The sequence below is a fragment of the Kribbella deserti genome (genome assembly GCF_042434725.1).
GTDB classification, from domain to species: domain Bacteria; phylum Actinomycetota; class Actinomycetes; order Propionibacteriales; family Kribbellaceae; genus Kribbella; species Kribbella deserti.
On record NZ_JBHLTC010000036.1, the window covers coordinates 226,268 to 339,912 of the forward strand.

The window sequence follows — 113,645 nt, forward strand, 5'->3', positions numbered from 1 at the left end:
CCCCGGCAGGAAACCGGCCCCAACAACCTCAACTCGATCACGCCCGTACATTACTTCTCCGGCGTACTCCCATCCGCCCGTCGCCCGAGTAGCCGCCGCCGTTCACCGGGGCAGCCGCAGCCGCCGTTCGCCGAGGTAGCCGCAGCCGCCGTTCGCGACGGCTCAACGATTCTGCAGCTACTTGCAGGGGCACTCCTGCTGTCGGCGCGATGGCAGGGCACGGTCAGCTGAGAGACTGCGGGACTATGGCTGAGGGACTCATCCTGGTGGCAGACCTTGTTCCGTTCGCTCCGACGGCTCGGGTGGCTCCAGCGGCTCCGGTGGCTCCAGCGGCTCCGGTGGCTCCAGCGGCTCCGGTGGCTCCAGCGGCTCCGGTGGCTCCAGCGGCTCGGGTGGCTCCGGTGGCATCGGTGGCATCGGTGGCTCGGGTGGTGGGGACCGCGGTGCCGGATGGTTACGGGCTGCGGGCGACCGAGCCGGAGGATCTTGAGGCCATGGCGGCCACCTACCTGGCGGCGTATCCGCCGGATGTGGGCGCGCGCGATATCGCCGCCGCTCGCCGAGGCGTGATGGAGACGTTCGCGGGCGAGTACGGCGAATTCTGGCCGGCCGTCTCCCCTGTCGCAGTCGCAAACCACCGGCCCGCCGAGGCCGACCACCGCTTCACTGAGGCCGATCGCCGCGCACGGCGCCACCCAGCTAGGCCTACGAGTAGTCAGCACGAACCACCCCGCCCGCGAGCTCTACCACTCACTGGGCACCGCTTGGCATCCGCCTCCGCCTTCTTAGCTGCGTCCACCTTCGCCTTGGTAGCAGCGTCTGGCTTCGCGTGGCACTGGCCCGTAGGGGCTCATAAAGCTGCGCCGGGCTAGGCCTTTGGTCGGTGGCGAATAGACCTTGGGCGGATTCGCTCGTACGCCGCAGGCGGTTTGGTGGTGGGGTGACTATTGCTGCGGATGTGCGAAGCCCGAGGCGGTTCCTGGCACCGGACCTGGCCCGCGGGTTCATGCTGCTGTTCATCGCCGTCGCGAATTCCCACTACTTCCTGCAAAACGCACCCGCACTGGGCGGATTCCCCCGGGAGACGACCGGACTGGATGCCGTCCTGGTCGGGCTGATCGCGACTCTGGTGGACGGCCGGGCCTATCCGTTGTTCGCCGCGCTTTTCGGATACGGGCTGGTCGAGATCTACCGTCGCCGGTTGACCGCGGCGGGCAAGGATCCGGACCGGGCCACCCGGAAGGACGTGTCCCGCGCGCAGTGGCGGCCGATTCGCCGGTTGATCCGGCGGCGGAGCCTGTGGATGGTCGCGATCGGGTTCCTGCACGGGATCTTGCTGTACGTCGGCGACATCCTCGCGGCGTATGGTCTGCTCGCTTTCCTGGTGGTTCCGGCCTTGCGCTGGAAGAGCCGTACTCTCGTCATCCTCGCCGCGCTGGCCTTCGCCCTGACGAGCCTGCCCACGGGTGATTCGCTGACCGTCGAGAGCAGCGTTGGACGCGATCCCGCGATGTTGCCCGGCAGCATCTGGGCGGGAGTCGTCGAGCGCGCGCCCGCCCTGCTGGTGCTGGTCCCGCTCTATCCGATCGGCCTGGTGTTCCCGTTCCTGATCGGTATTCTCGCCGCGCGCGCCCGCCTCCTGGAGTGCCCCGATCGCCGGCTGGTCCTGCTGCGCCGCGTGGCCATCGCCGGGGTCGGTACGGCGGTAGCCGGCGGCCTTCCGATCGCACTGGTGCTTGCGGGCGTGGTGAACGAACCAGCCGGGCCTATCCTCAGCCGCCTGGGCACCCTGCACGACGCCACCGGGCACTTCGGTGGTTTGGGATATGCGGCCGCGATCGCCTTACTCGCCTACCGAATAACCTCACGGTCAAACGCGGAACGCGGGCGAGTGGTCGCCGCGATCACCGCCGCCGGGGAGAGATCGATGACGTGTTATCTGGCGCAGTCAGCGGTTTGGACCCTCGCGTTCGCGCCGTACGCGCTCGACCTCACCCCGCAACTGAGCGTCACTACGGTCGCGGCACTCGCCATCGGGACCTGGCTCGCGACCGTGTTCCTGGCCGACTGGATGCGGCGCCACAACCGGCGCGGCCCGTTCGAAGTCCTGCTCCGCAAGCTGACCTACCGAAACGGCCGAAACGACCGAAACGAAGGAGGCAACCGAAGTGGACCGGGCGAACGGGCCGCGCGGGGTGACCGAAGCGTCGGTGGCCCTTACCCCGCAAGGGCCGCCGACGGCGGCAGAATCGCGGGCGAGGCCGCATCCGGTACGACGAGCTCCGGGCTGCCCGAACCGCTGGCCGGCACCGACCAGATGTCCGAACCACCGTCCGGTCCGGTCAACCCGTAGAGAAGCGTGTTGTTGTCGCGCCACAACGGCTGGTCGTCCACGTTGCCGGTTTCGGCGGTTCGCACGATCTTGCGCGTGGCCAGGTCGAGCACCGCCAGCCGCCAGGTGCCGTCGGAGTTCTTTTGCTTGAAGGCGATTCGCTTCTCGTCGGGAGACAGCGACGGGCATTCCACGTTCTCCAGCAGGGCCTTCGCGTTGAAATCGCGGTAGTTGGCCTCGACCAGATACGTTTTGCCCTTGCTGGACATCGTCGCGTAGAAGCGATTCCCGTCCGCGGCGAAGGTGATTCCCCAGTAGTTGATATCCGCCGAGTGGTACCGGCGCCCGTCGACGTACACGGCCATTTCCTCGATGCTCTTGGTCAGCCGCTTGGTCCCCAGGTCGTACATGCCCGCGCGAGTGGAGAACCCGGTGACGGCATACGAGTCGCCGGTCACGAAAACGGTCCAGTAGACGATCTTGCCGTCGGGTGAAACCCGGGCCCGGCTCGGCGTACCAGGCAGGGACTTCTTGTAAACAATGGACATGTCGCGCCCGACCACAACCACATCCGTGATCGGCGGCAGTACACCCGGCTGAAGGGCCAGGCAGATGCCCGTGCCCTTCGATACGGCGAAGCGGTCGCACTTCAAACCGGCCACGGTCCGAACGGCCGATGCACCCGAGGCCGCTGAAGTCGGCCGAGCGGGTACGGCGGCCAGCTTGCCCTCGTCCGGCCCGGCCGCGGTGTTGCGGAAGTACAAGTGGTCCGCGCCGATCTCCATCGTGCCGGTCTGAACCGGGACGGCGTTCACCGCGGCACCGGTCCGGGCGGATACGACGTAACCGATCGCGGCCCCGGCGAGGACAAGAACGCCCAGCGCCGTTACCAAAAGCTTCTTCATGCGGGCTTCTCCCAGGGCTTGATCACGGCGGCGGCGAGAGTGACGAGCAGCAGGCAGCCGGCCACCACGAGCATGGTCGGGCGCAGGTCCCACAGCGTCCAGGCCAGTCCGAACAGAACGGCGGACACCATCCGCGCGAGGGCCTGACCGGTCTGGATCAGGGCCATCCCGCTCGCGCGGAGGTGCTCCGGCAGCCAGGGGCCCGCCGCCGCCATCAGGACGCCATCGGTCGCGGCGTAGAACACACCGTGCAGAACCAGCACGCACGCGGCGATCCACCAGCCACCAAAGGGTCCGCAGACCAGTCCGAGCGCGGTCGCCATCACCAAATGACCGCCAACGAAGACGCGCCACCGGCCGTACTTGTCGGCAAGCCGCCCGAGCGGTACAGCCAGCAGCAGGTAGACACCGGCCGTGCCGAGTGGCAGCAACGGGAACATCGTCGTACTGACATCGAAATTGCGTTGCAGAGCGAGATAGAGGAACGAGTCCGTGACGCTGATCAGCGCCAGCGCCGCCGCCCAGCCGCAGAGCCGGCGAAAGCCGGGAATCCGCAGCAGCTGCAGCATCGACCGCACCGGAACGGGTTTTGCCGGTCCTTCGGTGGGCGGTCGATCACGAACGAAGGCGACCAGTACCAGCACCCCGATGGTCGCGATACAGAAGCTGGTGACGAAGACCGAGCTGTAGTCCCCCAGGCTGCCCCAGAGCACCACCATCGCCACCAGCGGCCCCAGGAACGCGCCGATGGTGTCCATCGCGCGATGCACGCCGAACGAGCGGCCGAGGCTTTCCGGCTCACTGCTCAGCGAGATCAGCGCGTCCCTGGGCGCCGTTCGAATGCCCTTGCCGGCCCGGTCGACGGCCAGTACCGCGCCGATCGCCGGGACCGAGGACCCCGCTGCCAGCAAACCGAGTTTGCTGGCAGCGGAGAGGCCGTAACCGATGCCGGCGACGGCCTTCAACCGTCGCCAGCGATCGGCGGCATGCCCACCGACCAGCCGAACCAGCGCGGTCGCCCCGGCGTACAACCCGTCCAGCAGACCGAACTGGAGCGGATTGAGGCCAAGACCGACGACCAGGTAGAGCGGTAGCACCGCGGTCACCATCTCGGCTGAGATGTCCGTGACCAGGCTGACCATGCCCAGCGCCAGCACGTTGCCGGAAACTCGCCGCCCGATCTTGCCCTTAGTGGTGCCCGCCGCGCGGGTATCGGCTAGATACATGGTCGGCTCGTCAGTGGCAGGTGGTCGTCGGGGAGCTGTCCAGGACGGTGTTGTTCAGGCCGATCAGCTGGCTGGTGAACGAGTTGTCGGTCATCGTCAGCTTGATCACGCCGTGGGTGTCCGTGATGGTCTTGGCGGTCGCTTCGTGCTCGGCGTGCACCGGGTAGAAGTTGTCCGTGCCACCCATGCCGCCGATGATCATCGTCGTACCGGCCGCGGTCGGCTTGCCGTACTTGTCCTGCGCTACGAAGCGCTCGTAGTGGTGGTCGTGCCCGTTCAGCACCAGGTCCACCTTGTTGTCCACCAGGATGTTCCACATCGTGGCCATCTTGTCGTTGTCACCGCGCGCACCAGAGCTGAACCGGGGGTGGTGGAAGTAGGCCGCGACGCACTTCTTGGTGTTGGCCGCGAGGTCCGCCTTGAGCCAGGTGTGCTGCGCCGATTCGACCAGGCCGGGTGAGTCCTCGGTCGAGTCCAGCGCGATGAAGTGCCAGTTGCCGCGCTCCCAGCTGTAGTACCGCTTGCCGTTCGGCCGGGCGATGGCGCCGAAGTACCGGTGGTAACCGTCGTACGCCGGCGACGAGTAGGTCTCGTGGTTACCGACCGAGGGCTTCATGATGGACTTGAAGCGGCCCCACGAGGTGTTGAAGTAGCTGGTGAAGTCGGAGTAGTGAGCGTCGTCGTACTGGTTGTCGCCCATGGTGATGACGTTGACCGGCTTGATGAAGTCGACGACCTTCGCCGTCTTCGGGTGCACACAAGAGCTGCTGGACGCGGTGCACTGGTCGGCGATGTCACCGGCTGCCGCGAGCACGAACACCCCGGTGGGCCCGGCGGCGGTCGTGACCGAGAGCGGAGCGCTCTGGGCCGACTTGTTGTTGTTCGGATCCTTGGCCAGAACGGTGTAGCTGTAGGCCGTCTGCGGCGTCAGTGCGGTGTCACTGAAGCGGTTCTCCGCCACCGAGGCGACGAAGGTGCCGTTGCGGAAGACGTCGTACCCGCTGACGCCCACGTTGTCGGTGGACGCGGTCCAGGTCAGGTCGACCGTGGTGCTGGTGACGGTGCCCGCCGCCAGGTTGGTCGGCACGGTCGGGGCCTGGGTGTCACCGGTCGAACCGCTGACGCCGAAGACCTCCATCTCCCATAGCGAGTAACCCCATGGTGTACCGCGCTGGGTCCCGACCACGCGGACGTAGCGGCCGTTCGCGGCCAGACCGGTGTGGTCGTCGATGCCACCATCCCCCGTGGTGATGGTCTTGAGCGTCCGGAAGTTCGCGCCGTCGTCGGAGATCTCGATCCGGTAGGACTTGGCGTAGGCCACCTCCCAGTTCAGCTTCAACCGGTTGACGGCCGAGGGCTGGCCGAGGTCTACCCGGATCCACTGCGGGTCGATGTACTCCGCGCTGGCCCAGCGGGTCGATGTACTGCCGTCGACCGCGTTCTTACCGAGGAAGCTGCTGCTCTCGACGCTGGACGTGATCACCGGCGCGCCGCGGGACAGCAACACGTCGGCGGTGACACCTGCGCTGGCATGCAGCCCGACGCTGGTCGCGATCACCACGGCGGCGAGCGCCACCACGGGCACTTTGATTTTTCTGAGCGGGAACATGTCGCACTCCTGCGGGGCTCGGGGACGCCTGGGGCGGGCAGCCCGAATTGGAAAGTCGCTTAACAGTTGGCAAGTTCAGCGCAACCTCTCAGTAGTGCCCACGCAGAACGACCGGCAGAATCACCCTCCTGCTGTTCTGCCGGTCGGCACGGCGACCCCGGTGAACGCTTTCGCTGATCCGGCAGGAAATTCCGGCACCGGTTCCGCCGGTCGATCACGGCTCATTTGCGGGCTACCGCAGCGGTTCCCGGCCCTCGCGCATCAGTGCGAAGAAGCGGCCGTTTCGAGCCGCTGGGCGACGGCCGCGAGCTCGGGCCGGTCCCACTCCCGGCAGAACTCCAGCGCCTCGGCCCGGACCCGCGCGGCCTCGTCGCGCTCCCCCAGCTGATCCAGTACGACGGCCAGCTCCGCCTGCGCCTCCACCCGGCGGATTCCGGCGCCACTGTCGCGCAACATCTCGGTCGCCGCCTCCAGCTCATCCCGCGCCGCAGGCAGATCGCCGGACCCGGCCAAGGCATCTCCCACGCCGAACCGCGCCCGGGCCTCGCCACTGCGCATTCCGGCCGCGCGGAACAGCTCGATGGCCTCCCGGTACGCCGTCATCGCCTCGGCCCACTGCTGCGACCGCGCCAGCGAGGCGCCGTACGCGAGCAGCCGATGCCCGAGCAGTACGGCGCCCGTGCCGTCGGCGGGTTCGTGCTCCGGGCGGCGGAAGTACTCGACGACCCGGCGGTGGATCGCCAGCGCCGCGGCGGTTTCGCCGCGCGCCTGTTCGAGCGACGCGACAAGGGACCAGGCGATGTGCTGCCCGAGTGGTTCGGGCGCGGCGCCGAACCGCTCGGCAGAGAGGGCTGCGAGAGCCGCGGCAGCACCCGTACCGCCGGTGATGCGTTCGAGCGTCGCCAGGTAGAACAACGCCCAGCCTTCCTCGACCAGATCGCCGGCCTCTTTCGCCGCGGCGAGCGCCTCGCGATGGAGCCGCAGGCCCTCCTCACGCTGCTCCAGCAGCACGCCCACCGCCCAGCCGAGCAGGTTGAGCTGGACCGCCTCGGCGGCACGATCGCCAAGCCGCCTGGCCACGTCCACGCCCAGTTGGAACACCTCGGGCCAAATCTCCGGCAGCACGCCCAGATCCGAGTACCAGTGCATGGCGTCGGTCAGCGCCAGCACTTCGGTGGACCAGGCGTCATCCGGAGCCGCCCGGCGCAACGCAGCCAGCCAGTCGGCGCGGTGACGGTGCAACCAGTCCAGCGCGGTGTGCCGGCTCTCGAAGGCCATAGCCGGTCCGGGTGGTGCCGGCGGGCCTGGTTGCAGCACCGCGGGCAGGAAGCAGTTCCCGGCGGCAGTGGCGGATCGCAGCAACCACCCGGTCAACCGTCGACTCGTCGCCTCCGCCTCGGCCGGGGACTCCTCGTCGGCCAGGCATTCGCTGGCGAAGAGGGCCAGCAGGCTGTGCACGCGATAGCCGCCGTCGGAGCCGACGGGCTCGATCAGGCTGAAGTCCGCGAGTTCCTCCACGGCCCGGCGGGCGGTCCCGATCGGCAGGTCCGCCAGCACCGCGGCGACCTCGGCGGAAAGCTGGTCGCCGGTCAGCAGCGCCAAGCGCCGGAAGACGAGCGCGGCCGGCCCGGACAACTGCCGGTAGGACACGGTGAAGGCGGCAACGACCCGCAGATCGCCGGCCTCCAGCCCGCCAAGTCGCGTCTCGCTCAGCTGCGCCACGAAGTGTCCCAGCGACCACAATGGCCTACTCGCCAGCCGATTACCGGCGATGCGCAGCGCGAGCGGAAGATGCCCGCACAACTGGGCGATCTGCTCGGCCGTGCCGGCCTCCGCGGACATCCGGTCCTGGCCGACGATCGTCGCCAGCAGATCGGCCGCCTCGGTCGTGGTGAACGGCCCGAGCGGCAGCCAGACCGCGCCCTCGAGCCCGGACAGCACTCGCCTACTGGTGATGATCGTGAACGAGCCGGGACCCGTGGCCAGCAAGGGCCTTACCTGCGCTTCGTCGAAGGCGTTGTCGATCAGGACCAGCGCAGGCCGTCGCGCCAGCATCGCCCGGTACAACCGGCCCTGGTCCGCAGGGCTCGGCGGGATCTCGGCCGTCCCCACACCTAACGCCCCGAGCAGTCGGCGCAGCGCGGCACCTTCGCCCGGTTCGGCCAGGTCGACGTACAGGCAACCACCGGGAAAACCCGACGCGAGGGAACGGCCCGCCCGGACGGCAAGGCTGGACTTACCAACGCCCGGCGGCCCGGTCAGTACGGCGACCGGCTGGGCCGCCGCGCCCTCGGCAGCATGTCCCGCGGCGGCGGCCAAGGCGGTCAGCGTGGCGAGCTCATCGGTCCGCCCCACGAAATCGTTCAGTCCCGCCGGTGGTTCGCATTGGGCCGCGGCCACCCAGGGCGCGATCTCCGCGGCACGCGACCGGGCCGATTTGGCCGTCTGGGTGAGGAAACGGCGTTCGTCCGGCGTCAACCGGGCCGCGTCGGCCAGGGCTTCAACGGTTCGCGGCTGTGGCGCCCGCACCCGGCCACGCTCGATATCGCTGATCGCGCGGACGCTGACGCCCGACCGCTCGGCGATTTCTTCCTGGGTCAGTCCGGAACGCAGCCGCGCGGCTCGCAGCAACCGCCCGACCTCGTCAGTCATCGCGTCAGCATGCCACGAGCCGGGCCGATCCGGCGCCGGACTTCAGCCGGACGGAACCGCGTCGCGGCCTGGTTCCGGGTCGCGGGACATTAGTTGCGGAACTGACGGTAAGCGCTTGCCAAGCTCGGAGGTGGCACTGAGACTGACTTCCCTGATCCGCCCATCAGGAAGGTTTGCGATGACGCACGACCTCAGTAGAAGGCGTTTGCTCGGTCTCGGCGCAGGCCTGGCCGGCAGCGCGATTTTCACCGCCAGTCCGGCCTATTCGTCCGGCAGCGCTGGTTTGGCCGAAAGTGCTGGTTTGGCCGGCACCTCGAGCATCGCCGGCCGGTGGCAGTCCAGCCTCGTGCAGTACGACTCGGCGTACCGGCTCAGGTACTCCGAGGATGCCGAGGGCAACCGAATCCCCGATTTCAGCCACGCCGGTTATCGAAACGGCAACAGACCGATCCCGCGAGTCCGGACCGTCCAGACGATAGGCCCGGTCGAAGGCGACAACACCGCCCACCTCCAGGCGGCGATCGACGCGGTCGGGCAACGGCCCGTCGATCGCGACGGCTTCCGCGGCGCGGTACGGCTGGAACCCGGCAACTATCCCGTTGCCGGTACCTTGCGGCTCAACCAGAGCGGCGTCGTACTGCGCGGCTCGGGCGATGGCGCCGATCCGGCCAAGGACACCATCATCCGGGCCACCGGCAACCTTCCCGCCTCGCGAGACGTGATCGTGCTCGGTGGCAGCGCCAGCACGGGGTGGCGCGGCCAGGTGCCCGGCACGTTGACCGACATCACCAGCGAGTGGGTGCGGGTGGGGTCGCGCTCGTTCGAGGTCGCGGACGCGAGTGGTCTGCGCCCGGGCGACAACATCATCCTGGTCCACCCTTGTACGGACGCCTGGCTGGCCTCGGTCGACTACGGCGGCACCGCCACGGACGCGCCTTGGGTGGTAGGCAGCCAGCCGATCACCTACAACCGGTTCGTCCGGTCGATCCGCGCCAACACCGTCACGGTCGACGTACCGCTGTTCGAGCATCTGCGGCGCGAGCGATCCCAGTCGTACCTGTACAAGTGGGACCGCGCCGGCCTGGTGACCGGCGTGGGCCTGGAGTCGTTGCGGGTGGACATCGAGTTCACCGGTGATCCCGATCAGGACGAGGCGCATGCCTCAGTGGCGGTCAAGATCCGTCAGGCCGAGGACGTCTGGGTGCGCGACAGCACGTTCCTGCACTTCGCGAAGGCCGGGGTGGAGACGTTCGAGACCACCCGGGCGACGATCCGGAACTGCCGGGCGCTCGATCCGGTGTCGCTTGTCACCGGCAGCCGGCGGTACAACTTCAACTGCGAGGCCTACTCCCAGCAGGTGTTGTTCGCCGACTGCTACGCCTCGAAGGCGCGGCACGCGTTCATCTCGAACGGCAACAGCAGCGCCTCCGGCATCGTCTTCCTGCGCGGTACGGCGGAAGGCAGTCTCGCCTCGAGCGAAGGCCATCGCCGCTGGAGCCAGGGTCTGCTCTGGGACAACCATCGCGAGATCGCACCGAGGGTCGATCTGACCCTCGGCATCTACAACCGCGGGGACTACGGGACCGGCCACGGCTGGTCCACCTCGCACTCGATCGGCTGGAACTGCGACACCGCCGGCACCAAGCTCGTCGTACAGAAGCCGCCGACCGCGCAGAACTACGCGATCGGCTGCCACGGCATCGTCACCGGCGACGGCCCCTTCGCCCAGCCCGCCGGGTGGATCGAGGGCGCCAACCGGCCAGGTCTGTGGCCCACCTCGCTCTACCAGGCGCAGTACGTCGACCGGAGGCTGGCATGAAACGCACTCGAAGGTGGATCGCAACCACTTCCACATCACGTCCTTCGCGAACCTTCTTTGCGACGATCGGACCCGTCTTGCCGCTCGTCTGCTACCTGTCGGGTGCAGGCGAGCCTGCAGCGGCAAACGGGTCCGATCGTCGCAAAGAAGGTAGGGCTAGACCCGTTTGAGGTAGCGCAGGCACGGTACGGCGATGGGGCCTTCGGCGGACGAGGCCTGGTAGTCGAAGGGCCCGTCGCTGATCCAGCCTTGGCGCTCGTAGAACCTGCGCGCCCGGGCGTTCCCCTCCACCACCGCGAGCCAGGCGGTGTCGTACCCGTTGGCCTTGACCTGGCGTTCCGCCTCGGCCAGCAGGATCGCCGCGAGCCCGGAACCACGGTGGTCCGCCGCGAGGTAAACCTGTTCCACCTCGTCGTTCACCACCATCACGAACCCGGCGACCTGCCCGTCCACCTCGTACACCGTGGTGTCGCCAACCCGCTCCGCCGCCCGAACGTCGAACGACTCCCGCGTCCGAACCGCGACCAGCGCCTCGGGAATATGCCCAAGATGCCCATCCCGCCACCCGTCATACCAAACCCGCGCCACCACCGGCGCATCCCCACTCACCGCCCCCCGAATCCCCACCCCCCGACCCTAACCCCACCTCCCCACCTCCCCCTTCGGCGTGTCATCGGACTCTAGTTACCCGGCGTGTCGCGGTTCATCGGACGCTTGTGACCACGCGCGTCGCCAAAACGCCGAGACCTCCCCGAGGTTTGCCTTCAGTCGTCGGAATCCGCCCTCCGCCCTGGCCGCCGGCCGAGTGCAGACCGCAGCAAGGAGGGCGGATTCCGACGAATGACTGCCAGCAGGGGACCCGCCGCCACGGTCACAAGCGTCCGATGAACGGCGACACGCCGCGTCACAAGCGTCCGATGAACGGGATGCAAAAAGGTTGCGGGGGTGGGTAGGGTGGGGGCATGAAGAACTTGGTGAGGGTGGCAGCAGCCGGGGCGTTCGCGCCGTCGGCTGATCTCACCTGAGCTCATTCACCCAACCGGCGAACGCGACAGTTCGCCGGTTTTTTGTTGCCCGGAGACTGTCGTTCGCCTTGTTCGAAAGGCATTCCGATGGAATCCACCAAGGTCCTGCGCACGTTCGGCGACTTCTTCACCGAGCGTGGGCACCACCAGATCACCGGTAGTACCCTGCGGCCGGAGCCGGGTGATCCCGTGCTGTTCACCACGTCCGGCATGCACCCGCTCACGCCATATCTCGACGGCCGGCGACGGCATCCACAACGCCGCCTGACGAACCGCCAGCGCTGTCTTCGTACGACGGACCTCGAGGAGGTGGGCGATCGTACGCATCTGACCGTGTTCGAGATGCTCGGCTCGTGGTCCCTCGGCGACTACAGCCACGAGCAGAGCCTGCGCTGGGGGTTCGAGCTGCTGACCGAGGGGTTCGGCCTGGATCGCTTGTACGTAACGGTTTTCGGCGGCAACGACGAACTCGGTCCGGATCTCGATTCCGAGCGCGTCTGGCACGAGCTCGGCCTGTCGGTCGAACGCCTCGTCGACGACAACTGGTGGTCGAACGGTCCCACTGGTCCGTGCGGCCCGGACAGCGAGATCTTCGTCTGGACCGGCGATACCGAACCGGAGGGAACACCCAGTACGGATTCGCGCTGGGTGGAGGTGTGGAACCACGTGCACATGCGGTTCCACCGGTACGACGACGGGCTGCTGCGGCCGGTCACGCCTCCCAACGTGGATACCGGCATGGGCTTCGAGCGATTGCTGATGCTCTTGCAGGGGGTCAACTCGGTGTACGAAACCGACCTCTTCGAGCCCTGGACCGAACACGTCAACCGGCTCTGGCATCCCGACGAGAGATCGTTCCGCCTCCTGACGGACCACCTTCGCTCGTCGATCGTGGTGATCGGGGATGGCGTACGCCCGTCCAACACCGGCCAGGGGTACGTGTTGCGCCGGTTGATCCGCCGCTGTTTGACGACGTTGTACCGGCTCGATCCGTCGTACGGCTTGGAGGAACTCCCGGTCGAGGTCATCGAGCACACCACTGGTCATTTCGGCCAGCCGGATGACCCGGGTTCGATCCGCGAACTTCTGCTGGACGAGGAACGGCGCTTCCGCCGGCTGATCGATCGCGGCCGGGACCGGGTCCTCCGCTTGCACCAGCGTGGACCGCTCACCGAGACGGACTTCACCTTCTTGCACGAGACGCACGGCCTTCCCCGGGAGGTGGTCGAGTCGGTTCTCCCGGTCTAACGCGGCCGAGCCGGTTGCGGGGCACTCAGGCCGGGCCCGCAACCGGCTTGAGGGTCGAGACCAGCCGTTGCAAGGCTGGGTTGGGGTTGTCCGAACTCCAGCAGGCGTGCAGGGTGACGGAGTGGGCGTCGGTGGTCACGAGCTCGCGATAGCGAACGCCCTGCACGCCCATCGCCATGATCGAGCGCGGCACGAGCGCACAGCCGAACCCCGCCCGGACCAGCGCGAGCATGGTCGGCACCTGCGACGCGAGCTGGCTCACCACATACCGGTCCATGCCGATCATCGCCGCGCAGATGTCGTGCAGGTACCGCGAACCCTCCGGGCTGTACCCGATGTAGTCGTCGGTCACCTCCGCCAACGCCACCGGCTCCGCCCCCGCGGCCAGCTCGTGGCCGGCCGGTACGGCGAGCACCAGGTCCTCCGAATGCACCAGCACCGACTCGAACCCCGGTGGTATCGGCGGCCGGACCAGCCCGAGGTCGATCCGCAGATTGGCCAGCGCCTCGAACTGGTCCTCGCTCACCAGCTCCGCCAACGCGATGCTCACCCCCGGCAACCGGGTATTGACCTCGGCGAGGAAGTCCGCGAGGACGGCGTACGCCCCGATCGCGGTGAAGGCCAACCGCAGACTGCCGGTTTGGCCTTCGGCGGCGCGGCGGGTGGCCTCGGGCGCGACGTCCAGCAGGGCGAGCACCCGGCGGCAGTGCGCCAGGAAGACTTCGCCTGCGGCGGTCAACCGCACCCCTCGGCCGGTCCGGTCGAACAAGGTGGTGCCAACGGCCTTCTCGACGGCCTGGACCTGCCGGGTCAACGGCGGCTGGGTCATGTTGAGCCGCGCGGCGGCCCGGCCGAAATGGGACTCCTCGGCGACTGCGACAAAACCGCGCAACTGGCTCAGGGACAGATCCATACCTCAAACGGTATCGGTCTATGCGAAATCGGGCTTGGACGCGCATAACGCTTGGCGCCTACGGTCAGGATGCCACCAACCTGAGGAGCCCGACTTGACCAGACTGGCCGTCGCCATGAGCCCGGAACGCGTTGCGGACGTCTGCAGCGCGGAGACCCGGCAACTGCTCGAAGAGCGGTTTGAGGTGGTCTGGTCGGGAGCCGACGTGTCCCGCTTGGAGGGCGCTGAAGTGGTTCTGACCAGCTGGGGTACGCCGCCGCTACCCGCCTCGCTCTGGTCTGCTGGCAACGGCCCGAAGGTTGTCGCGCACGCCGCCGGTTCGGTGAAACGACTCATCGACCCGGTGATCTTCAACCAGGGCGTGGCGGTGTTCTCCGCGGGTGGCCGGATCGCCTGGTCCGTTGGCGAATACTGCCTGGCCTCGATGCTGACGCTCGCCCGGCGCCTCCCCCAGTTCGACCAGGCCCTTCGAGGTGGCGCGTGGAAACCGTCCCACCTGCGCGGCATCGAACTGGCCGGGCAGTCGGTCGGCATTCTCGGCGCCAGCTCGACGGCCCGGGCGCTGATCACCCTGCTGAAGCCGTTCGGTTGCGACCTCGTCGTGTACGACCCGTACCTCGATGACGATCGGGCCCGAGCGCTGGGAGTTCGCACGGCCTCACTGGAAGAGACGTTGGCCTGCGCGTTCGTTTCCTTGCACGTGCCGGATGTGCCCGAAACGCGAGGCCTGGTGAGCCGGAAGCACCTTGAGGCGATGGCCGAGGGCACGATCGTGGTCAACTCGTCGCGTGGTCCGGCGATCGACCAGGAGGCCTTGCTCGAACAGGTCGTGGCGGGCCGGTTGTTCGCCGCGCTCGACGTGTTCGATCCGGAACCACCCGCGCTGGCGGACGCCGTACTGGCCGCGCCGAACCTGTTGATCAGCCCGCACATCGCCGGAGACACCGTGCAGGGTCATCTCGCGCTCACCGGCTATGTGCTGGCCGACGTACTCAAGTGGCTCGACAACGGGACATGCGGGCCGTCGTACGTCGATCCCGCCGCCTGGCCGATCGCGGCCTGACGCCATGTCCCGGATCAGGTCTTTGCAGGTTTTTGCCGTCGCGGTTCCGTTCGCGAAGGGATTCGTGCTCGGCAGCGGCGCCGTCGGCACGCCGGATCAGGCCGGCTCGGTCATCTTCGTGCGGCTGGTCACCGAGGACGGCGTGATCGGCTGGGGTGAGCAGCGGGCCTTACCGAGCTGGAGTTACGAGACGGCCGAAACGATCGCGGTGGTGATCAAGCGCCACCTCGAACCGATCCTGCTGGAACTCACGCCGTTCGACGTCGAGTTGTTCCACAGCCGCGCGAATCGGCGGTTGAGCCCGTCGGTCTCGAACGGCTTTCCGTTCGCCCGGGCCGCGGTCGACCTGGCCATGCACGACGCGGCGGGCAAACTCGCCGGCGTACCGGTGCATCAATTACTGGGCGGCCGGTTGCGGGACGCGATCCCGCTCTGCTCGGCGATCGGGGTGGACGAGCCGTCGGTCGTTCGCGAGCGCATGCTGCAGTCGTCGGACTACGCGGCCTACAAGGTCAAGATCTCCGGCCGCCCGGAAGCCGACGCAGCGGCCGTACGAGCCGCTTCGGAAGTTGCTGAGGGCAAGCAGATCTGGCTGGACGCAAACCAGTCGTACCGGCCTTCGGGCCTTCGGCAACTACTCGACTCGATCCGCGACATGCCGGGGATTCACAACGTGGAGCAGCCCGTGCCGAGTACGGACCTACTGGGCATGCGCCGAGTCCGCGCGATGACGGATCTGCCGATCGCCATCGACGAAGGCAGTTTCACCGCGAGCGATCTGGCCCGGGCGATCCAGGCCGACGCCGCCGATCTGGTCGTCGTGAAGATCTGCAAGGCGGGCGGAATTCGCAACGCCCTGAAGACCGCCCAGGTCGCGACGGCCAACGGGATGGAGATCCTGGCAAGCGGACTGACCGACTGCGGCGTCGGATTCGCGGCCGCGTTGCACCTCTTCAGCCAGCTGGAACTCGCCTTGCCGGCCGAACTGAACGGGCCCGAACTACTGGCCGACCTGTACGTCGAAGGCCTGTCGATCACCAAGGCCATCGCCACCGTGCCAACCGCCCCCGGCCTCGGTGTAGAGGTCGACGAAGAACGCATCCGAGCCGAAGCGAAGGACCTGGTTTATGTCTGAGTTCTGCTGGTCCGTTTTCACCAAGCCCTGGTCGGAACTGCCCGGCGACGAACTCGGCAAACTGGTCGCCGGGCTCGGCTTCAACGGCGCGGAGATCCCCGTCCGCGATACCGCCTTCGTGACTCCCGCGACGGCCGTGCGGGTTCTGCCGACGTTTGTGGCACAGCTCCGCGACCATGGCGTCAGCCCGATCAGCATCGCCAGCGGCCTCGAGGAAGAGACCTTCGCGGCGTGCCAGGCGGCGGGCGTACCGATGATCCGGATCATGGCCGAGCTCGGGCCGGACGGTTACGCCTCCTCGGTACGGCGGATCCGCGCGCGCCTGGAGTCCGTCGTACCGCTCGCCCGGCAGTACGGCGTCCAGGTCGGCGTTCAACCGCATCACGGCCGGTTCGTCTCGTCGTCGCTGGGTGTACTCGCGCTGCTCGAAGGCCTCCCGCCCGAATACTTCAAGGTGGTCTGGGACGCCGCCCACGACGTACTGGCCGGCGACGATCCGCGCGTGACCCTGCCGCTGGTCGCGGACCGCCTCGGCATCGTCAATCTCAAGAACGTCATCTACCGCCAGGTCGAGCCCGCCCGTGGTTGTCTTGGTGGAGCGTGGAAGCCGTGGTTCGTCGAAGGGCCCGACGGGCTTTCCGACTGGGCCGCCGTACTCGCGACGCTGGCCGAGCTCGGCTATGCCGGACCGGTCTGCCTTACCGGCCAATACTCCGACCCGGCCGTCCCGGTCGAAAGCCGCCTGGCGCAGGATCTCGCTCGTGCGCGTGGGCTGGTCACGGATTGACCAGGGACTGGAGGGCCGGGGCATAGAGGTCGGCGATCTGTTCGGGAGTGGCCGTGGCGGCAGGGCCTTGCTTGTCGATGGCCATCACGGCGCCGAGACCTAGGAGTTGAGCCGCGAAGAGTTCGGCGCGGAGGTCCTTGGTTTGGCCTTGCAGGCGTTCGGCGACCTGGCTGATGACCTGGTCGCGGAAGCGTTCGCGCAGTAGTGCCCGTTCGTCGCCACTGCCCGCGGCGAAGACGACCCGGAGCAGGAGGTCCGAGTTGTGCCGGCGGCGGGAGCGGACCAGGGTCAGCACGGCGTGCCTGCCGAGTTGGTCGTTCGGCGCGTCCAGGAGTTGGGTGGCGGCCGTGCTGAAGTCGGCGACCGCGTCGAACAGCAGTTCCTTGCTGCCGAAGTGCTTGACGATCAGGGATGCGCTCACACCTGCGTCGGCGGCGATACCGCGCAACGTGACCGCGGCATACGGCTGAAGCGCAAAAGCCCGCCGCGCAGCAAGCAAGATCGCCGCCCGCCCGGTATCAACCACCGCAACCCGACCACCCGACCGCCCGGAACCGTGCTGATCTCCGGTAGTCCTCTGGTCTCCGGTGGCGTGCCGGTGGCCGGTGGTTCCCTGGTCTCCGGCGGCTTTGCTCACCGCCCCAGCATGCATGATTTCCGCCGATCCTGCCGACCCGGCGAGCCCTGCCAACCCGCGACCCAGTCGCGCCAACCCGCGCCGGATCCCTCGACGCCCAGCCGCACTGCACACACGCGTCCACTCGCGGTCAGAGCTGTTTGTTCCTCTGCCACGAGTGGGCGTGTGTGACGTTTTCTGCCTTGCCACGAGTGGGCGGTGCGGAGGTGGGTCAGCGGACGGGACCGGAACCGAGTTCGACGTTGGTGGTGTGTTGCTGGCCAGACTGGTCGGTCCAGGTGAGGTCGACCTTGTCGCCGGGTTTGTGCTGTTCGAGCAGGTTGGTCAGGCTTTCGGCCGAGTCGACGGTCTTGCCGCCGAGGCCGGTGATCGTGTCGCCCGCCTCGATACCCGCCTTGCCGGCCGCCCCGTCAGCCAGCACATCGCCAATCACCACACCCTGGCTCTGGCCCGCACCGGTCAGTACCGTGACGCCGAGCATCGCGGAACCACCCACGTGCACGGTGTCAGTGCTCTGGCCCGACTCGATCTGGTCCGCGATCGCCATCGCCTGATTGATCGGGATGGCGAACCCCTCGCCACTCTCAGCCGTACCAGCGGAGTCGGCGGTCTGGGACATGCCGCGACCGTTCTGCGGCTCTACCGAACCAGCGACGTCCACGCCGATGACCTGGCTGTTGTCGTCGACCAGCGGTCCGCCCGAGTCGCCGGGCTGGATGTTGGCGCTGGTCGCGATCAGACCGGTCAGCTGCTCCGGATCACCGCCGGACTGGTCGGTCGCGGTGATGTCCTGGTCGAGCGCGGTGACCTCGCCCGGCGCGTAGCTCGGCGTACCGCCCTTGCCTCCGGCGTTACCGACGCCGACCACCTTGTCCCCGACCTTGACGTCCGACGAGTCGCCGATCGCGGCCGTGGTGAGACCCGAGGCGTTCTGCAGTTTGAGTACCGCGATGTCGTGGGTGGCGTCGTATCCGGCCACCTGCGCGGTGTAGGTCTTACCGTTGCCGACGTTGGTCGCCGTGATCTGGGTGGCACCTTCGATCACGTGGTGGTTCGTGATCACCTCGCCGTCGGACGAGATCACGATGCCCGTACCGGCGCCACGCTCGCCCTGATATCCCAGCACGGTGTTGATGTTGACCAGGCCTGGCGAGATCGCGGCCGCTATAGCCGCCGGATCGGCCGACTTGGTCTGTACGGTCGTGAGCGAGGCGTTGCTCCGTACGGCGGTCCAAGTCACCGACGCGACCGCCAGCAGGATCGCGAGGGCGATCGCGCCGAAGGCCAGGGCGATCTTGTTCCGCCGCCGCACGGGCCCTTGCGGATAAGGCCCCCACTGCTGCTGCGGATGTACCGGCGCCGGCCCATACGTCGCATGGCCGTACTGCGCCCCGTACCCGCCGTACGACGCCTGAGGCTGGTACGGCGGCTGCGGGTGGTTAGGCGGCTGCGGGTGGTTCGGCGGCTGCGGGTGGTTCGGCGCCGTCGGGTACTGCCAGTGCCGTGGGTCGTAGCCAGCGGGTGGTTGCTCTTTGCCCTGGTCTTCGAACTCGCTCATGTCCGGGTCTCCTTCGACGTTCTCCCGGTTCGAGTAGAGCGCGGCGAACTGAGAGGTTGTCCAAGGCAATCGGTGAATCAGCTGAGAAAACGCCCAAACCTCAACGAATACGGCAAATTCTCAGCCCGCTGTCAGCCAGTTCTTCCCGACCGCTCAGGTTCGCTGCTCACGAGCGGAGTTCGGCGACCGCCTCAGCCAGCAGTGCGACACCTTCCGGCACGGCCGCGGCTGTGAGCGAGCCGTAGCCGAAGACCAGCCCGGGCGGTCCAGCGGTCATCCGGTAAGGCCCGAGCGGATACACGCCCAGCCCGCGGTCGAACGCGGCCGCCGCCAGCGCCTTCTCGTCGAGATCGCCCGGCAGGGAGGTGGTCAGGTGGAGGCCTGCGGAGATACCGCTCGGGCGCAGCTCCGGCAACTCCCTGGCCAAGGCATCAACGAGAGTGTCCCGCAGCTCGCGGTAGCGCGGGCGCATCCGCCGCAGGTGCCGGTCGAACTCACCCCGGGACACGAAGTCCGCGAAAGCCAGTTGATCGAGAGCCGCCGAGCCACGGTCGTCGGCGAGTTTCGCGGCGGCCATCGCCGGGACCAGGCGCGCCGGCACGATCAGCCAGCCGAGACGTAGACCCGGCGCGAGGGTTTTGCTGGCCGTACCGGCGTACACGACCTGGTCCGGCGCGAGGCCCTGGATCGCACCGATCGGCTCGCGGTCGTAGCGGTATTCCGCGTCGTAGTCGTCCTCGATGATCACCGCGTCCCGGCGGACCGCCCACGCGACCAGAGCGGCGCGCACCCCGGCGGAGGTGACAACCCCGGTCGGGAACTGGTGCGCGGCTGTGACGAGTACGGCGTCGGCGCCCGACCGTTCGAGCTGGCCGACATCGATCCCGTCGTCCCGAACCGGAACTCCGACAACCTCCAGCCCTTGGGCAGCAGCGACTCCGCGCAGTTCCCAGTCCGACGGGTCCTCGACCGCCAGGCGGCGATGGCCCGCGGCCGCGAGGACCTGCAGGACCAACCGCGAGCCCTGCGCGAACCCGTTGCAGATAAGGAGATTCGCGGGCCTGGCCGCCGTACCGCGGACGCGGTTGAGGTAGTCGGCCATCGCGAGCCGGAGTTCGTCCGCCCCGCGGCCGTCGAGATACGCGAGGCGGTCGTGCGGCGCCTCGGTAAGAACCTTGCGCAGTGATCGCAACCACGCGGCGCGCGGGAATTGCGAGACATCGGGCCGGCTGTACTTGAAGTCGATGCGCGGCGGTTGCTCCGCCTCCGGCAGCAGGCCATCCGCCGGGACAGCCCGTGCACTGCCGACGGCGTCCGGCGCGACCAGCGTGTATCCGCCGGTGCGGCTGATCAAGTAGCCCTCGGCAACCAACTGCTGGTACGCCTCGACCACTACGCCACGGGAGAGCCCTAGATCAGCGGCAAGTGCCCGGCTCGACGGTAACGCCGCGCCCGGACGCAACCGGCCATCGCGGATCCGGTCGCGGATACCCGCTTGAAGTTGCTGGTGCAGTGCCACACCGGAATTGCGGCGCAGCTCGACCAGCAGTTCGCCCGACGCGACGGATTCCACCATGCAGGCGAGCGTAGGGCCCTGCCGACGGGAACGCATCCCGTCGGCAGGGCCCTGGTGGTCGATCGATCAGACCAGCGCTTGCCAGTCGAGCACCGGCGCGGCCAGATCACGAATGGTCGCGAGCAGGCCAAGCCGGGCGGCCCGGAGGTCCTGGTCCTCGGCCATCACCAGGATCTCCTCGAAGAATGCCGTCACCGGGCCGGTCAGGATCGACGCAGCCGCGATGAAGTCCGCCAGACCGTACGGACCGGAGCCCAGCGCCTCGCGCACCTTCAGCACGGTCTGGTGCAGAGTCAGCTCGGCCGGTTCCGTCAGCTTCTCGGCGTCGTACGACGCGTCGGTGCCGGCGGGCACGATGCGACGGGTCCGCTGCAGGCCCGCCACCAATTCGGCGAAGGCCTCGCTGCCGGTCTGCCGCTTGAGCTCGGCGAGCGTCTCGTCCGCGACCACGGGCGCGTTGGCCAGGAACAGCACGGCCGCCACCTGGTGCGGGTCGCTGCCCTGGTCAAGCAACTGCTGCTCGTACCGCCGGACGGTGAAGTCCGCCATCTCGGCAAGCGACTCGTCCGGCACCTCGATGCCCTGGGCAACGATCTGACCGGCAGCGGCGGAAAGCCCCGCAGGCAGGGTGATCGCGCGCAGCTCCGGGTGGTCGCGCAGAATCGCGACCACACCGGCCGCGGCACGGCGCAGACCGAACGGGTCGGAACTACCGGTCGGGGTGGCGCCGACCGCGAACAGCCCGGCCAGCAGGTCGAACCGGTCCGCCAGCGCGAGCAGCGCTCCGGCCGTCGTCACCGGCGTCGGGTCACCGGCCGAACGCGGCAGCTCCATGTCGAACAGCGCCTGCGCGACCGCTTCGGTCTCCCCGGCGCGACGTGCGTACTCGCGGGCCATCGTGCCGGCCAGGCTGGTCAGCTCGACCACCATCTGCGAACCGAGGTCGAACTTCGCCAACTCGGCCGCACGGCGCAGGGTGACCAGGTCGTCCGCGCCGAGCCCAGCCGTCTCGGCCAGTGCCAGCGCGATCGCGCCGATGCGCTGAGCGCGCTGCGCCATCGAACCGAGCCGCTCCTCGAACGCGAGCTTGTCCAGCTCGGCCTTCATCGCCTCGGGCGTGGTCTCCAGGTCGGCCCGCCAGAAGAAGGCGGCGTCCTCGTAGCGAGCGCGCAGCACGGCTTCGTTGCCCGCGCGCACGGTCGCCTCGTCGATCGAGCCGTTGGCCACCGCGACGAAGTGCGGCAGCAGTCCGCCGTTGGCGTCGCGCACCGGCAGGTACCGCTGGTGCTTGCGCATCACCGTGGTCAGGATCTCCGGCGGCAGCGACAGGTAGTCGGCCGAGAATCCGCCGAGCACCGCCGTCGGCTCCTCGACCAGGTTGACGATCTGGTCCACCAGAGCCGACTCGCCCCCGGCGTCGACCACACCGTCAACGGTCGCGGCCAGCCGGCTCGCGTCCGCGAGGATCCGCGTACGGCGAACGTCCGCGTCGGCCTCGATGCCGTGCTCGCGCAGCAGTTCGAGGTAGGCGTCCGCGGAGGCGATCTCGATCTCCGGCTGGGCCGCCACGCGGTGCACCCGCGTCACCCGGCCGGCGGCGAGGCTGCCCACCGACAACGGCACGGGCTGGTCACCGAGCAGCGCGACCAGCCAGCGGACCGAGCGGGTGAACGACAGCTTCGGGTCGTTCCAGCGCATGTTCTTGTCCGAGCGCAGACCCGTGACGACCTCGGCGAGTACGCCGCTGAGCACCTCGAGCGCACCCCGGCCGTGATCGGCCTTGGTCACACCGACGTACTGCACGCCGTCCACGTCGATGTCGTGCAGCTCGCTCACGTCGACACCCTGGCCACGGGCGAAACCGGCCGCGGCCTTGGTGACGTTGCCGTCGGCGTCGAACGCGGCCGCCTTCTTCGGGCCGCGAACCACGCGCTGCGCGTCCGGCTCGGCCGGCTGTACGGCGTCGACCAAGGCGATCACCCGGCGCGGGGTGGCGAAAGTGGTGACGGCGCCGTGGCCGAGGCGGGTGGCGGCAAGCTTCTCGGTGAGGGCCTTGCGCAACGCGTCGGCGGTCTTGGTCACCTCGCTCGGCGGCAGCTCCTCAGTGCCGAGCTCGAACAGCAGCCGGCGTTCGCCCTCGACGATCGGGAACTCCGTCGGCACCGGCGCGAGGGCCGGCAGGTCGGCGACACCCAGCGGGTGCTCCAGCTCGGTCCGGCGCTCGGCCCACAGCTGGGCGACCTCCCGGGCCAGGCCGCGCATCCGGCCGAAGGCCTTCGCGCGCTCCGTCGTACTGACCGCGCCACGGGCGTCGAGCACGTTGAACGTGTGCGAGCAACGCAGTACGTAGGTGTGCGCCGGAACCGGCAGCCGGGCGTCGAGCATCCGCCGGGCCTCGGTCGCGTACTCCTCGAAGAGGCGCTTCTGGCCTTCGACATCCGCGTCGTCGAGGTAGTAGCGGCTCATCTCGTACTCGGCCTGGCCGAACGCCTCGCCGTAGCTGATGCCCGGCGCGTAGGCGATCTCCTTGAAGTGGCTGACGCCCTGCAGGGCCATCATGATGCGCTCGACGCCGTAGGTGATCTCCACCGACACCGGGTCGAGCGACATGCCACCGGCCTGCTGGAAGTACGTGAACTGGGTGATCTCCAGCCCGTCCAGCCAGACCTCCCAGCCCAGACCCCAGGACCCGGTGGCCGGGTTCGCCCAGTTGTCCTCGACGAAGCGAACGTCGTGCGCGTGGATGTCGATGCCGAGCGCCGTCAGGCTCTCCAGGAACAGCTCCTGGGGGTTACCCGGGTCCGGCTTGAGCACCACCTGGAACTGGGTGTGCGTCTGCAGCCGGTTCGGGTTCTCGCCGTAGCGGGCGTCGTCCGGCCGGACACTGGGCTCGACATACGCCACCTTCCACGGCTCGGGACCGAGCACGCGCAGAATGGTCGCCGGGTTCAGCGTGCCGGCGCCGACCTCGGTGTTGAAGGGCTGCACGATCATGCAGCCTCGGTCGGTCCAGTATTTTGTCAACGCCAGCAACGCGTCCTGCATGGTGAGCACTACGAAACCTCGCGGGGAAGTAAGCCGGAAACCTGAAAGGCGAAGTCTATTCGCCTCAACCGGCACCGCGAACCACGCTCAGCTCAGGCCGCTGCGCGCTCAGGTACCGGTGGGGCCTGCGTGGCCTGCGGTACCAGCAGACGAGTGGCCGAGTAGAGCACTCCCAGCAGTACCAGGACCGCGAGAACCGGGAGAACCGTCGTGCTCGGGAAGGCCAGCAGGGCCAGACCGATCGCCAGCACCGGAAGCGACAACCCGCTGTAGCCGACCAGGAAATCGCGGCCAGAACCTCGCCCCGCGATTCGGGCTTGGCCAGCAAGGCGGCCGTCGCGACCGACGTACGGAACGCGACCGACATACGGAAGACGAGGCCCACGCCCGCACCGGCGACGATCCCGCCCGCGACGAAAATGGCCAGATTCGGCCAGATCACCGCGGCCGCGATGGCGATCAGGCCGAACGACATCAGCGCGGTTCCGAGCTTGAGCTGGTCACGCACGGTCAGGCCCGACAGCACGATCTGGCCCAGCGCGACGGCGGCGAAGAAGGTGCCGCGGGATTCACGCGGTACGGCGACCCGCTGCGGGCGATACGGCACGCGCTCGGCGGGCGGTGTCACCGCTTCCGGAAGGTAGAGGCTGGCCATCACTCCGAAGGCGTAGGCGGCAAAAACCACCGTCACGGTGAACGTGCTGAAGCCGTCGCGCTGCTGGTAGAGCGCGGCAGGGTGGAGAACGCCATGGTGGTGCAGAAGGCGGCGCCCACGATCCAGGAGCCGGCCGTCGGTTTGAGCTTGGTAGTCACGCTTCAACTCTTGCTCCGGTCGCTCATCGAGTCCAACGGGCGCCTGCCACGAACGTCATCCCGAGGTTCAGTTGCACCTGACGGCCTCACCCGAGGGATCGACCGGGCTCGCGGAGGATCTGCGTCGGAGCCGGCTCGACCTCGCGTTCATCGGTTTGCCGGACTCGGAGCTGGTCGGGCTGGAGGTGGACCCGATCTTGGCGATGCCGTTCGTCGCGCTGGTTCCGGCCCGGCACGGGTTGGCCTCACAGGCGGAAATCGCGCTGGCGGAGCTGGCCGACGAGTCGTTTGTCGACACCCTGCGCGGGTTCGGCAACCGGCTGATGGTGGATCGCGCGTACGAGGCGATCGGGCGCCCGCGCCGGGTCACGGTCGAGGGACCGGATCTGCCCAGCGTGCCGGCGTACGTGGCGGCGGGTCTTGGGGTCGCGGTCGTACCGCGGGTCGAGATCGAGCCGGGTACGAACGTGGTGTCCGTGCCGCTGGCCGGCGAACCACTGACCTGGAGCCTGTACGCCGCGACGGCCCGCGGGCGACGCCGGAGCCGCCCGGTCGAGGCGCTACTCGAACTGCTCGACGACTACATCAACCGCGACCACGGGTTCTTCGCCTGACTTCTGGCGGCGGGTTGGGACCGGCGTGCGGGTGAGATCGGCCGCGATCACCAGCTCACCGTCGAACTCCGCGGCCGCCTCGCGCCGGAAGGCCTCCGGGTCGTCGTACCGCTGGGAGAAGTGGGTCAGCACCAGCTTCCGCACCCCGCACTCCCTCGCGACCCGTGCAGCCTGGCGGGCGGTGAGATGCCCGTACGCCGTCGCGTGGCCCTGCTCGGAACTGAGGAAGGTGGACTCGATCACCAGCAGATCGGCGCCTTCCGCGAGCTGGAAGACGTTGTCGCACAGCCGGGTATCCATCACGAACGCGAACCGCTGGCCCGGTCGCGGCGTACTCACCTGGTCGAGTGTCACCACCCGCCCGCCGAACTCCAACCGGCCCTCGCGCTGGATCCGCCCGACGTCCGGTCCGGCCACGCCGTACTCGCGCAGCGCCGCGGGCAGCATCCGCACGCCGTCGGGTTCCACAAGTTGGTAGCCGAAGGCCTCGACCGGGTGTTCCAGCCGTCGCGCCGTCAGCACGCCGAAGTCACCCGCCGCGACTGGACCGTCGTCGTACGCCGGTTCCTCGGCGATCTCGGCCACCTCGTAGAAGGAGCTGGCGTGCCGCAATCGGGCGAAGTACTCCTGACCGGAGGCTGGGTAGTGCGCGTGCACCGTGTGCGGGACGCGATCGAGGGAGAGGCGTTGGACCACCCCGGGCAGGCCGAGGCAGTGGTCGCCGTGGAAGTGCGTCACGCAGATCCGGGTGATCGCTCCCGCGGGTAGACCCGCGAACAGCATCTGCCGCTGCGTACCTTCACCGGGATCGAACAGGAGGCCCTCGTCATCCCAACGCAGGAAGTACCCGTTCTGGCTGCGAGTCCGCGACGGCACCTGGCTCCCCGTCCCCAACACCACCAACTCCCGAGCCACGCCCCGACCCTAACCCTTCTCTAGGTAGGCTGCCGGTATGACGACTCCCGTCCATGCCGCTGTCATTTACTGACGCCGGTCCGTGCCGCGGCTGAGCCGGCCGCCGCACCTTCCTGCCCGCAGTCACCTTGCCCCGGTGCGCCCTCCGCGCGACCGGGCACTTGCGCATGGACGGACCCTTGTCTCAGTTCTCCTTTTCTTCGCTGGTCTCTTTCCGTGAAACCGTTGCCGTGGACGACAAAATCACTGCCACGGCTGCCTACCGATTAGCCGCCCGCCGTACGGCGTTGCTGTGGCGCGGCGACTTCCACAACGCCCGGCAACTGCTCGCCGCGATGGCCCGGCGCCTTCCGGACGGGCCCGTGCGGTCCTTCGCCGATCATCGCGAACGTCAGTCGCATCGGGCCCGGGTCCTCGGTCGCCTGCTCATCCCGATCGAGCCTGGTTATGTCGTACCGCTGCGGCGTGCGCCCGACGTACGGCAGGCCTGCCTCGACGCGTACGGGCCGCTCGACCAACCGGCGGCCATCCCGCTGCGTGACCTGCTCGGGTTGATCGGCGCACACCAATGGCGCCTGCGCGGCGTGCCGGTAGCCGCGCTCGACGGGCGGATTCACCCACATTTCGGGGTTTTCGCACCGGTTCGTGGCGAGTACGTCGATCTGGTGGCGGCCATGCCATTGCCCCAGGCAACTTCCGCGATCGACCTGGGAACCGGCACCGGGGTGCTTGCGGCGGTGCTGGCCCGTCGGGGCGTGGCGCGGGTAATCGCGTCGGATGTTGATCCACGGGCGCTCGCATGTGCCCGGGACAACCTGGAACGGCTCGGCCTGGCGGATCGGGTCGAGGTCGTGCGGGCCGATCTGTATCCACCTGGCCGAGCGGATCTTGTCGTCTGCAATCCGCCGTGGTTGCCGGGTGAGCCGATCTCGGCACTGGATCACGCTGTTTACGACCCGGGAAGCCGAATGCTGCGAGGGTTCCTCGACGGTCTGGGTGAGCGAGGTGGCGAGGGCCGGCTGATTCTCTCGGATCTCGCGGAACACCTCGGTCTCAGGAGTCGCCAGGAGTTGCTGGAGTGGATCGCCGACGCCGGTCTGCGGGTGGCCGACCGGCGCGACACCCGGCCGCGGCACCCCCGGTCAGGTAACCCACACGACCCACTCCACGCCGCCCGCTCGGCGGAGATCGTCTCCCTCTGGCGCCTGCTTCCCCGCTAACTCCTGCATTCGTCGGTCCGAATCTCACCTCTCCCAGAGCGGATCCGTAGCGATTCGCTGTGCTGGGAGAGCGGATTCGGACCGACGAATGCGCGCAGGGCTACTGCGGGCGGATGACGCCGCTGCCTAGGCCACCGTCGACTACCAGGCGGGAGCCGGTGGTGAAGGTGGCGTCGAAGGCGAGGTAGAGAACCGCTGCCGCGACCTCTTCCGTCGTACCGTGCCGCTGCATCGGGGTCATTTCGTCGCCGAGGACGCGGAAGGCCTGCCGGTCGGCCTCGGCCAATCCGGCGATGCCCATCGTCGGGGTGTCGATGAAGCCCGGGCTGACCACGTTGACCCGGATGTCGCGGACCACCAGTGCGCTCGCGATGCCCTTGGCCATCGCGACCAGCGCCGCCTTCGTACCGCCGTACACGGTCATCGTGGTGTCGCCGCCCTCGTCCGCGATCGACGAGGTGAAAACGATCGAGCCACCATTGCGTACCAGCGGCGCGAGGCGCTGGGTGGTGAAGAACGCGCCCTTGGTGTTGACCGCGAAGCTCCGGTCGTACGCGTCCTCGGTGACCTGGCCGAACGGTTCCAGCACGCAGATTCCGACGTTCACGAACAGCAGGTCGATCGAGCCGAGTCGCTGGTCCACCTCGGACCCGAGCGCCTCGATATCGGCCATGCTGGTGGCGTCGGACCGCAGCACGTGCACGGCCTGGGCGGTCAGCTCGCTGCGGGTCTTCTCCAGGTTGCGCTCGTCGCGCCCGGTCAGCAGTACCTCCGCGCCACCGTCGAGCAGCCGCTTGACGACCGCAAGGCCCATCCCGTGCGTACCGCCGATGACGACGGCTTTCTTACCCTCGAAACGGGTCATCGGTTCAGCATCTCCTTCAGTTCAAGGCCCTTGGCGTCCGGGCCGATCAGTTGCCGCAATGGCGTGGTCAGGTGGCTCAGCAGTTCGGGATCGACGCCCTGGTCATTGCTGGTGGCAACGATGTTGCCGACCGCGACGATCTGCATGTCGGATGGGGAATCGTCGGTGATCGAGTCGAGCACGCCGGTCATCGCGACCAGCCAGGGCGCCAGCAGCGAGGTGATGAACTCGCTCGGGTCCATCCCGGCCGACTCGGCCAGCGCGACCGAGTGGGCGGCGCCGCCGAACATGCCGTACATGCCGCTCAGCAGGGACAGGTCGATCAACGCCGCGAGGCCGGCGTCCTCGCCGAGGTAGCGGGTGGCACCCAACTCAGCGAGCAGGGATTCGTAGCGCTCGAACCCGGCCTGGGAGCCGCTGTAGAGCACGAAGGCGCCCGGCTCGCCGATCATCGGCGGTACGGCCATGATGCCGCCGTCGACGTACTCGCCGTCATGCAGCTTGGCCAGTTCCCGCGCCTGTGCCGGCGTGCCGTTCGTCAAGTTGATCAAGGTCCGCCCGCCCCGGGTGTCCCAGGAACCCTCCAGTAGGGCTTCCAACGTCGGGTAGTCGAGTACGCACGCAACCACCACCGGTGAGGCCGCAAGGGCTTCCTGCAGGTCTTGAGCCCGGACAGCCCCTTGAGCGACCAGGTCGTCGGCCTTACCGGGCGTGCGGTTCCACACGGTCACCTGGTGGCCGTTGGCGAGGAAAGCGGCAGCAAGCGCGTGCCCCATCGAACCGAGACCAAGCACCGTCACATCGGTCTTACTCACAGAAGGTCCTCCCTGTTCTTGTTGGTCCTACTCTGCGATCGGCCGCTCTAGGTCTTCTCTAGATCTGCTCCCGGGTACGGTGGACTAGTGCGTTTCGGGGTGCTTGGTCCGCTGCAGGTCTGGTCCTCGACCGGCAAGCCCGGCACCATCCGCGAGACCAAGGTGCGGGCCCTGCTCGCCTACCTGCTCTCGTACGACGGAAGGCCCGTCCCGGCCGACCGGCTGATCGAAGACCTCTGGGGCGATCGCCTACCGGCCAACCCGGTCAGTACGCTGCAAACCCGGGTCTGGCAGCTTCGGAAGGCTCTGGAAGAGATCGAGCCGGGCGGTAAGGCGTTGGTGCTCTCCGGCCCGGCGGGATACGGACTAGCGGCTCCAGCCGTCGACAGCGAGGAATTCCGCGCACTGGTGGCCAAGGCCCGCGCGAATGGCGACCCGATGCTGCTGACCGAGGCACTCGCCTTGTGGCGCGGTACGGCGTACGAGGGGTTCGAGTTCGCCGAGGCGGTCCGGGCCCGGCTAGAGGAAGAACGGCTCGTCGCGCAGGAGGACCTGGCCGATGCCCGTCTCGCCCTTGGCCAACACCGAGAGCTCGTGAGCGAGCTAGGCGAACTGGTGACCCTCCACCCGCTTCGGGAACGCCTGCACGCGCTACATCTCCAGGCCCTCTACGGCGCCGGCAGGCAGGCCGAGGCGCTTGAGCGGTACGACGCGTTGCGGCGAAGGCTTGCGGACGAACTGGGGGTTGACCCGAGTCCGGAGCTCTCGGCCGTCTACCAAGCGGTGCTGCGGCAAGAGCCGACTCTGGCCACTCGTAGCCGGACCAACCTGCCCGAGCCGCTCACGGAATTGATAGGCCGCGACGAGGCGCTTGCGACGGTCAAGCACCTACTCACGACAAACCGACTTGTGACGCTTACAGGCTCGGGAGGCGTAGGTAAGACCCGGATGGCGCTAGAGGCGGCGCGGCAGGTTGCGGCGGGGTATCCGGATGGCGCTTGGCTGGTCGAACTGGCCGGCACCGATTCCCCCGCGGAGGCTGTCGCGGCCGTGTTGTCGGTTCGCGATTCGTCGGATGAGCCGCTGGTTGACCGGTTGGCGCAAGGCCTGCACGGCAAGCGGATGCTGCTGGTCTTGGACAACTGCGAGCACCTGATCGAGCCTGTCGCGGAACTGGCCCGGGTACTGCTGGCGCGAGTGCCTGGACTCCGGATCCTCGCAACCAGCCAGGAGTCGTTGGCGGTGGACGGGGAACGCCTCTGGGCGGTGCCGCCGCTGGAGCTGGATTCGGCCGTTGAGCTGTTTACGGCCCGTGCTGCCTCCGCCGTGCCGGGTTTCGTCGCGGATGACGCTCAGGCCGTCGCGGCGATCTGCCAGCGGCTGGACGGCATTCCCCTCGCTCTGGAGCTTGCGGCCACTCGAGTTCGCGCCCTCGGCGTACGCGAACTTGCCGAGCGTTTGGACGATCGGTTCGGCCTGCTGGTCACCGGGAGGCGTGGAGCGCCCGCCAGGCAACAGACCCTGCGGGCGATGATCGACTGGAGTTGGGACCTCCTTACGGAGTCCGAGCGGATCGTGCTGCGCCGGCTCGCCGTACAGGCCGAAGGCTGCACGTTGGCCGCTGCAGAGGCCGTTTGCGCCGGGGACGGGATCAAGCCCAGCGACGTACTGGACCTCATATCCCGGCTGGTGGATCGCTCGCTGGTTGTAGCCGTCCCTACGGCCGATGGCCCCCGCTACCGATTACTCGAGTCCGTGACGGCGTACTGCCTTGAGCGGCTGGAGGAGCGTGCGACGGTCGAGGCCCGTCATCGGCGGTACTACCTGGATCTGGCGGTTGAGGCCGACACGAAACTTCGGGGCCACGACCAGCAGCTTTGGTTGTCCCGACTCGACGTAGAGACGGCCAACCTTCGTACGGCGCTTGAGTCGTCCATAGCGACGGGAGATGCCGAAACCGCGCTACGCCTCACTACGACGCTCGGGTGGTACTGGTTCGTCCGAGGCCGTCTTGGCGAGGCCCGGCGCTCACTAGCCCGCGCACTCGCGTTACCCGGGCCTACGGATGCCAAGGCGCTTGCAGGACTTTGGCGAGCCGCCTTCACGCTGCTGGTTCGGGACGGCGTTGACCCGGTTACAGCCGACCTGGACGACTTGTACGCCGCCGCGCGCGATCGAGGCCTTGCGGCGTTGGTACTCGGCTCAGCCCACCTTGGTTTCGGGGAGTCAACGGTTGCCGCGCGCTGGCTCGACCGAGCCGCCGGGGATTTCACCGAGAACGACCGCCACTGGGGTACGGCGACCATCGAGACTTACCGTGCCAGTGGCGCCCTAGTCGGCGGAGACCTCGCGCAGGCCCGGGAACTCGCTGCGCGCAGTACTGCGACCTTCCGCGAACTCGGCGAACGGTGGGGCCTGCTACGGGTGACGGAGGTCCTCGCCTTCCTAGCCGAAATTGGCGGCGACTACGCGGAGGCGACCCGCTTACACGAGGACGGCCTCTGCTACGCCCGGGAACTGGGCCTGTGGATCGAGGCGTCGTACGAGCTCTCAGGCCTCGGGCGGTTGGCCTTGCTGGCCGGTGACTTCGAAGCCGCCGACAACTTCCACCGCCAGGGGATGGACCTTGCGCGGGCCCAATCGCACCAGCGCGGCGTGCAGTTCGCCGAGGTAGGCCTAGGTCTTTCCGCCCGCCGGCAGGGTGAACTCGACCGTGCAGAGACGCATCTCCGCGCCTGGCTCGACTGGTGCCGCGAGTACGGCGGCGCGGCCGGAGTGGCGCTGATCCTCGCGGAACTCGGCTTCACCGCCGAACAACGCGGCGACGCGGATCAAGCCCGGGCCCTGCATACCGAAGGCCTCGCGGCTGCGAAGCAGGTGGGCGACCCACGCGCGATCGCCCTCGCTTACGAAGGCCTGGCCGGCGTGGAGTCTCTGACCGGCAATACCGCCGAGGCGCGTCGTCTGCTCGATAGGGCCGCCGCCCTCCGGGACTCGGTCGGCGCGCCTCTTCCCGAAGGGGAACGCTTCGACCTCAACCGCATCACCGCCCGGCTCTAGCTGGCCCAGGTCCCCGGGGCGTGTGGCGGCAGCTGGAGATCTGCCAGCACGCCGAAGTGGTCGCTCGCCCAGACACCGTTCACGGGTTGGTCAAAGACGTGGCGGCAGTCGGCGACATCCAGCAGCGGGCCATGCGAACCACTCCGGATCAGGATGTGGTCGATCCGGCGGCCACGCTCCATCGGCATCTGGCCGCTGGCGACCAGCGGATTACGTGGCGTGAACGTATGCCCTGGTTCGCCCGGGTGGATCGCCTCCCAAGCGTCTTCGTACCGAACGCTGGTTCCGGCCAGGGACTGTTTGCCGGTGAGGAACCGAAGGCTCGCCGAATCCGGAGCCGCGTTGAAGTCACCAAGCAGTATCACCGGGCGATCCGCGACGAGGTCCTCGATGAATCGCGCGGTGGCGAGTGCCTGCTTCTCCCGGACATGTTCGAGGTGAAGCTCGTAGGTGCCTCGATGGTGCACGACCAGCACCGGGCCAACGGGAGGCGGCAGGAGTACCTCGACCGCCACGGCAGTCGCCCGCGGCTCGTCCACCGACCCGCCATCGGTGCCAGTGCCGGCCTCGATCGGCCGGTCCAGGGTGGCGACTCGGCCGAGCGGCCAACGGCTCGCCAGGCACTCCCCCGCCTGGTTCGGCGGGCCGGGCAGATCCACCACCGTGTACTCCGGTCCCAGCAGGTAGGCCGCCTGATCCGAGTCCGGCCCACGCGTGACTTCCTGCAGGGCGATCACGTCCGGGTTCAGCTCGGGCAGCGCCGCCCGAACCACCTCTTGCCGGGTCTTTCCGTCCGCATCCGTCACGGTCAGCAGGTTCAACGTGACCACCCGCAACCGCTCGCTTGTCGTCCTCATGCCTGCCCGGTAACCGATCCCGCCGCGGTCTACGCAAGTGCCCCGAAAAGACGGCCCGGGTGGACGGCTGAGGATCTAGGGTGCGGACATGAAGCTCTGGATCGCACCCGCCTTCTTCGTGGTGCTGTTCGCGGGCAACGCGGTCAGCAGCATCATCGAGGACCGGCCGGTGCGGGCAGCTCTGTACGGCATCGGCGCGATCGGGATGGTCTACGCCGTGACACTGGCTCGCGGCAAGGCAGCGCCGGTGGTTATGGGCCGACGGCAGATCATGCTGGCCGGTGGGCTCGTCACCGCGATGACGGCGGCGATGACAGTGGTCCTCGGCCGGATCCTGTTCGAAGCCACCGAAACGAACATCCGGCTGTTGATGACCGGCACGCTCATTGCGGTCTGGGGCATGACCATCGGCGCGCTGCTGTGGTACCGCAGCTCGCCGCGAAAAACCCAACACCAGTAGAAGAGGGATCCTGATGGACTGGAAGCTGGAACTGATCGCGGTGCCCGTGTCCGACGTGGACCGGGCCAAGGCGTTCTACAGCGAGCAGGTCGGCTTCAACGTCGACCACGATCACAAGGTCAGCGACGAGGTCCGCTTCGTGCAGCTGACTCCGCCGGGTTCGGCCTGCTCGATCTCGATCGGTACCGGCTTCAGCACCCAGGAGCCCGGCACCGCCCAAGGCCTGCAGATCGTCGTCGACGACGCTGACGCGGCCCGCCAGCACCTGCTGGACCGCGGCATCGAGGCCAGCGAGGTCCAGGAATTCCCCTGGGGCCGCTTCGTCTTCTTCAGCGACCCCGACGGCAACACCTGGGCCCTCCAGCAAATGCCCCAGCACTAACCCACCCCTCCGGCGTGTCACCGGACCCTTGTGACGCGGCGTGTCGCCGCTCATCGGACCCTTGTGACGCGGCGTGTCGCCGCTCATCGGACCCTTGTGACCACTCTCCGGTGTGGTCACAGGGCCCGCTGGGCGGGGACTCAGCTGGTGAGGAATGAACGGATGACGGGGGCGATGGCCTTCGTCTTGATGAGGTGGTTCTGACCTGGGACCACCTCGTGGCGCGCGCCGGGTACGGCCTCGGCGAGCGCGGCGATCGCCGTACGCATGTGAGCCGGGCTTTTGCCGCCGTTGACGATCAGCGCCGGTACGTCGATCGCCTTCCATTGCGAGGCGTCGAGCGGTTTGCCGAAGCAGTTGTCGCCGAGCACCCGCGCGTCGTACGGCAGGGTGTGCGCGACGGCGGTCATGCCCTTCCAGGCGGGCATCAGCCGCATCATCGCCACCACGAAACCGGGTAATCCGACGCCCTTGGTCATGAAGTACTTCGCCGCGTCACCCGGTTCGCGCGCCGCCAGCTGCTCGACCCAGTCGGCCGGAATCGGCTTGCGGCTGTCGTCCACCACGAAGGGCGGCTCGAACGCGACCAGCCGGGTGATCGGTACGCCCGCCGCGGCAGCGCGTAGCAGCAGGGCCGCCCCGGACGACGTGCCGTACGCGTACGCCGAACCGCCCGCGGCGGCGACTACGGCCGCGAGGTCCTCGACCTCCCGGTCCACCGAGTACGGCTCGGTGTTCCGCTGTCGGCCCGGCCGCGCCGATCGTACGTGTAGACGGTGAAGTCGTTCTGCAACTCCTGGGCCAGTTCCGGCATCGGGCCTTGCGCGCGGCTGCACAACGCGCCATCGATCAGTACGAGCGCGGGGCCCTGGCCGATCCTGTCGTAGGCGATGGTGGTTCCGTCGGTTGAGGTGGTCGTGTTCATGCGAAGAACTCCCGCAGCTTCGTTGCCATCACGGCAGGGTTGACGTTGTGGTCCTGGCCGTCGATGGCGAGGTGACTTGCGTTCTCGAGAAGGCCCGCGAGCGCCGGAGGCCACTCCCGGGCGTGGGCGGGACCGGTCATCACCAGGGTGGGGGTGGTGTAGTTCCGCACCTTGTCGACGCCTATAGCCGCCGCGTCGTACTCCAGGTCCCAGAGCGCCAGCTTCTTGGCCGGACAGCCTGCGACGACAGCTAGCAGCGCAAGGCCCGCACCGCTTGAGGCGCCGTGCAAGTAGGCCGAACCGCCTGTGGCGGCGAAGACGGCTTGGAGGTCTTGGAGCTCCAACTCCGGGGAGTACGGCGTACCGGCGGGGCTGGGGTCACTGGCGCCTCGGCCGCGGCGGTCGTAGTTGTAGACGGTGTAGTGCTCCGCAAGCAGCGATGCCAGTGGTGCGTTGGCGGACCGGTCGGAAGCCCCGCCGACGAGAATGACGGCGGGTCCGTCTCCCAGCCGGTCGACGGCGAGGGCGGTGCCGTCCCGCGACCTGACCTTGATCATCGATGTGCCTCCTGGTCCCTGGCGGGTGGGCCCCGCCTTTCACCAGTGCGTCGAAAACCCGGCCCGGTTTTCGACGCCCGCTGGTGGGTTCTTTCGGCGGCTCTTGGTCAGAAGGGTCCGATGAACGCCGACACGCCTAGTCACAAGAGTCCGACGAACGGCGACACGCCGCGTCGGAAGGGTCCGATGACACGCCGGGAGGGGCACGCCGGGAGGGGGCACGCCGGGTGTGCGGGGCGGTTAGCAGGCGGCGGCGCGGGTGCGGAGGAGGGTGCGTTCGCGTTCGTTGCGGGTGAGGGTGGCGGCGCGTTCGAACTCGGCGCGGGCTTCGTCGAGGCGCCCGAGCTTGTAGAGGAAATCGCCTCGCACGCTTGGTAGCAGGTGGTAATTCTTCAGCGACGGTTCGTCCAGTAGGGCATCGACGATTTCCAGTCCGTGGCCCGGGCTGAAGGCCATCGATACGGCGACCGCGCGGTTCAGCTCGATCACCGGGGACGGCGACACCTGCGCGAGTACGCCGTACAGGCCGGCGATGCGGGCCCAGTCGGTGTCCTCGGGGGTCACCGCCCGGGCGTGGCAGGCGGCGATCGCGGCCTGCAGCAGGTACGGACCCGGAGTGCCTTCGAGGCCCCAGGCCACGTCGAGAGCGGCGAGGCCCCGGCGGATCAGGAGGCGGTCCCAGCGCGAACGGTCCTGCTCCATCAGCAGCACGGGCTCACCATCGGGCCCGGTCCGGGCGGCCGCGCGGGAGGCCTGGAGTTCCATCAGCGCGGTCAGGCCGTGGACCTCGGGCTCGGCCGGCATCAGGCCGGCGAGGATGCGGCCGAGCCGGATCGCCTCGTCGCACAGGGCCGGGCGCATCCAGTCGTCACCGGCGGTGGCCGAATAGCCCTCGTTGTAGATCAGGTAGATGACCTCGAGTACGGAGGCGACGCGTTCGCTCAGTTCGGCGGTGGGCGGCAGCTCGAACGGCACACCCGCCTTGGCCAGGTTCTTCTTGGCGCGCACGATGCGCTGCGAGATCGTTGCCTCGGGCACCAGGAATGCGCGCGCGATCTCGTCGGTCTTGAGGCCGCCGAGCAGGCGCAACGTGAGCGCCGTCCGGGCCTCGGTGGACAGCACCGGGTGGCACGCGGTGAAGACCAGCCGGAGCAGATCGTCCTCGATCGTGTCAGCCAGGATCGAATCGACGTCGTCCTCGACACTCTCGCCGTCGATCTCCAGCTCGTGGCCCATCTCGGCCAGCTTGCGCTGGTACGTCTCCTTGCGCCGGATCAGGTCGATCGCCCGGCGCTTGGCGATCGCCATCAGCCAGGCGCCCGGGTTCTTCGGCACGCCCGACTCGGGCCATTGCTCCAGGGCGGCGACCAGAGCGTCCTGCGCGAGTTCCTCGGCCAGGCCGACATCGCGCACCAGCCGCGCGACGCCGGCGATGATCCGCGCCGACTCGATCCGCCAGACCGCGTCGATCGCCCCATGGGTGTCCGTAACCGTCACGCGACCGATAGAACCGCACCGGCCGGGTCAGGGCAACCTGGTTGTACGAAACCAGCCGCCACCAACCCGGCCCGGGTGCCGCTCAGCCCGCTCAACCGGCCACCGCCCTGGACCGGCCGAGGCCGGCCGGGCAGCCGGGCAGCCGGGGTCAGCGAGCAGGCGGGGTCAGCGGGCGGGCGGGGTCAGGCGCCGGCGGCCTCGAGGTCCTCGGGCTCGACGACCTTGCGCAGCTCGACCTCCTGGTCGAGGGCCTCGGCCAGCCGCGCGGCCCACTCGATCGCCTCGTCCTTGCTGCGGACGTCGATCACCATGATGCCGCCGATCAGCTCCTTGGTCTCGGCGAACGGACCGTCGGTGACGGTGCGCTTACCGCCGTCGACCTTGACCCGGGCACCCTGGGCGCTGCTGTGCACACCCTCCGCGACCAGCAGCACCCCGGCCTTGCTGAGATCCTCGATCAGCGCGCCGACGTTGTCGATCAGCTCCTGGGTGGGAGGTACGCCCGCCTCGGACTCGGCGTCGGCCTTGTTGATGATCATGTAACGCATGGGTCTGCTCCTTCGGTTGGTTCTAGCTTTCACCACCGCGTCGAACAGTAGAGACCCAGATCGACACTGCGCCTACATTTTCACCAGCATTTTTCCGGTGTTGGCCCCGCGCAGTACGCCGATCAGCGCCTCGGGCGCCTGAGCCAGCCCTGCCACGACCGTTTCCTCGGCGTGCAGAGTGCCGTCGGCCAGCACAGGCGCGGCCAGGCCGATGTACTCGCCGAACAGGTGCAGGTACGACGTCACCTGCAGGCCCTGCAAAGTGAGCGACTTGTAGGTCACCTGCATCAGGTTGGACGGCCCCGGCACCCGCTGGTTGTAACCGCTGATCGACCCGACGAGCGCCGCCCGGCCGCCGACCTTGAGCCGGTCCAGGGCTGCCTCGAGGTGGTCACCGCCTACGTTGTCGACGTACGCGTCGATCCCGTCCGGCGCCTCCGCCGCGAGCCGTGCCGCCAGATCGCCCGCCTTGTAGTCGATGGCCGCGTCGAACCCGAAGTCCTCGATCAGCTTCTTCGTCTTCAACGGTCCACCGGCCGAACCGATCACCTTGGCGGCACCGAACCTGCGCGCGAGTTGTCCCGCGACACTGCCGACGGCCCCGGCTGCGGCCGATACGAAGACCACGTCGCCCGGCTTCACCTTCAGTACGTCGGTCAGCGCCGCGTACGCCGTGAGGCCGGTGGCCCCCAGTACGCCGAGATACGCCTGCGGCGGGGCGATCGTGGTATCGATCCGGGTGGCGTCGCCGACCACCGAATACTCGCGCCATCCGGCGAAGTGCGTGACGGTATCGCCGATTTTGAGGTCAGGATCGTTCGAGCCCACAACTTCTCCGATGGCTCCGCCTTCCAGTACGGAACCGAGCGCGAACGGCGGTAGCGCGCCGGGCACATCGTCCATCCGGCCGCGCATATACGGGTCGACCGACATCCACGTGTTCCGGACCAGCACCTCGCCGGGACCTGGCTCGGGCACCTCGGCCGTCACGAGCTCGAAGTCCGCGGGCGCCGGTTCGCCTACCGGCCGGGCCGCCAACCGGATCTCGGCACCCAAAAGCTGCTTCATCGTCCTGCCTTTCGTCGTCGGTGATGCCAGCCTCGGCGCAACCGCTGTCGACAACCTGTCGACCTGCTGTCGGTCGCACGGCCCACGCGTTTCGAGGTGCTCGCGGTCACCCTGGTCCGGCCCAGCGAGCGCGGCCTGCTCGCGGTGACGGCCGGTCGAGAGTCGGTAGCGTGGGCCTATGCGTTTCGGGGTGCTTGGTCCGGTGGCCGTCTGGTCGGCCGATGGCGAGGCGGTCCGCATTCCCGAACGCAAGGTCCGCCTTCTGCTCGCGGACCTGCTCGTGCACGCCGGACAACCGGTATCGGTGGACCGCCTGACCAACGATCTGTACGACGTCGGGGCCGGCGACCGCCTCCCTGCCGATCCGGGTGGCGCACTGCAAGGCAAGATCTCGCGGCTCCGCCAGGCCCTCGGAGATACCGCCCGCGACCTGGTGGTCTCGCAACCACCCGGCTACGCCCTCCGCACGGAGGCCATCGACGCAAAGGAGTTCCGCTCACTCCTGGCCCAGGCCCGCACCCTCGCCGCCCCCGAGGCCCGGATCGAGCTGCTGGATCAGGCGCTGGCGCTTTGGCGTGGACCGGCGTACGCGGACTTCGCCGATCTCGCCTTCGTCCAAGCGGAGGCGGCCGGGCTCGAAGAGGACCGGCTGCTGGCGATCGAGGACCGGGCCGAGGCTCTCCTTGCCGTCGGACGACACCAGGCCCTTCCCGGTGAACTCGCTTCCCTGGTCAACGCTCATCCGTTGCGGGAGCGCCTGCAGGCGTCGTACCTGCTCGCGCTCTATCGGATCGGCCGGCAGAGCGAGGCGCTCAACGGGTACGACGACCTGCGGCGCGAACTGGCCGACGAACTCGGGCTCGACCCGGGCAAGGCGCTCACCGACCTGCACCAGGGCATGCTCCGGCAAGACCCTGCCCTCAATATCCCCACCGCGGCCCCGGTCGCAGGCGGTCCCGGCCGGCAGCCGAAACCGGGCGGGTCCGGTCCGACCAGGCGGAGGTCGAATCTGCCCGTCGCGCTGACCGAACTGGTCGGCCGGGCGGACGCCGTACGGCAGGTTGGCGAGCTCGTCGCGAACCGGCGACTCGTCACCCTGATCGGCCCGGGTGGCGTCGGCAAGACCCGGCTGGCTATCGAGTCGGCTCGCGCGAGTGGGTACGACGCCTGGCTGGTCGAGTTGGCCGGACTCGATCGTGATGCGCCGCCGGCCTCGATCGCCGACGCCATCATCGCGGCCCTGGCAGTGCACGACGACCCAACGCGCGCGGCGTCCGGCTCCAGCCAGGAGGTCCTGATCGATGCTCTGGGCAACCGGGAACTGTTGCTTGTGCTGGACAACTGCGAGCACGTGATCGGTTCGGCCGCGGTCATCGCCGAACAGTTGCTGCAGGCAACTCCTGGTTCGCGCCTCCTCGCCACCAGCCAGGAGCCGCTGGCCTTGACCGGTGAAAGCGTCTGGTCGGTACCACCGCTCGATCTTCCGGCCGGGGAGAATCCGCTGGCGTCGGGCGCGGTCGGTTTGTTCCTCGCGCGCAGTGGGCTCGGCCCGGAGCTTTCGCCCGGCGACCTGGAGGCCGTGCTGGAGATCTGCCGCCGCCTGGACGGGATTCCGCTCGCGCTCGAACTTGCCGCGGCCCGGGTGCGAGGCCTCGGCCTGACGGAACTGGCCGCCAGGCTGGACGACCGGTTCCGCACGCTGACCGCCGGCCATCGCACCGGACCGGCCCGGCAGCAAACGTTGCGCGCGACAATTGAGTGGAGCTGGCAACTATTGACCGAGCCGGAGCAGGTCGTGCTGCGACGACTCGCCATCCACGCCGACAGTTTCACCCTCACGTCCGCAGAAGTTATTGCTGCTAGCAACCAAACGCTGGACGTACTGGAACTATTGCCGCGACTGGTGGACCGATCACTGGTATCACGAGTGGACGGCTCACGCTTCCGGTTACTGGCGTCCGTTCGCGCGTACGGGCTTGAACAGCTCACGACGGCGGGCGAACTCGAAGAAACGCGCCAGCGGCATCTGCGCCACTACACCGAACTGGCCGAGGAGGCCGTACCGCACCTGCACAGCGCGGGACAGCTCGAATGGCTCGAACGGCTGGACGGCGATCTCGCCGAACTCTGCGCGGGATTCGACGACGCGGCCCGCCGCCAGGACACCAGGCAGGCGCTGCGACTGGTCGGCGCGCTGGTCTGGTACTGGTTTCTTCGTGGCCGGTTGAGCGAGGCCGACCGGGCCCTGCGTGCCGCACTGGAGCTCCCCTCGGCCGATCCCGAGACGCAGGCGCTCCGGCAACGCGTTGAGGTTTGGCACACCGGCTTGGGACTGTTGCGTGGCGACTCGTCGATGCCGGAGAAACTTGTTGCCGAGTGCAAGGAAGCTCGTGACCTGTGGTTCCTTGCCTTTGCCAACCGAGGTTTCGGCGATCCGGTCGTGACCGCGCGGCTGACCGACCAAGCCCTGACCGGCGTGCGCGCGACGGCCGATCGCTGGGGAATCGCCGCCACCCTCGCCCTGCGCGCGACGCTCGAACGGGCGAACGGCGATCTCGCCGCCGCCCGTCGCGACGCGGAGGAGGCCGTCGCGATCTACCGCGAGCTCGGCGATCGATGGGGCCTGCTCAAGTCGACCGGGACCCTCGCGGAACTGGCCGAAATAGCCGGCGATTACGACCAGGCCCGGGCCTTGCACAGCGACGGCCAACGCCTGGCGGAGGAACTCGGGTTGTGGAGCGAGGTCTCGTTCAAGCTGTCCGGGCTTGGCCGGATCGCCTTGCTGACAGGCGATTTCGCCGCCGCCGGGGAACTTCACACGCAAGCGCTGCGGCTGGCGGTCGACGAAGGGGATCAGGTCGCGGAGGAATTCGCGACCGTTGGACTGGCCTTGGCCGCGCGTCGCCAGGGCGATCTCGACTCGGCCGAGGCGAAGCTGCGGACCTGGCTCGACTGGCTGGACCGCGTGGACGGTGAGCCCGGACTCGCGCTGGCACTCGCCGAGCTCGGGTTCATCGCCGAACTCCGGAGCCGTCCCGCCGAGGCGTTCGAGCTGCATCGGCAAAGCCTGGCCGCGGCCGAACGGATCGGCGATCCCCGGGCCATCGCCCTTGCGACCGAAGGCCTCGCCGGAGCTCACGCCCTCACGGGTGATTACGCGCAGGCCGCCGTACTGCTCGACCAGGCGACGGCGCTGCGCGAGTCGGTTGGCGCTCCCCTGCCACCGGCCGAACGCCACGACGTCAACCGCATCACCGCCCGCCTCACCACCACCGCCGCCACCCCGTAGCCGCGCCGTACCCCGCGCCGTAGCCGCGCCGTACCCCGCGCCGCGGCCGCGTGGGTCAGCGGGAGGTGGCGGCTACGCGGAGGCCGAGGGCGATCAGGACCGTGCCGCTGGCGGCGTTGAGCCGGCGGCGAATGGCCGGGCGGGCGAACCAGCCGCGCGCGCGGCCCACGATCAGCGCGAGCGTGAGGTAGAAACCCGTCTCGAGCACGATCTGGAACGCCGCGAGGATCGCCGTGGTCGTCAGCAACGGCTGGTCCGCCGGTACGAACTGCGGGTAGAAGGCGAACATGAACACCGCCGCCTTCGGGTTGGCCAGCTGCACGATCACACCTTCGCCGAACGGCCACCACCAGCTACGACGTACGCCGCCGGCCTGAACCGCGGCAGGCGCCTCTTCTTCCGGCAGGCCTTTGTCACGCCACGCCGCGCGCCAAGCCTGGAAGCCGAGGTAGATCAGGACGACCGCGCCAACCACCCGCAAGACCAGGTACGCCGTCTCGGAGGCCGCCACCAACGCTGCGAGACCGGCCCCGGCCATCAGTGCCCACAGGTAGAGCCCGAACTCCAGGCCAAGAACCGTCGGCACCGCCGCACGGAATCCCTGCAACGCGGCGCGGCGAAAGATCAACGCCATCGCCGGACCCGGCGAAGCCGAGATCAGCAGCACGGCCAGGAGGAACGCGGGCAGCGAGGTGACAACATCCATGCCCGCAGGCTGACACGCCTCAGCCCCTTTCCACCAGAGGTTTTGCGAAACCCAGAAAGCCGGCCAAACCCTGCAAAGGCCGCTGACCGAGAAGGCTCAGGCGAGCAAGGTCCGAGTCAGTCCGGACAGCCGGCGCGCGTTGTCCGGATCGAAGCTGGACAGGTCCGGATCGACCGGCTTGTCGCGATCCCACGGGATGAAGCGGCGCTCCGGTTGATCGTCCATCACGGCGATGATGCGTTTCGCGTTCTCCTCAGGCGACTTGGCGAACACCTTCGCCAGCAGGTTCAACCCGGTCCGGAGTGGTTGCGGCATCCGGTTGGTACCGCTGTTGGTGTAGCCCGGGTGGTCCAGCATGAACCGGGTCCGGCCGTCCGGGTGGTCCTGCAGATAGCCGACGCCGAGCAGATCGTTGGCCCGGCCGCCTTGCAGGATCGCCCGGGCCGGGCTGTACCGCCGGGTCAGCTGCAGGTCGTCCCATTGCACCCCGCTCTTGGTGAAACCGGTCGCGCCCAAGCTCACGATGATCGGGTCGTTGCCACGTTCCAGCAGGTCGGTCAGACCATGGCTGAGCAGATACCGGCTCAGGTAGTACAGGACGAACGTGCCCTCGAAGCCGTCCACCGTCTCGACCCGCTTCAGGAACGGCGTCATCGCGGTCAGCACCAACGCGTCGAGCGAATCGTGCCGGGCCTGCACTTCTTCGATCACCCGGCGGTTCTCCGCCACCGACAACAAATCGGCCCGAATGAACCCTGCTCGCGCCCGGGCCTCCCCCGCCTCGCTGAGGAACTGCTCACCGCGGGCCGGCGTACTGCCGATCACGGTCACGCGGGCGCCTTGCCGCAGATAGTGCAGAGCGATCGCCCGCCCGAGACCGGTGGTTCCACCGGCCACAACAACGTCCTTCATAACCCTCCTCGATCAAGTCATCGATCGATGACTTAATCACCGTAGGGCTGATACGACCGCCATGTCAACGATCGATGACTTAAGCTGGCCCGATGGCACAGACGCACAAGCGCGATCGCGAGGCGACCCGGGCCCGGCTGCTGGAGTGTGCGCGAATCCGCTTCGCCCGCGATGGGTACGACGGCGCCAGCGTGCGCGACGTCGCGAGCGACGCGGGCGTCGATCCGGCCCTGCTGTTTCGGTACTTCGGCTCCAAGTCGAAGCTGTTCGCCGAGGCGATGAACCCGCCGGAGGCACCGAGCGAACTACCCGCCGGGCCGATCGAGGAATTGCCGGCCAAGCTGCTCGAACAGCTGGTTTTCCAGGAGTGGCCGGCGTACGCCGGGGAGCACCCGCTGATCGCGATGCTGCGTTCGGCGGGTCACGAGCACATGCGCGACAAAGTTCGCGAGCAGATGTGCGGGCAGTACCTCGACCTACTGCAGGAGTTGGCGCGGGGCGACGACGCAGCATTGCGGGCCGAGTTGTTCTCGGCGTGGATGCTCGGCATCGGGATCCTCCGCACGGCGGTCGGCACGCCCGCGCTGAAGGACGCGACAACCGAAGACCTTGCCCCCCACCTCGCGGCGGTGGGCAAGGCCCTGTTCGGACGGGCTATCCCCGTCCCCGGGCAATGGTCACAAGGGTCCGATGAAGGCCGACACGCCTAGTAACAAGCGCCCGATGACACGCCGGGAGAGTTAGGACGGGAGATGGGGGCGGCTGGGGTTTTGGCGGGCCAGCAGGGCGGTTATCCGCTGGTCGATCGGGCCGGGGGCGGTGAGGGCCTTCGAGGTGCGGGCGGCGGCCGGGGGTGCGCCGTCGGCCGGTACGTCGGGCCGCGGGGCGCCGGCGCAGACCGTGCGCGATCCGGGCAGGATGCCCTTGATCAGGTAGTCGTTGATCTTCCGGGTGGCGCATTCGTTGCCGCCGTAGATGCCGTGACTGCCCTCGTCCTTGACCGAGATGAGGTTGTTGTTCAGCGCGGCGGCCATCGCGGGACCACCGTCGTACTGGGTGGCCGGGTCGAACTCGGCCTGTACGACCAGACCGGTCGGATAACCCGCGCGCTTGAGGTCGATCAGCTTCTCCGGTGGCGTGAACGACCGGAAAGTGCAGTTGGTCGGAGCGGCCGCCATCGCGCCCGGGCCGTAAGGGTACTTCTTCCGGAACAGCCGCATCTGCGCCTCGTACACCTTGAGATCGCGGGGCCAGTCGGCCTCACAGGTGACCGCCGGGAAGACCCCGCTGTAGGTGTCCTTGATGGCGCCGTACAACGCCTTGAACGCGCGACCCGCGGCCGGACTGAGACCGGTCTTTCCAGTTCGGCCGAGTTCCCCGATCAGCAGGGCGAGTTCGTGCCAGGCCGGCCGGTAGGCTGCTTCGCCACCGAGGATCAAGTCGAAGAAGGTGCCATCGATCTTCGGGAACTCCGGCGGCGCCTCCGGCCAGGGCACCGGGTTCTTCGCCAGCTTGGCCCGCAGGGTGTCCATCGTGGTCTTCACCTCGGCCGCGGTCTTGCCGAACCCATACCGGCTGTGGCGTTGTGCGACCCAGCCCGCCCAGGCGTCGACGTTCTCCCTGGCCGCGACCGCCTGCTGCTTGCTCGCCTCGTAGTAGAACCAGTCCGGGTGCATCGATGAGTCGAGCACGCTGCGGTTCAGCTTCGCCGGGAACAGACTGCCGTAGACGGCGCCGAGATAGGTGCCGTACGAAAAGCCGAGGTAGTTGATCTTCTTCTCGCCCATCGCCGCGCGAATGACGTCCATGTCGCGGGCGGTGTTGGCCGTGCTGATGAACTTCCGCAGGCCACCGCCTGCTCGCTGGCAGCCCTGCTCCTGGGCCAGGGCGTCGGCCGCCAACCGCCCGAACTGCGCGTCCGTCGGGCGGGTCTCGAACAAGGGCTCCGCCGCCGGGACCTCGCACTCCAGTGTCGTGGACCGGCCGACGCCGCGCGGGTCGAACCCGATCAAGTCGAACGCGCCGGCGATCGCGTCCGCCCGCATGAAGCTCGGCATCAGCAGACCCCCACCACCCGGACCACCCGGGTTCATCAGCAGCACCCCCTGGCGACGGGCCGGACCGGTCGCCTTCAGCCGGCTGATCGCGATGCTCAGGTTGCCGGCCGAGGGATTGCGATAGTCCAGCGGCACGATCACCTCAGCACATTCGAGGCCCTTCCAGATGAACTCCCAGACGTCTTCCGGCATGCCCGCCGGCGGCTCGCCGCGATCGCAGGTCGCCCAGTCGGCGGCCTGCTGGTAGTACGACGCCAGGCTCTTCGGCGATTTCGCCTCGGCGGGCACGATCGTCGCGGGACCGGCGACCAGCACCATGCCGGTCAGCACCGCCACGGCGCGCGCCAGACCAGGCCTAAGCCTCACTGGTGATTTCAAAACACTCTCCGCTCCTCAGTGGATACAGAACGTGAGGGACGGTAGTGAGCCGGTCATGAAGGTTCGATAAACGCTGGATAGGCGCTCTGTGCGAATTCCGGCCGGCCAAGGCCGACCACCGCCAGGTCAGCGGAAGTCGGCCTCGCCTCGGGGTAGCCGGGAGGGCTCAAGAGGACGCAGCAGGGCGGCGGCGAACCAGGCCTCGATGGACTGGGCCTGCCGAGTGTTCGGCACGTAGACCACCCGGGCCATCCACTCGCCGCCGTTCGCCCGGCGCCACTCGAGGATCAGCCCGGGCCACGGACCGCGCTCATACGGCGTACCCAGCACCCAGCAGTGCCGGCGCTGCGCGTCGGGCGGAGGGTCCCTGGGATAGCGCCTGTTCGTGCCCACGGAACCAGCATCGCACACACGTTCGATTGGAGCGCAAGTCCGCTACGGACCGTCCGGGGGATCTCGCACTGCGACACGAGATCCCCCGGTCCGGAACGCCGGAGCGCCTAACCGCCGAGGCGGCGGAAGCGGCGTGCGGACAACGGCAGGAAGATCGCGACCAGCAGTACCGGCCAGACGATGGCCATCAGCAGCGAGTTCTGCACGATCCAGGAATCACCCGTGGCGCCGGGATTTCCGAACAGGTCGCGGGCCGCGTTGACGGTGGAGGACAACGGATTCCACTGCGCGATCACACCCAGCCAGGACGGCATCGTGGTGGTGTCGACCAGCACGCTCGACACCAGGCCCACCGGCCAGATCAGGGTCTGTACGGCGGCCACGCCTTCGGGTGATCCGATCGCGAGGCCGGCGAAGATCCCGATCCACAGCGCGGCGAATCGCAGTAGCAACAACAGGCCGACCGCCGCGAGCGCCGGGGCGAACCCGTCCTCCCAGCGCCAGCCGAGCAGCAGTCCCGTGGCAATCAGGACCAGCAGTCCGGCGATCGAGCTGAGCAGATCGGCGATACACCGTCCGAGCACCACCGCGGTCGAGGCGATCGGCAACGAACGGAACCGGTCCGTCACGCCCTTCTGGGCATCAACGGCCACGGCGGTCATCGTGCCTTCGAGGCCGAACAGCATCGTCAGGCCGAACATGCCGGGCATCAGCAGGTCGTAGTACGAGCCACCGCCTGGCACCTCCATCGCGCCGCCGAACAAGCCACCGAACATCACCACCATCAGCACCGGGAAGAACCACACGGTCAGCACCTGGCCTGGCTGCCGCCGCCAGTGCTGCAGGTCCCGCCGGGCGATGGTCCAGCCGTCGGCCAGCGCCCAGCCGGCGCCTGGAATCGTCGCAGTCGCGCTCATGCCGGCACTCCCGTCAGGTGAAGGAAAACCTCGTCCAGCGTCGGTCGCCGCAAGGTGATGTCGCCCGGCTCGATCCCGGCGTCCCGCAAGGCCGTGGCCACTTCGACCAGCGCCCGGGTTCGTTCCTTGACCGGCACGCTGACGCGCAAGGCGGCCTCATCGGTTTGCACCTGACCGTCGGCGACGCGGGCCACCAGTTCGAGCACCGCGGGCAGATCCGCGCGATGGGTCAGCACCAGGTCGAGCCAGTCCGCGCCGAGCCGGGCCTTGAGCTCGTCGGGCGTGCCTTCCGCGACCACCCGGCCCGCGCGCAGCATCGAGATCCGGTCCGCCAATTGATCAGCCTCCTCCAGATATTGAGTGGTGAGCAGCACGGTGGTGCCGCCACCGACCAGATCGCGGATCGCCGCCCAGACCTCCTGACGCCCACCCGGATCCAGCCCGGTGGTTGGTTCGTCCACGAACAGGACCTCCGGCGAGACGATCAGGCTCGCGGCCAGGTCCAGCCGCCGCCGCATGCCACCGGAGTACTTGCCGACCGGCTTGTCGCCCGCGTCGGCCAGCGCGAACCGCTCCAGCAGTTCCTCCGCGCGCTGCCTAGCCGTTGCCTTGGGCAAGTGATTGAGCCGGCCGAACATCAACAGGTTCTGCCGGCTGCTGAGGATCTCGTCGACCGCCGCGTACTGCCCGACGAGCCCGATGCGCCGTCGCACCTCTCGCGGGCTGCGGCGTACGTCGCACCCCGCGACGCTCGCCTCACCCGAGTCCATGCCGAGCAGCGTGGACAGGATCCGCACCGCTGTCGTTTTGCCCGCGCCGTTCGGCCCGAGCAGACCGACCACCTGCCCGGTGCCGACTTCCAGGTCGAATCCGTTCAGTCCCGCGCCCTCCGCCCCACCGGGGTAGTTCTTCCGCACATCCCTCGCCACGATCGCATTCAACGCCCGCGCCACCTCTCCGCTTGAATCGTAGACCGTACCGTACACCGTACGACTGGGTTACGATGCGGTCAACGCCGACCGGTTGGAGTTTGTTCCCGTGACTGGAAAAAAGGGCTCAGCGCCCGATCCGGCCCGCAGTCTCGCCCTGCTGTGGGGGCCGCAGACCAGGCCGGGCCGCTCCGGGGTGACGGTGCGCTCGATCGTCACGGCCGCACTCGAACTGGCCGATACCGAGGGCCTCGACGCGGTTTCGATGCGGGCGGTGGCCGAGCGGCTCAAGGTCGGCACGATGACGCTCTACACCCACGTGCCCGGGCGGAGCGAGCTGACCGACCTGATGCTCGACAGCATCTACGGCGAGCTGTACGCCGATGTGGCCGAGCCGTCGCGGCAGCCCGGCGGGTGGCGCGGGGCGATGGAGTTCGTGGCCCGGCGGAACTGGGAGGTGATGGACGCCCACCCGTGGATGCACGAGCTGAACGTCGGCCGTACCGGCTTCGGGCCGAACTCGACGCTGCGCTACGAGGCGGAGCTCCGGCCCTTGGACGGCCTTGGCCTGACCGATGTGGAGATGGACTCGGCGCTGGCACTGGTTCTCAGTCACGTCGAGTTCGTCGCGCGCCAGGCCGCCGCCCATCGCCGTACTCAGCAGGAGTCCGGCCAGACCGACGAGGAATGGTGGGTCTCGACAGCTCCCCTGCTGGAACGCGTGATGGCCGGCTCGGCCGAGGCCTTCCCGCTCGCCGCCCGGGTCGGTACGTCGGCCGGCCAGGAGCACCGCGCCCTACTCGCTCCCGATCACGCGCTGGCCTTCGGCCTGGCCCGCATCCTCGACGGGCTGGCGCTGCTGATCGACAGCCGCGCCTGAGTCCTGCCCCAGACTCAGACCTCAGGCCGGGGCCTGTTTCAAACCGGGAGGTGGGCGCCGGAGATGCCGTCGTTTTCGCAGAGGAAGCGGATCACCGAGGCGATCTTGGCCGGGGGTGTCCAGCCGCTGGTGTCGGCGTTCGGCATGGTTCTGCGATTGACCTCGGTATCGATGACGCCGGGCAGGATCGCGTTGGCGCGAATGCCGTCCGCGGCGTACTCCGTGGCGAGATTGTCGACCAGCGCGAGCACGGCCGCCTTCGCGGTGCCATACCCACTCGCGCCGCGCATCGGCTTCAGCGCGGTCCGGCTCGAGGTGCACACGATGGCGCCGCCACCGGCCGCGATGAGCTGCGGCAGCGCGGCCTGAGTGATCAGGTACGTCGGCCGCAGGTTGAGGCGCAACTGCTGGTCGAACTCGTCGATCGGGGTTTCGTGCAGCCGCCCGCCCATGCCGAAACCGCCGACCAGGTTGACCACGGCGGCCAGCGGCGCGGCGGGATCAGCGGCGGCCAGTTCGGCGACTTGGGCGGCCCCGGCCGGGTCCATCAGATCGGTCACGATCGTATGCAAGGCCTGGTCGTCACCGAGCTCGGCCAGCCCGGATTCGCTGCGGCCCGGCACGATCACCCGCCAGTCGCCGGTCAGGAACTCCGCCGTTACCGCCGAGCCGAGTCCACCGGTGCCGCCGGCAACAATCACAGTCCGCGTCATGCCTGAACCCTACGACTCGGCTGGTAGCGCCAGGGTCCGTCCGGCCGCGCGAGCCGACTCGATGCTGCGCGCCAGGGTGTCCTGCAGCCGCGACACCTCGTCCGCGAGCCCTTGTACCGTGGTGGAATCGCCCACCGGTTCGGTCCGGGCGAGCAACTCGATATAGCGATCGCCGTCCTGCAACGCCTCTTCCGCCCGCAGGGCCGCGTCGGCCACCCGCACACGTTCGGCGTACTTCTCCAAGGCCTCGACCTTGCGCTCGATGGCCGTCTCAGAACGGATCAGGGCCCGGCGTTGCGGACCGAGTACGGCCTCGAGCTCGGCCGTTGCCATGCCGCCGGCCACCTCGCGTTGGCGGGCGCGGAGCACGGTCTGCTCGCGGAGGACCTGGCCGAGGTCCCACAGCTGTTCGGGCAGGACCAGTTCGTTCTGCATGTCGTCCAGCAGGCCCCGAGTGGTCACCTCCGCGCCGAGCACGGTCCGGACCGCCCGCTGGGCGCGGATCATCAACCGCGCCGCCGGCTCGTCGAAATCCGCGGCCAGCAGGTATTTGCCGTGATGCCTACGAGCGGTCTTCCGGTCGCGCGGTTCGATCCCCGCGGTCACGCCGATCACGGCCGTCGAAGCCACCCCGATCGCGGCCAACCCGACCGCCAGCCACGCGGCCACCTCCGGCGGGAAGGTCACTGCGAAGAGGATCAGGGCGAGGATCCACACGCCGACGCAGACCGCGATCCAGACCAGCAGGCTGCCAAGCGTCGACATCGGCTCCGACCAGGCCGTACGACGCGCGGGGCACGGGTGGCTCGCGGGCACGAGCAGCTCGGGCTTCCGGGCGAACAGCCGCCGGACCGCGGGTGACACCTCGGGAGCGAAGACCGGTTCCGGTTCAGGACGCTGCGCCGGCATCGGCTTCCCTCCTCACCAACTCGCTCTCGTCACCACCGTGGCGGCCGTGATTACTCAGTGTCCCCAGCCTAGTGCGCCCGAGCCGCCCAGGCCCCGCAAACCCATCAAGCCCAAGTCCCAATCCCCCTCGACACCCAACGCCACGACCACCTTCGCGACCCGGCATCCCTGAGCACTGCGGCGAGTGGTCTGGAATCGACGCTAAGGGGGCGCCGGTGTTGGGGTGGTCAGGCCGGGGAGGTCCAGGTGGGGGTGCGGCCGGTGAGGGTCAGGAGGGTTTCCAGGTCGGTCGGGTTGCCGGAGGCCTCGACCACCTCGTCGAAGGCGGCGCCGGGGCCTCGGGTGGCTGGGTCGGTTGGGACCTGGCGGGCGATTCGCAGGGAGGCGCCGACGAGTTCGGCGGGCGGGTCGTACGGCGCATCGATGGCGCGGGCCACGTCCCAGCCGTGCACGATGCAATCCAGCAGGTGAAAGCTCAACGCGACCTGGCGCGGGAAGGTGCCGAACTCCCGGACGGCCATCGGCTCGTACAGCGCGCCCTCGTCCTCGAAGGCTTCGGCCAACGCGGCGTTCGACCGGCGGTACGCGCCCACGTGGTCGTCACCCAGCCGTCCACCGGTCCATACCTGCACCGGGGCCGAACCGTCCCTGGCCGCGGCGGCGAAGCCCTCGTTCTCGCTGACCAGATGCCGGATCAGTCCACGCAGGGTCCAGTCCGGACAAGGAGTTGGCAGCCAGAGCTGTTCCGGCCGGACCTGAGACACGACCTCGCCCAGGGCGGCGCCGGCTTGATGGTCGAGATCGCGAAGGTCCATCGGAGCAGCATAGGGAGGTTTCCTGACTCGTCACCTATCTCACCGTGTCGCACTACCGGACTATCACGCAGGGAATTCCGCCGGTTACCGTCAATAATGACGCGCAGCCATGGCGCGACCGGGACGCGGCCGGGACGCACGGTCATGACAGCGGGCGAGTGCCACGGGAATACTGGGCAAAAGCGGACAAGGGGACACGATGGGCAACGGTGCGGATCTCAATCAGTTGCGGCGGATCAACGAGCTCGCCGTGCTGAGCACCTTGCGTGAGGCCGGCGAACTCCGGCTGGCCGAGGTCGCCGAGCGAACCGGTCTGGCCCGGGCCTCGGTCGGCGAGGTGGTGCGCGAACTACTCGGCCGCGGCTGGCTCGCCGAACATCCGCCGGTAGTGAGCGGCCGCGGCCGGCCCGCCCACCAGTACGCGTTCCGCGCCGACGCGGGCAAGGTGCTCGGGCTCGACATCGGCGCGCACAGCGTTCGCGCGGTGGTCGCCGATCTCGACGGCACGGTGCTCGGTTCCGCCCGGCGCGCGACCACGCCCGAGCTGTCCCGGCGGCGACGGCTCACCGCGATCGACAAGGCGATTCAGCAATGCCTGCACGAGGCCGGAGCGTCGCCCACCGAGGTGTGGGGCGCGGTCGCGGGCAGTACCGGCACGGTGCACGAGAACGGCCAGGTCGTCCTGTCGGCGGCCATCGCGGACTGGGCCGGCGTGGACTTGGTCGCGTTCCTGCGCGAACGCCTGCCGCAAGGTGTGATCGCCGCGCAGAACGACAGCCGCCTCTGCGCATTGGCCGAGCACCGCCGTGGCGCGGGGCGCGGCGCCGGGGATTTGGTGGTGCTGCAGGCGGGGCGTCGTACCGGTCTCGGGTTGATGGTCGGCGGCCGGCAGCTCCGGGGATTCAACTCCTGCGCGGGCGATCTCAGCCTGCTCCGGACGCTCCACTGGGAGGAGGCGATCGGCCATCTCCAGCACAGTGGGGCGGCGCCCGCGACCGGGGCCACCGCCGACCCGGTCGCCGACACGCTCAACGCGGCGACCGAGGGCGTACGCAAGGGCCTCGACGCGGCCAAGCGGTATGCCCGGGACATGGCGGCGGCCGCCGGTACGGTGTGCGCGATCATCGACCCGGAGGTGCTGGTGCTGAGCGGATCCCTGGCCGATCATGGCGAGCTGCTGGCTCCGATGCTCCAGGCGGAGATTTCGGCATATACCCGCCATCCACCGCAGGTCAGGGTGTCGCCGCTCGCGGGCGACTCCCCCGTGCTCGGCGCGGTCACGCTGGCCGCGGACAACGTCGAGGCGGCGCTGCTCAACGCGGGATCCGGCCCGCTCGGCCGCCTGGAATGCCCCGCCGTCTGACAGCTCACCGGATCGAGCGGCACGGTGGTCGCTGCGGTGCTGCTGGCGGTCCGCTATTCCACCGAGGTCGAAGAGCCTTGACGGTGCGGCACAGAAACCCAATATTGATGGACTCCACCATAAATCCGCCGGAGGCCGCCCATGTCCACAGCGTCGATGCCCTCAGGGCCCGAAGGGCCGACCGTACCGAGTCGCCGTCAGGTGATGACCTGGATGGCCGCGGCCGGTGCCGTCACCGCGGCTGCGCCCGGTCTGGCCGATCCTATGCCCGCACAGGCCGCCACCACCAGGGCCGCCGTCGCGCCGGTGACGGTCTGGCTGCCCTCGCCGAACCTCAAGGTACGGCGCGACTTCGCCTTTCCGGGTTCGCCCGGCACCCGGGTCAGCCTCAAGGCCGCCCGAAACGAGGAGGAGTCGGGCCAGCTGATTCTGCGCACCACCTCGGGCACCGCCGACGTACGACTCAGCGCGAGTGATCTCACTGGCTCGGCCGGCACCATTCCAGCGGCACGAGTCGAACTGTTCCGCCAGCACTACCTGGAGATCCGGCCCGGCCAGAGTTCCTACGGTTCCGGCTTCTATCCGGACGCGCTGATCCCGTTGTTGCCCTACACAACGATGTCGGTTGTTGCCGATCGCAACAGTGGGGTCTGGATCACGGTCCGGATCCCGAAGGGGCAACCGGCCGGTCTTTACTCGGGCACGATCACGATCAGCGGCGGCACCACCGTCGTAACCGTGCCGCTGGACCTTGAGGTGTGGAACTTCGAAGTACCGGACAAGCCGAGCACGGACACGGCAGCGGCGATCTGGTACCAGCAGGTCGCGTGGGCGCATGACGCGCAGTGGGGCACCACCCGGTACGACGATCTCCTGAAGAAGTACTACGAGTTCCAGCTCCGGCATCGCCTGGCCTCGGACGACTTCCCCGTACGAGCGCAGCACGGCCCCGGTCCGTACAAGCCCGGGCCTGGCCCGGAACCCGAGCCGGACGTGTGGCTGGCCCACGCCGAGCGGTACCTGCACGATCCACGCTTGAAGCGGTTCCGCATCCCGCTGTACACGACGGGCGGCAACGACTCGGGCTTCCACGTCGACACCGGCCGGCTGCGGCACGTGGTGGACGGCCTGCGTGCGATGGGTGGTGGCCTGATCGAGCGGGGCTACTTCTACTACGCGGACGAGCCGATGAACGACGCGGCGTACGAGCACGTGCGCAAGCTCTTCGCGACGGTCGACACCATCGCGCCGGACATCCCGCACGTTCTGACCTTGACGGATCCGCCGCCGCAGAAGCTGCTCGACTTCGTGCACGCGTGGGCCTTCGTGCTGACCGCGCCGAAGCCGGAACTGCCCGGCCTGGTCGAATCGCTCAAGGCCCGGGGCGATCTCGTCTGGTGGTACGCCGCCTATGGGCACCAATGGCCGATCCCCGGCGTGTTCACGGCCGACAGTGCGGTCGGGCATCGCCTGTTGCCGTGGATCCAGCACCACCTGGGCATCGAGGGATTCCTGTTCTGGTCGACGACCGTGTTCGGCAAGTACGACTTCGCGCCGGACGGGCACTACCAGTGGGCGGACCGCTGGACCGATCCGAACGCCCTGAACGAATACCCCGGTGATGGCTATCTGCTCTACCCGGGCAAGCAGGTCGGCATCGATGGCCCGGTCGGCACGGTCCGGCTGCAGGCGTTGCGCGACGGCTTCGAGGATCTCGAATATCTCGCGCTGTACGAACGACGGGCGACCGAACTGCTCGCGCAATGGGGAGCGACCGGCCGGTTCGACGTGAAGGCGGCACTGCGGTCCGCGCACGACGTACTGCATGGTGGACTGTCGTACAAGGACGACTCGGTGCTGTTCCACCAGATCCGCGCGCAGGTCGGCGCCGAGGTGGCGCAACTGTTCGGGTCCTCCCCCGCTCTGATCAGCGTTGGCAAACCGACTGCGCACAACGTGCCAGTGACGGTCATCGTTGCCAAGGGCACCAGTGTGACGATTGCCGGAAGCAACAGTTTGCCGGTCGAGAGCACTGCCGGCGCGGACATCCACCGAATCGCGGCCGATCTGCCGGCCGGACGGACGGACCTGATGGTGACCGTTGCCGGCCGGCAACTGAAGCGAACGATCGAGGTGGGTGCCGCGGCAACGCCGCACCAGATCATCATCAACAGCTTCGAGACCGACGTCGAGGTTCGCAAGGCCCGCGCGTCGTACGTCACCGCGACCCGCTCGGCCGAGCACGTCGTCACCGGTAAGTCGTCGGCGAAGCTGGTGTTCCAGGCGAATACCCCGGTCGATCCGGGCGTCTACTTCTACACCGGCGCGGCCGAAGCACCGCAAGAGTCGATCGGCCGCAACAACTGGTCCACGATCGACGCGATCGCCTTCGACGTTTTCAACGACTCGAACGACCTGATCGTGTTGTACTGCGACTTCCACGACCCGGTGAAACTCGACGCGCACAACCCGGCCTACCTACTACCCGGGCAGCAGCGGGTACTGATTCCCCTCGCCGGACTGGTCAACGACCTGAGCAAGATCACTTCGATCCACCTGCGGGTGCAGCGCCGGGGCACGCCGCTCACCTTGTACCTGGACAACCTGCGCTTCCTACGGAGCCGGACGGGCCTGCCCAGCACCGGCACGTGGGCCCGCCAGGACGCGACGGGCCGCCCGCTCGTGCACGCCGTACGCTCGGACGGCAATCTGGTCATCGGCCGCCAGACCGGATCCGATCCGGCCGCCTGGCAACTCACGACGGGCCCGGCCGCGAGTGGCCCGACCGTGAGCGCGATCGATCCGGCCGGCCGGCTGAACCTGGTCAGCCTGCGCGACGGCGTGATCGAGTGGACCCGCGACGAAGGCTCCTGGGTACGACGTACGGTCACGCCGCAACTGAGCGGTGATACCGCCGTCGGCGTGCCGGGAATCGCGCTGGACGCGGCGGGGCGCCTGAACTACTTCGTCCGGACGAGCAGCGGGCGCCTCTACCGTGGCTGGCAGAACCGTCCGACGTCCGACGGCTGGTCCGGCCAGTACATCGGCACGGTGACCGTCACCGGCGATCCCGTCACGCTGCAGGACCCGGCCGGAAAGCTGACCTGGTTCGCGCAGACCACCGGCGGCAATCTCCAGCACGGCTGGCAGGTCGAACCGGGCAGCCAGAGTTGGCAGACGGATCTCCTGTACGAGAACGGAACGGGCGCTCCGGCCACCGTGGCGGGCCGAATCGCCGTGGCACAAGGGATTTCCGGACGGTTGACGTTCCACGCGCGACACAGCTCGGGCGGCATCATCCATGGCTGGCAGAACACCCCGGGCGACGGGCCTTGGCGGTGGGCGCTGCTGCCGCGCGAAACGGCCGAGGGCGTTGTCACGGTGGCCGGTGATCCAGCCGTGCATCTCGACGCGGCCGGAAAGCTGACCTACTTCGCGCGGACCACCGACGGCCGGATCCTGCACGGCTGGCAACGCATACCCGAGGGCGGCCCGTGGGACACCACGATCATCCCGGTCCAGGTCGTAGGCGACGGCGCGGTCACGCAGGACACCGACGGGCGGCTGCACTACTTCGCCCGAACCGCCGCGGGCACGTTGCGGCACTGCTGGCAGGACGCCCCGGCGATCGGCCCTTGGCACAGCAACGAACTCGGCAGCGGCGTGATCGGCTGACCACAAACGGTTAGTGCGTGGGGCCGGAGGTGCGTGCCATGCCTGTCGAAACCGAACGACTGGACGAAGCACTGGCCACCGGACCCTTCGGCCTCGCGCTTCGGCTTGCGGTCGGTCCAGCGGTCTCATGCTGGACCGGCTGCAGGTCCGCCTGCGCGAGCACGGCGTTCCGGTGAGCAAGACGGCCCTGAGCTACTGGCAGCACGGCCGCACTCAGCCGGAACGCCCAGAGTCCTTGAGGGCCCTCGCCGTTATCGAGGCGCCGGCGCAACGACGGACCGACCGGCTTCACCACCTTCGAGCTACTGCTGGACAGCCCGCTCCACCTCGGCGAACTGACCGTGCTCCAGTACACCCTGCAACCGGACCCAGGCCTCGCCGACACGGTCCACACCCAACGGGTCCAGCGCTCCCTCCGCGACTTCTCCGTCCAACTGGCGTTCACCTCCAGCGCACTGCCAGCCCGGGTCTACCGCACCTACCGAACCACCGTCAGCGACACCCGAACCACCAGCGACCTCTGCCTAGGCGCCAGCCATACCGCCCAATTCGCCGAACTGGACCCCCAACCGGCATCTACTCCATCGCCTGGGACTGGACCTAGCGCCCGCTCGAAGCTCTTCGGCACCAGCACTGACTACGAGTCGGCCGGGTCGGGAATCAGGGCGGACGAGAGGGAGACCCGGCGACGGCCTCCCCCGGAGTCGGTCAGGTACGGCGCGAGCACTTCCGCCAGGCCGGCCTGGATCACCGGCAGGTCCTCGGCGTTGACGTAGAGCTGCGTCTGACCGAAACCGAGATAGTCCCGTAGCTCCCGATCACCGCTGGCCAGGAACCGGTCGAAAGTCCCGCCGACGTGGCCGAGAAAGGTCAGGAACGAGCTGCGCAACTGGCTGTCGTCCATCGCGCGCAGTTCCGCCAGGTCGGCGCGGGCGACGCGTTCGCCGAGCGCAAGGGTTCGCTCGATCGTGCCACGCACCTTTCGCTCCCCGACCACCGCCACGATCTGGGCGTCGACGAGTGCTGCCACATGCCGATAGAGCGTCGCCTGGGCGATGTCGGGCAGGGCGTCCCGCAGCTGGGCGGTGGTGAGCTCCCGGCCGCCGAGCTGCTGAATGATGCGCAACCGCACCGGATGCATGACGACGTCAGCCACGCTTTGCGCCATCGGTTCTCCTCATTATTATCACTCTGATAATGTTCTCATCCTAGAGCGAGCTTATCGATCGAAAGGCACGTCATGACCGCAGGCACAAAAGGCCTTCCGATCCGCGTGGACGGGCTGACCAAGGCGTTCGGACCGGTAGAGGCCGTCAGCGACGTGAGTTTTACGGCGGCCGCCGGCCGGGTCACCGGGTTCGTCGGCCCCAACGGCGCCGGAAAGTCGACCACTTTGCGCATGCTGCTCGGGCTCACCCGGGCCGATCGCGGCACCGCCCTGATCGGCGATACGCCGTACGCCGAACTGGCGGCGCCGACCGCCACCGTCGGCGCCGTACTGGACATCGCGTCGGCACATCCGGCGACCACCGCCCGCGGGCATCTCCGCACGTTCGGCGATCTCGGCGGGCATCCACGGTCGCGCGTCGAGGCCGTCATCGCGGCGGTCGGCCTCGGTGCGTACGCGGATCGCCAGGTGAAGGGCTTCTCGACCGGCATGCGCCAGCGCCTCGGCCTGGCGACCGCACTGCTCGGTGATCCCGCGGTCCTGGTCCTGGACGAACCGTCGAACGGGCTCGACCCGGCCGGCATCGTCTGGCTGCGCGGCTTTCTGCGGAAGTTCGCCGCCGCGGGCGGCACCGTGCTGATCTCCAGCCATGTGCTGACCGAACTGCAGTACAGCATCGACGACCTGATCCTGATCAACCGCGGCCGGATCGGCTGGACCGGCTCGCTGGCCGAATTCACCCAGCACGGCGAAACCCTCGAGGACGCTTTCCTCGCCTTGACCGCCAAGGAGCAACTGACATGATTCCGCTGATCAAAGGGGAGATCACCCGTCTCCGCTCGACCCGGCTGCCGCTGTGGGCGCTACTCGCGGCCGTGGCCTCGGGTGCCGGGCTGACCGGCATCCTCAGCTTGACCGGCCCGGAGAACGCCACTCCAGCGATGCCTGGGATCGACACCGCACAAGGCGCGGGTCTGGTGGTCGGAATCGCCGGACTGCTGCTGTTCGTACCAGCCTTGATCGGCACGATCGCCGTCACCGGGGAGTATCGGCACCGCACGATCGGCACCACCTTCCTGGTGGCACCGAAGCGGAGCCGGGTGCTCGCCGCGAAATTGCTCGTCTACGGTCTCTGCGGGGTTTGCTACGGCGCGATCGCGTCGACCGCGTCAGCCGTGGCGCTGCTCGGAGCCGCCGCGGTGCGGGGCGTGGACCTGGCGATCGCACCCGGCAGCCTGCTGTTCCTGCTGGCCAAACTCGCGATCGCGGCTGCGGTCTACATGGTGCTCGGGGTGGCGATCGGCGCGCTGGCCAGACATCAGCTTGTTGCCGTCGGCATCGTCCTTGGCTACTTCTACTTTCTCGAGTACGTGCTGATGATCATTCCGGGCGTGAACTCCATCTACGCCTTCCTGCCAGGCGGAGCGACCGCGTCGCTGACCAGCTTCACCTTCCTCACGGACACCGTGGCGGACCAGACGTCCAGTGGCATCCTGGCGCCCCTCCCACCGCTGGGTGGAGCGCTCGTCCTGCTCGGCTACGCAAGCGTCGCGGCCGCGATCGCCGCCGTGGTCCCCCTCCGCCGCGACCTCACCTAGCCCTAGCCCTCCTCCGTCCACCCCCAGCGGCCGCCCTCCAGCCCCGGCGTGCCGGCGTTCATCGGACCCTTGTGACCCGGCGTGCCGGCATTCATCGGACCCTTGTGACCACGCCCGGCCGTGGTGAAACGATGTTTCAGTACAAGTGGCACGATGTTTTGGCGGGCGTCGCGAGGGCGGCCAGCGCGGTGGTGAGCGGCATCGCGGCGATGATGCCGAGGCTGCCGACGAGGGCGCGGACCACCTCGACGGCAACGCGTTCGGTGGACAGCGCATAGAGCTGGGGCATGCCGCTGATGGCGACGAGCAACGCGAGCCCCGGCAGCGGACGTCCACGATCCGCCGCGGGCTTCCCGAACCGTCAGCCGGTACGGCGAACACGGCCGGGCGATCGCCGTACTTCTTGCCATACGCAACCGTCGAGTCGTCCAGCCACGCGGGTTGATCGTCCACGTCCAACGGTCCGTTTCCGCCCGCATCCCCCGGCCCCCGCTGGAGGGGGTTAGACCGGGGTGCGGCGGGTGCGCCAGAGGAGGTAGACGAAGTACGGGGCGCCGATCATGGAGGTGACCAGGCCGGCCGGGATCTGCGCCGGAGCGATGACCGTTCGGCCGATGCTGTCCGCGAGGCTGACGAGCGCCGCGCCGAGTAGAGCCGCGACTGGGAGCACCCGCGCGTGCTTGCCGCCGACAAGCGCCCGGGCCGCGTGCGGCGCGACCAGGCCGACGAACCCGAGTACGCCGATCGCGGAAACAGCCGAGGCCGTCAGCAGCGCCGCGCAGACCAGAGCGAACAACCTCGTCCGTTCGAGCCGTACGCCAAGGATGCGCGGTACGTCGTCATCAAGCGACAGCAGGTCCAGTTCACGCCGGGCGTGCACAAGGAACGGCGTGAGTACGACCAGAGCGATCGCGACCGGGACCACCTGCGGGAGCGTGCGCCCGTACGTGCTGCCGGACAACCAGGTCATCGCCATCGCGATGTTCCAGGGATCGGCGTACACGATGATGAAGGTGATGACCGCCGTGGCCGCGGCGGAGACGCCGACACCGATCAGAACCAGCCGGTCCGAGCTCAACCCGCCGCGCCAGGAGATCGCGTACACGAAGGCGAAGGTGGCCAGCGCGGCAGCGGCGGCAGAGCCCGACAGCAGCCAGATCCCGGCCGCCGGAACGAACGTGAGCGTGAGGATCGCGCCTACTCCGGCACCACCGGTGATACCGAGAATTCCCGGTTCGGCGAGCGGATTCCGGCAGACTGCCTGCACGGTGGCGCCCGCGATCGCGAGGGCCGCGCCGCAGAGCAGGGCCGCGACCACCCGGGGGAAGCGCTGGTCCAGGACAAAGGTGATGGCCCGGCCGGATCGACCGTTGAGCCAGTTCGCGATATCGCCGGTACGGAGCCAGGAATCACCGGCCAGCATGGCCACGACGGCGGCGCCGATCACCAGTACGACGAGCAATCCGGCGACGATCGCGAAGGTACGGCGAGTCCGCAGGCCCGCGCGAGTACCGCCGCCGGCCGAACGGCTCGGGCCCGAATCGCGGTAGCGGCGGGCCAGCCAGACCAGCACGATCGCGCCGACCAGCATGGTGACGATGCCCGTCGGAATCTCGACTCCGGCCTTGCCACCGAGCGCCATTCGCAGCAGTACGTCCGCGCCGAGAACGACGATGACGCCGGCCAATCCGGACATCGGCAGCAGCAGGCGGTGCCGCATCAGACCGGGCACGATCGGAGCGACCAGGCGCACGATCACCGGCGCGACCAGACCGACGAAACCGACCGGCCCCGCGACCGTCACCGCCGCGGCCGACAACACCACCGTGACGAGGGTGATGAGCGCGCGCGTGCGGCGTACGTTCACACCGAGCACCGACGCCGTGTCGTCGCCGAGGGCAAGAATGTCGAGCCGCGGCGCGAGCAATACGGCGGCGATGAGGCCGAGGGCAACAACCGGCGCCATCTGGGTGACCGCGACCAGGTCGGTCTGGACCAGCGAGCCGCTTCCCCACGTGAACGAGCCGACGGTCTCCTCCTGGAAAAGCACCAGCAGGAGGGTGGTGCAAGCGGCCATCGCCAACGCGATCGCGGAACCGGCCAGGATCAACCGGGTCGGGCCGCTGGCGCCACCGGCCGAAAGCGCGAGCACCAGCATGGCCGCGGCCAGTCCACCGAGGAAGGCCACCCCGCCCGCGGGAAGCGTCGGCAGGTTGATTCCCATCGCCGCGAAGACCACAACCGCGAGATAGGCACCCGCGTTCACGCCAAGGGTGTCGGGCGATGCCAACGGGTTGCGCGCCAGCGACTGCAGGCCCGCGCCGGCGACACCGAGGGCCACGCCGACCAGCATTCCGGCCAGCAGCCGGGGCAGTCGCGACGCGACCAGGATCGAGGCGGAACCGTCCGCGCCCTGGCCGATCGCCAGGCGGAGCAGATCGCCCGCGCCAACCGACGACGTGCCCTGGGTCAGATGCACCCCGGCAAGAACGACGATGACCGCCACGGTGAGCAGGAACACCCCGGCGACGCGGATCCGCCGTACCGGCTGGGCGACCGGTACGGCGGTTGGCGCCGCTGCTGGTTTGAGCAGGGTCAAGAGGTGACTGCCTGCACCGCCGCGTCGATGAACTGCTCCATCGACTTGGGGCCACCGAACATCCAGACGCCATCCGGCAGCCGGTGTACGTCGTTGCTCTTCACGAAGGGCAGGTTCTTCCAGATCGGGTTCTTCGACAGGTCGTCACCGAAGACGTCACCGCCGTCCTTGTTGGCGATGTAGAGGAAGTTGCCGTTCGGGATCTTGGTCAGGCCTTCGACGTCGGTCGGCGCCAGTCCGTAGACCTTGTCGCCCGCACCGGTCCAGCCGTTCTTCAGACCGAGTTCGGCCGCGACCGCGCCAAGCTGCGAACCGGGGGTGAACATGCGCAGCGAGATCGTGCTGCCCTGCTTCCAGCCGTCGGACATCGTGAACGACTCACCGGCCTTACCCGCGTCGGCGATCTTCTTCTTGCCATCGGCAACGGCCTTGTCGAAGTCGGCCAGCAGGGTCTTCGCGGCCTCGGTCTTACCGACGGCCTGGCCCAGCAGCTCCACGTTGCTCTTCATCTGCCCGATCGGGTCCGTCGCGTCGGAGCCCTTGACCACCAGCACCGGTACGGCCTTCTCGATCTGGCTGATCGTGTTGGGCGCCTCGTCGGTGGTGACGACCACGAGGTCCGGGTTCAGCGCGACGATCGCGTCGACACTGGCCTCGCCGCGAGTGCCGACGTCCTTAACCGTCGAGTCCAGCTTCGCCGCGGTCACCCAGCCGGTGTATCCCTTGGTGTCCGCGACACCGACGGGCATGACGCCGAGCGTGATCAGCCCCTCGACCACACCCCACTCGAGTCCGACGACCTTGGTGGCCGGAGCCTTCAGCTCCACCGCCTTGTTCCGGGCGTCGGTCACCGACACCGGCTGGGCGGACGAGCCGGCGCCCGGCTCGGGGGTGGCGGTCTCGCTGCTACCGCAGGCGCTCAGCACAAGGGCCATCGCGGTAACGGCCAGGGCGGTGATTCTCATGTTCTTCCTTTATTTCCAGGGGTTGTACTGCTCATGGGGCCTTGCCTGGTGGTGCGTTGGTCAGGCGAGGCGTTGGTCAGGCGAGGCGTTGCAGGTGGCGGCCGAAGGGCTCGGCGGTGAGCCGGCCGGTGTGCACGTCGGTGCGAACGTCGATCTGGATGCCGTACGTCTCGGTCAGGGCGATCGAGTCGAACACCTCGGCCGGCGTACCGGTCGCGCGGACCTTGCCCCGGTCCAGCAGCGCCACCCGGTCGGCGACGGCCGCGGCCTGGTTGAGGTCGTGCAGTACGACGCCGACCGCCACGTGATGGTCGTCGGCCAGATCGCGCATCAGGTCGAGGATCTCGATCTGGTACCGCAGATCGAGGAAGGTGGTCGGTTCGTCAAGCAGCAGGACGCCGGTGTCCTGAGCGATACAAGTGGCGAGCCACACGCGTTGCAGTTCGCCGCCGGACAGTTCGTCCACTGCCCGCTCGGCCATCGCGGCCACACCGGTGACGTCCATCGCGTGATCGATCGCGCGCTGACCGTCGTGGTCGTCGTCCCGCCAGCGACTGCGGTACGGGTGGCGGCCGTAACCGACCACATCGCGAACGCTGACCCCGCTCGGCGTCGGCCGCGACTGGGTCAGCAGGGTGACCCGGCGGGCGAAGTCCTTCGCGGACAGATCGAACGCGGAACCGCCATCAGGAAAGGAGATCGCGCCCTTGTCAGCGTGGTGTAACCGGGCGAGCGCGCGCAGTAACGTCGACTTGCCGGAGCCGTTGGGCCCGATCAACGCGGTCACCTCACCCGCCTCGATCCGGAGCGACGCACCCTGCACCACCGGCTTTCCGTGGTACCCGAGGTGCAGATCCTGCCCAAGCAGCCCACCATCCACACGCATGGACCGAAGGATAGCCTCACCTAACCTGACATGTCAGCTAGCAGGCTGTTCTTTGGATCACCTCGGGCGGTACGGCGGCCTACAGGTCCCGGTTGGCCTGGGCGATATCGGCGAGGACCAGGGAGTCGGTGGTGGCCACCTCGCCGAGGAGGCGCTGGATCTCGCCCGGGCGGTCCGGCTCGTTCATCGAGACCAGTACGTCGAGCACGCGGCGCCGAACGGTCGCGTCAGTGGCGGTCACGTCGCGCAGGTACAAGCGAACGTGGTCGCGAACCGCCCGGCGGCAAGCGATTCCGAGTGGTACGGCGCTGCCGTCGGGAAGCGTGACGTGGTCCACGTCATCGGCCCAGCCGTTGCCGATTTCGTAGAGCAGGTCGTACACGAGGTCTTTGCCGGTATCGCTGGTCGCCCGTTCCAGCAGGTCGATCAGCAGCGGCACGACGTAGTACGCGGCCTCGGAGAGCCGGCCGTCCTGCACCACCCCGTTGTCCAGCGAGGCGTAGGCGTCATCCCGCGTCCGGAAGTCCTCGTCCAGCAGGTTGGCCACCGCCGCCGGCACGAACTCGGCCGACGACTCCGCACTCCGAATACCCGCCCACTCCATTCCCAGCATCGTACGCCCCACCTCCTAGTGTCCTGAGTCGGAAGTTCGTGCTTCAGCTCCGGTGTCCAGGTGCGTGCATCGCAAGGCGGAGAAGCGGTCGCGATGCTCTAGCATCGTGGCCGTTTCTCCAACGCCGCGAGGTGCGTGCCTGGGCGCCGGAGATGTGCACGAACTTCCGACTCAGGACACTAGGTGTTCATCGGCCCGAATCCGCCCTCCGGCCCAACAGCTGTGCCTGTGGACAAACCGCCGACGGTCGGACCCGCAAAGTGCGTCCGACCGTCACAAAACAATCCACAAGCAACCGCCGCCTGGCCACGGACATCCACCCAGAACCCCGCGGAAAAAGCGGCTCCTGTGGACAAACCACCCACGGTCGGACCCGCAAAGTGCGTCCGACCGTCACAAAACAATCCACAGGTTTGACGCGCTGAGGGCCGATGAACACCCCCGAACGACAGGTGGGGCTAGAGGGCGGCGGCGAGGATGGTGCCTTGTTCGATGGCGCGTTTGGCGTCCAGTTCGGCGGCCAGGTTGGCGCCGCCGATGAGGTGGGTGCTGAGGCCGGCGGCGCCGAGTTCGTCGGCCAGGTCGCGAACGGATTCCTGCCCGGCGCAGATCACGATGGTGTCGACCTCGAGGACCTGCGCACGTTCGCGCTTCGGGCCGAAGGTGACGTGTAGTCCCGCGTCGTCGATGCGCTCGTAGTTGACACCACGGAGTTGCTCGACCCGCTTGTTCTTCAGCGCCGCGCGGTGGACCCAGCCCGTGGTCTTGCCGAGGCCCGCGCCGATCTTGCCGGGCTTGCGCTGCAGTAGGTAGACCTGGCGTGGCGACGGTTCCACCTTGGCCTTGGTGAGGGTGCCTTCCGGTGTGACACCCCATTCCGCTTGCCAGGCGGGAAGATCCAGCGTGGGCGACTCCGCGTGGGTGAGGAACTCGCTCACGTCAACGCCGATACCGCCCGCGCCGATCACGGCAACGCGCTCGCCGACCGGGCGTTGGTGCCGGACGACATCGACGTACGACAGCACGCTCGGGTGGTCGATCCCCGGAATGGAAGGGATACGCGGGACCACGCCGGTGGCGAGGATGACGTCGTCGAAGGACTGGCCCACCAGCTCGGCGGCGGTGACCCGGTGGCCGAGGTGGACCTTGACGCCGGTGAGCTCGAGCTGGCGGCGGTAGTACCGGATGGTCTCGGCGAACTCCTCCTTGCCGGGGATGCGCCGGGCGATCCCGAACTGGCCGCCGATCTCCTCGTCCGCCTCGAACAACTCGACGTGATGCCCGCGCCCGGCGGCCGTTACCGCGGCGGACAAACCGGCGGGCCCGGCGCCGACGACCGCGATGCGCTTGGTACGACGCGTGGGCCGTAGCGGCAGCTCGGTCTCCCGGGCCGCGCGGGGATTCACCATGCACGTGGCCTTGCGCTTGGCGAAAACGTGATCCAGGCAGGCCTGGTTACACGCGATACAGGTGTTGATCTCGTCGGCCCGGTCGGTGGTTGCCTTGAGCACCCAATCCGAATCGGCCAGGAACGGGCGGGCCATCGAAACCAGGTCCGCGTCGCCACGGGCCAATACCTCTTCCGCGACCTGGGGCATGTTGATCCGGTTCGAGGTGACCACCGGGATCGACACCTCCGGCCGGAAGCGCGCGGTGATTCCGGCGAAGGCGGCCCGCGGTACGGACGTCACGATCGTCGGCACCCGGGCCTCGTGCCAGCCGATACCGGTGTTGATGATCGAGGCACCGGCCTTTTCGATCTCCTTGCCCAGTGCAACGATCTCCGGCCAGGTCTGACCACCCTCGACCAGGTCCGCCATCGACAGCCGGTAGACGATGAGGAAGTCCGGGCCGACCCGTTCGCGAATGCCGCGCACGATCTCGATCGCGAGGCGGCGGCGGTTCTCCGGGCTACCACCCCAGCGGTCCGTGCGCTTGTTGGTCCGCTCCGCGAGGAACTGGTTGATGAAGTAGCCCTCCGACCCCATCACCTCGACCCCGTCGTACCCGGCCTGCTGCGCGAGGGCCGCGCAGTCGACGTACGCCTTGATCTGCCGGCGTACGCCGCGATCGCTCAACGCGCGCGGGCGGAACGGCGTGATAGGGGCTTTCAGCGCTGAGGCGGAGACGCTGAACGGGTGGTACGAGTACCGCCCGGCGTGCAGGATCTGCAGGGCGATCCGGCCGCCTTCGGCGTGAACCGCGTCGGTGATGACCCGATGTGCGCGCACCTCGCGACGAGTGGTCAGCTTGGACCCGTCGGGCGTGAGGCGGCCGCGGCGGTTCGGCGCGTAGCCGCCGGTGATGATCAGGCCGACGCCACCGCGGGCCCGCTCGGCGAAGTACGCCGCGAGACGCGGTGCGTACTTGAGGCGGTCCTCAAGACCGGTGTGCATCGAGCCCATGATCACGCGGTTCGGCAGCGTCACGTGGCCGAGGTCCAAGGGTGCGAGCAGGTTCGGGTACTGGCTCATCGGGATGTTCCCCTCGTGTCTTGGCTGATCGCCTGGATGACCTCGTCGCACCACTGCAGGAAGGACTGTTCGGCGAGTACGCCGCCGCGAAGTACGAGGTACTGGTGGAGCTGTTGTCCGGTCAAGCCGTCCGGCGCGGGAAAGTCGCGGTGCTCGATCGCGCGGTAGACGGCGAGGCGCTCCGCGTGCAGCCCGCGATGCCGTTCGACCTCTTTGAGCACGGAATCGACGTCGCCGCCGAGTTCGGCCCCACGCAACTTCACCCCGAGCGCGTCCCGGAAGGAAGGCGGATCGACCGGTTCGGCCAGCCAGCGCGCGAGCTCGTCGCGACCGGCCGGGCTGACGGTGTAGACCTTCTTGTCCGGCCGGCCCTGCTGGGCGACTTCCTCGGCGACAATCCAGCCGGCCTCGGTCATCCGGCCCAGCACCCGGTAGATCTGCTGATGCGTGGCCGCCCAGAAGAAGCCGATCGACTTGTCGAACCGCCTGGCCAGTTCGTACCCGGAGCCGGCCCGTTCGGTCAGCGAAACCAGGATCGCGTGCTCCAGGGACATGGCTTGACCTTACCTATGCAACTGGGTGCAGTGCACCTAGGTGCAACCAACCTCACATCGCGGCGGAGGAATGCCCGCGGCCGCGAGATGATTGATTTGAATGTCCCGACAAACCGAGGGAGAGACTCGGCATGGAACCGAAGGCGCACCCGACCCGGACCACCTTGCCGGGGATCGGCACCCGGTACGACCTGGTGACCGAGGGCGGCAAGCACATCTCGATCGTGGCCCACACCGACGGGCGGCGATTCCTCGGTTTCCACGATCCCGATGACGACGACAATTGCCGCAACAGCGTGCCGCTGGACCAGGCCGAGGCCGCCGCGCTCGCGCATCTGCTCACGCCCGCGCCGGTGCTGCCCCTGCACGACGACATCGAGATCGACCTGGTGACCGAGCAACTGCCCGTGTCGGCCCGGTCGCCGTACAGCGGTCGCACCCTCGGCGACACCCAGGCCCGGTCCCGGACCGGTGCCTCGATCGTGGCCGTGCTGCGCCGGACGGACGCCGTACCGTCCCCGACCCCCGATTTCCGCTTCGCGACCGGCGACATCCTCGTGGTCGTGGGCACTCGTGAGGGCGTCGATGCCGTGGCCGACCTGATCGCCGGAGGATAACCAGTGCACGACATCACCATGTTGCTGATCGAGCTCGGCGCGGTGCTGCTGGCTCTCGGCATCCTCGGCCGGATCGCCGGCCGCATCGGCTTCTCCCCCATCCCGCTTTATCTGCTGGCCGGACTCGCCTTCGGGCACGGTGGATTGTTGCCGCTCGCCGCGAGTGAGGAATTCGTTGCCACCGGCGCCGAAATCGGCGTCATCCTGCTACTGCTCCTGCTCGGCCTGGAGTACACGGCATCCGATCTCGTCGGCACGCTCAAAACGCAGTACGTCGCCGGGATCGTCGACTTCGTGCTGAACGCACTTCCCGGTGCGGCGGTCGCGCTGCTGCTCGGTTGGGGCCCGGTCGCGGCCGTGGCGCTCGGCGGGGTCACCTGGATCTCGTCGTCCGGTGTGATCGCGAAGGTGCTGGGCGATCTCGGCCGGCTGGGCAATCGCGAGACCCCGATCATTCTCGGCATCCTCGTGCTCGAGGACCTGGCGATGGCGGTGTACCTGCCGATCCTGACCGCGCTGCTGGCGGGCGTGGGCCTGGCCGGCGGCAGTCTGACCCTGCTGATCTCCCTTGGCACGGTCAGCGTGGTGCTGTTCCTGGCCCTGCGGTACGGCCGGGTGATCAGCCGGGCCGTTTCGTCGGACAACCCGGAAATGCTGCTGCTGGTTGTGCTCGGACTGACCCTGTTGGTGGCCGGTGTCGCTCAGCAGCTGCAGGTCTCGGCGGCGGTGGGCGCATTCCTTGTGGGTATCGCCCTGTCGGGTGAAGTCGCCAAAGGCGCGCGGAATCTGCTCAGCCCGCTGCGTGATCTCTTTGCCGCGGTCTTTTTCGTGTTCTTCGGCCTGAGCACCGATCCGGCCGACATCCCGCCCGTGCTCGGCATCGCCCTGCTACTCGCGTTTGTCACCACCGGTACGAAGATCCTCACCGGCCGGTACGCCGCGAAGCGCGCGGGGATCCGCCCAGCCGGCCGTTGGCGCACCGGCGGCACCCTCGTGGCCCGCGGCGAGTTCTCGATCGTCATCGCCGGCCTGGCCGTCGGAGTCGAACCACGCCTAGGCCCCCTGGCCACGGCGTACGTCCTCATCCTGGTCGTCCTCGGCCCCATCGCCGCCCGCTACACCGAGCCCCTCGCCACCCGAATCACCACCGCCATCACCACCCGCTACACCCAAGCCCGCACCCGCCCCACCGGCGGCACCGGCGGTCCCGTTTCGGCGCCCGGGAGTGGGCCCGACAGTGGCCTCAGCAGTGGCCTCGACGGCGGCGTACGCCCGGCGAGCGTCGACCGCAGCGATGCTGTTGAGGTGCCTCCGATGGACGTGCCCACTGAGGAAGCCGCCGAGCCGGCCGCCTCCAGCAGTGCGTTCGTTCGGCGGAATCCGCCCTCCGTCGGCCACTGAGCCGCACAGCCAGGCGACGTTAGAGGGCGGATTCCGACGAATGAACGCCAACGTCGAGCTCGGCCGCGAGGTGGAACCCGCCGAACAAGCGACCACCCCGCGCGTCGAGCACGCCCTCAACCGCCATCACCAAAGGCCCGATATCGCCGTTGGCCGCACTCCGCAGCCCCGCCACCAGCGACCGCCCGTACGTCGTACCGTGCGCGCCGTCGTACGCCTGCAGTTCCCGAAGCACGCCTTTGCCGATCCCGATCCACCAGCCATCCCCGAGCAGCAGCAGCTCGGCGGCATCAGCCCAGCGCGTGGCCGCGATGGCGGCGCACTCATCGTTGCCGGAGGCACCTAACAGATCGTCGAGCGCAAGCGAGGCCTCGGTATGTACGAACAGCTCGACCGGCCAACCGCCGTACTCCAGCGATTCCCGGTACGGCGCAGGCGGTCCCGCCAACAGCACAGTGATTTCCAGGTCCGACGTACGAGTGGCGGTTCCCCGCGCAACGCTCCCACCAAGCCACGCCGCCAGAGCCCCCGGAAACCGCTCCCCCACCAACCGCGCCGCAACCTCCAAAGCCTCCATACGGCCATTCTTGACCCTCGGGCTCGGCGAGTCCTCCGCTTTTGGCGTTCATCGGTCCGAATCGCTCGAGCGGGTCTTGGTGCGGCGCGGCCCGGGCGACCGATCGGCTTTGGGCGCGGCTACCGGGTTGTAGCGCGGCCACCGGGTTGTGGTGTGCCCGCTACCGAGTTCGTGTGGGGCTACCCGGTTGCAGCCAGGTAGCCGCACAAGAACTCGGCAGTGGAGTCCCGGGTCACCTGGGACCGCTCGCCTCGCGCCCCTTATTCCGAGGGTCGACCATCGGAATCGGGGGTGGACCCGTCAGATCTGACACGTCTACCCCCGACTTCACACGTCGACCCTGCGACTAAGCGAAGCAGGGACCGTCGCCCCCTCGCATCGACCAGCCACGCCGGGGTTGTCACCAATGTCCTGAGACATCGCAGTCCTGCACAGGTAGCCGACGCTGGAGGGCAGATTCCGACGAATGAACGCAAAGGCGGACTGTTAGAAGAGGGCGGGGGTGGTGGATTCGTGGGCTAGGAGGGTGCGTTTGCGGTCTAGGCCGCCGCCGTAGCCGGTGAGGTCGCCGGTGGAACCGACCACTCGGTGGCAGGGCACGATGATGCTGATCGGGTTCTTGCCGTTGGCCAGGCCTACCGCGCGGGAGGCGCCGGGTGGTTTGCCGAGGTGGGCTGCGAGGCCGCCGTACGTCCAGGTTTCGCCGAAGGGGATCTCCAGCAGGGCGTTCCACACCTCCAGCTGGAACGGCGTACCGAAGAGGGCGAGTGGTACGTCGAAGGTGGTGCGGCCGCCGGCGAAGTACTCCTCCAGCTGGGCCTCGACCTCGGGCAGCAGGCCGTCCACCCGATCGCCGAAGGTCTCGAGCTGCGGAAGGTGGCGCTGTTGTTCCATGTAGAGGCCGCGCAACCGGTTGTCGTCGGTCGCGACCACGGTCAGCGCGCCGATCGGGCTGTCGATCACGGTGTGCGGCATGACTGCTCCCAAGTGGTTCGATCGAGGCGGTACAGCACGTGCCGTTCGAGCGGATGACCTTTCTCGATCCGCGGGTGATCGAAGTCGTCGGCCGGATCGTGGGTCATGCCGAGGCGTTCCATCACGCGGCGGGACGGCTCGTTCTGCACGGCCGTCATCGAGACGATCTCGGTCAGTCCGGCCGGTCCGAAGGCGTGTGCCAAGGCGGCGCGCGCGGCCTCGGTGGCGTACCCCTTGCCCCAGGCAAATTCCGCCAGGCGCCAGCCGATCTCGACGGCCGGGGCGAAGTGCACCTCGAAGCCGATCGGCGCCAGCCCGGTGAAACCGATGAACTGCCCGGTCTCGACCACTTCCACCGCCCACAGACCGTAGCCGCTGGCAACGATCCTCTCGGCGCATCGATCGGCCAGCGCGTCGCTCTCCTCGCGGGTCATGCGTTTCGGGAAGTACCGCATCACGGCCGGGTCGTTGTTCATGGCGGCGAAAGGCTCACGGTCGGCCGCGGTCCACTGGCGTAGCAGCAGGCGATCCGTTCGAAGCTCGGTCATCTCACTCCACTAGACACTAGGCGGGCAACCGGTTGATGGCGTGATCGCCGGTGGCCCACAGATACTGAACGGCGTACGCGCGCCAGGGTCGCCAGGCCCGAGCGTGTTCGGCCAGCGCTTTAGGGGCCTCGGGCAATCCCAGGTCGCGAGCGGCGTACTTGATGCCGAGATCCGACGCCACAAACGCGTCCGGATCGCCCAGCGCGCGCATCGCGATCGACTCGACCGTCCACGGCCCGATGCCAGGCAGGGCCGCGAGCTGATCGCGCGCCCGGTTCCAGTCGGCGCCCGCGCCCAGGTCGATCTCGCCCGCCGCGAGGGTTTCCACCAGCGTCATGAACGTCGTACGGCGGGCCTTCGGGAACGCGAGCGTCTCCGGATCCGTAGCCGCGAGAGCCTGCATCGTCGGGAACAGATGCGTGAGTCCACCCGCCGGGTCCGTGATCGGTTCACCGTGCGCGAGCACCAGCCGTCCGGCGTGGGTCCGCGCCGCGGCGGTCGAAACCTGCTGACCGAGCACGGCCCGTACGGCGAACTCCGCGCCGTCGACCGTATGCGGCACACGCCGGCCCGGCGCCTTGTCGACCAGCGGGCGGAGCACCGGGTCGGCCCGGAGCAGATCGTCCACCGCGACCGGATCCGCGTCCAGATCGAGCATTCGGCGGCAGCGGCTGATCGCGATGGCCAGGTCCCGCTGGTCGCTGAGGGAGAGCTGGCACGCGATGTGGTCCGGCATCGGCCGCAACGCGACCACGCCATGACCGTGCGGCAGGCGCAGGGTCCGGCGGTACCAGCCGTCGCGCCATTCCTCCACGCCCGGGACGCCGGTCGCGACCAGATGGCCGAAGAGGTTGTCCGGATTGAGCGGCTGGCGGAACGGCAGCCGCAGCGAGATCATCCCGGTGACGGCGGCCGCCTGCCCCTTGCTCCGCGCCCGCAACTCGCTCGGCGACAAGGCGAACACCTCGCGCACGGTGTCGTTGAACGCCCGCACACTGGTGAAACCCGCCGCGAACGCGATATCGGCCATCGGCATCGAAGTGGTCTCGATCAGCAGCCGGGCCGTCTGCGCGCGTTGCGCCCGCGCGATCGCGAGCGGACCGGCCCCCAGCTCCGCGACGAGCTGGCGCTGGACCTGGCGCACGCTGTACCCGAGCTGAGTGGCCAGGCCCGGTACGCCGTCGGTGTCGACCACGCCGTCCGCGATCAGGCGCATCGCCCGGGCGACCAGGTCCGCGCGATCGTTCCACTCGGGCGATCCCGGGCTCGCGTCGGGCCGGCAACGCTTGCAGGCCCGGAAACCGGCCTGCTGGGCGGCCGCCGCGCTCGGGTAGAACCGCATGTTCTCCACCTTCGGCGGTACCACCGGGCAGCTCGGACGGCAGTAGATCCGCGTGGTCAGCACGGCCGTGAAGAACCAGCCGTCGAACCGCGCGTCCTTGGACTGGACTGCCCGCACACACCTCTCGACGCATTCATGCATAGGACCAGCATCCCCTGTCCCCCGCGCCCGCACTAGCGAAAAAACGACATCAAGTTGCCCGTCGTATTTCCGCCAGCGCACACCGGCCCGAACGCGTTTGCTGGAAGCACAAACCGACCAACAAGAAAGGCGAAGATGTCCGACCTGAACGGTAAGACCGCGCTGGTAACCGGTGGCAGCCGCGGCATCGGCGCGGCCGTCGCAGTGGCCCTGGCCGAGCGTGGTGCCGATGTCGCCGTCACGTACCTTCAAGCGGCGGACGAGGCGGCCGCGATCACTTCCAAGGTCGAGGCGTACGGCGGACGCGGGCTGGCCATCCAGGCCGACGCCGCCGACGCGGAGGCCCTCGCGGCCGCGGTCGCCCGGGCCGAGGAGGAACTCGGCGGCCTCGACATTCTCGTGAACAACGCGGGTGTCGGTACGACGGGCCCGCTCACCGACGTTCCGCTCGCGGAGGTCGACCGGGTGCTGGCGATCAACGTGCGTGCGGCGTACGTCGCATCGCAGGCGGCGGCCTCCCGGCTGCGCGACGGCGGGCGGATCGTGCACATCGGCAGCTGCATCAGCAACCGGGCCACCGGGCCGGGGATGACGCTCTACGCGATGAGCAAAACCGCGCTGATCGGGCTGAACAAGGGCCTCGCGCGGGACCTGGCCGAGCGCGGCATCACCTCGAACGTGGTGAATCCGGGCCCGACCGATACCGCGATGAACCCGGCCGACGGCCCGTACGCGCAGGCACAGCGGGCGGCGCTCGCGATCGACCGGTTCGGCTCGCCGGCCGAGGTCGCGGCGGCGGTCGTGTTCCTGGCGGGCCCGGACGCGTCGTACCTGACCGGCTCCGAACTCACCATCGATGGCGGCCACTCCGCCTGAACCACCACCTGCCGCGGGCCCTCGCGGGTCGGGCCACGCCGCTAGGCTGGTGGGATGGCGTCGACTCCGCACGAGCGGCCCGCGTACCTGGCGGTTGTGCATCGTTTTGTGAACAGCCTGGATCTTGACCCGGCCGACTGGTCGGACGAGATCCAGAACGCGGGCGAGCTGACCGACTGGCTGCGGGCCGACTGTGCGCTGCCGCCCGGCGAGCACGCCACCGAGGACGATCTTCGCCTCGCGTTGCACCTTCGCACGGCACTTCGCGGGCTCGCGCGAGCCAATCACGGCGAGCCCGCGGAGGCCGGCATCGAGGAGTTGGCCCGTCGATGTTTCGCCCGACTCCCCCTCCAGGCGGTCCCTGGCGATGTGGTGCTGGCGCCGGTGGGGCTTTCGGCGGTGCGGGCGGCGCTCGCGGGGATCGTGGCGGGCTACGCCACCGCGGTGGCGGCGGGTGAATGGCGGCGGTTGCGCCAGTGCCCGGGTGATGAGTGTGGCTGGGTGTTCTGGGACAGCTCGGCGCGGGCCAACCGGCGCTGGTGCACGATGGCGGTCTGCGGCAACCGGGCCAAGGTCCGCGCCTTCAGCCGCCGCAACACAACCTGACGCCGGCCTCGCAAACGCCTTTGGAACGCCTTGACCAGGCCCAAGGGACTCTTACACCGATGCAAATCGGCGGAAAGGTTGACAGCTCAGGCGGTGCGATCAAGACTTCGGTTTTAACGTTCAAAGCCGAGCCCCGCCGAAGGAGTGCCGATGGCCACGCTGAAACAGGTCGCGGCGCACGCGGAGGTCTCGGTGCAGACCGTGTCGAACGCGTTGAACGCGCCACATCGGCTCCGGGCCGACACGCTGCAGCGGGTCACACGTTCGATCGAACTGCTCAACTACCGGCCCAATCGTAACGCCCGCAGCCTCCGGACCAGCGCCGTCGAGCTCGTCGGGTACTGCGTACCGAGCTGGCCGAAGGGCCAGGCGCACCTGGTGATGGACCAGTTCCTGCACGCGCTCTGCGCCGCCGCAGAGTCCAGCGGGCGGCACATCCTGCTCTTCACCGCACCGGCCGGTATCGACGGCATGAAGGTGTACGACGACCTGCACGCGCGGCGGCTTGTAGACGGGTTTGTGCTGTCGCAGACCGAAACGAAGGACCCCCGGCACCCCTGGCTCGCGAAGCGGAAGATCCCGTTCGTCTCGTTCGGCCGGGTTTGGGGCGAGAACTCCCAGCCCGGCTCGTGGGTGGACGTGGACGGCGCCGCCGGCTGCGCGATGGCGGTCCGGCATCTCGTCGAAGCCGGCCGGACCCGGATCGGCTTCATCGGCTGGCCGAGGACTTCCGGCTTGGCGCAGGACCGGCTGTCCGGCTGGCGTACTGCCTGCAGGGAGGCCGGGCTGCCGCTCGCGGGCCTTTCGGTGGCGTGCCGCGCTGACACCATCGAGGAAGGCTCCCGCGCCGCCGCGCGACTACTCGACGCGGAACGGCCGGTCGACGGCATCGTGGCCCTCAGCGACGTACTGGCCTTGGGCGCGCTGCGGGAGATCAACCACCGAGGGCTGCGACCAGGCGTGGATGTGGGCCTGACCGGGTTCGACGACTCGCCGCTCGCGTCGGTGGTCGAGCCGGGCCTGACCAGCCTCCGCCAGCCGATCGACGAGATCGCGGCGAGCCTGGTCAAGCTGCTCAGCGATCCCCCCACGCGGGCGACCACTCGCCTGCTGCTGCCCGAACTCGTGATCCGGGGCAGTTCCAGCCCTGGTTGATAGATCCGGTTGATCCGACGCAGGAGGAACCGCCATGCCTTCCCGCTCCGTCAGACGATCCGTCATCGCCGCTCTGCTGGCCGCGGCCCTGGCCCTGCCCGCCACCGCGACCCGGGCCGCACCTGCCGCGGACCCTGACCGGGGTGGAGGTGTCACAGCCTGGCCGGAACTGAGCGAGACCTCGCGCCTGGCGGATCGGCGATCGCTCGTGGTCGGCGACCGGGCCTACGCGATGGGCGACGAGACCGGCCGCTATCCCGCGACCGGCTGGCACATCCGCGGCGAGATGGGCGGCTTCTGGACTCCCCCGATGAAGATGCTCGACGGCCTCTGGTTCGCCGTCGGCGACAACTGGCTCGGCGAACAGATCGCCGCCACCCGGTATACGACCGGCCAGGGATATCAGCGGATCTCGTACGCCCCGGTCGACGGCGTCGGTATCACCCGGACGGACTTCGTACCGGATGGCCTGCGGTCCGTACTGGTCGGGCTCACCGTCACGGCCACCGGTTCCGCCCGCACCGTGGACCTTGGGATGGACGCCCACTCCGAACTGCTTCCGGCGTACCCCTGGGGCTGGACGAAACCCAGCGCCGCCACCGCGAACCTGCCCGACACCGGGTCGTACGCCGACGGCGCACTGGTCTTCCGCGATCGCGGCACACCGCCGGGGATGGCCCCGCACGACTACGCGGCGGTGACCGGCTCGAACCTGCGGCCGGTTTCGCACGCGCTCGGCGCCGACCATCGCGGCCCGCAGGACCCGGCCGTGATCTGCCCGGCCGAGGGTACGGCGCCACCGCGGTGTGACGACTCGGTCTTCGGCAAGGGCACGGGCGGTCGGCTGAACTACCGCGTGCAGGTTGCGCCGGGTAGGCCGAAGACCGTGTGGTTCGCGGTTTCCGGCTCGGACCAGGGCTTGTCCGCCGCCACGAAGGAACATCGATCCGCCCTGCGCGATCCGGCGAAGTTGCTGAAGGCAAAGATCCGATCGCGCGCGGAGATCGCCGGCCGAACCGTCGTAGACCTGCCGGGTGATCCGTTGCTGCAGCGCAGCGTTGCCTGGAGCAAGCAGAACCTCGCCGATTCGGTGCAAGAGGCGCGCGGTCTCCGCTTGCGCGACGTCAACGAGGGCAAGGACTATCCCGCGCCGTCCGGGTCGTTGCCCAAGGCCCGTTGGTACGGCGCGGGCTTCCCGGACTACCCCTGGTTGTTCGCGACCGATGGCGAGTACACGGCGTACGCCGCCGTTGCCGCGGGCCAGTTCGCCACGGTGCGGGACCACCTACGCGCCCTGCGGGACATCAGCGACCAGGTGAACCGGCGCAGCGGCAAGGTCGTGCACGAAGTGATGCCGACCGGCGACGTGTACTTCGGTTCCAACCAGAGCGCGGGCAATACCGACGAGACGGTCAAGTTCCCGAGCGTCGTGGCGCTGCTGTGGCGGTGGACCGGGGACGACCGGTTCCGCGACGAGATGTACGACTTCAGCGTCCGGAACCTGCGCTACGTCTACCGTGAACTCGACGACGACAAGGACGGTTGGCCCGAGGGGCTCGCGAACGTCGAGCGCAGCGGCATGGGCGCGGAGAAGCTCGACAGCACGGTCTACCTCGCGCGTGGTCTCCGGGATCTGGCCGATCTGGCGTCCTCCCGGCGCGACAAAGCGGTCGAGCGCTGGGCGACGGCCAAGGCCGAAGAGGTCGAACGGCGGTTCGAGTCGCAGTGGTGGATTGCCGCGGCCAAGGGCTACGCCGACTCGATCGACGACCCTGCCAATCCGGCGAACGACAACGTGCCGATCTTCCAGCGCCACTGGACCGGCGTCACCCCGATGGAGGTCGAACTCACCCGTCCGGGCCGGCCGCTCGGGCCGTTGGCCTCCGCGGAGCACGGGTTGATCGCGCTCGAGCAACGCGAAACTCCTTGTTACACAGGCGAATTCGGCCTGTTCCACACTGGCAGCGGCCCGACGAGTGATCCTGCGGGCAACGCCGGGCCGTCGTGTGATCCGGTGGTCTCGGCCGTGAAGAGCGAGCGCAGCATCTTCTCGCTCAACACCTCGATCATGGCCGTGGCCGAGGGCAACTTCGGCCGGTTGGGCCCGCAGCGGCGGTACACCACCGGCAACGCGCGGATCCAGCTCGATCCACGGGTCTGGGAAACCCCGGGCGCGATGCCGGAGATCGCCCCGTCGCCGGACTTCATCGCGAACATCGATCGCCCGTTCTACGACCGCTCCATGAACCTCCAGGCCTGGGGCACGTACGGCGTGTTGTGGCCGGTGGTGCACCAGCACCTCGGGGTATCACCGTCGCTCGGACGCCACCAGCTGGCCGTCGTACCGCAACTGCCGCCAGGCCAGAGGGAGGTTGCCGCCAGCAACATCCGATTGGGGCGCGGGAGCATCGACGTATCGGCCCGGCGGACCGGAAAGACCTTGCACACCGACGTACTGGTGGACGACGTACGGGCCGTGCTCACGATCGGGGCGGTACTACCCGCGGGCGCGAAGGCGGCCTCGGTACGGTTGAACGGCCGGGAGGCGCCGTACCGGCTGGCGCCGACGGCCCGGGGAACGGAACTGCACGTCGTTGCGCGCACGGCGCATTCACGGTTGCAGGTCACGCTTCGCTGAGGTGTCGCTGGAGGAGGGCGAGGGCGGCGATCGACGGTGCGTCCTTGCACTGGCCGGACGCGATCAGGCCCCACATCTCCTCGAGGGTGAACTCGCCGTTGCGCAGATCGCTCTCGCTCTCCTCCAACGCCCGCTCCCCCTGCGTCAGGTCCGACGCGAGTACGACGTTGAAGCCCTGATCACTGAACCCGTAGGCCTCGTAAAGATGTCCGAGCAACGTCATCGAACCAGCGCGGAGGCCCGTCTCCTCCGCGAGTTCACCGCGTGCGACGTCCATCGGATCCGCGTCGGGCTTGGTCTCCCACGAGCCCTGCGGGAACTCCCAGAACCGCCCGTCGACGGGATAGCGGTACTGCTCGACGAGATGTACCCGGGTGCCGTCGTACGGAACGACCAGCGCGAAGTCTGGTTTGTGGACCACGCCGAAGATGCCGGTCGTACCGTTGTCGCGCACGGTCGCGTCCTCGGTGACCCGCATCCAGCGGTTCTCGTAGACGACCTGGGAGGCGGTACGACGCAGCGGCGGGTTCTCGGTCTCAGTCACGTCAACGGAGCCTAGTGTCCGCGAGAAAAGACAGGCCCCTCCGCGTATGAGTCGGAGGGGCCTATCGACAGCCAGAGGAAAGTGACGTCCCCAGCCTCACGGACGGCCCGTCGGACCCACAGCCCTCGTCACCGGTCTGCTCCGGCGGGTGTGGCCCGTCGGTGAGATCTTCGGTTTCCGCCCGATCCCGTCGCCCGAAAGCAACGACGTGTGAAAGTTGTACCTCCCCGATCCGGCCCGGCACAACCCCTTACACACAAGGAGATCCGGCATCCGGACACCTCCCCCAGTCATCCACACCCCACCCGCAGTTATACACACCCCCTGTGCATAACTGGGCCGCCCGCTCCCCCGCGTGTCCCCGCTCATCGGACCCTTCTGACCAGGCGTGTCCCCGCTCATCGGACCCTTGCGATCATCCCCCGGCGTGTCATCGGACGCTTGTGACCAGGCGTGTCGCCGTTCATCGGACGCTTGTGACCATGCCGCGTAGATCGTCGCGCCCGTTGGGAACTGACTGGTCTCGTTACTCCCAGCGGAAATAGCGGGCGGCAACCGCCAGACAGATGACGGACGTGACGACCAGGGCAAGGATGTGACTGGCGTCCGGCCACGCGCCGGCCCAGGCGTCCTGCATCGCACTCATGCCCGCGCCCATCGGGGTGACGTCGCGCAGCCAGCGGACGGATTCCGGCATGAGGTCGCCGGGCGTCCAGACCCCTGCGAAGAACATGCTCGGGAAGAACAGGATGTTGCCGATCACGGTGGCGCCCTTGGCCGTCGGCGTCAGCGCCGCGACGAGCAGACCGAGCGCGAAGAGGCCGACGCAGCTCAGCACCACCGCGACGACGAACTTGAGCGCCGACTCGGGCAGGGCCGCGCCGAAGGCCAGCGAGCCAACCGCGACGATGAGTACGACGACCATCGCGGCGGCCGCGGCTTGCACGATGAGCTGGGCGGTCAGCACCTTCACCGGCCGGACGGGCGTGGTCGAGAGACGGCGGAGAATGCCCTTTTCGCGGTACGTCGCGAGCACCGTCGGCAGCGTTGCCAGGCCGAGCATCGACAACCCGATACCGATCGCCATCGTGGGCAGGAAGCTCGCGGGTATGTTCTGCTCCGCGTCCGATCCGTCGCCGGTGCTGACCACCGAGAAGATCGCCAGCAGGCCGAGCGGCAGCGCGAAGACGAAGAAGACGCTGGTCCACTCACGCAGGAACAACTTGGATTCGGTACGGGTCAGGGCGAGCGTTTGGCTCATGGTCGTACTCCGATCGGGAAGTTTTGGGCAGAAGGGACCGATCAACCACGACACGCCGGGTCACAAGCGTCCAATGAACGCCGAAACGCCGGGTCACAAGCGTCCGATGACACGCCGGGGGATGGTCAGAAGGGTCCGATGAACGGCGACACGCCGCGTCACAAGCGTCCGATGACACGCCGGGGAGGGCGGGTTAGGGGGTGGGGGCGAGGGTTAGGAAGGCGTCGTCGAGGGTGGCGTGTTCGGTGTGCAGGTCGAGCGGGTTGTGGTGGTGGGCCGCCAGGGTGGTGATCAGCGGGACCAGCAGGTTTTCGTTGCCCTCGACAACGATGCGGGCGCCGTCGCGGCTGACGGTGGTGACCTCGGGCAGGGCGGTCAGCAGGGTGTCGTCGAGTTCGGTGGTGAGGCGGAAGCTGATGCGCTGGCCGGAGCTTGCCGCGCCGATCAGGCCCGTCGGGGTGTCGAGGGCGATCACGCGGCCGGCGTCGATGACGGCGATACGGTCACAGAGGTATTCGGCTTCCGCCATGAAGTGCGTGACCAGGATGATCGTGACGCCGGAGTCCCGTACCTGGCGGATCAGCTCCCAGGTGTCGCGACGGGCCTGCGGGTCCAACCCGGTTGTCAGCTCGTCGAGAATCGCCAGCTGGGGATTGCCGATCAGCGCGAGGGCGATCGACAGTCGTTGCTTCTGGCCCCCGGAAAGGTTGCCGAAGGCACTCTTGCGGACCTTGGTCAGCCCGAGCTTCTCCATCAGCTCAGCGGGGTTCGCCGGGGACGGGTAGAACGACGCGTACAGCTCGAGGGCCTCGTCGACGCGCAGGCGCTCGGGTAGTTCGGCGGCCTGGAGCTGTACGCCGACCACCGCGGTGGTCTTCGCACGGTCGGCCTGCGGGTCCAGCCCGGCCACCCGGACGGTACCGCGATCCGGGGCGCGCAGACCGGCGATGGCCTCGACCGTGGTGGTCTTACCCGCGCCGTTCGGGCCGAGGATGCCGAAGATCTCGCCGCGCCGTACGGTCAGGGAGACGTCGTCCACGGCCACGACCGAGCCGTACGACTTGTGCAGATTCTCTACGATTACAAGGTTTTCGGGCATGGCGGAGCCGCCCTTTCTGCTCGGGAGAATGAAAGTTGCTGAGGGCTACTACTTGATCTGCTTGAGCCCGATCGGCCGCATCAGCCGGTAGTTCAGGTAGAGCCCGGCCGCGCTCACCAGCAGTACCGCCGGGACGGAGACGAGCAGGGAAGGCCGGTCCCAGCCTGCGTCGAGCAGCACGCGCCCGGCCCATCCGGCGACCAGCAGCAACTCGGCGGCCACGACCGGCACCAGCCCAAGCGGAATCAGCGCGAGGCCGGTCCAGAACCCCCAGCGGAAGAACCCGGTGCCGATCAGCCAGCCCGCCACCTGGTGGGTCAGGATCAGCAGGAAGAACTCGAGGAAGATCAGCCCGGCCTGCGAGGTCTTCGTGAACAGGTGCGCGTTCATCAGCTCCTGCGGCCAGTCCCGCCAGGCGAAGATCACGTGCTCGAGCTGATAGACGACGACCCACAGCACCGTGGTCGCCGTGGCCGTGAGCACCAGCAGGATCGAACCGGCCAGGGCGAACGAACGGCGGGTGACACCGTGCGCGACCATCAGCGCGAAGAAGCTCGGCATCAGCACCATGCCGATGGCGGAGCTGAAGTACTTGGGCGACTGGGAGGCGTAGTCCCAGACACTCTCGTGGATCGTGCCGTTGACCAGGTGCATGCCGACACCGACCAGGGCGAATCCCAGCACCATGAGCAGCCAGTAACCGGCAAGCATGGCCCGCAGTGCGTAGGCGATGAACCGAACGATGCGCCGGGCGGCAGTGGTCGTGGTGGTCCGCGGCGGTCGCGCGACGGTGGCCGTGGCGGTCATCGGTGGGCCTCCTTGGCGGCGTTGCCGTTCTGAGTGAGATGGACGAACAGGTCCTGCAGTCCGACCGGGCCCAGCTCGAGCCCGGCGGCTCGCGCCTGGTCGCGCAGGTCGTTGTCGAGATCGCCGAAGACGGTGGTCGACTTGGTTCCACCAAGGCGCTGCTCGGACAGCACGGTGAGACCACGGGTCAGTTCGTCGACCTTCGCCGCGGGCCCGACCAGCGAGGCGCCGCGGGCCCGTAGGGTCTCGACCGCCGCCTGCGTGACCAGACGACCCTCGTCCAGGATCACGACGTCCTCCAGCAGGGCGCTGACCTCGCTGACCAGGTGCGTCGACAGCACGATCGTCCTGGGCACTTCGGCGTAGTCCGCCAGCAGCGCGTCGTAGAAGATGTTTCGCGAGGGCACGTCCATGCCCAGGTACGACTCGTCGAAGATCGTCAACGGCGCCCGGCTGGCAAGACCGAGTACGACGCCAAGGGCCGACTTCTTACCTCGGGAAAGGCCCTGGATCTTCTTCTTCGGTGACAACTCGAACTTGTCGAGCAGTTCGCCGGCCAGCTCGTCGTTCCAGAACGGGCGCAGGTTCCGCGCCAGCTCGACGGCGTACCGCACCGGCAGGGTATGTGCCACGTCGCCCGATTCGCGGATCAGGCAGATCGCGCTGGTGATGGCGGCGTTCTCGTACGGCTCGCCGCCGGCGCCGACCGCGTCCCCCTCGATGTGGATCCGGCCGGAGGTCTGCCGGCGGAATCCCGCCAGCAGCGCGGCCAGCGTGCTCTTGCCGGAGCCGTTCCGCCCCAGCAGGCCGTGGATCTTGCCCGCCGCGAGCCGCAGGTCGAGACCGTCGATCGCGGCGACCTCACCGAACCGCACGGTCAGGTCCTCGGTCCGCACACTCAAGCCACTCATTTCGCCCCCTCCACCTTGCTCGTCTCGACCTTGCTCGTGCCGGATGCCGCGGTCGCCTCAGCGCTGCCCGAAGCCGTCGTCTCGGCGCTGCCGGGCGCTGGGGTTGTCTCGTGGTGCTCGATGCGGCGAATGACGTCCGCCAGCGGTACGCCGATCGCGTGGGCCTCGGCGATCATCGGATCGACCACCTCAGCGAAGAACGACTCGCGCCGGCCTGACCGCAGCAGCTCCCGGGCGTTCGGGCTGACGAACATGCCGATGCCGCGCTTCTTGTACAGCACGCCCTCGTCCACCAGCTGGGCGAAGCCCTTGGCCGCCGTGGCGGGATTGATCCGGTAGAACGCGGCGTACTGATTGGTCGACATCACCTGCTCGTCCTCACCGAGGGCGCCCGTGACGATGTCGTTCTTGATCTGCTCCGCGATCTGCAGATAGATCGGGCTGCGATCGTCGAACACCGTCGGCCCTCCTCATGGTTCTTCGGTTCCTAGGTTCATTACTTGACTAATGAACCGTAGCACCCAGTCGAGGCCCCTGCCAAGCGCCGCCTTATGGCGTGCGTCAGATGGGGTGGGTGGTGTTGCGGAGGGCTAGTTGCCAGGTGGGGGCATGGTGGATGGGGCCGGCGGGTGGGCCGTCGATCCACGCGGCCACCGGGCGGATGCCGTGCAGGGCGTTCGCCAGCCAGGCTTCGCGGCCGGCCAGGTCGTCCAGGGTGCGACGGCGTTCGGCCACTCGTACGCCTCGTTCGGCCGCGATCGACCGGAGTAGGCGGACCGTGACCGAGGCCAGTACCGGCAGGTCCGCTGGTGGCACGCAGAGGGTTTCGTCTTCCCACCAGAGCACGGCGGAATAGGCCGCTTCGAATACGACTCCCCCGGTACCGGTGAGCAACACCTCGTCGGCCTGTTTCTCCTTGGCCGCAAGGGCTTTCAGCTCACCGAGTACGTCGAGATCGGGCCCCTTCACGGCCGGGGCCACGCGCGGATCCGGGCCGTCGTACCGCGACACCCGGACCTGGCCACCCAGCGGCGGCGCGGGCCGAAGGCGCAGAGACAACTCGCGGTCGGCCGAGAGTTCGACGCGTGGGAACCAGCGGCCGCCGCGAGGTAGCCGGGCCACCGCGTCGAGCCAGAAGGCGCTCGCGTCGATGCCGGCGTCGGCGCAGGAGGCGAGGAAGCGTTCGCGGTGCAGGTCCAATCCACGTGCGCGGCCGTCGTCCAGCAGGAACGAGTCGGCGACCAGCAGCGAGGTCATCGGCCCCGGCCGAACACGGCGGCCCTTGCCTTCAGCAACATCTCGTCGTACTCGGCCTGCGGATCGGAGTCGAGCACGATCGCACCACCCGCGCCGACCACCGTTTCGGCCGGGGTGAGTACGGCGGTGCGGATGACCACGCTGAGATCGGCCCGGCCGTCGACCGACAACCAGCCGAGGGCACCCGAGTAAACCCCACGGGCGCTCGACTCGAGTTCGTCGAGGAGCTGCATCGTGCGGATCTTCGGCGCGCCCGTCATCGAACCCGGCGGGAAACACGCCCGCACGGCGTCGATCGCGTCCACCTCCGGGCGGAGCTTGCCGCGCACCGACGTGACCAGCTGGTGCACGGTCTCGTACGTCTCGACCGCCATCAGCTGCGGCACCTGGACCGAGCCCGGCACGCTGACCCGGCCGAGGTCGTTGCGGATCAGGTCCACGATCATCAGGTTCTCGGCCCGGGTCTTCTCGTCCGCGGCCAGCTCCGCCGCGACGATCCGGTCCTTCTCGGCGTCGTCGAGGCGCGGCGCGGTGCCCTTGATCGGGCGGCACTCGGCCCAGCCGTCGGCGTCGATCGCCAGGAACCGCTCGGGCGACGAACTCGCCACCGCCAGCTCACCATGCCGGACGAACGCGGCGTACGGCGCCGGATTGACCTCGCGCTGCGCGAGGAAGAACTCGAACGGGTCGACCACGGCGGGCAGGCGGACGCGATTCGTCAGGCAGACCTCGTAGGTTTGGCCGGCCTCCAGCGCTTCCCGGCAGGCCCGGATCCCGGCGAGATAGGTCTCGCGGTCTTGTTCGAGCCGCGCCTCGAGATCGAGCCCGGCGAACGGCGTAACCCGCTCACCCAGGTACCAGCTGGACGCGCTGCGCTCCGCCCGTCGCAACCAGGCCTCGGCGTCGGCGGACTCCGCCTCGGTGTGGACCGCCACCAGAAAGGTCTGAGCCCGCGCGTGGTCGATGACGACGAACCGGTTGGCCCAGATCCACAGCGAATCCGGCGTCGGCGCCTCGTGCGCGGCGGAACCACCCGTCAGGGCCTTGAGCTCATACCCGAAGAAGCCGACGTACCCACCGCTGAAGACCTCGGCCAGCTCAGGCGGTACGGCGCCACGCCTGCCCGCTAGGAGGCCTTGCAACTCGGTGAAGGCGTCACCGTCGGACGCGTCCCGTACGACGACCTCGGCGCCGGGGCCGGTCGACGTACCGAGGACGGAGGCTCTTCCGGTTGGTACCAGGCTGCCGTCCAGCCAGAACGCGGTCGGCTCGGCGGCGAAAAGCTCGCGGTAGACCGTTTCGCCGTCGTACGCCTCATCGAGGTGTTCGACGGACCAACGCAGCGAGGTACTCACAGAGGAACGGTAGCCGGTACGGCCCCGTCCGCCGGAAAGGGTGCGGCTAGTGCAGGGCGACCTTTGTGCGCATGGCGACGATGCGGCGGACGGGGATCGCCACCTCGAGGCCATCGCGGGCCTCGGCACGCTCGCCGAGCCAGACGGCGGCGGAATCGCGGCGGCTGTCGCTCGTCCCGGGCAGGTAGAGCGAGTGGACCAGGTTCCGCGCGTCGGCGACGGTCCGCACCTGATAGGCGTAGCGCTCGCGCTGGCTCTCCAGTACGTCGAATCCGGCGGCACGGAGCTGGTCCCGGATCTCGGTGAGCTCGCTGCCCGCCGGGAATTGCGGGGTCGACCGGAGGCGGGTGGTGAGCGTGGTGAGAATGCGGAAGTCGGTTCGCCGCAGGGGCCGGATGGCGGGCACGGTCGCGGCCAGTACGCCACCACGGCGAAGGACGCGGGCCGCCTCGGAGAGGACCTCCGGCAGCGGTTGCATCACCATCAGGCCCATCGAGCAGGTGACCACGTCGAAGGACTCGTTCGCGAAGGGCAGGTGCAGCGCGTCGGCCTGCACCTTCGGGCCGGGCGCGCCCGCCAGCTCGGCGGCGGAGGTGTCCACGCCGACGACCCAGCGGCCGTGCAGCTCCCGGGCCACGGGCCCGTTCCCGCAGCCGAGGTCCAGCACCCGGCGGGCCTCGCCGGAAACCGCCCGGACCAGCCAGCGGTACGGGGTGTGGTCGCCGGCGACGGCGCGGGACAGCAGTCTTTCCGTACTGCCCGGCCTGGTCTCGTGGAATTCACGGACATAGGCCGGCCAGTCGATCTCGTTCTCAGGCATCGCCGTCAGACGTTACTGCCTGACCACGCTGCGTACAGCATTCAGGCTCAGGCCTTACGCAGCCTTGAGGTCGCTGCGAAAGAGGTTCAGACCCGGCTGACGAAGATATGACCGGCGATCTCGTCGCTGATCACGCCACCGGCCTCGCGACTGCCCACCAGCACGCCCTCGGCGTCCAGCGCGGAGTCGACCTCGCGGCCGGGCAGCGCGTTGGCGCGGCGCAGCACGGACATCGCGTCGTCGTCGGTCTGCACCGGCTCGGCGATCCGGCGAACCAGCACGCGGACCTTCTCACCGGCGGCGTCGAGCACCTGGTCGAGCGGCTCCACGCCGAGCCGGAACTCGGTGATCGCGGTGGCCTCGGTGTCCTTCTGCAGCTCCTCCAGCCCCGGAATCGGGTTGCCATACGGCGACTCGGTCGGGTTCTTCAGGATCTCCAGCAGCCGGCGCTCGACCGCGTCGCTCATCACGTGCTCCCAGCGGCAGGCCTCCGCGTGCACGTCCTCCCACTCCAGGCCGATCACGTCGACCAGCAGGCGCTCGGCCAGCCGGTGCTTGCGCATCACCCGGATCGCCTGCATGCGGCCGACCTCGGTGAGTTCGAGGTGCCGATCGCCCTCCACCGTGACCAGGCCGTCGCGCTGCATCCGGGCCACGGTCTGACTCACGGTCGGGCCGGATTGGTGCAGGCGCTCGGCGATGCGCGCACGCAGCGGCAGAATGCCTTCTTCTTCGAGCTCGTAGACGGTGCGCAGGTACATCTCGGTGGTATCGATCAGCTCGCTCACGCTTTCTATTGTCCCCTACTGAGGCAACCCTGATGAAACCCGGCCCATCACCTTGCCGCGCGCCGGGTGGAGCGTGGCCGCGGCGGTCGGCAGGATGGGTTGATGCCTCCCGCGATCATGTGGTTCCGGCGCGACCTCCGGCTGGCCGACAACCCGGCTCTGCTGGACGCTGTGGCAGCCGGGGACGGCTCGGTACTCGGCCTGTTCGTGCTCGATCCGGCCTTGTTCGCCCCGGCCGGCGGGCCTCGGCGCGACCACCTGCTCAGTTCGCTACGCGCGTTGTCCACGGCCATGGATGGCAAGCTCGTCATCCGCGCGGGCGATCCAGCCGTCGTCGTACCTGAGGTGGCTCGGGCGACCAAGGCGGTGAGCGTGCACCTCGCCGCGGACTACGGCCCGTACGGCGCCCGGCGGGACGAGGCCGTCGCGGCAGCGCTGGACGTACCCCTGGAGCGGACGGGCTCGCCGTACGCCATCGCGCCCGGGCGGATCCGGAACCAGCAGGACCGTCCGTACCAGGTCTTCACGCCGTACTACCGGGCCTGGCTCGAACACGGCTGGCGCAATCCGGTCGACGCTCCGAAGGGTGTCACCTGGATCGACGCGCCGGGCGAACCGTTGCCCGCGTCCGAGGCGGTGGAAGGCGCGGGCGAGGCCGACGCGGTGAAGCGCTGGCAGAGCTGGGTCGAAGAGGTCGCGGCGTACGACGACGAGCGGGACCGGCCCGATCTCGACACCACCTCGCGGATGTCGATTCCGCTGAAGTACGGGGAACTCCACCCGCGCACGATGCTGGCCGACCTGACCAGTCCGGAGGGTGACGCCTATCGGCGGCAGTTGGCGTGGCGCGAGTTCTGCGCGGACCTGCTTGCACGGCATCCGCAGGCGGCGTGGAAGCCGCTGCGGCCGGAATTCGAGCGGATGGCCTACGACCAGCCCGGGCCGGCCTTCGATGCGTGGTGCGCGGGGCAGACGGGATTCCCGATCGTCGACGCGGGTATGCGCCAGCTCGCCGAGAGCGGCTTCATGCACAACCGGGTCCGGATGGTGGTCGCGTCGTTCCTGGTGAAGGACCTGCACATTCACTGGAAGCACGGGGCCCGGTGGTTCATGCGGCGGCTGTACGACGGCGACCTCGCGTCGAACTCGCTGAACTGGCAGTGGGTCGCGGGCTGCGGCGCGGACGCCTCGCCGTACTTCCGGGTGTTCAACCCGACCACGCAGGGGGTGAAGTTCGACCCGAACGGGGACTACGTGCGCCGGTGGGTGCCGCAGCTGCGCTCGTTCGACGGCAAGACCGCGCACGAACCGTGGCGGCACGGCGGCTGCCCGGACTACCCCGAGCCGATCGTCGATCACGCCGAAGCACGACTCGAGGCGCTGCGCCGCTACGAGGCGATTCGCTGATTTCTGGCGTTCGTCCGGCGGAATCCGCGCGCGGCTCCGGTTATCGGACAGCTTGCCGCCGACCTTTGAGAGCGGATTCTGACGATTGAACGCAAGAAATGCAGGGCTCTCGCAAGGTCTGGAAGGTTGCGGTATGGCCGCAGCTCGCTGAACAACGCGACTAATCGCGCCGAACACGCCTACCCTCGAAGAGCCATGCAGCACACTAGTGAGTTCGAACTCAGAGTCGATTTTCCCGCCCAAGCATCCGCCGGACACCCGCCGTCAGGCCCGCGTCTGACCGTGTTGGTGGACGGTGTCGACGTCATCGGCGACGCCACCGGACAGGTCGGCTGGTCACCGGGAGACATTCTCTCGGCCGACAGCCCGTTCCTGCCCAGCCGCCCCGGTGACCGGATCGCCATCTATCGCTGCGCCTGTCCGGCGCAGGGATGTCCGCCGCAGGGTTGCGGCGTGGTGGCACCGATGATGCGCAAGATCGTCGGTCAGTTGTGGTGGATGGACTTCCGCCTCTACACCGGCGTCTTCGACGGCCCGCGCGCGATGGGCGACGTGCCCGACGTGGGCGAGCGCCTGCCGGTGCCGACGCTGATCTTCGACGACGAGCAGTACCGCGCCGAGATCGCCCGGGCCATCGCCGACACCTCGTGGCGCGACACCGACGCCGCCCACCGCGTCAGCGCCTGATACCAGGCGCCCGATCCGCTGAGCAGGCCGACCGCGCGCTCACAGGCTGAGCGCGCGGTCGTTCACGTCTGCTTTCAGCCAGGGTGCAGTGGATCAGCGTGTGCGCTGGATGACGGCACGGCCCAGTAGGCCGATGGCGAGCACGATCGCGCCGGTGACGACCGAGGCGATCGGCAAGGTCGCCGCCAGCACCAGGCAGCCGGCCAGCCCGAGCACGCTCACCGCCCGCGGGAAGCGCCGCTGCTCGGCCGGCTGGGTGAAGGCCGAGGCGTTCGCGATCGCGTAGTACAGCAGCACGCCGAACGACGAGAACCCGATCACCCCGCGCAGATCGGTCACCAGGACCAGCACGCCGACCACCACGGCCAGCGCCACCTCCGCGTGATGCGGGACCTGGAAGCGCGGATGCACCGCTGCCAGCCACGACGGCAGATCCCCGCCCCGCGCCATCGCCAGCGACGTACGCCCGATGCCCGCGATCAACGCGAGCAACGCACCCAGACTGGCCAGAGCGGCTCCGATTCGCACGATCGGTACGGCGCCACCCGCGCCGGCCGAGTCCACCGCGACGGCCAACGGCGCCGTGGCCTCCGCGATCCCGGCCGTACCGAGGCTCGTCAGCAGGCTGATCCCGATCACCAGGTAGACGCCGACGGTCAGGGCCAGCGCGATCGTGATCGCCCGGGGAATCGTTCGGGCCGGATCGCGAACCTCCTCACCCATCGTCGCGACGCGGGCATAGCCGGCGAAGGCGAAAAAGAGCAGGCCCGCCGCCTGCAGTACGCCGTACGGCGAGGTGCTGCCGGACCACAGCGTGAGCGCGTGTTCCGGCCGGTTGACCACGAGCACGACCACCACGATCGTGAGAACCACGAGCGTGCACGTCACCAGCACTCGCGTCAGCCGCGCGGTCCGGGTGATGCCGCGGTAGTTGACCGACGCGAGCGCGACCACCGCCGCCAGGGCCACCAACCGTCGCAACCACTCCGGCCCCGGCACGGCGTACGTCGCGAAGGTGAGCGCCATCGCGGCGCAGGAGGCGGTCTTGCCGATCACGAAGGCCCACCCGGCCGCGAAGCCCCAGCCTGGGCCGAGGCGCTCGCGGCCGTACACGTAGGTGCCGCCCGAGACCGGGTACACCGCCGCGAGCTGAGCCGAGGACGCGGCGTTGCAGTAGGCCACGATCGCCGCGAGCACCAGGCTGATCAGCAGCGCGGCGCCGGCCGCCTTGGCCGCCGGCGCCCAAACCGCGAACACTCCCGCCCCGACCATCGAGCCCAGCCCGATGACCGCGGCATCACCTACTCCCAACCGCCGCGCGAGCGCGCCACCCCCGGAGGCAGCGCTCGGCGCGGGGGTCCCCGGCGGTACGTGCGGTCCCGGCGGTACGGCGTTGTTGTCAGGCACTGGCTTCCATCGCGGCGGCGATCCTCTTCTCGGCGTCGGCGACCACGTCCGCGGGCGCCGGGGCGGCAGGTCCGCCCACAGAGGAAGCATCTCGCGTCGCGCTGCCAACATGCCCAGCGGGCGGGGAAAGAACCACACGCGACGATCTGCGTCGTGCTTGGGCGCGGGGTAACGCGTCCATGTGACCGTTCAGCTCTGCTGGGACAACGTTGCGCGGATGCGGGTGGCTTGGCGGAGCAGGTGGTTGTGTTCGGGGATGTTGGTGGCGAGGTGGGCCGCTTGGACGTAGGCGCCGGCTGCGGCAGGGAGGTCGCGGTTGAGCTCGTGGAGATGGGCGCGAACGGCGTGCCAGCGGTGGCGTTCGCCGAGGACGTCGCGTAGTTGATCGGTCTCGCGCAATCCGGCGGCGGGCCCGAGCGCGTGACCGACGGCGACCGCTCGACCGAGGACGGCGGCCGGATCCTGGCGCACCGGGTCTTCGGTGAGCGCGAGCAGGTCGTCGTACCAGGCGAGGATCTGAGGCCAGTCGGTCTCCTCGGCGGACGCGGCGTCATCGTGCAGAGCGGCGATCGCGGCCTGCACCTGGTACCGGCCCGGCGGCCGGTCCACGGTCTGCATCGCGAGCGCCGACTGCAGTACCTGCACGCCCTCCGCGATGAGCCGGGTGTCCCACCGGCCGCGGTCCTGCTGATCGAGCGTGATCAACCGGCCTTCGGAATCCAGCCGGGCGGGCAGGCGGGCGTGGTTCAGCAGCATCAGCGCGAGTAGTCCGCGCGCCTCGGGTTCTTCCGTGGCGAGGGTGAGCTGGCGGGTGAGCCGGATCGCCTCACCGGCCAGGTCCACCCGGCCCGCGTGTCCGGCCGTGTAGATGAGGTAGAGGACGCGCAGTACGACGGCGAGGTCGCCAGGCTGGTCCAGGCTCCGCCCGCGCAGGGTCCGCTTGGCGCGACTGATGCGCTGCGCCATCGTCGCCTCGGGCACGTAAAAGGCGTCGGCGATCTCCCGGGTTGTGAGGCCACCGACGGCGCGCAGGGTCAGCGCCACCTGGGACGTCGGCGCGAGATCGGGATGGCAGCAGCAGAACAGCAGGAAGAGGGTGTCGTCGCCTTCCTCGGCGGCGGTCGGCCGCGGCTCGGCGTACGTCGTTTCCTCCCGGCGGTACCGGGCGATCTCGCTCCGCCTGGCATCGACGAGCCGACGCGTCGCGACCGTGGTCAGCCATGCGGCAGGCGCTCGCGGCGGATGCTCGGGCCAGATCCGCAACGCCTCCAGCAGTGCCTCCTGGAGCGCGTCCTCGGCAGCCGTGAAATCCTCACCACGGCGGACCAGGCCTGCGAGCACCCGCGGTACGAGCGCACGCAGCATCGCCTCGTCCAGCGGCTGCGTCGGCTCGTCGATCATGCCTGGGGTCAGTCCTCCGACGGAGCCTGGGTCATGACTTCCCGGACGTCGATCCACTCGTACATCGGCTCCCCGCCCGGGCCCGGCCCCGACGAGACGTACGCCGCGAGTTCGAGCGCACGCTCGTAGGACTCGACGTCGATCATGTACCAGCCGGCGACCAGGTCGCTGGTCTCGGGCAGCGGCCCGTCGGTGGTGACGGGCGCCGCGTCCGGCCCGCCGTAGCGCACCCAGGTCCGCGTCGTCGTCAGCGCCTGCCCGTCGACGAACTCGCCGTTCTTCTCGAGCAGGTCGCTGACGTGGTGGAGGAAGGCCATGTGCGCCTCCACGTCTTCGGGCGCCCACTCTTCCATCGGCGGTACGGCGCGCTGCTGCGCCGGGCCACCGCGGTAATGCTTGAGCAGCAGGTATCTCGGCATCGTGTTCTCCTGGATTCGTGGGCCATCGGTCGAGGCCCTTCAGCCGGTGAGCGGAGCCGATCGACGCTTCTCGACATCATGCCGTGCAGCGAGGGCATCAGGCCGTGCGACGGGGTTAGACCGCCTTCAGTACGGTGAGCAGGCGGGCCACCTCGGCGGCCACGGCGTCGCGGGCCGGGCCGAGGTACTTGCGGGTGTCCACGAGGGCCGGCTGCTCGGCGAGGACCTGGCGTACGACGTCGGTGAAGACGTTGTTGAGGTGGGTCGCGATGTTGACCTTGGTCATGCCGGCCTCGACCGCGCGGGTCAGATCGGCATCGGCCACGCCGGACGAACCGTGCAGCACCAGCGGTACGTCGACCGCGGCGCGCAGCTGGCCGATCAGCTCGAAGTCGAGTTCGGCCGTGCGCTCGGTCATCGCGTGCGACGAACCGACCGCCACGGCGAGCGCGTCCACGCCGGTCGCGTCGACAAACGCGGCCGCCTCGTCGGGACGGGTACGGGCGCCGGGCGCGTGCACGCCGTCCTTGCCGCCGACCTCCCCGATCTCGGCCTCGACAAAAACGCCGTGGTCGTGGCAGAAGGCCGTCACTTCGGCGGTGGCGCGCACGTTGTCGGCGTACTCCAGTTTGGACGCGTCGAACATCACCGAGGTGAAGCCGAGCGAGACGGCCTCGGTGACGAGGTCGCGGTCCATCGCGTGATCCAGGTGCACGACCACCGGCACGGTCGAGGCGGCGGCCGCGGCCAGGGTGGCGACGCCGATCGGCTTGAGCGCGCCATGGTACTTCACCGCGTTCTCGCTGATCTGCAGAATGACCGGCGCACCGACCTGCTCGGCGCCCGCGATCAGCGCGATGGCGTGCTCCAGCTGGATCACGTTGAACGCACCCGCACCACGACCGGCCTTGGCGGCGCTCAGCACCACCTCGGCTCCGGAAACCAACGGCATGACGTAACTCCCTTGTCTACAAGGCGTATTTACAGGCTGTTCACGGCCACGGCCGGCAGCCACCGCCGGTACGCCGCAAGGTCGATGTCCCCGGCAACGGGAGTGAGCACGGCCGCGGACGAGGCCGCCACGGCGGCGCGCAGCACTTCGGGCCAATCCACCTCAGCGTTGGCTGCGATCGCGGCCGCCACAACAGCGGTGCAGGCGTCACCGGCGCCGGTGGGATTACCCGCCACCCGCTCGACCGGCAAGGCCCGCCACGCGCCGGAGGGGCCTGCGGCAACCATTCCGTCGGCGCCGTCGGTGATGACGGCAGCCCTGGCGCCGAGGGCAACTAATCGACGGGTGCCCTCGGCAACATCCGTATCAGGTCCAAGGGCTTCGCGCAGTTCGGCGGCGTTGGCCCGGACGACGGCACCGGCCTCGGCCGCGGCCAGCAGGGCGGAGCCTCCCGCGTCCACCACGGCCGGTACGTCGTGTTCCCGGGCCCGCGCGGCCAGCTGGGCATAGGCGTCTGCCGGAATGCCCGGTGGCACGCTGCCCGAACAGGTCAGTACCGACAGTCTTGCCCAAGGCAACCGATCGAGAAAGGCGCGCCATTCGTCGGCCGAGACGGAAGGCCCGGTTTCGTTGAAGATGGTGGCGTCACCGTTGCTTGCGGCAACCACTGCGACCGTGCGCCGGGTCTCTCCCGCGATCGGTGTCAGCAGCGCCGTCAGGCCGGCATCGAAGAGTTCCTCGGCGACCAGCTCCCCGGTCATTCCACCGACCAGGCCGAGCGCCAGCACCTGGTGCCCGAGGGTCGCGGCCACCCGGGCGACGTTCACACCCTTGCCGCCGGCGCGCTGACGCACCTGTGCGACACGATGACTGCCGCCCGGAACCAGCTCCGGTACGTCGTACGTGACGTCGAGCGCCAGGTTGAGGGTGACCGCGCCGATCAGTCCAGCCATTCGCCGGCCCGCATCACCTTCTGGACGGCGTACTCGCGGTCGAGCGCGACCAGGTCCGCGCGCTTGCCCACCTCGATCGCGCCGACCTCGTACCAGCCGAAGGCCTCCGCGGGTGCGGTCGAGGCCATCCGGGAGGCGTCGACCAGGGAAACCCCCGCACGCACGGCGTTCGCGTAGGCGACGTCCATGGTGAGCGTGCTGCCCGCGATCGACTTCTCGCCGGTGGTGAGCCGGGCCTCGCCGTTCGCGACGTCGACCTCGAGGCCGCCGAGCTTGTACCGGCCGTCGGGCATTCCGGTCGCGACCATCGCGTCGGTGATCAGGGCGATCCGGCGGGTCCCGGCGGCGGCCACGGCCACCCGGACCACCTGCGGATCGACGTGGAAGCCGTCGTTGATCACTTCGAGCAGCAGCCGCTCGTCGTTCAGCGCGGCGCCGACCGGTCCGGGGTCGCGGTGGTGGAACGGCCGCATCCCGTTGAACAGGTGCGTCGCCACGCTAGCCCCGGCGTCGGCCCCCGCCACCATCTGCTCGTACGTCGCGTCGGTGTGACCGAGCGCGGCCACCTTGCCCGCGTCCACCACCTGCCGGATCGCCTGCAGGCCACTCGGCAGTTCCGGCGCGATCGTCACCATCTTGACCACGTCGCCGAGCACCTTGGCCAGATCGCCCTCGACCGGATCGCGCAGCAACGAAGGCTCGTGCGCACCGCAACGCGCGGCCGAGAGGAACGGGCCCTCCAGGTGCACGCCCGCGATTACGCCGTCGGCGACCAGGTCGGCCAGGCAGGCGGTCTGCGAGACCAGCTCGTCCAGCGGACCGGTGACCAGGCTCGCCATTGTCGTGGTGGTGCCGTGCAAGGCGTGGAAGGCGGCCACCTTACGGGCCTCTTCGGGATCGGTCGTCGAGTACGACGCACCGCCACCGCCGTGGGTGTGGATGTCGACGAAGCCCGGGACCACCGTGACATCGCCGAGGTCCTCCGGCCGTTCGCCGTTCGCGGGCATGCCGTCGGCGCGACGGCCCATCGCGAAGATGTCCCCCGCGACGATCTGGATCCAGGCCCGCTCGAGTACGTCGTCCGGGGTGACGATCCGGCCCGCCAGGTACGTCGTCATACCGCCTCTTCCTCCTTGAGGTTCGCCACCGCGTCCCACGCCATCAGGGCGGCACCGAGACAGCCGGCCTCTTCGCCCAGTACGGCGGCCACGATCTCCGGACGTCGCTGGAACGTCAACCGGCCGGCCAGGGCGTCCCGGAGCGGCCGCAACAAAGTCTCCCCCGCGCCGACCAGTCCGCCGCCGATGGCGATCCGCGTGGGCGCGAGCAACGTCGTGTAGAGCACGATCGCGTCGACGAGGGCCTGCAGCGCCTCGTCCCAGACCACCGCGGCATCGGCATCACCCGCCGCGAGCAGTTCGATCACCTCGCGCGCGCCGTCGGTGACCGGACGACCCGCGCGGTCGCCGTACCGCCGGGCGAGCGCGGCCGCCGAGGCGACGGTCTCCAGGCAGCCGAACTGGCCGCAGGCGCACTGCTCGGCCGCGTCGGTGTGCACGAACCGCGTGTGTCCGATCTCGCCCGCGAAGCCGTCACCGGAGACCAGCCGGCCGTCCACCACCATGGCGGCGGCGATCCCGGTACCGAGCGGGAGGAACAGCGAGTTGGTGGTGCCGACGAGAGCACCCCCGCGCAGTTCGGCGTAACCACCCGCGCGCACGTCGTGGGCCAGCACCACCTCGGGACCGGGGCCGACCGCATTACGGATCGCGTCCAGCACGCCGACGTTCAGCCAGGCCAGGTTTTCGGCGCGCACAGTGCCGCGAGCGGAGTCGATGATGCCCGGTACGACGACGCCGACGCCGCGCACCCGGTAACCGTCGGCGGCGGCCTTCTGGCCCAGCTCGACGACCGTCTCCACCAGGGCGTCGAGCACCGCCTGGCCTCCGGCTGCCCGGGGAGTCGGCCTGGTCTCGCGATGCACGACGGTGCTGTCGCGCGCGACCAGGCCGCACTTCATCCGGGTTCCGCCGAGGTCGACGGCCACCACGACTTCACTGAGCTCCACGGGGCGCCATTATGCAGCGTTACTCGTGGGTTTGAACATCGATGAGCAAAACGTGGACGCTTTGAGACGTTTTTAGCGAGACACTCGGCTTAATTAGCAGACGGTCTAATTGGCGCTCAGCCCCTGCCGGAACGCGGCGACCAGGAACGACACCAGGCTGTCGGTCAGGTCCTGAGTGTCCGCCGGAACCGCCTCGCTGGCCCCCGGCGCCTTCGACAACGTGCGCGATTGGTGCAACGCGAGCAGGCCGAGCATGTTCACGTACCCGAAGGCGACCGCCTCGGGATGCACCTGCGGCAGCGCCGCCCGCAACGCCGCCAGATAACGCCCCTCGACCGGATCGGCCTCGGCGGCGTACAGCTCGCGAATCCGCGGGCTCGGGTCGAACGCGACCCGGCCGATGAACCGCTGAATGGTCGGACCGCGATCACCCCGGCGCACCGCCAGGTTGAGCCCGGGTTCGACGAAGGCCCGGATCAGCTGCTCCGGGGTGGCCTTGCCCTCCTCCTCCAGCCGGTCCAGCCGCCGCTTGCGCTCGGTGTTGACCGGCGCCATCGCCCGGGCCACGGCGGCGCGCAGCAGCGCCTCCTTGGAACCGAAGTGATAGTTCACCGCGGCGATGTTGGCCTCGGCGGCGACCGTGATCGCGCGCAGTGAGGTGCCTTCGTACCCTCCGTCGCCGAACCTCTCTTCGGCGACGTTGAGCAACCTCTCCCGGGTGGATTCCACGGGTGCTTCCACAGAGTTCTCCTTCCCCCCAGCCGCCGACCGCCAGGCACCCCACCTGTTCACGGTCAGCAACTCTCGACAGCATAGTTTAAACGACCGTTTGAATAGCAGCGTTCAGCGCGAGAAATTCCCGCCGTTGCCGACCCGTTGCCTCAAACCTGCCACCACTGACCGCATCCGGCCGCCCACCCCCTTGCTTTCAAGCGGCCACTTGAGGCATACCCCCACCCACCCCCTCCCAAGCCCCCCAACCTGCAACCACCCCACCCCTGACCGAGAACGGCCACACCCCAGCCCCGCGCAAGCACCCCCGATCGCGCCGTTCCACCCCGCGTGTCCCCGTTCATCGGACCCTTGTGACCAGGCGTGTCCCCGTTCATCGGACGCTTGTGACCAGGCGTGTCGCCGTTCATCGGACCCTTGTGACCAGGCGTGTCGCCGTTCATCGGACGCTTGTGACCAGGCGTGTCGCCGTTCATCGGACCCTTGTGACCAGGCGTGTCGGGGTTCATCGGACGCTTCGGACGAGCTCGTGCCCCATCCGTCGTCGCGGCGATTGTCGGGCGCCTTGCTGCCGCTCGCTGCACGGACGCTGGTCCGCTGCCAGGTTTTAGTACGACTACCTGGCTGCAACCGGGTAGCCGTCACAAAACTCGGCAGTCAGCGACCTCAATCCCGGTAGCCGCGCCAAAGCCCGGTACCGGGGGGCGACGTGTGGCCGCCGAGCTCGGCGGCGTCCATCTCCGACGGGCCCGGTCATAAGCGTCCGATGAACCCCGACACGCCTGGTCACAAGGGTCCGATGAACGGCGACACGCCTGGTCACAAGCGTCCGATGAACGGGGACGGTGGGCGCGCGAGGGGCCGGTGGGTTGGGCGGGCGGCGGCGGGGCACCGGCTGGGGGGTGGTGGGGGTGAGGGGTATTAGGGTCTTGGTGGTGAGTACTTCGCACCTTGAGACCGTTCGGATCGACCCGCGTTTTTGTGGCCCGGCGCGATCCGGCAACGGTGGTTACACCGCTGGTCTGGTCGCGGCCGCCCTGGCATCCGATCAGGTCGCAGCTGGGAAGCCGGTTCGCGTACGGCTGCGGATGCCTCCGCCGCTCACGATCGACCTCAACCTCACCGCCGCCGATGGCCTGGTCCAGCTCACCGGCCCGGACGGCCTCGTGGCCGAAGGCGGTCCGAGCGACGAGGACCTGCCGCTGGTGGACCCGGTCCACCCGGACGAGGCCCGCGCGGCCGAGGCGTCGTACAGGGGGCTGGTCAATCACCCGTTCCCGACGTGTTTCGCCTGCGGACCGCAAAACCCGGCCGGTCTCCAGTTGCGGCCCGGTTTGCTCGGCGACGGCCGGACCGCCTGCCGGTGGACTCCGCCGGCGGATCTCGCTGATACCGATGGCCTGATCGGTACGCCGTACCTCTGGGCGGCGCTGGATTGCCCCGGCGGCTGGGCGATCGATCTGGAGGGACGGCCGTCCGTGCTCGGGCAGATGACCACCTGCGTGGACGCCCGTCCGCCGGCCGGCGAGGCCTGTGTGGTGATGGGCCGCCATCTGGGCGAGGACGGCCGCAAGACCTTCACCGCGACCACCCTGTACGACGCGGATGGCCGGGTGCTGGCGCGGGCCGCCCAGATCTGGATCCAGGTCGACCCGGCCGCGTTCCGCTAACGCTTCAGATGCTCAGCGTGGTGTCGGGGTGGTGACCGGCGGCGTCGGCACCGGGATGCTGACGTTGCCGTTCTGCGGGATCACCATGAACTGGATCTTGCCCGACTCGATCGCCGACTTGAGCAGGTAACCCTGGGCGCCGAGCAGCGCCACCTGGGCCTTGACCGACTGCAGCTCAACGTTCACCTGCTGGTTCTTCTGCTCCTGCGCCTGGCGAGCCAGCTCGGCGCGCTGCTTGGCCTCGATGCCGTCGATGATGCCCTTGTCCATCGGGTTCGGCTTCTGGATCGTGAACGACAGCTCGCCGCAAGCGTTGTTGCCGTTGTAGCTAGGACCGCAGAAGTAGTCACCACCGACGGCGGCCGGCAGCAGCCGGGTGAACTCCTTCGCCGCGGACGTCTGGAACTGCACCTTCTTGGCCTCGTTGTTGTAGAGCTCGGCCCAGTTGTAGTTGGTCGCGACGGCAGCCAGGGCACGGTCGATCTGCGGACGGAAGTAGGCCCGCAGCATGTCGTGCCAGCCCTTTTCGGCGTACGCCTCGGTCTTCAGGCCGATGCGCTCGTGGAAGTTCTGCAGGATGACCTTGTCCCGGTTCAGCGTGAAGTAGACCTGGACCCGCACCCCGAGGCGCACGTTGTCCTTGCTGACCACCGTGACCTCGTCCTCGGCGGAGCTGTCCGCGCCGGCGCCGCCGATGATGTACGAGCGCTGGTCGATCGGGTAGACGTAGAACGTGTCGCCGGGGCCGATCCGCTTGTTGGTGGAGCCCGGCTGGATCACGCTCTTGAACTTGCGGTCCTCGATGATGCCGCCGCCGTAGTGCAGGCCGATCTCGTTGGTCGCGGTGTTGGCGAAGTTGAAGATCTTCACCAGCAGGATGATCGCGATGATCACCAGCACCGCGAAGCCGATCACCTTGCCCACCGGGCTCTTCGACTGCAGCGCCGAAACGTTCGGGGTCTTCGCCATCTGGGGTCGTGCTCCTTGCTCTGGTCAACCCGGATCCGTTCCGGGCACAGGTGAGTCCCGGCTTGCTGATACCGGGTTTCGTGCGGGTTCCGTCTCGCCAGGTGGTGCGGGCGACAGGTGGTGCGGGGCGACGGGTGGCCGTCGGCGGGTTGGACGGCGGAGTCAGCCGTCCAGTTCCGTCCGGCCGAGCCGGCGTCGCAGGTCGGCCAGGGTGATGTCCGCCGTAACCGCCACATCGGGCGGAACGGACGGGTGGCTCGCCAACGTTCGCAGGCCTTGCTCGGCGATGCCGACGACGTTCTCGAGCTTGTGGACCTCATCCTTCAGCGCGGCGATCTCCGCCTCCGCGAGCTGCGCCCGCCGGTACGAGGCGTACGCGAACCAGGCCAGCGCGACGGCCAGGATCACGGCCGGTAGTCCCACCCTCAGCATGGGTCTTATGGGATCACGATTCCGGGTCGCGCGGGGCCACCGGGGCATCACGATCAGCCTGCGGCGAAATCCTGTTGAGTGCCGGCCGATCGCGACGTAGGTTCTGAGTACACGCGAAGGGAGGTGGTCCAACGCATGAATTGCAATCGGACTCGTGAGGTGGCGGCGGGCTAGCCGCTCTCCACAGTTAGTGGACACGTGGCTAGCCAGTTCAACGCCAGTCACCGGGCCCGTGGGCAGTCAGGTCAGTCCGCCTGACCCTCGAAGATCGAGGAAGCGCCCACGGGTCTCTTTATGCCCAACCGGGTCAGAGGCAGTCGAGGCCGAGGGCGCGGGCGATCTCGTTAAGCTGGGCCTGGAAGTAAGGGCCGGCGTCGTCGAGAGCCCAGTGCAGCTGGCCGAAGATCTCCATGCAGATCAGGCCGTACACCCGCGTCCAGTACGTAAGGCTGAGGTAGATCGCCCCCGGCGGTAGACCGCCGAACTGGGCCGCACGGCTCTGCAGCTGCGCCACCAATTCGGGTCCCAGCTCATCGTCGGGCGGGATCTCGAACGGGCGAAGGCGCCACAGCTCCTGCATCAGGTCCTTGAAGACCGCGCCGAACCGCATGCCCGCCTGGTGGCAGGGCGAGTCGTCGTACAGATCGAGCATCGGACTGTGCACGGGCGAGCCGAAGACCAGACCGAACTCCGCCGGATGGTCGACCGCCCACGCGCGCAGACCCAGCGCGATCGCGTAGAGCCGGCCGCCGATGTCATCCGGCGCGTACTCGTCCCGGGCCGCGACCATCGCCTCGGTGAGCTCGTCGAACAGGTCGGTGATGAGCGCGGTGATCAGGTCTTCGTGGCTGGGGAAGTAGCGGTACAGCGCGGGCGCGCTCAGGCCCAGGTCGCGCGCGATCGCCCGCAGCCCGATCGCGGTCTGGCCGCCTTCGACCAGCCGCTGCCGGGCCACCGCCTTGATCTCGGCGACCGTCGCGGCGCGTTGCCGGTCTCGTCGCGTCGGGCCGGCCAGCTCAGTACTCACCTATGACTCCTTGACAGTTCCCGAACCGTCACGGCACAGTGAACACCGTTAACTGTTAACACTGTTCACCACCGCGACCACTGTTCAATGTACGCCCTTCGGAGGAGTTCCGTGTTCGAAACACTCGGCCGCCTCGCCTATCGGCGCCGCCGTGTCTTCCTGGCCCTGACCGGGCTGTTCGTGATCGGTGCGGCGGTGTGGGGCACCGGCGTGTTCGGCTCGCTGGCCAACGGCGGGTTCGAGTCGCCCGACAGCGAGGCCGCCGAGGCGGTGCGTACGGTCGAGCAGACCGTCGGCCGGGACGGCTCGGACGTCATCGCGCTCTACCGCAGCCCCGGTAAGACCGTTGCCGATCCGGACTTCCGGCAGGCGGTGGAGGCTCATCTCAACGGACTGCCCGCGGGTGAGGTCGTCCGGACCGGCACCTTCTGGTCCACCAACTCGCCCGTTTTCGTTTCGAAGGACCAGCACAGCACGTACGCCGTACTGACGCTGGCCGGGGCCGATCCCGAAGAACGGCTGGAGGCCTTCCACCGGATCGAGGACGCGCTGAAGCGGGCGCCCGCCGGGCTGGACCTGCGGCTCGGCGGCGAGATCGCCGTCTTCGAGGAGGTCAACGTCCAGACCGAGCGGGACATCGTGCGGGCGGAGACGATCTCACTGCCGATCGTGCTGGTCCTGCTGGTGATCGTGTTCGGTGGTCTGGTCGCCGCGAGCCTGCCGCTGTTTGTCGGTGGACTCGCCATCCTGGGCGCGTTCGTCTTGTTGCGCGCGATGACCACCTTCACCGAGGTCTCGGTGTTCTCGATCAACCTCGTGACGATGATCGGGCTCGGCCTGGCGATCGACTACGCGTTGTTCATCGTCACCCGGTTCCGCGAACAGCTTGCTGCCGGGGACGACGTCGAGACGGCACTGGTCACCACCATGGCCACGGCTGGACGGACCGTCGCGTTCTCGGGCATCACCGTGGGCGTGGCGATCACCAGCCTGGTGTTGTTCCCGGTGATGTTCCTGAAGTCCATGGCGTACGGCGGGGCCGCGGCAGTGCTTGTAGCGATGGTGGCGGCCTTGACCGCGTTGCCCGCGCTGCTGGCGGTACTAGGCCATCGGGTGAACAAGCTGCGTATCCCCGGGCTTGGGCGGTCCAAGCCGTCCGAGGGCCATCACGGCGCCTGGTACCGGTTGGCGCACAGCGTGATGCGTAGGCCCATCCGGTACGTCGTAGTGCTGGTTCCGCTCGTACTAGTCCTCGGTATCCCCTTCCTGCGGGCAGAACTCGGCGGCGTGGACCACCGGGCGCTACCGGTTGGCGCGGAGAGCCGTACCGTCACCGAGACCCTGCAGAGCGATTTCGCCGGCGCTGGTGGTTCGAACGTCCAGGTGGCGGTTCGGTTCGACGCCTCGGTTGAGGAAGCCACGGCGCAGCAGAGCCTTGCGCCGTACTTGCAGAGACTTAAGGGACTTCCAGACGTTGATGCGGTTCGGGTCAACGGCTACGAGGATGGAGTCGCCTCGGTCGTCGTACACACCAGGTACACCGCCCAGGAGCTACCAGCCCGTGACGTGGTTAAAGCCGTCCGAGGCGTCGAGCCGCCTGCCGACGCCGCCGTACTGGTAGGAGGTGAGACCGCCGTGGTGCTGGATCTCCTGGATGTGATGGGTGATCGGGCGCCATGGATGATCGGGCTCATCGTGGTCATCACGTTCCTGCTGTTGTTCCTGGCCTTCGGCTCGGTGGTTCTGCCCGCGAAGGCCTTGCTGATGAACGTGTTGTCGCTGGCGGCTTCGTTCGGCGCGATGGTCTGGATCTTCCAGGACGGACATCTGTCGGGTCTGCTCGACTTCACCCCGGCAGGCTTTCTCGACGCGACGAACCCGGTGCTGTTGTTCGCCGTACTGTTCGGGCTCTCGATGGACTACGAGGTGTTCCTGCTCAGCCGGATCCGCGAGGAGTACGACCGGACCGGCGACAACACCCAAGCCGTTGCACTCGGCCTGCAGCGCACGGGCGGCATCATCACCAGTGCGGCACTACTACTGATCATCGTGGTGGGCGCGTTCTCCACGTCGGGCATCGTGTTCGTGAAGATGATCGGCGTCGGCCTGGTGATCGCGATCGCCCTGGACGCCACGGTGGTTCGTGCCCTACTTGTCCCGGCCACGATGCGTCTACTCGGCAAGGCCAACTGGTGGGCTCCCGCGCCGCTTGCGCGCTGGTGGCAGCGGCACGGCTTCCGAGAGGTCGAGTCACCTCGGCCTGCTTCAGACGAGCGCGAGCCGGTCAACGTGTAGATCCGGCTGCAGTCGATGTAGTTATTTTTAGGGCTGGAGGCGCTGCAGTTGCCAGGTGTCGCCTGTACGTCGGTAGGCCAACCGGTCGTGCAGGCGGCCCGTCCGGCCCTGCCAGAACTCCAGGAAGTCCGGCTTGATCCGGTAGCCGCCCCAGAAGTAGGGAGTGGCTATTTCGGTTCCTTCCGGCCACTGGCGCTCGTACGACGCGTACTGCAGGTCTAGTTCTTCACGCGACTCGACGGGCTGCGACTGCTGCGAGGCCCAGGCCCCGAGTTGGGACCCGCGGGGGCGGCTAGCAAAGTACGCATCCACCTCGTCTTGAAGCAGTTTGGTGGCCGTACCTTCCACCCGGACCTGGCGTTCCATCGTGTGCCAGGGAAATACCAGTGCACACAGTGGATTGGCCGCGAGTTCCGCGCCCTTGCGGGATTCCTGGTTGGTATAGAAGACGAACCCGCGCTGGTCGATCCCCTTCAGCAGAACGGTTCTGGCCGACGGCCGGCCGGTCGCGTCCACTGTCGCGAGCACCATCGCATTGGGTTCGGCCACCCCGAACGAGACGGCGTTGGCCAGCCATCGCTCGAACTGCACAATCGGATCAGCATCCACCTGGTCCTCAAGCAGTTCGCCCAGCCCGTACGTCCGCCGCATCTCTTCAAGCTCCACAAGCTGAGCGTAGTCGGGGTAACACCGCGCATACAGTCCTGTAACCCGCGACACACAGAGGTACCCGTTGGCTCCGGGCTGGGCCTATGCTGCGTGGGCAGCCGATACAGACAAGGGAGTCGCGGGCGAATGTCAGAGCCGGTCACCGTCCAGCATGGCCTCGAAGGTGTGGTTGCCTTCGACACCCAGATCGCCGAGCCGGACAAGGAGGGATCGGCACTGCGCTATCGCGGTGTCGATATCGAGGATCTAGTCGGCAGAGTGCCCTTCGAGAACGTCTGGGGACTCTTGGTGGATGGGGCTTTCACCCCGGGCCTACCGCCCGCGGAGCCGTTCCCGTTGCCCGTGCACTCTGGTGATGTCCGGGTCGACGTGCAGTCTGCTCTGGCGATGCTGGCCCCTGCCTGGGGTCTGCGCCCGCTGTACGACATCGACGACGTGCAGGCGCGGGACGACCTGTCACGCGCGGCCGTGATGGCGTTGTCGTACGTCGCCCAGGCCGCTCGTGGAACTGGCCAGCCGATGGTTCCACAGCGTGAGGTGGACAAGGCCCAGACCATCACCGAGCGGTTCATGATCCGCTGGCGCGGGGAGCCCGATCCCAAGCACGTGAAGGCCGTCGACGCCTACTGGACGTCCGCCGCCGAGCACGGCATGAACGCCTCCACCTTCACCGCCAGGGTGATCGCGTCCACCGGCGCCGACGTACCGGCCGCACTGTCCGGCGCGGTCGGCGCGATGTCGGGCCCGCTGCACGGCGGTGCGCCCGCGCGAGTGCTGACGATGATCGAGGAGGTCGAGCGTCGCGGTGACGCCCGGTCCTACGTGAAGGAACTGCTCGACTCGGGCGAACGCCTGATGGGCTTCGGGCACCGCGTCTACCGGGCCGAAGACCCGCGGGCGCGCGTACTCCGCCGTACGGCGCAGGAACTCGACGCCCCGCGCTACGAGGTGGCCGAGGCGCTGGAGAAGTCCGCGCTGGCCGAACTGCGCGAGCGCCGTCCGGACCGCGTGCTCGAGACGAACGTCGAGTTCTGGGCCGCGATCGTGCTGGACTTCGCGGAGGTTCCGCCGCCCATGTTCACCTCGATGTTCACCTGCGCACGCACGGCCGGCTGGAGCGCCCACATCCTGGAGCAGAAGCGCACGGGCCGGCTGATCCGCCCGTCCGCGGTCTACTCCGGCCCGGCCACCCGCCCCGCCACCGACATCGAAGGCTGGAACCCAGCCTGGCTCGACCGCTAACTCCTCTCCGCAGGACTTGGCTCCGCTCCGCTTTTGCGTTCGTTCGCCGGAATACGGCCGGTATCTCACCGGTATCCAAGACGTATACCGACGAATGAACGCAGAAGTGGAGCGGTGGCGGTTCAGGACCGGGCGTCTCGGGGGGTTCGGCCGGTTCGTTGTTTGTACTGGCGGCTGAAGTACGGGACGTCGGTGTAACCGAGTGCGGCGGCTACCTGGGTGACGGACATGCTTGTCTCGTTCAGGAGCTGGTGAGCCCGGTCCACCCGGGCCTGGATCACGTACTGCGCGGGCGAAGCGCCGAACTGCTTGGTGAATCTTCTAGTGAACTGGGCCCGGGACAACGCCGCCCGGGCGGCCAACTCGGCCACGGTCCATTGACGGCCCGGGTCCTGCCGCATGGCCTGGGCGATCTCCTCCAGCTCTACGTCGATCCGGCCGCGGCTTGGCCGGGTTGCGGCCTCCCAGACGAGGTGGAGCAGTTGTTCCAGGTACAACTCGGCTTGGCGTCTACCGGCCGGACTACCCCGGCGGTAGGCCGTATCGGCGCCGCGGGCCAGTTCCCCCAGCAGAACCCGGTCAGCCACTTCGCCCCAGCGCGGCTCGGGTAGTACGTCGGCTGCGACCTCGAAGTGCATGCCGAACACCAGCAGGCGGCGCTTCGGGTCATGCCGGGCCAACGGCTCATCGCCGGGGCCGAATACCGCGCAGATTCCCGGGCCGAGTTCGCGCTCGCGGCCATCCATCTGGAGCTGGCCCCGGCCGTCGAGCACGCACCAGAGCAAGTGGTCCGGTAGCGGCCGGGACTGCCAGTACCAACTGGGCTCGCACCGCCAGAAGGTTGGCGGGCTGTGCAGTGCCAAGGTCAACGGCTGGCCGTCATCGGGTGTGAGCTGGCGCGTCAAAAGTGCAACTCCTCGCGTCGATCGTCCCTGGCATACCTGCCCTGGCTGGGCTTTGCTTACAGGGTAATGACCCGTCGAGCAGGGGTGGCACGGATGAGCGCATCGTTCAAGGACGAGTTCGATCAGCAGGGATACACCGTGGCCCGCGGCCTGTTCAGCGCGGCCGAGGCGGAGCAGCTGCGGGAGCACTACATGGTGCTGCGCCGGCGCGGCTCGTACGAAAATGACGAGGTGGGCGTCCGGTCCGGCGATCGCGACCCGTTGCGGCGCTATCCGCGGATGGCCCAGATGCACCGCTGGGACGAGATCTCCCTGCAGTGGCTGATCGACGACCGGCTCGAGCACACGCTGACCGAAATCCTCGGCCAAACGCCGTACGCGGTCCAGACGATGCTCTACTTCAAGCCACCGGGCTCGCGCGGCCAAGCCCTGCACCAGGACAACTTCTACCTCAAGGCCGAGCCGGGAACTTGTGTGGCGGCCTGGATGGCCTTGGACCCGGTGGATGAGTCGAACGGCTGCCTGTCGGTAGTACCCGGTAGCCACCGTTGGCCGATCCTGTGCACGGAGAAGGCCGACACGTCCGTGAGCTTTACCGACGTCACGGTGCCCCTGCCGACCGCGGGAGGCCTTGAGGACGCCGTACCCGTCGTGATGGAGCCGGGAGACGTGCTGTTCTTCCACGGAGCACTAGTGCACGGAAGCGCCCCGAACGTCACTGCCGACCGGTTCCGGCGCGCGCTCATCGGGCACTACATCGAGGGTGCGGCCAAGCAGGTCGCCGAGTACTACCACCCGGCCTTGCGGATGGACGGGAGCCCGCTGGAACTTGCAGTCGCTGAGGGCGGCGGAGCCTGCGGTGAGTGGGTGGAGTCGGCGGACGGGCCAGTAGCGGTTATGACCGGCGTCCACAGCGTCACCCGGAAACATGAGTGAGACCCGTACGTAGCTCGGCGAGGCGGATATGGAACACTGCAGGTAGCTGACAGCGTCGTCGGCCAATAGGTATCAAGCCAGACGACGAAGGAGCACCGCTGGTGACCAGCGACATCACGATCCCCGAAGAGCTCAAGCCCGCCGACGGCCGTTTCGGCGCCGGACCGTCCAAGGTCCGCCCGGAGGCCGTGCAGGCCCTCGCCACCGAGGGCATCAAGCTGCTCGGCACCTCGCACCGCCAGGCCCCGGTCAAGAACCTGGTCGGCCGAGTCCGTCAGGGCGTCTCGGACCTGTTCAACCTGCCCGAGGGCTACCAGGTCGTTCTCGGCAACGGCGGCTCGACCGCGTTCTGGGACATCGCGACGTTTGCGCTGATCCGGGAGAAGAGCCAGCACCTCAGCTTCGGCGAGTTCTCCTCCAAGTTCGCGAAGGCCTCGCAGCAGGCCCCGCATCTCGGTGAGCCGAGCGTGATCAAGTCCGAGCCCGGCACCCGTCCCGTGGCCGTCGCCGAGGCCGGCGTCGACCTGTACGCGTGGCCGCACAACGAGACCTCCACCGGCGTGATGGCCCCGATCAAGCGGGTCGAAGGTGCCGACGAGGGCGCACTGGTCGCGATCGACGCCACCTCCGGCGCGGGCGGTCTGCCGGTCGACATCACCGAAACCGACGTGTACTACTTCGCGCCGCAGAAGTGCTTCGCCTCCGACGGCGGCCTGTGGATCGCGATCATGTCCCCGGCCGCGCTGGCCCGGGTCGAGGAGATCACCGCCTCCGGCCGCTGGATCCCGGCGTTCCTGGACCTGGCCACGGCGATCGACAACTCCGGCAAGAACCAGACCTACAACACCCCGTCGCTGTCGACGCTGTTCCTGATGGCGGAGCAGACCGACTGGCTGAACGCCAACGGCGGTCTGGACTGGGCCGTGCAGCGCACCACCGACTCCAGCAACCGGCTCTACACGTGGGCCGAGAAGTCCAGCTACGCGACGCCGTACGTCGAGGATGCGGACGCCCGCTCGCTGGTGATCGGCACGATCGACCTGGACGACTCGATCGACGCCGCGGCGGTCGCGAAGGTGCTGCGCGCCAACGGCATCGTCGACACCGAGCCCTACCGCAAGCTCGGCCGCAACCAGCTCCGGGTGGCGATGTTCCCGGCGGTCGACCCGGATGACGTGGAGAAGCTCACCCAGGCCATCGACTACACCGTCGAGCGCCTGGCCTGATACGGATCCTGCCGGTCGGGGTTGTGATAGTCCCCGACCGGCTGGTACCGGCCGCGCTGCTGATGCCCGCCCTGGTGAGTCGGTCCCGGCTGGTGAGTAGCCGGACCGGGCTGGTGGCGGCCGTCGTACGGGTCGTGGGGGTCGTAACCGTTCGGGGCGGACTCGTAGCCGCCCCGGTCGTAGCCCTGGTCGTAGCCGGCCTGGCCGTAGCCCGCGGGCGCGTAGGCCGTCTCGTCGTAGCTTGAGTCGGCATACGTCTGATCGTCGTAGCCCTGGTCGTCGTACAGCCCGGCTTGATCCGTACGGCGGTATTCGTCGCGCTTCTCCCGCTCACGGAGCTTGTCCAGGCGCTGCTGCTCGAGCATCGCGTCCTGACGCTCTCGCCGCCCGGTCGGGAACGTCATGAGCGCCACGATCACCGCGAACGCTCCCGCGCCGATCAGGATCCAGCGCATCGTTCCGCCGGACTTGGCCGCTTCAGTGTCTGGGGGATTCACGGGCTTCGGCGTGGCTTTGGGCGGAACCGCCGATTTTCGGGGCGGCACCTCGACCTGGTACACGGCCGAGTTCGAGCCTTCGCTACCGGCCACCACTGAGTTGTCGGTCGGGCCGACGGCGATGGACTCGCCCTGAGCGACCGGCAGGCGCCGGGTGGCGTACGGCTTGGGAGCGGACCAGGTCAGCACGGTCATCGCCACGTAGTTGCGCACGACGATGCGCAGGGCGTCCGGCATGAACGTGCCGTCGGTGGCCATCGCGGGCATGTCGCCGACGCGCTTGAGCTTGTTCACACCTTCGCGGGAGGGCTCCTCGGGCGCGGCGTACAACCCGCCCCGCTTCTCCTCCTTGGTGACGATGTACAACCGGTCGTTGCGCGGATGCACCATCAGCGTCTCGGCGTCGTGCGCGCCATCGGGATACTCGAAGTCGTACCGCCGGAACTTGACCCGCTGGTTCTCCAGCTTGTCCGGCTCGGCCATCGAGTAGACGGCGATCTGGTCCCGGGTCTCCTGGTTGTCGCCGATATCGCCGACGTAGATCCGGCCGTCCTTGCTGATCGACAGCGCCTCGACATCGCGAACCTCGGCGTCGAACGTCAGAACGGCCCGAACCTCCCCCTTCTTGTCCACGCCGAAAACCCGTGCCGAGTCGTTCGAGTCGTTCGTCGTCCACCAGATCCCCGGGAACTTCACGCTCTTGGCCAACCCGGACGACTCCGTGATCCGGTCATCGTCAATCGTGAACAACTTCTTCGGCCCCGGCTCATCCGCCGTAACGCCACCCGGCACAGCCATCCCGGTCTTCGCGGTCTTCGCGGTCTTCGCGGTCTTCGCGGCGGTCTCGCTGGCGGCATCCGCGGTCTTCGCGGCGGCGGTGGTCGCGGCAGCCGCGGCGCCGGCCTGCCCTGCAGCGGTCGCGGCGACGGTGTTCGGTGCGGGGGCCAGTTGGGCGTTGGCCGGTAGATCGGCCGGCTCGGCGGTGGCGGGCGCGGCGGCAACGGCCAGCGAGAGCATCGCCGCGGCGGTCCCGGCCAGCACCTGGCCGAGCGCGGTCAAGAGGCGGCCTCGGGTCGCAGTACAAGATCCGCGAGACGCGGCTGTACCTGCCATTCCCTGATCAGCTCGGCGTACTCCGCGCGGGCAGCGTCGTCCGGCGCGGCACCCGTTCGGGCGGCACGCAACAGCAGATTGCGGGGCGTATGTTCACTGTCCACGAACTGCACCACCTCTACGCGATACCCGACCTGACGCAACACGGCCGCCCTCAACGTATCGGTGAGGAGATCAGCGAACCGCTCTCGAACGATGCCATACCTGGTCAACACAGAGTACGGCGGCGGCGGTTCGGACGCCTTGAGCTGCTTCTGAACGTCGTGGTGGCAGCACGGCGCGGCAAGCACCAACGGCGCCTCCCAGCCGACCGCCCGCGCCAAGGCGTCATCCGTCGCCGTGTCACACGCATGCAGGGCCAGCACCACGTCCGCAGGCGTATCCAGCTCCGCCTCCGCGATGGTGCCGTCGACAAACCGCAGGTGCTCCTGCCACCCGAGCTCCGCCACGATCCGGGTATTGCGAACCCGCGCCTTCGGATTGCGGTCGATCCCGGTCACCCACACGTCGTACCCCCGCGAACTCAGCAGGTGATACGCCGCCAACGTCAGATACGCGTTCCCACACCCCAGATCCACCACATGCAAAGCCCGCCCCGCGGTCTGGCTCGTCGCCGCGGTTCCGCTCGGCGTGTCGCTCGTCGTGGTGGTGCCGGCCTTGGTCGCGGTGATGCGGCCGGCGGCGACTGCTTCGTCGAGCGCCGGCGCGAGCAGCTTGCAGAACTCTTCGATCTGCTTGTACTTCGACTGCCGCGACGGTTTGACCCGGCCGTGGTGATCGCTGATGCCGAGCTCGACCAGGAAAGGCGCGGCCGGATCCAGCAGCCGCTCCTTGGCACGGTCATGCCCGGTCACCTGCTCGTGCTGATCCTGCTGGCGATGCAGCAGCGGGCGACCCTTTTTGGTGTACCGGAACTGGAGGGTCTCCCCCGTGGTCTCCACGTGCCAGTTGCCGTACGGCGCGTCGAGCAGTTCGTCGACGAGCTTCTCCGCCTCGACGCCGACCGCCGCGTTCCGGGTGTGCGCCTGCCGCTCGTCGTACTGCGTGAGCTGCAGATGCCGCCCAGCCTTCAGATCGACGTAGCGCAACTCGACGCGATGGAACTCCGGAGCGGGCTCGCCACGCCGACGGCCAGACCCGAGCGCACGGACCAGGACAGCCTCGTCGAGCAGCGCGACCCGGACCTCATCACGAGGTCCAGAGTCCTGACTCGAAGGCTCCAGGTCTGATTGCACCGCGCCATTCTGACCGACCGCACCACACCATCACAAAACGGTCTCGCCCCAATGACCTCTCGATCACCTCCTCGCAAACCCCATGCGCACCTCCCGGTCACTCCTGCCCCACCCCGCCTTTCGCCGGGGCAGCCGCGACCTGGCGCCGCTGGATCCGCCTTCGATATCGGGTGGATCAGCCCAGGTGTTCGTTGTCGCCGAGTAGGCCCAGGTGTCTGAGCCGGCTCTCGATTCCGCCTGGCTGTCGACCGAGCAGACTGGTCAGGTCGGCCATCGTGCTGCCTTCCTTGAACATCTCGGTCAGCACCTGCTCCTGCTCGGTGGTCCACGGCTTGTAGGCGTTGGGAAAGGTCTTCCGCGCCTCGCCCACACGCCGGCCGGGCGAACTCAGCATCTCCAAGCCCTGGATCCGGTTCTGCCGCTGCCGCGCGACCTCGTCGCCGTCCTTCCAGAACACGATCACGCCCTCGTCGAACGTCAGCGCATCCGCCGCGACGTCGCAGTAATCGGACTCCTCGAGCAACACCCGCACCATGTCTGGGTTCCTTTCTTCTTGCGGACCGCTGACCGCCGTCGCGGCGGCCACATCAGCCTCTCGGCAGAGAAGATGCCGCGATCCGCCCTCGAACTCACCACCATCTCCCCCACTGTGGATAACCCCGCACAAGTCCCCCCGCCACCCCTCACCCCAACAAACGCCCCACCCCGTCACCGCCGCCTCCCAGCCCACCGACACGCACGACGAGCACGACGTGTGCAGGCGCTGACTGGACGCCCTAGCGAGCGCAGGAAGTGCCAGCGATGACTGAGCGTGCGAGCAATGAGTGGCCGCTGCGCGGCACAGCGGCACGTGCAGGCGATGACTTCACGCCCGAACCAGCGCGGGAAGTGCAGACCATGACTAGACGTCCGAGCAAGGAGCGGCCGCCGCGCGGCACAGCGGCACGTACAGGCGATGACTTCAGTCCGAGTGAGCGCGGGACGTGGAGGCGATGACTGGGCGTGCGAGCGACAGGTGGGGGATGCGGGAGATGTTGGCATGTACGGCGGCAACGCTGGCATGGACAGGCGTACGCCAGCACACGTCGCCGCCGCTCGCCGTCCCGTGCGGCCGCGCCGCCCGCCCGCCCACGCACGCAGCGGCAGCGGCAGCGGCAGCGGCTCACGATCCAACCGCCAACTCAAGGTTGCACTTCCAGCTGGAACGCGCACCATGCCTCGCGCCCGAGCTCGGCCGCCGACCCCGCCGCCACCCTCTACCGCGCGCACCTGGACATATGTCGCCCGCGTCCGCCAATAGGAAGCGTCCCCGACTGCAGAATCTCTTTGCAAAGGGCTTTTGCAAAGAGATTGTGTGATCTATGGTCGTCTCATGAACTCCCCTGATGCGGTGACGTCGACGCCCGAACCAGACCCGACGGCCGAGGGCGTGGCAGCAGCGAACAACTCGGCAGAAGGCGCCGCGCCAACCGGACCGGCGCCAGGCGAGGGGGACACAACCCGCCCGGCTGGAGGTGCAGAGATGGTCGGCGGGGACGAAGCGGCCGGAGGCGGCGGAGAGCGGGCGGCCGAAGGCGGGCAGGCGGCCGACGGAGAGCGAGCGACCGAGGGGGTGGCGGCTGAGCATTCGTGGCATGCGGATCCGGTGCTGGATGTTCGGCTGGATGGGCGGCTTTTGCGGGCGTTGGCGCATCCGATGCGGAATCGGTTGCTGGGCTTGTTGCGGATGCACGGGCCGCAGACGGCTACGACGCTGGCTTCGCGGTTGGGGGTGAATACCGGCGCTACCAGTTACCACCTGCGGCAGTTGGCCGATGCCGGGTTGGTGGTCGACGACGAGGAACGCGGAAACGCGCGGGATCGCTGGTGGAAGGCGGCGCACCGCGGCACGTACTTCGACGAGAGCACCTTGCTCGACAGTGATCCCGAGCTCGCGCTGGCCTATCTGCATTCGAACGCACAGATCTACGCCGAGAACATGTTCCGCGCGATCGACGAGATTCCCACCCTCGACGCCGAGTGGCGCGACGTGGGAATGCTGTCCGATTTCGTGTTTCACCTCACCAGCGATCAGGCCAAGCGGATGTTCGACGAACTGCTGGTCGTGCTGGACAAGTACCGGACCGATCGGACCGAACCGCTGGCCGAGGGCCAGAAACGGATCGCGGTCCAGATCCAAGGCTTCCAGAGGAACGTCGAATGACCTCCGCCAATTCCAGCAACACGGACACCGCAAAGACCTCAACCCACCCGAACAGCCCCGCCGACGGAAGGCCCGAGCGGCCGAATCGCGTGCCGCTGATCGCGTTCTTGATCGCGAACGTGGTGTCGATCTCCGGCACCCGCGTCAGCGCCATCGCGATCCCCTGGCTGGTCCTGGTGACCACCGGATCCGCCGCCAAGATGGGCCTGGTCGTGGTCTGCGAGATGGCGCCACTGGTGATCAGCAAGGCGCTCAGTGGTCCGCTGATCGACCGGATCGGGCCCCGCCGGGTGAGCATGACCGCCGACACCGCGAGTGCCGCCGTGGTCGGGTTGATCCCGATCCTGCAACTGATGGACCGGCTCTCGTTTCCCTTGTTGCTGGTGCTCGTCGGTATCGCCGGCATCTTCCGTGGTCCGAGCGACACGGCCAAGGGCGTGATGGTGCCGGATATCGCCGAGGCCGCGCGGGTCCCGATCGAACGCGTGACCGGCCTGGAAAGTACGACGGACCGGACCGCCGGGTTCATCGCGCCAGCCATCGCGGGTGGCCTGATCGCGCTG

102 protein-coding genes and 1 pseudogene (2 of these 103 running past the window's edge) are annotated in these 113,645 nt (G+C 68.6%); 33 read left to right on the top strand and 70 right to left on the bottom strand.

Annotated elements, in window-relative coordinates; genetic code table 11:
- Positions 1 to 41, bottom strand: the 5' portion of a protein-coding gene (locus tag ACFFGN_RS27835; RefSeq protein WP_380053194.1) for an ATP-binding protein. 3,079 nt of this gene lie to the left of the window's left edge; 41 of the gene's 3,120 nt are visible here — the first part of the coding sequence; it begins with the start codon at positions 39 to 41; the stop codon falls past the left edge of the window.
- An 899-nt stretch (positions 42 to 940) separates the two neighbouring features.
- Between ACFFGN_RS27835 and ACFFGN_RS27840 the strand changes: the two genes are divergently transcribed.
- The gene (locus ACFFGN_RS27840) at positions 941 to 2,353 is read left to right on the top strand and encodes a DUF418 domain-containing protein (protein WP_380053195.1); all 1,413 of its coding nucleotides are present in this window, start codon (positions 941 to 943) and stop codon (positions 2,351 to 2,353) included.
- A gap of 880 nt (positions 2,354 to 3,233) precedes the next feature.
- Here the strand turns inward: ACFFGN_RS27840 and ACFFGN_RS27845 are convergent.
- The 3 genes from ACFFGN_RS27845 to ACFFGN_RS27855 all read right to left on the bottom strand — a co-directional run bounded on the left by ACFFGN_RS27845 (position 3,234) and on the right by ACFFGN_RS27855 (position 8,724).
- Positions 3,234 to 4,463 (bottom strand): MFS transporter, encoded by a 1,230-nt coding sequence (locus ACFFGN_RS27845; protein ID WP_380053197.1) that lies wholly within the window; start codon positions 4,461 to 4,463, stop codon positions 3,234 to 3,236.
- 10 nt (positions 4,464 to 4,473) lie between these two features.
- Positions 4,474 to 6,072: a galactose-binding domain-containing protein gene (locus ACFFGN_RS27850; protein ID WP_380053199.1), complete on the bottom strand. Its 1,599-nt coding sequence runs from the start codon at positions 6,070 to 6,072 to the stop codon at positions 4,474 to 4,476.
- 261 nt (positions 6,073 to 6,333) lie between these two features.
- Complete coding sequence (locus ACFFGN_RS27855) at positions 6,334 to 8,724, bottom strand: ATP-binding protein (RefSeq protein ID WP_380053201.1); 2,391 nt, start codon at positions 8,722 to 8,724, stop codon at positions 6,334 to 6,336.
- A 178-nt stretch (positions 8,725 to 8,902) separates the two neighbouring features.
- On the opposite strand from ACFFGN_RS27855, the gene ACFFGN_RS27860 reads away from it, so the two are divergent.
- Positions 8,903 to 10,543, top strand: coding sequence for a pectate lyase family protein (locus ACFFGN_RS27860; RefSeq protein WP_380053203.1), 1,641 nt, complete (start codon positions 8,903 to 8,905; stop codon positions 10,541 to 10,543).
- 156 nt (positions 10,544 to 10,699) lie between these two features.
- On the opposite strand, the gene ACFFGN_RS27865 is transcribed toward ACFFGN_RS27860, so the two are convergent.
- Complete coding sequence (locus ACFFGN_RS27865; RefSeq protein ID WP_380053205.1) at positions 10,700 to 11,170, bottom strand: GNAT family N-acetyltransferase; 471 nt, start codon at positions 11,168 to 11,170, stop codon at positions 10,700 to 10,702.
- A 485-nt stretch (positions 11,171 to 11,655) separates the two neighbouring features.
- Here ACFFGN_RS27865 and ACFFGN_RS27870 point away from each other — a divergent pair, with 485 nt between their 5' ends.
- Positions 11,656 to 12,816 carry an alanine--tRNA ligase-related protein gene (locus ACFFGN_RS27870; protein WP_380053207.1) on the top strand — a complete coding sequence of 387 codons (1,161 nt, stop codon included), beginning with the start codon at positions 11,656 to 11,658 and terminating at the stop codon, positions 12,814 to 12,816.
- A 25-nt stretch (positions 12,817 to 12,841) separates the two neighbouring features.
- Here the strand turns inward: ACFFGN_RS27870 and ACFFGN_RS27875 are convergent, their stop codons facing one another.
- Positions 12,842 to 13,729 (bottom strand): LysR substrate-binding domain-containing protein, encoded by an 888-nt coding sequence (locus ACFFGN_RS27875; protein WP_380053209.1) that lies wholly within the window; start codon positions 13,727 to 13,729, stop codon positions 12,842 to 12,844.
- A gap of 94 nt (positions 13,730 to 13,823) precedes the next feature.
- Here ACFFGN_RS27875 and ACFFGN_RS27880 point away from each other — a divergent pair, with 94 nt between their 5' ends.
- Genes ACFFGN_RS27880 through ACFFGN_RS27890 form a run of 3 tightly spaced genes read left to right on the top strand, consistent with a single transcriptional unit; the run spans position 13,824 to position 16,714 of the window.
- Positions 13,824 to 14,792 (top strand): hydroxyacid dehydrogenase, encoded by a 969-nt coding sequence (locus ACFFGN_RS27880; protein ID WP_380053211.1) that lies wholly within the window; start codon positions 13,824 to 13,826, stop codon positions 14,790 to 14,792.
- A gap of 4 nt (positions 14,793 to 14,796) precedes the next feature.
- On the top strand, positions 14,797 to 15,927 hold the full coding sequence (locus ACFFGN_RS27885) for a mandelate racemase/muconate lactonizing enzyme family protein (protein ID WP_380053213.1): 1,131 nt from the start codon (positions 14,797 to 14,799) through the stop codon (positions 15,925 to 15,927).
- Positions 15,920 to 16,714, top strand: a complete 795-nt coding sequence (locus ACFFGN_RS27890; RefSeq protein ID WP_380053215.1) for a sugar phosphate isomerase/epimerase family protein — start codon at positions 15,920 to 15,922, stop codon at positions 16,712 to 16,714. The genes ACFFGN_RS27885 and ACFFGN_RS27890 overlap by 8 nt, the downstream gene beginning before the upstream one ends.
- Here ACFFGN_RS27890 and ACFFGN_RS27895 read toward each other — a convergent pair.
- The 5 genes from ACFFGN_RS27895 to ACFFGN_RS27915 all read right to left on the bottom strand — a co-directional run bounded on the left by ACFFGN_RS27895 (position 16,704) and on the right by ACFFGN_RS27915 (position 24,350).
- On the bottom strand, positions 16,704 to 17,240 hold the full coding sequence (locus tag ACFFGN_RS27895) for a TetR/AcrR family transcriptional regulator (RefSeq protein ID WP_380053217.1): 537 nt from the start codon (positions 17,238 to 17,240) through the stop codon (positions 16,704 to 16,706). The two genes, ACFFGN_RS27890 and ACFFGN_RS27895, sit on opposite strands and share 11 nt — an antisense overlap.
- 322 nt (positions 17,241 to 17,562) lie before the next feature.
- On the bottom strand, positions 17,563 to 18,909 hold the full coding sequence (locus ACFFGN_RS27900; RefSeq protein WP_380053219.1) for a S1C family serine protease: 1,347 nt from the start codon (positions 18,907 to 18,909) through the stop codon (positions 17,563 to 17,565).
- A gap of 166 nt (positions 18,910 to 19,075) precedes the next feature.
- Positions 19,076 to 20,485 carry a MocR-like pyridoxine biosynthesis transcription factor PdxR gene (gene pdxR, locus ACFFGN_RS27905; protein WP_380053221.1) on the bottom strand — a complete coding sequence of 470 codons (1,410 nt, stop codon included), beginning with the start codon at positions 20,483 to 20,485 and terminating at the stop codon, positions 19,076 to 19,078.
- A 66-nt stretch (positions 20,486 to 20,551) separates the two neighbouring features.
- Complete coding sequence (locus tag ACFFGN_RS27910; protein WP_380053443.1) at positions 20,552 to 23,530, bottom strand: glycine--tRNA ligase; 2,979 nt, start codon at positions 23,528 to 23,530, stop codon at positions 20,552 to 20,554.
- A 64-nt stretch (positions 23,531 to 23,594) separates the two neighbouring features.
- Positions 23,595 to 24,350 (bottom strand): hypothetical protein, encoded by a 756-nt coding sequence (locus ACFFGN_RS27915; protein ID WP_380053223.1) that lies wholly within the window; start codon positions 24,348 to 24,350, stop codon positions 23,595 to 23,597.
- A 64-nt stretch (positions 24,351 to 24,414) separates the two neighbouring features.
- On the opposite strand from ACFFGN_RS27915, the gene ACFFGN_RS27920 reads away from it, so the two are divergent.
- The gene (locus ACFFGN_RS27920; protein WP_380053225.1) at positions 24,415 to 24,957 is read left to right on the top strand and encodes a LysR substrate-binding domain-containing protein; all 543 of its coding nucleotides are present in this window, start codon (positions 24,415 to 24,417) and stop codon (positions 24,955 to 24,957) included.
- Here ACFFGN_RS27920 and ACFFGN_RS27925 read toward each other — a convergent pair.
- Complete coding sequence (locus ACFFGN_RS27925) at positions 24,904 to 25,872, bottom strand: ribonuclease Z (protein WP_380053227.1); 969 nt, start codon at positions 25,870 to 25,872, stop codon at positions 24,904 to 24,906. The genes ACFFGN_RS27920 and ACFFGN_RS27925 overlap by 54 nt on opposite strands.
- Before the next feature lie 230 nt (positions 25,873 to 26,102).
- Here ACFFGN_RS27925 and ACFFGN_RS27930 point away from each other — a divergent pair, with 230 nt between their 5' ends.
- Positions 26,103 to 27,092: a methyltransferase gene (locus ACFFGN_RS27930; RefSeq protein WP_380053229.1), complete on the top strand. Its 990-nt coding sequence runs from the start codon at positions 26,103 to 26,105 to the stop codon at positions 27,090 to 27,092.
- 100 nt (positions 27,093 to 27,192) lie between these two features.
- Here ACFFGN_RS27930 and ACFFGN_RS27935 read toward each other — a convergent pair whose 3' ends face one another.
- The 3 genes and pseudogenes from ACFFGN_RS27935 to ACFFGN_RS27945 form a co-directional block, all read right to left on the bottom strand.
- Positions 27,193 to 27,957, bottom strand: coding sequence for an SDR family oxidoreductase (locus ACFFGN_RS27935; RefSeq protein WP_380053231.1), 765 nt, complete (start codon positions 27,955 to 27,957; stop codon positions 27,193 to 27,195).
- Positions 27,954 to 28,328 (bottom strand): imine reductase family protein, encoded by a 375-nt coding sequence (locus tag ACFFGN_RS27940; RefSeq protein ID WP_380053446.1) that lies wholly within the window; start codon positions 28,326 to 28,328, stop codon positions 27,954 to 27,956. The genes ACFFGN_RS27935 and ACFFGN_RS27940 overlap by 4 nt, the downstream gene beginning before the upstream one ends.
- Positions 28,329 to 28,781 (bottom strand): annotated as a pseudogene (locus tag ACFFGN_RS27945) (NAD(P)-dependent oxidoreductase); the annotation flags it as partial.
- Positions 28,782 to 28,859: 78 nt separating this feature from the next.
- Here ACFFGN_RS27945 and ACFFGN_RS27950 point away from each other — a divergent pair.
- Positions 28,860 to 31,832 carry an AfsR/SARP family transcriptional regulator gene (locus ACFFGN_RS27950; protein ID WP_380053233.1) on the top strand — a complete coding sequence of 991 codons (2,973 nt, stop codon included), beginning with the start codon at positions 28,860 to 28,862 and terminating at the stop codon, positions 31,830 to 31,832.
- On the opposite strand, the gene ACFFGN_RS27955 is transcribed toward ACFFGN_RS27950, so the two are convergent.
- Positions 31,829 to 32,689 carry an endonuclease/exonuclease/phosphatase family protein gene (locus ACFFGN_RS27955; RefSeq protein ID WP_380053235.1) on the bottom strand — a complete coding sequence of 287 codons (861 nt, stop codon included), beginning with the start codon at positions 32,687 to 32,689 and terminating at the stop codon, positions 31,829 to 31,831. The two genes, ACFFGN_RS27950 and ACFFGN_RS27955, sit on opposite strands and share 4 nt — an antisense overlap.
- 88 nt (positions 32,690 to 32,777) lie before the next feature.
- Here ACFFGN_RS27955 and ACFFGN_RS27960 point away from each other — a divergent pair, with 88 nt between their 5' ends.
- Together ACFFGN_RS27960 and ACFFGN_RS27965 are read left to right on the top strand one after the other, a co-directional pair.
- On the top strand, positions 32,778 to 33,149 hold the full coding sequence (locus ACFFGN_RS27960) for a hypothetical protein (RefSeq protein WP_380053237.1): 372 nt from the start codon (positions 32,778 to 32,780) through the stop codon (positions 33,147 to 33,149).
- 13 nt (positions 33,150 to 33,162) lie between these two features.
- Positions 33,163 to 33,531: a VOC family protein gene (locus tag ACFFGN_RS27965; RefSeq protein ID WP_380053239.1), complete on the top strand. Its 369-nt coding sequence runs from the start codon at positions 33,163 to 33,165 to the stop codon at positions 33,529 to 33,531.
- Positions 33,532 to 33,671: 140 nt separating this feature from the next.
- Here ACFFGN_RS27965 and ACFFGN_RS27970 read toward each other — a convergent pair whose 3' ends face one another.
- From ACFFGN_RS27970 to ACFFGN_RS27995, 6 genes are all read right to left on the bottom strand, one after another.
- A complete protein-coding gene (locus ACFFGN_RS27970; RefSeq protein ID WP_380053241.1) occupies positions 33,672 to 34,250 on the bottom strand; it encodes an alpha/beta fold hydrolase in 579 nt (192 codons plus the stop codon).
- Entirely contained in the window at positions 34,217 to 34,456 is a 240-nt protein-coding gene (locus tag ACFFGN_RS27975) for an alpha/beta fold hydrolase (protein ID WP_380053243.1), read from the bottom strand. Before ACFFGN_RS27975 ends, ACFFGN_RS27970 begins: the two co-directional genes overlap by 34 nt.
- Positions 34,453 to 35,013: an alpha/beta fold hydrolase gene (locus ACFFGN_RS27980; RefSeq protein WP_380053245.1), complete on the bottom strand. Its 561-nt coding sequence runs from the start codon at positions 35,011 to 35,013 to the stop codon at positions 34,453 to 34,455. The genes ACFFGN_RS27975 and ACFFGN_RS27980 overlap by 4 nt, the downstream gene beginning before the upstream one ends.
- 240 nt (positions 35,014 to 35,253) lie before the next feature.
- Positions 35,254 to 36,510 (bottom strand): RNA polymerase sigma factor, encoded by a 1,257-nt coding sequence (locus ACFFGN_RS27985; protein WP_380053247.1) that lies wholly within the window; start codon positions 36,508 to 36,510, stop codon positions 35,254 to 35,256.
- A gap of 182 nt (positions 36,511 to 36,692) precedes the next feature.
- Positions 36,693 to 37,058: a YciI family protein gene (locus ACFFGN_RS27990; RefSeq protein ID WP_380053249.1), complete on the bottom strand. Its 366-nt coding sequence runs from the start codon at positions 37,056 to 37,058 to the stop codon at positions 36,693 to 36,695.
- A 72-nt stretch (positions 37,059 to 37,130) separates the two neighbouring features.
- The gene (locus ACFFGN_RS27995; protein ID WP_380053251.1) at positions 37,131 to 38,126 is read right to left on the bottom strand and encodes an NADP-dependent oxidoreductase; all 996 of its coding nucleotides are present in this window, start codon (positions 38,124 to 38,126) and stop codon (positions 37,131 to 37,133) included.
- Positions 38,127 to 38,304: 178 nt separating this feature from the next.
- Here ACFFGN_RS27995 and ACFFGN_RS28000 point away from each other — a divergent pair, with 178 nt between their 5' ends.
- Positions 38,305 to 41,415, top strand: coding sequence for an ATP-binding protein (locus tag ACFFGN_RS28000; protein WP_380053253.1), 3,111 nt, complete (start codon positions 38,305 to 38,307; stop codon positions 41,413 to 41,415).
- Positions 41,416 to 41,470: 55 nt separating this feature from the next.
- Here ACFFGN_RS28000 and ACFFGN_RS28005 read toward each other — a convergent pair whose 3' ends face one another.
- Positions 41,471 to 42,121 carry a LysE family translocator gene (locus ACFFGN_RS28005; protein ID WP_380053255.1) on the bottom strand — a complete coding sequence of 217 codons (651 nt, stop codon included), beginning with the start codon at positions 42,119 to 42,121 and terminating at the stop codon, positions 41,471 to 41,473.
- Between the two features lie 96 nt (positions 42,122 to 42,217).
- Positions 42,218 to 43,033, bottom strand: coding sequence for an SDR family NAD(P)-dependent oxidoreductase (locus ACFFGN_RS28010; protein WP_380053257.1), 816 nt, complete (start codon positions 43,031 to 43,033; stop codon positions 42,218 to 42,220).
- 92 nt (positions 43,034 to 43,125) lie between these two features.
- On the opposite strand from ACFFGN_RS28010, the gene ACFFGN_RS28015 reads away from it, so the two are divergent.
- Positions 43,126 to 43,743: a TetR/AcrR family transcriptional regulator gene (locus ACFFGN_RS28015; RefSeq protein WP_380053259.1), complete on the top strand. Its 618-nt coding sequence runs from the start codon at positions 43,126 to 43,128 to the stop codon at positions 43,741 to 43,743.
- A gap of 30 nt (positions 43,744 to 43,773) precedes the next feature.
- Here ACFFGN_RS28015 and ACFFGN_RS28020 read toward each other — a convergent pair whose 3' ends face one another.
- The 4 genes from ACFFGN_RS28020 to ACFFGN_RS28035 all read right to left on the bottom strand — a co-directional run bounded on the left by ACFFGN_RS28020 (position 43,774) and on the right by ACFFGN_RS28035 (position 47,707).
- Positions 43,774 to 45,426: an alpha/beta fold hydrolase gene (locus ACFFGN_RS28020; RefSeq protein ID WP_380053261.1), complete on the bottom strand. Its 1,653-nt coding sequence runs from the start codon at positions 45,424 to 45,426 to the stop codon at positions 43,774 to 43,776.
- Between the two features lie 168 nt (positions 45,427 to 45,594).
- Positions 45,595 to 45,861, bottom strand: coding sequence for a hypothetical protein (locus tag ACFFGN_RS28025; protein ID WP_380053263.1), 267 nt, complete (start codon positions 45,859 to 45,861; stop codon positions 45,595 to 45,597).
- Between the two features lie 107 nt (positions 45,862 to 45,968).
- Positions 45,969 to 46,778 (bottom strand): ABC transporter permease, encoded by an 810-nt coding sequence (locus ACFFGN_RS28030; RefSeq protein ID WP_380053265.1) that lies wholly within the window; start codon positions 46,776 to 46,778, stop codon positions 45,969 to 45,971.
- Complete coding sequence (locus ACFFGN_RS28035) at positions 46,775 to 47,707, bottom strand: ATP-binding cassette domain-containing protein (RefSeq protein ID WP_380053267.1); 933 nt, start codon at positions 47,705 to 47,707, stop codon at positions 46,775 to 46,777. Before ACFFGN_RS28035 ends, ACFFGN_RS28030 begins: the two co-directional genes overlap by 4 nt.
- A gap of 109 nt (positions 47,708 to 47,816) precedes the next feature.
- Between ACFFGN_RS28035 and ACFFGN_RS28040 the strand changes: the two genes are divergently transcribed.
- Positions 47,817 to 48,587 (top strand): TetR/AcrR family transcriptional regulator, encoded by a 771-nt coding sequence (locus ACFFGN_RS28040; RefSeq protein ID WP_380053269.1) that lies wholly within the window; start codon positions 47,817 to 47,819, stop codon positions 48,585 to 48,587.
- 38 nt (positions 48,588 to 48,625) lie between these two features.
- On the opposite strand, the gene ACFFGN_RS28045 is transcribed toward ACFFGN_RS28040, so the two are convergent.
- From ACFFGN_RS28045 to ACFFGN_RS28055, 3 genes are all read right to left on the bottom strand, one after another.
- Complete coding sequence (locus ACFFGN_RS28045) at positions 48,626 to 49,300, bottom strand: SDR family NAD(P)-dependent oxidoreductase (RefSeq protein WP_380053271.1); 675 nt, start codon at positions 49,298 to 49,300, stop codon at positions 48,626 to 48,628.
- A gap of 9 nt (positions 49,301 to 49,309) precedes the next feature.
- Positions 49,310 to 50,209 carry a DUF1360 domain-containing protein gene (locus tag ACFFGN_RS28050; protein ID WP_380053273.1) on the bottom strand — a complete coding sequence of 300 codons (900 nt, stop codon included), beginning with the start codon at positions 50,207 to 50,209 and terminating at the stop codon, positions 49,310 to 49,312.
- Between the two features lie 227 nt (positions 50,210 to 50,436).
- Entirely contained in the window at positions 50,437 to 51,024 is a 588-nt protein-coding gene (locus tag ACFFGN_RS28055) for a TIGR03086 family metal-binding protein (RefSeq protein WP_380053275.1), read from the bottom strand.
- A gap of 199 nt (positions 51,025 to 51,223) precedes the next feature.
- Between ACFFGN_RS28055 and ACFFGN_RS28060 the strand changes: the two genes are divergently transcribed.
- A complete protein-coding gene (locus ACFFGN_RS28060; RefSeq protein ID WP_380053277.1) occupies positions 51,224 to 52,387 on the top strand; it encodes an ROK family transcriptional regulator in 1,164 nt (387 codons plus the stop codon).
- Between the two features lie 141 nt (positions 52,388 to 52,528).
- Positions 52,529 to 56,062, top strand: coding sequence for a DUF8189 domain-containing protein (locus tag ACFFGN_RS28065; protein ID WP_380053280.1), 3,534 nt, complete (start codon positions 52,529 to 52,531; stop codon positions 56,060 to 56,062).
- A gap of 302 nt (positions 56,063 to 56,364) precedes the next feature.
- Here ACFFGN_RS28065 and ACFFGN_RS28070 read toward each other — a convergent pair whose 3' ends face one another.
- On the bottom strand, positions 56,365 to 56,496 hold the full coding sequence (locus tag ACFFGN_RS28070) for a hypothetical protein (protein ID WP_380053282.1): 132 nt from the start codon (positions 56,494 to 56,496) through the stop codon (positions 56,365 to 56,367).
- Positions 56,497 to 56,699: 203 nt separating this feature from the next.
- On the bottom strand, positions 56,700 to 57,230 hold the full coding sequence (locus ACFFGN_RS28075; RefSeq protein WP_380053284.1) for a helix-turn-helix domain-containing protein: 531 nt from the start codon (positions 57,228 to 57,230) through the stop codon (positions 56,700 to 56,702).
- A gap of 72 nt (positions 57,231 to 57,302) precedes the next feature.
- Between ACFFGN_RS28075 and ACFFGN_RS28080 the strand changes: the two genes are divergently transcribed.
- Positions 57,303 to 58,034: an ABC transporter ATP-binding protein gene (locus ACFFGN_RS28080; protein WP_380053286.1), complete on the top strand. Its 732-nt coding sequence runs from the start codon at positions 57,303 to 57,305 to the stop codon at positions 58,032 to 58,034.
- On the top strand, positions 58,031 to 58,828 hold the full coding sequence (locus tag ACFFGN_RS28085) for an ABC transporter permease (protein ID WP_380053288.1): 798 nt from the start codon (positions 58,031 to 58,033) through the stop codon (positions 58,826 to 58,828). The genes ACFFGN_RS28080 and ACFFGN_RS28085 overlap by 4 nt, the downstream gene beginning before the upstream one ends.
- Positions 58,829 to 58,964: 136 nt before the next feature.
- On the opposite strand, the gene ACFFGN_RS28090 is transcribed toward ACFFGN_RS28085, so the two are convergent.
- From ACFFGN_RS28090 to ACFFGN_RS28120, 7 genes are all read right to left on the bottom strand, one after another.
- Positions 58,965 to 59,138: a YibE/F family protein gene (locus ACFFGN_RS28090; RefSeq protein WP_380053290.1), complete on the bottom strand. Its 174-nt coding sequence runs from the start codon at positions 59,136 to 59,138 to the stop codon at positions 58,965 to 58,967.
- Positions 59,139 to 59,330: 192 nt separating this feature from the next.
- Positions 59,331 to 61,427 carry an iron ABC transporter permease gene (locus ACFFGN_RS28095; RefSeq protein ID WP_380053292.1) on the bottom strand — a complete coding sequence of 699 codons (2,097 nt, stop codon included), beginning with the start codon at positions 61,425 to 61,427 and terminating at the stop codon, positions 59,331 to 59,333.
- The gene (locus tag ACFFGN_RS28100) at positions 61,424 to 62,392 is read right to left on the bottom strand and encodes an ABC transporter substrate-binding protein (protein ID WP_380053294.1); all 969 of its coding nucleotides are present in this window, start codon (positions 62,390 to 62,392) and stop codon (positions 61,424 to 61,426) included. Before ACFFGN_RS28100 ends, ACFFGN_RS28095 begins: the two co-directional genes overlap by 4 nt.
- A 76-nt stretch (positions 62,393 to 62,468) precedes the next feature.
- Positions 62,469 to 63,278, bottom strand: a complete 810-nt coding sequence (locus ACFFGN_RS28105) for an ABC transporter ATP-binding protein (RefSeq protein WP_380053296.1) — start codon at positions 63,276 to 63,278, stop codon at positions 62,469 to 62,471.
- A 79-nt stretch (positions 63,279 to 63,357) separates the two neighbouring features.
- Positions 63,358 to 63,891, bottom strand: a complete 534-nt coding sequence (locus ACFFGN_RS28110; RefSeq protein ID WP_380053298.1) for a hypothetical protein — start codon at positions 63,889 to 63,891, stop codon at positions 63,358 to 63,360.
- Positions 63,892 to 64,349: 458 nt separating this feature from the next.
- Positions 64,350 to 66,365, bottom strand: coding sequence for an oxidoreductase (locus ACFFGN_RS28115; protein ID WP_380053300.1), 2,016 nt, complete (start codon positions 66,363 to 66,365; stop codon positions 64,350 to 64,352).
- Positions 66,362 to 66,919, bottom strand: a complete 558-nt coding sequence (locus ACFFGN_RS28120; protein ID WP_380053302.1) for a PadR family transcriptional regulator — start codon at positions 66,917 to 66,919, stop codon at positions 66,362 to 66,364. The genes ACFFGN_RS28115 and ACFFGN_RS28120 overlap by 4 nt, the downstream gene beginning before the upstream one ends.
- Positions 66,920 to 67,050: 131 nt before the next feature.
- Between ACFFGN_RS28120 and ACFFGN_RS28125 the strand changes: the two genes are divergently transcribed.
- On the top strand, positions 67,051 to 67,536 hold the full coding sequence (locus ACFFGN_RS28125; RefSeq protein WP_380053304.1) for a cation:proton antiporter regulatory subunit: 486 nt from the start codon (positions 67,051 to 67,053) through the stop codon (positions 67,534 to 67,536).
- 3 nt (positions 67,537 to 67,539) lie between these two features.
- Positions 67,540 to 68,937, top strand: a complete 1,398-nt coding sequence (locus tag ACFFGN_RS28130; RefSeq protein WP_380053306.1) for a cation:proton antiporter — start codon at positions 67,540 to 67,542, stop codon at positions 68,935 to 68,937.
- 19 nt (positions 68,938 to 68,956) lie between these two features.
- On the opposite strand, the gene ACFFGN_RS28135 is transcribed toward ACFFGN_RS28130, so the two are convergent.
- The 4 genes from ACFFGN_RS28135 to ACFFGN_RS28150 form a co-directional block, all read right to left on the bottom strand.
- On the bottom strand, positions 68,957 to 69,514 hold the full coding sequence (locus ACFFGN_RS28135) for a nucleotidyltransferase domain-containing protein (protein WP_380053308.1): 558 nt from the start codon (positions 69,512 to 69,514) through the stop codon (positions 68,957 to 68,959).
- A 486-nt stretch (positions 69,515 to 70,000) separates the two neighbouring features.
- Positions 70,001 to 70,489 carry a methylated-DNA--[protein]-cysteine S-methyltransferase gene (locus tag ACFFGN_RS28140; RefSeq protein ID WP_380053310.1) on the bottom strand — a complete coding sequence of 163 codons (489 nt, stop codon included), beginning with the start codon at positions 70,487 to 70,489 and terminating at the stop codon, positions 70,001 to 70,003.
- Positions 70,474 to 71,037, bottom strand: coding sequence for a GNAT family N-acetyltransferase (locus ACFFGN_RS28145; RefSeq protein WP_380053312.1), 564 nt, complete (start codon positions 71,035 to 71,037; stop codon positions 70,474 to 70,476). The genes ACFFGN_RS28140 and ACFFGN_RS28145 overlap by 16 nt, the downstream gene beginning before the upstream one ends.
- Before the next feature lie 16 nt (positions 71,038 to 71,053).
- Positions 71,054 to 72,496 carry an AlkA N-terminal domain-containing protein gene (locus ACFFGN_RS28150; protein WP_380053314.1) on the bottom strand — a complete coding sequence of 481 codons (1,443 nt, stop codon included), beginning with the start codon at positions 72,494 to 72,496 and terminating at the stop codon, positions 71,054 to 71,056.
- 159 nt (positions 72,497 to 72,655) lie between these two features.
- Between ACFFGN_RS28150 and ACFFGN_RS28155 the strand changes: the two genes are divergently transcribed.
- From ACFFGN_RS28155 to ACFFGN_RS28170, 4 genes are all read left to right on the top strand, one after another.
- On the top strand, positions 72,656 to 73,396 hold the full coding sequence (locus ACFFGN_RS28155; protein WP_380053316.1) for an SDR family NAD(P)-dependent oxidoreductase: 741 nt from the start codon (positions 72,656 to 72,658) through the stop codon (positions 73,394 to 73,396).
- A 54-nt stretch (positions 73,397 to 73,450) separates the two neighbouring features.
- Positions 73,451 to 74,002 carry a CGNR zinc finger domain-containing protein gene (locus tag ACFFGN_RS28160; protein ID WP_380053318.1) on the top strand — a complete coding sequence of 184 codons (552 nt, stop codon included), beginning with the start codon at positions 73,451 to 73,453 and terminating at the stop codon, positions 74,000 to 74,002.
- Between the two features lie 150 nt (positions 74,003 to 74,152).
- A complete protein-coding gene (locus tag ACFFGN_RS28165) occupies positions 74,153 to 75,157 on the top strand; it encodes a LacI family DNA-binding transcriptional regulator (protein ID WP_380053320.1) in 1,005 nt (334 codons plus the stop codon).
- A 34-nt stretch (positions 75,158 to 75,191) separates the two neighbouring features.
- Positions 75,192 to 77,795 (top strand): glucosidase family protein, encoded by a 2,604-nt coding sequence (locus ACFFGN_RS28170; protein WP_380053322.1) that lies wholly within the window; start codon positions 75,192 to 75,194, stop codon positions 77,793 to 77,795.
- Here the strand turns inward: ACFFGN_RS28170 and ACFFGN_RS28175 are convergent.
- The 10 genes from ACFFGN_RS28175 to ACFFGN_RS28220 all read right to left on the bottom strand — a co-directional run bounded on the left by ACFFGN_RS28175 (position 77,782) and on the right by ACFFGN_RS28220 (position 86,637).
- Complete coding sequence (locus ACFFGN_RS28175) at positions 77,782 to 78,339, bottom strand: NUDIX domain-containing protein (protein WP_380053324.1); 558 nt, start codon at positions 78,337 to 78,339, stop codon at positions 77,782 to 77,784. The two genes, ACFFGN_RS28170 and ACFFGN_RS28175, sit on opposite strands and share 14 nt — an antisense overlap.
- Positions 78,340 to 78,865: 526 nt before the next feature.
- Positions 78,866 to 79,600, bottom strand: a complete 735-nt coding sequence (locus ACFFGN_RS28180; protein ID WP_380053326.1) for an ABC transporter permease — start codon at positions 79,598 to 79,600, stop codon at positions 78,866 to 78,868.
- Between the two features lie 193 nt (positions 79,601 to 79,793).
- Positions 79,794 to 80,699, bottom strand: a complete 906-nt coding sequence (locus ACFFGN_RS28185; RefSeq protein ID WP_380053329.1) for an ABC transporter ATP-binding protein — start codon at positions 80,697 to 80,699, stop codon at positions 79,794 to 79,796.
- A gap of 48 nt (positions 80,700 to 80,747) precedes the next feature.
- Complete coding sequence (locus ACFFGN_RS28190) at positions 80,748 to 81,506, bottom strand: hypothetical protein (protein WP_380053332.1); 759 nt, start codon at positions 81,504 to 81,506, stop codon at positions 80,748 to 80,750.
- Positions 81,503 to 82,417, bottom strand: a complete 915-nt coding sequence (locus ACFFGN_RS28195; RefSeq protein WP_380053335.1) for an ATP-binding cassette domain-containing protein — start codon at positions 82,415 to 82,417, stop codon at positions 81,503 to 81,505. The genes ACFFGN_RS28190 and ACFFGN_RS28195 overlap by 4 nt, the downstream gene beginning before the upstream one ends.
- Positions 82,414 to 82,875: a GntR family transcriptional regulator gene (locus ACFFGN_RS28200; RefSeq protein ID WP_380053337.1), complete on the bottom strand. Its 462-nt coding sequence runs from the start codon at positions 82,873 to 82,875 to the stop codon at positions 82,414 to 82,416. The genes ACFFGN_RS28195 and ACFFGN_RS28200 overlap by 4 nt, the downstream gene beginning before the upstream one ends.
- Before the next feature lie 103 nt (positions 82,876 to 82,978).
- Positions 82,979 to 83,674, bottom strand: coding sequence for an aminotransferase class IV (locus ACFFGN_RS28205; RefSeq protein WP_380053339.1), 696 nt, complete (start codon positions 83,672 to 83,674; stop codon positions 82,979 to 82,981).
- On the bottom strand, positions 83,671 to 85,029 hold the full coding sequence (gene pabB / locus ACFFGN_RS28210; RefSeq protein ID WP_380053342.1) for an aminodeoxychorismate synthase component I: 1,359 nt from the start codon (positions 85,027 to 85,029) through the stop codon (positions 83,671 to 83,673). Before pabB ends, ACFFGN_RS28205 begins: the two co-directional genes overlap by 4 nt.
- Before the next feature lie 46 nt (positions 85,030 to 85,075).
- Positions 85,076 to 85,849, bottom strand: coding sequence for a class I SAM-dependent methyltransferase (locus ACFFGN_RS28215; protein WP_380053345.1), 774 nt, complete (start codon positions 85,847 to 85,849; stop codon positions 85,076 to 85,078).
- A gap of 86 nt (positions 85,850 to 85,935) precedes the next feature.
- Positions 85,936 to 86,637 carry an iron-dependent transcriptional repressor DtxR gene (locus ACFFGN_RS28220; RefSeq protein WP_380053349.1) on the bottom strand — a complete coding sequence of 234 codons (702 nt, stop codon included), beginning with the start codon at positions 86,635 to 86,637 and terminating at the stop codon, positions 85,936 to 85,938.
- A gap of 102 nt (positions 86,638 to 86,739) precedes the next feature.
- Here ACFFGN_RS28220 and ACFFGN_RS28225 point away from each other — a divergent pair, with 102 nt between their 5' ends.
- Together ACFFGN_RS28225 and ACFFGN_RS28230 are read left to right on the top strand one after the other, a co-directional pair.
- Complete coding sequence (locus tag ACFFGN_RS28225) at positions 86,740 to 88,044, top strand: cryptochrome/photolyase family protein (RefSeq protein WP_380053352.1); 1,305 nt, start codon at positions 86,740 to 86,742, stop codon at positions 88,042 to 88,044.
- Between the two features lie 195 nt (positions 88,045 to 88,239).
- Complete coding sequence (locus tag ACFFGN_RS28230) at positions 88,240 to 88,731, top strand: hypothetical protein (protein ID WP_380053355.1); 492 nt, start codon at positions 88,240 to 88,242, stop codon at positions 88,729 to 88,731.
- Between the two features lie 93 nt (positions 88,732 to 88,824).
- On the opposite strand, the gene ACFFGN_RS28235 is transcribed toward ACFFGN_RS28230, so the two are convergent.
- From ACFFGN_RS28235 to ACFFGN_RS28270, 8 genes are all read right to left on the bottom strand, one after another.
- Positions 88,825 to 90,138, bottom strand: a complete 1,314-nt coding sequence (locus ACFFGN_RS28235) for an APC family permease (RefSeq protein ID WP_380053358.1) — start codon at positions 90,136 to 90,138, stop codon at positions 88,825 to 88,827.
- Positions 90,139 to 90,327: 189 nt separating this feature from the next.
- Positions 90,328 to 91,539, bottom strand: a complete 1,212-nt coding sequence (locus ACFFGN_RS28240) for an RNA polymerase sigma factor (protein ID WP_380053361.1) — start codon at positions 91,537 to 91,539, stop codon at positions 90,328 to 90,330.
- 8 nt (positions 91,540 to 91,547) lie between these two features.
- Positions 91,548 to 91,958, bottom strand: coding sequence for a YciI family protein (locus ACFFGN_RS28245; protein WP_380053364.1), 411 nt, complete (start codon positions 91,956 to 91,958; stop codon positions 91,548 to 91,550).
- A gap of 115 nt (positions 91,959 to 92,073) precedes the next feature.
- Entirely contained in the window at positions 92,074 to 92,910 is an 837-nt protein-coding gene (locus ACFFGN_RS28250) for a class II fructose-bisphosphate aldolase (protein ID WP_380053367.1), read from the bottom strand.
- Between the two features lie 29 nt (positions 92,911 to 92,939).
- Positions 92,940 to 93,863 (bottom strand): 1-phosphofructokinase family hexose kinase, encoded by a 924-nt coding sequence (locus tag ACFFGN_RS28255; protein WP_380053369.1) that lies wholly within the window; start codon positions 93,861 to 93,863, stop codon positions 92,940 to 92,942.
- Positions 93,851 to 94,981, bottom strand: coding sequence for an N-acetylglucosamine-6-phosphate deacetylase (nagA, locus tag ACFFGN_RS28260; RefSeq protein WP_380053372.1), 1,131 nt, complete (start codon positions 94,979 to 94,981; stop codon positions 93,851 to 93,853). The genes ACFFGN_RS28255 and nagA overlap by 13 nt, the downstream gene beginning before the upstream one ends.
- The gene (locus ACFFGN_RS28265) at positions 94,978 to 95,931 is read right to left on the bottom strand and encodes an ROK family protein (RefSeq protein WP_380053375.1); all 954 of its coding nucleotides are present in this window, start codon (positions 95,929 to 95,931) and stop codon (positions 94,978 to 94,980) included. Before ACFFGN_RS28265 ends, nagA begins: the two co-directional genes overlap by 4 nt.
- Before the next feature lie 105 nt (positions 95,932 to 96,036).
- Positions 96,037 to 96,672, bottom strand: coding sequence for a TetR/AcrR family transcriptional regulator (locus tag ACFFGN_RS28270; RefSeq protein ID WP_380053377.1), 636 nt, complete (start codon positions 96,670 to 96,672; stop codon positions 96,037 to 96,039).
- 926 nt (positions 96,673 to 97,598) lie between these two features.
- On the opposite strand from ACFFGN_RS28270, the gene ACFFGN_RS28275 reads away from it, so the two are divergent.
- Complete coding sequence (locus ACFFGN_RS28275; protein WP_380053379.1) at positions 97,599 to 98,333, top strand: hypothetical protein; 735 nt, start codon at positions 97,599 to 97,601, stop codon at positions 98,331 to 98,333.
- Between the two features lie 12 nt (positions 98,334 to 98,345).
- On the opposite strand, the gene ACFFGN_RS28280 is transcribed toward ACFFGN_RS28275, so the two are convergent.
- The 3 genes from ACFFGN_RS28280 to ACFFGN_RS28290 form a co-directional block, all read right to left on the bottom strand.
- A complete protein-coding gene (locus ACFFGN_RS28280; RefSeq protein WP_380053381.1) occupies positions 98,346 to 99,302 on the bottom strand; it encodes an SPFH domain-containing protein in 957 nt (318 codons plus the stop codon).
- A gap of 162 nt (positions 99,303 to 99,464) precedes the next feature.
- Positions 99,465 to 99,734, bottom strand: coding sequence for a hypothetical protein (locus tag ACFFGN_RS28285; protein ID WP_380053384.1), 270 nt, complete (start codon positions 99,732 to 99,734; stop codon positions 99,465 to 99,467).
- 307 nt (positions 99,735 to 100,041) lie between these two features.
- Positions 100,042 to 100,761 carry a TetR/AcrR family transcriptional regulator gene (locus tag ACFFGN_RS28290; RefSeq protein WP_380053387.1) on the bottom strand — a complete coding sequence of 240 codons (720 nt, stop codon included), beginning with the start codon at positions 100,759 to 100,761 and terminating at the stop codon, positions 100,042 to 100,044.
- A 111-nt stretch (positions 100,762 to 100,872) separates the two neighbouring features.
- On the opposite strand from ACFFGN_RS28290, the gene ACFFGN_RS28295 reads away from it, so the two are divergent.
- Complete coding sequence (locus ACFFGN_RS28295; RefSeq protein ID WP_380053390.1) at positions 100,873 to 103,056, top strand: MMPL family transporter; 2,184 nt, start codon at positions 100,873 to 100,875, stop codon at positions 103,054 to 103,056.
- 27 nt (positions 103,057 to 103,083) lie between these two features.
- On the opposite strand, the gene pdxH is transcribed toward ACFFGN_RS28295, so the two are convergent.
- Positions 103,084 to 103,722: a pyridoxamine 5'-phosphate oxidase gene (gene pdxH, locus ACFFGN_RS28300; RefSeq protein ID WP_380053392.1), complete on the bottom strand. Its 639-nt coding sequence runs from the start codon at positions 103,720 to 103,722 to the stop codon at positions 103,084 to 103,086.
- Between the two features lie 129 nt (positions 103,723 to 103,851).
- On the opposite strand from pdxH, the gene ACFFGN_RS28305 reads away from it, so the two are divergent.
- On the top strand, positions 103,852 to 104,967 hold the full coding sequence (locus ACFFGN_RS28305) for a citrate synthase 2 (protein ID WP_380053395.1): 1,116 nt from the start codon (positions 103,852 to 103,854) through the stop codon (positions 104,965 to 104,967).
- A gap of 122 nt (positions 104,968 to 105,089) precedes the next feature.
- Here the strand turns inward: ACFFGN_RS28305 and ACFFGN_RS28310 are convergent, their stop codons facing one another.
- Positions 105,090 to 105,872 (bottom strand): AraC family transcriptional regulator, encoded by a 783-nt coding sequence (locus ACFFGN_RS28310; RefSeq protein ID WP_380053398.1) that lies wholly within the window; start codon positions 105,870 to 105,872, stop codon positions 105,090 to 105,092.
- 93 nt (positions 105,873 to 105,965) lie between these two features.
- Here ACFFGN_RS28310 and ACFFGN_RS28315 point away from each other — a divergent pair, with 93 nt between their 5' ends.
- Together ACFFGN_RS28315 and serC are read left to right on the top strand one after the other, a co-directional pair.
- Positions 105,966 to 106,808 (top strand): phytanoyl-CoA dioxygenase family protein, encoded by an 843-nt coding sequence (locus ACFFGN_RS28315; RefSeq protein WP_380053401.1) that lies wholly within the window; start codon positions 105,966 to 105,968, stop codon positions 106,806 to 106,808.
- A 101-nt stretch (positions 106,809 to 106,909) separates the two neighbouring features.
- A complete protein-coding gene (serC, locus tag ACFFGN_RS28320) occupies positions 106,910 to 108,034 on the top strand; it encodes a phosphoserine transaminase (RefSeq protein ID WP_380053405.1) in 1,125 nt (374 codons plus the stop codon).
- Here the strand turns inward: serC and ACFFGN_RS28325 are convergent.
- The 3 genes from ACFFGN_RS28325 to ACFFGN_RS28335 all read right to left on the bottom strand — a co-directional run bounded on the left by ACFFGN_RS28325 (position 108,010) and on the right by ACFFGN_RS28335 (position 111,414).
- Positions 108,010 to 109,590, bottom strand: a complete 1,581-nt coding sequence (locus ACFFGN_RS28325; RefSeq protein WP_380053408.1) for a YjiK family protein — start codon at positions 109,588 to 109,590, stop codon at positions 108,010 to 108,012. The two genes, serC and ACFFGN_RS28325, sit on opposite strands and share 25 nt — an antisense overlap.
- Entirely contained in the window at positions 109,587 to 110,879 is a 1,293-nt protein-coding gene (locus tag ACFFGN_RS28330; protein WP_380053411.1) for a class I SAM-dependent methyltransferase, read from the bottom strand. The genes ACFFGN_RS28325 and ACFFGN_RS28330 overlap by 4 nt, the downstream gene beginning before the upstream one ends.
- 175 nt (positions 110,880 to 111,054) lie before the next feature.
- Positions 111,055 to 111,414, bottom strand: coding sequence for a hypothetical protein (locus tag ACFFGN_RS28335; protein WP_380053414.1), 360 nt, complete (start codon positions 111,412 to 111,414; stop codon positions 111,055 to 111,057).
- A gap of 837 nt (positions 111,415 to 112,251) precedes the next feature.
- Between ACFFGN_RS28335 and ACFFGN_RS28340 the strand changes: the two genes are divergently transcribed.
- Both ACFFGN_RS28340 and ACFFGN_RS28345 read left to right on the top strand, forming a co-directional pair.
- The gene (locus ACFFGN_RS28340) at positions 112,252 to 113,082 is read left to right on the top strand and encodes an ArsR/SmtB family transcription factor (protein WP_380053418.1); all 831 of its coding nucleotides are present in this window, start codon (positions 112,252 to 112,254) and stop codon (positions 113,080 to 113,082) included.
- A protein-coding gene (locus ACFFGN_RS28345; RefSeq protein WP_380053421.1) for an MFS transporter crosses the window boundary here: on the top strand, positions 113,079 to 113,645 show its beginning. 837 nt of this gene lie beyond the right edge of the window; only the first 567 of its 1,404 coding nucleotides appear in the window; the start codon lies at positions 113,079 to 113,081; the stop codon falls past the right edge of the window. The genes ACFFGN_RS28340 and ACFFGN_RS28345 overlap by 4 nt, the downstream gene beginning before the upstream one ends.

Excerpts from the sequence above, each read along its gene's own strand:
- ACFFGN_RS27845 (WP_380053197.1), bottom strand. The coding sequence starts at position 4,463 with ATGTATCTAGCCGATACCCGCGCGGCGGGCACCACTAAGGGCAAGATC.
- ACFFGN_RS27850 (WP_380053199.1), bottom strand. The coding sequence starts at position 6,072 with ATGTTCCCGCTCAGAAAAATCAAAGTGCCCGTGGTGGCGCTCGCCGCC.
- ACFFGN_RS27855 (WP_380053201.1), bottom strand. The coding sequence starts at position 8,724 with ATGACTGACGAGGTCGGGCGGTTGCTGCGAGCCGCGCGGCTGCGTTCC.
- ACFFGN_RS27860 (WP_380053203.1), top strand. The coding sequence starts at position 8,903 with ATGACGCACGACCTCAGTAGAAGGCGTTTGCTCGGTCTCGGCGCAGGC.
- ACFFGN_RS27870 (WP_380053207.1), top strand. The coding sequence starts at position 11,656 with ATGGAATCCACCAAGGTCCTGCGCACGTTCGGCGACTTCTTCACCGAG.
- ACFFGN_RS27875 (WP_380053209.1), bottom strand. The coding sequence starts at position 13,729 with ATGGATCTGTCCCTGAGCCAGTTGCGCGGTTTTGTCGCAGTCGCCGAG.
- ACFFGN_RS27885 (WP_380053213.1), top strand. The coding sequence starts at position 14,797 with ATGTCCCGGATCAGGTCTTTGCAGGTTTTTGCCGTCGCGGTTCCGTTC.
- ACFFGN_RS27890 (WP_380053215.1), top strand. The coding sequence starts at position 15,920 with ATGTCTGAGTTCTGCTGGTCCGTTTTCACCAAGCCCTGGTCGGAACTG.
- ACFFGN_RS27900 (WP_380053219.1), bottom strand. The coding sequence starts at position 18,909 with ATGAGCGAGTTCGAAGACCAGGGCAAAGAGCAACCACCCGCTGGCTAC.
- pdxR (WP_380053221.1), bottom strand. The coding sequence starts at position 20,485 with ATGGTGGAATCCGTCGCGTCGGGCGAACTGCTGGTCGAGCTGCGCCGC.
- ACFFGN_RS27910 (WP_380053443.1), bottom strand. The coding sequence starts at position 23,530 with ATGCAGGACGCGTTGCTGGCGTTGACAAAATACTGGACCGACCGAGGC.
- ACFFGN_RS27935 (WP_380053231.1), bottom strand. The coding sequence starts at position 27,957 with ATGACCCGTTTCGAGGGTAAGAAAGCCGTCGTCATCGGCGGTACGCAC.
- ACFFGN_RS27955 (WP_380053235.1), bottom strand. The coding sequence starts at position 32,689 with ATGAGGACGACAAGCGAGCGGTTGCGGGTGGTCACGTTGAACCTGCTG.
- ACFFGN_RS27960 (WP_380053237.1), top strand. The coding sequence starts at position 32,778 with ATGAAGCTCTGGATCGCACCCGCCTTCTTCGTGGTGCTGTTCGCGGGC.
- ACFFGN_RS27965 (WP_380053239.1), top strand. The coding sequence starts at position 33,163 with ATGGACTGGAAGCTGGAACTGATCGCGGTGCCCGTGTCCGACGTGGAC.
- ACFFGN_RS27975 (WP_380053243.1), bottom strand. The coding sequence starts at position 34,456 with ATGAACACGACCACCTCAACCGACGGAACCACCATCGCCTACGACAGG.
- ACFFGN_RS27980 (WP_380053245.1), bottom strand. The coding sequence starts at position 35,013 with ATGATCAAGGTCAGGTCGCGGGACGGCACCGCCCTCGCCGTCGACCGG.
- ACFFGN_RS27990 (WP_380053249.1), bottom strand. The coding sequence starts at position 37,058 with ATGCGTTACATGATCATCAACAAGGCCGACGCCGAGTCCGAGGCGGGC.
- ACFFGN_RS27995 (WP_380053251.1), bottom strand. The coding sequence starts at position 38,126 with ATGAAGCAGCTTTTGGGTGCCGAGATCCGGTTGGCGGCCCGGCCGGTA.
- ACFFGN_RS28000 (WP_380053253.1), top strand. The coding sequence starts at position 38,305 with ATGCGTTTCGGGGTGCTTGGTCCGGTGGCCGTCTGGTCGGCCGATGGC.
- ACFFGN_RS28005 (WP_380053255.1), bottom strand. The coding sequence starts at position 42,121 with ATGGATGTTGTCACCTCGCTGCCCGCGTTCCTCCTGGCCGTGCTGCTG.
- ACFFGN_RS28010 (WP_380053257.1), bottom strand. The coding sequence starts at position 43,033 with ATGAAGGACGTTGTTGTGGCCGGTGGAACCACCGGTCTCGGGCGGGCG.
- ACFFGN_RS28015 (WP_380053259.1), top strand. The coding sequence starts at position 43,126 with ATGGCACAGACGCACAAGCGCGATCGCGAGGCGACCCGGGCCCGGCTG.
- ACFFGN_RS28030 (WP_380053265.1), bottom strand. The coding sequence starts at position 46,778 with ATGAGCGCGACTGCGACGATTCCAGGCGCCGGCTGGGCGCTGGCCGAC.
- ACFFGN_RS28045 (WP_380053271.1), bottom strand. The coding sequence starts at position 49,300 with ATGACGCGGACTGTGATTGTTGCCGGCGGCACCGGTGGACTCGGCTCG.
- ACFFGN_RS28050 (WP_380053273.1), bottom strand. The coding sequence starts at position 50,209 with ATGCCGGCGCAGCGTCCTGAACCGGAACCGGTCTTCGCTCCCGAGGTG.
- ACFFGN_RS28055 (WP_380053275.1), bottom strand. The coding sequence starts at position 51,024 with ATGGACCTTCGCGATCTCGACCATCAAGCCGGCGCCGCCCTGGGCGAG.
- ACFFGN_RS28060 (WP_380053277.1), top strand. The coding sequence starts at position 51,224 with ATGGGCAACGGTGCGGATCTCAATCAGTTGCGGCGGATCAACGAGCTC.
- ACFFGN_RS28065 (WP_380053280.1), top strand. The coding sequence starts at position 52,529 with ATGTCCACAGCGTCGATGCCCTCAGGGCCCGAAGGGCCGACCGTACCG.
- ACFFGN_RS28075 (WP_380053284.1), bottom strand. The coding sequence starts at position 57,230 with ATGGCGCAAAGCGTGGCTGACGTCGTCATGCATCCGGTGCGGTTGCGC.
- ACFFGN_RS28080 (WP_380053286.1), top strand. The coding sequence starts at position 57,303 with ATGACCGCAGGCACAAAAGGCCTTCCGATCCGCGTGGACGGGCTGACC.
- ACFFGN_RS28085 (WP_380053288.1), top strand. The coding sequence starts at position 58,031 with ATGATTCCGCTGATCAAAGGGGAGATCACCCGTCTCCGCTCGACCCGG.
- ACFFGN_RS28100 (WP_380053294.1), bottom strand. The coding sequence starts at position 62,392 with ATGAGAATCACCGCCCTGGCCGTTACCGCGATGGCCCTTGTGCTGAGC.
- ACFFGN_RS28105 (WP_380053296.1), bottom strand. The coding sequence starts at position 63,278 with ATGCGTGTGGATGGTGGGCTGCTTGGGCAGGATCTGCACCTCGGGTAC.
- ACFFGN_RS28110 (WP_380053298.1), bottom strand. The coding sequence starts at position 63,891 with ATGCTGGGAATGGAGTGGGCGGGTATTCGGAGTGCGGAGTCGTCGGCC.
- ACFFGN_RS28115 (WP_380053300.1), bottom strand. The coding sequence starts at position 66,365 with ATGAGCCAGTACCCGAACCTGCTCGCACCCTTGGACCTCGGCCACGTG.
- ACFFGN_RS28120 (WP_380053302.1), bottom strand. The coding sequence starts at position 66,919 with ATGTCCCTGGAGCACGCGATCCTGGTTTCGCTGACCGAACGGGCCGGC.
- ACFFGN_RS28125 (WP_380053304.1), top strand. The coding sequence starts at position 67,051 with ATGGAACCGAAGGCGCACCCGACCCGGACCACCTTGCCGGGGATCGGC.
- ACFFGN_RS28135 (WP_380053308.1), bottom strand. The coding sequence starts at position 69,514 with ATGGAGGCTTTGGAGGTTGCGGCGCGGTTGGTGGGGGAGCGGTTTCCG.
- ACFFGN_RS28140 (WP_380053310.1), bottom strand. The coding sequence starts at position 70,489 with ATGCCGCACACCGTGATCGACAGCCCGATCGGCGCGCTGACCGTGGTC.
- ACFFGN_RS28145 (WP_380053312.1), bottom strand. The coding sequence starts at position 71,037 with ATGACCGAGCTTCGAACGGATCGCCTGCTGCTACGCCAGTGGACCGCG.
- ACFFGN_RS28155 (WP_380053316.1), top strand. The coding sequence starts at position 72,656 with ATGTCCGACCTGAACGGTAAGACCGCGCTGGTAACCGGTGGCAGCCGC.
- ACFFGN_RS28160 (WP_380053318.1), top strand. The coding sequence starts at position 73,451 with ATGGCGTCGACTCCGCACGAGCGGCCCGCGTACCTGGCGGTTGTGCAT.
- ACFFGN_RS28165 (WP_380053320.1), top strand. The coding sequence starts at position 74,153 with ATGGCCACGCTGAAACAGGTCGCGGCGCACGCGGAGGTCTCGGTGCAG.
- ACFFGN_RS28170 (WP_380053322.1), top strand. The coding sequence starts at position 75,192 with ATGCCTTCCCGCTCCGTCAGACGATCCGTCATCGCCGCTCTGCTGGCC.
- ACFFGN_RS28180 (WP_380053326.1), bottom strand. The coding sequence starts at position 79,600 with ATGAGCCAAACGCTCGCCCTGACCCGTACCGAATCCAAGTTGTTCCTG.
- ACFFGN_RS28185 (WP_380053329.1), bottom strand. The coding sequence starts at position 80,699 with ATGCCCGAAAACCTTGTAATCGTAGAGAATCTGCACAAGTCGTACGGC.
- ACFFGN_RS28190 (WP_380053332.1), bottom strand. The coding sequence starts at position 81,506 with ATGACCGCCACGGCCACCGTCGCGCGACCGCCGCGGACCACCACGACC.
- ACFFGN_RS28195 (WP_380053335.1), bottom strand. The coding sequence starts at position 82,417 with ATGAGTGGCTTGAGTGTGCGGACCGAGGACCTGACCGTGCGGTTCGGT.
- ACFFGN_RS28205 (WP_380053339.1), bottom strand. The coding sequence starts at position 83,674 with ATGACCTCGCTGCTGGTCGCCGACTCGTTCCTGCTGGACGACGGCCGC.
- ACFFGN_RS28215 (WP_380053345.1), bottom strand. The coding sequence starts at position 85,849 with ATGCCTGAGAACGAGATCGACTGGCCGGCCTATGTCCGTGAATTCCAC.
- ACFFGN_RS28225 (WP_380053352.1), top strand. The coding sequence starts at position 86,740 with ATGCCTCCCGCGATCATGTGGTTCCGGCGCGACCTCCGGCTGGCCGAC.
- ACFFGN_RS28230 (WP_380053355.1), top strand. The coding sequence starts at position 88,240 with ATGCAGCACACTAGTGAGTTCGAACTCAGAGTCGATTTTCCCGCCCAA.
- ACFFGN_RS28240 (WP_380053361.1), bottom strand. The coding sequence starts at position 91,539 with ATGATCGACGAGCCGACGCAGCCGCTGGACGAGGCGATGCTGCGTGCG.
- ACFFGN_RS28245 (WP_380053364.1), bottom strand. The coding sequence starts at position 91,958 with ATGCCGAGATACCTGCTGCTCAAGCATTACCGCGGTGGCCCGGCGCAG.
- ACFFGN_RS28250 (WP_380053367.1), bottom strand. The coding sequence starts at position 92,910 with ATGCCGTTGGTTTCCGGAGCCGAGGTGGTGCTGAGCGCCGCCAAGGCC.
- ACFFGN_RS28255 (WP_380053369.1), bottom strand. The coding sequence starts at position 93,863 with ATGGCTGGACTGATCGGCGCGGTCACCCTCAACCTGGCGCTCGACGTC.
- nagA (WP_380053372.1), bottom strand. The coding sequence starts at position 94,981 with ATGACGACGTACCTGGCGGGCCGGATCGTCACCCCGGACGACGTACTC.
- ACFFGN_RS28280 (WP_380053381.1), bottom strand. The coding sequence starts at position 99,302 with ATGGCGAAGACCCCGAACGTTTCGGCGCTGCAGTCGAAGAGCCCGGTG.
- ACFFGN_RS28285 (WP_380053384.1), bottom strand. The coding sequence starts at position 99,734 with ATGCTGAGGGTGGGACTACCGGCCGTGATCCTGGCCGTCGCGCTGGCC.
- ACFFGN_RS28305 (WP_380053395.1), top strand. The coding sequence starts at position 103,852 with ATGTCAGAGCCGGTCACCGTCCAGCATGGCCTCGAAGGTGTGGTTGCC.
- ACFFGN_RS28315 (WP_380053401.1), top strand. The coding sequence starts at position 105,966 with ATGAGCGCATCGTTCAAGGACGAGTTCGATCAGCAGGGATACACCGTG.
- ACFFGN_RS28335 (WP_380053414.1), bottom strand. The coding sequence starts at position 111,414 with ATGGTGCGGGTGTTGCTCGAGGAGTCCGATTACTGCGACGTCGCGGCG.
- ACFFGN_RS28340 (WP_380053418.1), top strand. The coding sequence starts at position 112,252 with ATGAACTCCCCTGATGCGGTGACGTCGACGCCCGAACCAGACCCGACG.